This window comes from Luteibacter sp. UNCMF331Sha3.1 (assembly GCF_900109915.1).
In the GTDB taxonomy this organism is placed as follows: Bacteria; Pseudomonadota; Gammaproteobacteria; order Xanthomonadales; family Rhodanobacteraceae; genus Luteibacter.
The window spans coordinates 1-115,343 of the sequence record NZ_FOBU01000001.1; the positions used below are offsets into that span (position 1 = coordinate 1).

A 115,343-nucleotide genomic window follows, 5' to 3' on the forward strand; every position below is an offset into this window, starting at 1 on the left:
CCGACTGAAACCGCGCCACCGCCGAACGTGTCGCCATGTCGTAGGCGCCATGCGTCGCCAGCGGACGGCCATCGGCGTCCCCGATGCCGAGCGTGTTCAGACGCTCCTGGAGCAGACGGGTCGCGTCGGCCGTTGGCGCCTCGCTGCCGGGCGGGACGGCCACGGGCTCGCGGGCCACCGGCGCCTCGGCCGGCGCGAGTAGCGGCGCGGCCGATCGCGTGACCGGCTCCAGGCTCTCGTAGGCGGCGATGGTCTCGGGCGGCGTGCGCGCGTCCATGCGGGCCTCGACGGGCGGCGACCGGCCGACCGTCGCCGGCTCGATGACGCGGTAGGCCGCCAACACCTCATCGTGCGGCCGGTGCGCCGAGGCGACCAGCGCGTCCCGACCGTCGGCCGCCTGCCGCACGCTCGCCAGCGTCTGTCGTCCACTGAGTCCGTCCGCCACGAGATCGTGATCGCGCTGGAACGCGCGTACCGCGGCCTGCGTGCCCGGGCCGTACTCGCCATCCGCATGCAACGGCCGCCCTTGGGCATCGGTGTAACCCAGGCGCATGAGCTGCTCCTGCAACTGGCGCACATCCTCGCCCTGCGCGCCCGGACGCAAGGCGCGACCGACCGCTTCGCTCGCGACGCGTACCGCCGGCTCGACGTGCAGCAGTAGCCGACCCTCACCCTCGATCACCCTCGCCAGATCGACCGACCCGTCCCGCGCACGCGTCAGGCCGAGCTCATCGCGGGAGATCGTCGCCCATTGCCCATCGACGAAGGTCACGCCCTTGCCGTCGGCGTTCCACTGCACCACCTGCGTGCCGTCGGTGTAGAAGCCCGTGCCGTTGATCCTGCCCTCGCTGTGTGCACGACCCTGTTCCAGCGCGTCGATGAACGCCATCGCCTTGCGCGGCTCGAGGAACAGGTTCTTGACCAGCGTGTAATGCACCGTCAGGTCGGGGCGCTCCGGGTCCTTACCGATAAGTGACGGGGCGATCAATGGATCACGAAGCACCTCCTGCCATGCCGTGTGTAGTGGACTTCCTTCCGGCGTGTTGTGCAGGCGGGTGAAGAGTTTTGCGGCGGTGCGGGCATGAGTCTGGCCGGCTTCCAGGGCGCCCTCGAACGTTCTATCCAGGTACGCGATAACGTCATCGTGCGAGGCAATGGCGTCAGGCGATTCGATTGGACGCTTCATCGCCTTCAGCAACCTGTTCGCAGCACTTGGGTTTTGATTGAGTGCCTTTGCTATAGCCGTAACCATCGAAACTTGCTCGCCTATTGACGCGGATCGATAGGCCGACGTCGCAACGAGCCTCCTCAGACCCTGTTTATTCAGATCGCCGACCTGAACCACGTCGCGGTGATGAACGAAATCGTGCCCCGCTTCCGACGCGAGAAACCGGTTGATCTGGGCGCGTTTCGTCGGGTCGATCGCGCGATAACCTTCCTTCGTGATCGCTTTTCCGTCTCGCGAGAAATCGCGAATAAGCTGAGCGTACTCGGTTTCATCGAAAACAACGCGGTCGCGGCCTTCCTCGGCCCAATGCCGATACGCTTCCATCATTGCTGTCGCCGTAACTCCCTGGTCCTGCCCAAGGTCTTTTTGCAGAGTACCGATCGATTCGCCGCTTCTTTCGATGGGCTTCATCCGCCCGTCGGGAAGCCACGTTCCCGCGAATGACAGACGATTGGACACGTCTTTTCCGTTGAGGCTGCCTTCAGTGCTCACGCCCACGGCAAAGTATGCAATTGCCTCGATGTCTCTTGCGCTGAGCGATACACGTTCCGTCATGATGATTCTCCATAGGGCGTCATACCCATCCGTCGATTACTTAAGCTTCAACTTGTCGGTCAACCAGGCATCGCCATCTTCGATCGCCTGTCCCTTGGCCTCATCCAGCGCACGAAGGAGTTCTGATTCATCCACGATGTGGAGCGCGGGCGCGCTGCCCACTGGGGTGAAATCATCCTGATGAAGTCGAAAGATGTACTTGCCCGCCGACACGAGCATGGTTCCATCATTTAGATCGAGCGCGGTACCAAAGAGCGTGTCCCATCCTTTGCGACCAAAATTGTTGGACTCGTATAACGGAACCTTGCTCCAAATGACGCTTGCATCGTCATCCGACATACGTTGATAGGTGTCGAACCAGATCGGCCCGAAACTCATATTTTCAGGGCGGTCCACACTCCGGTGAGCGAAGCGAATATTTCCGAGTATTCCGCCGGGGCGCGGATCCTTGTAATGGAATCCGGAATGCAGGGTCTCTTCGTGCTTGACGCCGTTCGCATCGATAAAGGATCCGGTATAGGTCAATTGCATCTTGACCGTTACGTCGATGACTTCCCCTGTGAAGAAGTTGATCGCCTTAGCCTGCGCATGCGGCGGCACCATGATGGCCCACGCAATCCATTTGCCGTCGACGTGTTCGACGAAAAGGCTCTCCAACCAACCATCATCCCCCAACTCACGCTGCGCTATGCCGTTGTCTGGCCACACAGGATTCGGCTCATCGTCGACCTTCGCAGGTGAGACGACTGTAGCCGCCGACACCGGCGCACGTGGCTCAACGACGTCTACCGCCCACGCCGACGATACGGAAACCGCCATCGCCGCGGCCATGCCTGCCTCCCTTAACTTCATGTCCTCATCCTCCGGTGTCGCATTACGTGATCGATGCAGTTCCGTGGCGCAGGTGGCGCGCGGGTGACATTCCGGCTCGACGAGATAGCCTCCCGGCGGTGCGTTTCGTTCGTCCTCCCGTCGCGCCTTGGTCGCCAGTTCCAGTGCGTGCCGCAGATACGCTTCGTAGCCACGATCGTTCTCCACATAGGGACACGAGTGGACGCGACGCAGTTGCGACGGTCGGCAACCCTCTTCCGGATCGAAGTCGTCGTTCTCCGGATGACAGACGAAGCAGCGAACGTGGGGCACAGGCACCCTGTCCCAATAGGAGACGTTCGCGAACGAGACTCGCTGCATGCCCTCTGCACCCGCTGCCGCCGGATCGCAGCAGGGCCCCTTACAGGGAAAACGATCGCCCCACTTGGGACAGATGGCAGGTCGCGCCGCGACCGCTTGCGCCGGACGTGTAAACAAGGCACGCCACATCAAGCCGCCTCCTTTCCGAGCGCGGGCCTGTCGCCCAGGGCCGACACCGACGTTACGATTCTTCGTTGATCAACCGCCTCGTCTCGCGCACGCGTTAGGCCGACCTCATCGCGGGAGACCGTCGCCCATTGACCGTCGATCAAGCTCGCCTCGATCGCGACGATGTCCGACCGATCATACGCACCGCCCAACGGTTCCGGCGTTGCGAGAAGCCCGGTCGATGCCAACCTCGTCTTGCTGTCCATGCCTCTGCGCTCCGTTGCAGAAAAGGCCCGGAGTGTCGTCGCGGAGAAATGAACGCGCGTTGTATACACCCCGTCATATCGACACGCGCGCGAGGCTACGGCGCGACGTACCGACGTGGACGATCAGCCGCGTCGACATCCGCCTGAGAAATGTCGCAACGAGCAATCATCGGTCCTGCGGCGGAGCCGCCGGGGCGGGATAGCATGGCAAACACGCGACGGTCTCAACGTCGGACATGTCCGCGTTGCCCCGACGCAGCAAGCACGAGGTAAAGTGGCGGCATGTCGTCGCCCCATTTCACCGATGCGTTCGTGCTTCCGGATCTGCTGGAACCGGGGCTTCGCCTCGTGTTCTGCGGCACCGCCGCCGGCACGCGGTCCGCGCGGGACGGGGCGTATTACGCCCATCCGGGGAACATGTTCTGGCGCACGCTGTTCGCCACCGGACTGACGATGCGGCTTCTCGCGCCTGCCGAGTATCCGCTGCTGCCGTCGTTCGGTATCGGGCTGACGGACCTGTCGAAATTCCACTACGGCAACGATGCCGATCTTCCCGTCGACGCCTTCGACGTGGACGCGCTGGCAGCGAAGATCCTGCAGCACGCGCCGCGTGTGATCGCCTTCACCAGCAAACACGGCGGCATCGCCGCGCTAGGCAAGGGAATCGGTTACGGCCTTCAGCCCGTCCCGTTCGCCGGTGCGCAGGCGTTCGTGCTTCCGTCGCCGTCGGGTCAGGCGCGCCGGTCGTGGGACCTCCGCGTATGGCAGTCGCTGGCCGACGCCGTGCGCGCTCAGGTACCGGGCGTCGACCGATAGGCGCGCACGTCGCCCGGCGAGACCGACGCCGCCTTGTTGGACCACGCCTGTCGGATGTACGTGACCACGGCAGCCGCGTCGTCGTCGTCGAGCGTCTGCGAGAACGGCGGCATCGAATAAGGCCGCGGATTGCCCGGCGTGGCCGGCGCGAAGCCGCCGGAGAGCACCATGCGGATGGCGTTGATGCCGGTGGGATCGGTGACGGAACCGTTGCCGTCGAGCGGCGGATACGCGTCGCCCTTGCCGCGCCCGTCGTCGGCATGGCACGTGGCGCATCGGGCCGCATACACCTTCGCGCCGCGCTGCGCGAGCTCGCGCGCGTCGACTGCCGATTCGCGCGGCTTCGGCGGTGCGCGCTCGGGAAGCGAGGCGAGATAGGTCGCCATCGCCGCGAGATCGGCGTCCGTCATGTGCTGCGTGCTGCGCAGGACGACGTCGGCCATCGGCCCGAACGCGGTGCCCTTTTGCGAACGTCCCGTCTTCAGCAGCGCGACCACGTCGGCTTCCGTCCAGCCCTCGAGGCCACCGTGCCGTGCCATCGACAGGTCCGGCGCGTACCAGTTCTGCACGGGCACGATGCCGCCGGTCACCAGCGGATCGGTCACCGGCGCGCCGAAGCTGTCGCGTCGCGTATGGCACTCGTTGCAGTGCCCGAGACCTTCGACGAGATACGCGCCGCGATTCCACGCGGCCGATCGCTTCGGGTCGGGCCGGAACTCCCCCTCGTCGAAGAAGAGCACGCGCCACGCGGCCATCATCGAACGCATGCGATAAGGCCAGCGCAGCGTGTTGTCGATGGCGGGCGCTTTCACCGCCGGTAGGCTCCGCAGGTAAGCGAAGATCGCGTCCGTATCGGCGCGCGTGACCTTCGTATAGGACGTGAACGGAAAGACGGGATACAGCGAGGTGCCGTCATGCCCCACGCCCGAGTGCATCGCGCGGTAGAAATCGTCGGCATGCCATGCACCGATGCCGGTGGCATGATCGGGCGTGAGGTTCGGCGCGGGAATCGCACCGAAGGGCGTCCCCAGCACGCGACCGCCCGCATAGGGCGCGCCATTGCGCGACGTGTGGCAGGCGGCGCAGTCGCCGGCGGTGGCGAGGTAGCGCCCCCGCTCGACCGCATCGTCGGCGAGCGCGAGGGACACCGAGAAGAACAGGGACAAGGCGGCGATGGCGCGCAGCAACGTCTTCATCGGGATGCTCCGAGCACGCCACAGCGAAGCGGTGGGGTCACGCTGCCCGCCGGTGCCGCGTGCACGTCCGCCGGGACCGGGCGTTGTGCGAGCCACGCCGATACCGCGCTGATGTCGGCATCGGTCAGGCGACCGACGACGGTGGCCATGCAGTCGGGTTCGACGGTGCTGCGCGTGTTGGTACGCCACGACCCGAGCTGCGCGCTGACGTAGTCGTACGGCAGTCCGACGAGCCCCGGGATATCGGGCTCGACACCGGTCAGCGCCGTGCCGTGGCAGGCCATGCAGGCGGGCACGCCACGTGCCGGATCGCCACGGGTGGCCAGCTGTTCGCCGCGCGCCATGGCCGCGGGCGTCGTCGACGGGACGGGATGGGTCGCATAGGGCACGTCCTGCGCGGCGAAGTACGCGGCGATCTCGTGCATGTACTCGTCGGTCAGCGGCGCGACCATGTATTCCATCACGTCGTAATGGCGCAGGCCGCGACGGAAATCCTGCATCTGCCGCACGAGGTACCCGGCCGGCTTGCCGGCGAGGCGGGGATTGAATCCGTTGTCGCCGCCCTCGCCGTGCTCGCCATGGCATGCGGTGCAGGCAGCGATCCGCTGCGCGAGGGTATCGGGAACGGCGGAGGCATCGCTCGCCGCCGCGCTGGCGGTACAAAGCACGGCGGCGACGACGACCAGCCGGCGAAGCAGACGGCGCATACGGCACTCCCCTGGCGAAACGTTGGCGAGCCACGGCGATCGATGCCGGGGCATGGCATGCAGCGAGTATATGCCCGGGCGGCCGTTGGTTAAGATGGGTGCGACGCTTCGTTCCGTCCCCGGGGGAAACACCATGCACCGTCGCTGGACTCGCTCGCTCGCGCTCGCCGTGGGCATCGCATCGTCGTTCCACGCCTTCGGCGCCGCCGCGCGTCAGCCCGGGGAGGATGACGCCTTCGCCGGCATCGCGACACTGCGCGCAGCCTATGCCGCAGGCGAGCTGACGCCGGAGGGGATGACCCGCCTCTTCCTCCAGCGCATCGTCGCGATCGACCAGGCAGGGCCGACCGTCAACGCGGTGCTGGAGACCAACCCCGATGCGCTGTCCATCGCACGCAAGGCGAACGGACCCGGTTCGCTCTCGGGCATTCCGATCCTGCTGAAGGACAACATCGATACGGGGGACCGAATGATGACCAGCGCGGGATCGCTGGCCCTCGTCGCCAGACCCGCGCCGCGGGACTCGGCGGTGGCCGCGCGCCTGCGCAAGGCCGGCGCCGTGATCCTCGGCAAGACCAACCTGAGCGAATGGGCCAACATGCGGTCGAACCATGCCACCAGTGGCTGGACGGGACGGGGTGGCCTCACCGTCAATCCGTACGTGCTCGACCGCAACGCATGCGGTTCGAGCGCCGGATCGGGTGCGGCGGTCGCCGCCGGACTGGCCACCGTGGCGATCGGCAGCGAAACCGATGGGTCGATCATCTGCCCCGCGTCGATGAACGGCCTTGTCGGCATCAAGCCGACGGTGGGCCTCGTCAGCCGCGCGGGCATCGTGCCCATCTCGCATACGCAGGACACCGCGGGCCCGATGGCACGCAGCGTCGCCGACGCGGCGATCGTGCTCGGCGCCATCGCGGGCAGCGATCCGCGCGACCCGGCCACGGCCGAGGCGGATCGCCATGCCACGGATTACACGAAGTACCTCGTCGCGGACGCGCTGCGCGGCAAACGCATCGGCGTGGTGCGACAGCTCGCCGGTATCGAACCGAACGCCGACCACGCGCTCGAGACGACGATCGCCTTGCTGAAGGCGCAGGGTGCGATCGTGGTCGACAACGTCGAGATTCCGCACCTGAAGGAACTCAGCGAACACGAGCTCGACGTACTGCTCTACGAGTTCAGGCACGACATCGCGGCGTACCTCGCGACGCGACCCGATCAGCCGATGAAGACGCTGGCCGACCTCATCGCGTTCAACGAGCGCGAGGCGGCGAAGGAAATGCCATGGTTCGGGCAGGAGCTGTTCCTGCAGGCGCAGGCCAAGGGCGGCCTCGACGATCCGGCGTACATCGCGATGCGCGATCGCAACAAGCGTCTGGCGGGTCCGGAAGGCATCGACGCGGCGTTGGCCAAGGACCGGCTCGACGCCCTGCTCGCCCCGAGCTGGGGGCCGGCATTCGTCAACGATCTGGTGCTGGGCGACCACGTGGTGAGCGGCGACCCGACGGTGGGCGGCGTGTCCGCGCCTGCCGCGATTTCGGGCTACCCGTCCATCACGCTGCCGGTCGAGTTCGCGCACGAACTGCCCGTGGGCGTGGTGTTCTTCGGAGCGAAGTGGAGCGAGCCGACGCTGATCGGCATCGCCTATGGCGTGGAGCAGAAGGCGAAGGCGTTCCGGCGGCCGACGTACCTGCCGACCCTACCGGTGCGCTAGTACCCGGGTGGGAGCCAGCCTGCTGGCTCCCACCCGGGATGCGAATCACGCCTTGTTCGCGAACTCGCGCACGATGGGTGCGAGCTTCGGATCTTCCAGTGCCATCGCCATCGTGGCGCGGACCAGACCGGCCTTGTTGCCGCAGTCGAAGCGCGTGCCTTCGAAGCGGTAGGCAAGCACCTTGCCCTGGTCCTTGAGCAGGTTTTCGATCGCGTCGGTGAGCTGGATCTCACCACCGGCACCCGGGGTCGTCTTATGCAGATACCCGAAGATGCTACCCGGCAGGACGTAACGGCCCACGACGGCGAGGTTGGACGGCGCGTCGGCCGGCTTCGGCTTCTCGACCATGTGACGGATCACCGTGGCACGGTCGCTGAGGGCTTCCGTGGCATCGACGATGCCGTACTTGTCGGTGTCCTTTTCAGGCACCTCTTCCACGGCGATCACGCCGGCGTCATTCGCGAACGCGACGTCGGCCATCTGCCGCAGCGCACCCTTGCCCTTCGTCCAGATCAGGTCGTCCGGGAGCATGATGCCGAAAGGCTCGTCGCCCACAACGGCTTCCGCACGGAGCACGGCGTCGCCGAGGCCGAGGGCTTCGGGCTGAGTGACGAACACGCAGCGCACGTGGCGGGGAAGGATGCCGCGCAGGATCGCCAGCAGTTCATCCTTGTTCTTCTCCGCCAGCTTTTCTTCGAGCTCGTAGGCCTTGTCGAAGTAATCGGCGATCGCATGCTTGTAACGGTTGGTGACGAACACCAGCGTATCGGCGCCCGCATCGACGGCTTCGTCCACCGCGTACTGGATCAGCGGACGGTCGAGCACGGGCAGCATTTCCTTGGCCACCACCTTGGTCGCGGGAAGGAATCGCGTACCGAGGCCGGCTACCGGAAATACGACCTTGCGCAGGGGTTGGGTCATGCAATGTCTCCACTTTCGTTTCGGCGTAGCGGCAGGACGTTGTCGCTCTGCGGTTCGCTCCAACGGAAGGAAGGCAGCAGCTGCGACACGCACCGACGCAGGGTTTCTTCATCGAACGCGGTCACGGCCTCTTCGGCACGTGCCAGCTGGGTCTGCAACAGTTCCCACGACACCTGACGGTGCTGGGCCTGGAAGATCTTCGCGTGGGTCGTGCTCGTGTAGTTCTCCAGCGGATGGAACAGTTCCTCGAACAACTTCTCGCCCGAACGGAGGCCCGTGTAGACGATCTGGATGTCCGAGCCCGGCCGCTTCCCCGCCAGGCGGATCATCTGCTCGGCGAGGTCGCGGATCTTCACCGGATCGCCCATGTCGAGCGCGAAGATCTCGCCACCCTTGCCGAGACTGGCCGCCTGGAGGATCAGCTGGCAGGCCTCGGGAATGGTCATGAAGTAACGCGAGATCTCCGGATGGGTAATGGTCACCGGACCGCCCTGCCGGATCTGCCGGCGGAACAGCGGGACCACCGAACCGGCGGAGTCCAGTACGTTACCGAACCGAACCGTAATGAAACGTGTCGAGGTATGCGCTGCGAGATTCTGGCACCAGATTTCCGCCATGCGTTTGCACGCACCCATCACCGACGTCGGATTCACGGCCTTGTCGGTGGAGATGAGCACGAACGACTCGGCGCCGCAGCGCACGGCCGCGTCGGCCACGATGCGCGTGCCGAGCACGTTGTTGCGGAACGCCTCGCGCAGCTGGCCCTGGAGCATGGGCACGTGCTTGTACGCCGACGCGTGGAAGACGATCTGGGGCTGGGTCTCCTCGAACAGGCGATTGATCGCGGTCGCGTCGCGCGCGTCGGCCAGCACGCCGTTGAAGATCATCTCGGGATAGGCCGACGTCAGTTCCTGACCGATGCGGTACAGGTTGTACTCGGACATCTCGACGACCGTCAGCGAGCTCGCCCCGAGGCGGGCGACCTGACGGCACAGCTCCGAACCGATGGATCCGCCGCCACCGGTCACCAGTACCCGACGTCCGCTGATGTTCTCGCGGATGGCGGTCCAGTCGAGCTCCACGGCGTCGCGGCCGAGGAGGTCCTCGATCGCGACTTCCTTGATCTCGTTGAACTGCGCCCTGCCCGCCACGACGTCCTCGAGGCGCGGCACCGTACGGAACGGCAGCCCCGTGGTTTCGCAGAACGCCACGATGCGGCGCATTTGCGCGGTGGTCGCGCCGGGCACCGCGATCAGCAGCATCTGCACGGCCACGGCCTTCGACAGCTCGGCCAGCTGGTCCACCGTGCCGAGCACAGGGATGCCGCCGATCTGCGCGCCGCGGAGCGCCATGTTGTCGTCGACGAAACCGATCACGCTGTAGCGGCTGTCGCGACGCAGGTCGCGCGACAAGGCCTCGCCCGCTCGGTCGGCGCCGACGATCAGTACGCGCTTGGTGGGCGCGGACTGGAAAAGGTCGATGCGGCTGTCCTTCCAGAAGCGGTAGCTCAGGCGTGGCACGCCGAGCAACACCACCAGCACCACCGGATAGACGAGCAGCACCGAGCGCGGCACGCCATCGAGCCGCGCGTACATGACCATGGCGAGCCCGATGATCAGGGCGCCGATCACGGTCGCGCGGATGATGTTCCACAAATCGGGCAGACTGGCGAATCGCCAGACACCCTTGTACAGGCCCGTCCAGTTGAACACCGCGCCCTGCACCAGCAGCACGATGGGAAACTCCATCGGCAGGTAGGTGACCGGCGCGAGATCCGGCATCAGGGCGTAACGCAACGACTTGGCGATCCACCATGCGAACGCCGCCATGGCCAGGTCGTGTGCGACGACCGCCGTGCGGGGGTGGATGATGCCTATGAACCTACGCAGAAACATGTCGCTCCCTTCGACGCAAGCAACGCCGCTTGCCAGTACGCCAGACCGCTGCTCCAAACAGATACACGACCCCGAAGCACACGGGCGCCGCCGCCGGCTGGCGGTACGCGATCCATGCGACGGGAACGCAGACGAGGACGTTCCATGCGAAGTAACCCGCGGCGACCTTCCGGTGCGCGGCGCCTCGTCTCACGAGCCATTGGTACAGGTGCTCGCGGTGCGGAGTGTACCAGCGTGCACCGCGCAGCATTCGCACGAGCAACGTCAAAGTGGCGTCGATGACGAAGGCGGACGAGAAGATCAGGGCCGGCCACAGCAGGTTCGTGCGAAACGCCCAGAACATCGCGGAGAGGCCGAAGACCATCAGCCCGAGCGTGCCGCTGCCCACGTCGCCCATGAAGATGCGAGCCGGCGACCGGTTGAACCACCAGAAACCCAGCGCGGCGGCGGCCATGGCGAGGGCCGCACCGGCCAGCGCCGGGCTGCCCGCCGACCACGCAAGGGCGGCGGAGGCCGCGCCGAAGAACATGGCCTGCTGGGCCGCCAGCCCGTCGATGCCGTCCATGAAGTTGTGCAGGTTGATGCACCACACGCCGGCGAGGAGCAGCGGAACGGCCCACCAGAGGCTGGTGGTGAGCGACGCGATCGCCACGCAGAGCAGCAGGGTCGCGGCGAGCTGGATGAGAAGACGCGGGCGGATGGGCAACGATCCATGGTCGTCGAGCCACCCGATCGCGGCCACGGCGACGACCGCGACCGTGAACGCCGCCACGGTCGCGGCGCCCGGTGAGACGGGCAGCAGGAGCAGCGCCGCGGGCATGCCGACGAGCGCTCCGAGCACGATGCCGATGCCCCCGCCGCGTGGCGTCGGCATCGTATGCGAACGACGCCGGCCGGGCGCGTCGAGCATGCCCCGACGATGCGCATAGGCGATGGCCGCCCGCACGGAGGCGAACGACACGACGAAGGCAAGCAATGCACATCCGGCGAGGAGGCTCCCGGGGCTCGAAACGGCGGACGTCATTCGTTGGCGACACCATGGATGGGACGCACCGTGCCCCAGCTCTTGCAGCTCGGGCATTGCCAGTGGTGGGCCTTGGCGCCGAAACCGCAACGGCTGCAGCGATACATGGCCTGCCCTTCGAGCAGCTTGCGTGTAAGGTCGCGCAGGATGAGGTAATTCTCGCGTGCCTCGCCGGAGACCTTGTCCATCGTAGCGTCGATGAGCGCCATCAGGCCGCGCACCGAGGGCCGCTTGCGCAGCTGGCCGGTGAGAAAGTCGATGGCGGTACGCTCGCCGTCCCTGCCCTCGTAAAGTCGCGTCAGGGCGAGGACCGGCGAAATGCCGTGGTAGCGCTCCATGATCTCGCGCAGGAACGATTCGGCACGGTCCATCTGCTGCGAACGCGCGTAACAATGCAGCAACGGCGGCAGTATCTCCGGAACGAACGCGATGTCCGCGGCGATGGCGGCCTCGTAGGACGCGATGGCGGATTCGAGCTCGCCGTCTTCCGACGAGAGTCGCCCCGAGATCATGTGCGCGCGCACGCAGTCGCGCTGGCAGACGAATGCTTCGCGGACGTACTCGCGGGCCTCGGTGCGTGCGCCGTGCTGGCGCGATTGCTCGGCGAGCTCGCAGTAGAACTGCGCGATCATCGCCGACTCGTCTTCGCCCGTCATGGTTTCCAGGCGACGCGCGTGCTCGATGGCCTTGTGCCATTCGCGCTCGTGCTGGTAGATCGCGATCAGGTGGCGCAGAGCGGACGGCGCCAGCGCATCCATCGCCACCAGATCGGAAAACAGTGTCTCCGCGCGATCGAGCAGGCCGGCGCGCATGTAGTCTTCGCCGAGCTCCAGCAACGCGACGGTCTTCATTTCGTCGGACAGGCCCTGTCGCGAGACGAGATGCTGATGCAGGCGGATGGCGCGATCCACTTCGCCGCGTTTGCGGAACAGATTGCCGAGCGCGAGATGGGTTTCGACCGTGTCGCGGTTGTACTCCGCGAGGCGCAGGAACACCTCGAGCGCCTTGTCCTGCTCTTCGTTGAGCAGGTAGTTGAGGCCACGGAAATAATCGGAAGACAGCTCGTTGACCCGGTCGCCCGAACGGCGCGCCTGACTCCGTCGGGCCAGCCACCAGCCACACGCGAAGGCCAGCGGAGGAACGAGCGCCAGCAGCCAGATCGGGTTCATGCCGTGGTCGCGTTCGCTACCTTGCCTGCCCCACGCTCACGACGGCGCCGGCGCCGCTGGCCTATCGACGTTCCGAGCCAGGCGGTTATCCCGCCCAGTATCCAGCCGACCAGCACGGCAGCGAGCATCGCCCCGCCCTTGGGCAGGGAGAGCCTCGCGAAGCCGAGGTCGAAGGGGACCAGATCGGCGTTCAACGCCCCGAACACGATGCCCGCGGCGACGAAGAACAAGAGGAAAAGGATGGCAATGAGGCGCATCCGGCGACTGTACCCGAAAGCTGAACACGGCGGTGCCCACCGGTTCGCTTTTCGTACAGGTTTCGGGGGGTTGGAAGGGTTTCTTCTGGGGCGCGTTGCGACGGCTCGGCCGATCGGCGAGGCAAGCTGCCTGTGCAGGAGCCGCTAAAGCGGCGAGCTCTTGGCTCGGTGTGGGAGCGGCCTTGGCCGCGATGGGTGCTCGCGACAAGCACCCATCGCGGCCGGGGCCGCTCCCACAGAAGACCGGTGGCGAGCACCCATCGCCAGCAGGCTGGCTCCCACCCGGCGGTAGCCGTCTTGTTGCCACCCGGCGCCTCGGCGGTTGGCGACAAGCTACACATGTAAGAACCGCTAAAGCGGCGAGCTCTTGGCTCGGTGTGGGAGCGGCCTTGGCCGCGATGGGTACTCGCGACAAGCACCCATCGCGGCCGAGGCCGCTCCCACAGAAGACCGGTGGCGAGCACCCATCGCCAGCAGGCTGGCTCCCACCCGACGGTAGCCATCTTGTTGCCACCCGGCGCCTCGGCGGTTGGAGGCAAGCTGCCCATGTAAGAACCGCTACAGCGGCGAGCTCTTGGCTTGATGTGGGAGCGGCCTTGGCCGCGATGGGTGCTCGCGGCAAGCACCCATCGCGGCCAAGGCCGCTCCCACAGAAGTGCGGTGGCGAGCACCCATCGCCAGCAGGCTGGCTCCCACATGGCGGTAGCCTTTGCTTTTCCCACCCGGCGCCTCAACGGTCGGCAGAGCCGTCGGCCCTCACCCTCGGCGCGACTTGTGGAGGCGAGGGATTCGCGCGGAAAAGGCCCGAAGGGGGCCGGCCTGGACGGCCGGCCGTTTTCGTTGAGGCACGGAGGCCGAATCGAAAACCCCCGCGCGAAGCCCGTGCGCGCCGGGGCGCAGCCATCAGACAAGGCCGCGCAGCGGCAGCCTTACCCAAGCGACGCCGGAGCTCGGAGCGGCGAGGGTGAGGGCCGACGGCTCTTCGCGACCACGCGAAACCCAACGCGACGGCGCAAGCCGAGCCGCCACCAAAGCCCAAAAAAAACGCCGCGTCAAAGCGCGGCGTTGGTCTCCTCGACGAGGTTTACGCGTTCGCGTAATTCCTTGCCGGGTTTGAAATGTGGGACGTGCTTGCCCGGCAGGGCCACGGCCTCACCGGTCTTGGGGTTGCGCCCCATGCGCGGCGGGCGGAAGTGGAGCGCGAAGCTGCCGAAGCCGCGAATCTCGATGCGCTCGCCCGTGGAGAGGGCGTGGCTCATCTGCTCGAGCACGCTCTTGACGGCTAGTTCCACGTCGCTGAACGCAAGGTGGGTCTGGCGCCGCGCCAGCGCCTCGATCAGTTCCGACTTTGTCATGGGTCCCCTGGTGGTTCTCGAACTGACGCTGATAACGGTGGAACAAACAGCGAGGGGCGGCGTTGACCGCCCCTCGCCCGACGGTTAGTCGGCCTTGTTCATCTGCTCCTTGAGGAGCGCGCCGAGCTTGGTCGTGCCACCAGCGGCGGACTGGTAGTCGGCCATCGTATCGGCCAGATCTTCCTCGTCCTTCGCGCGGATCGACAGCTGGAGCTGACGGCCCTTGCGATCCATACCGGTGAACTTCGCCTCGACGGCATCGCCGACCTTCAGGTACGTCGTGGCATCTTCCACGCGTTCCTTGGCGATGTCGTTGGCGCGGATGTAGCCTTCGACGCCTTCGCCCAGGTCGATGATCGCACCCTTGGCGTCGACTTCGCGGACCGTGCCAGTCAGGACCGTGCCGCGCGGATTCGTGGCCATGAACTGACCGAACGGATCCTGCTCCATCTGCTTGATGCCGAGGGAGATGCGCTCACGTTCCGGATCGACCGCGAGAACCACGGCTTCGACTTCGTCGCCCTTCTTGAAGTTGCGGACGAGGTCTTCACCCGAGGCCTGCCACGAGATGTCGGACAGGTGCACGAGGCCATCGATGCCGCCGTCCAGACCGATGAAGATACCGAAATCGGTGATCGACTTGATCTGACCGGAAACCTTGTCGCCCTTCTTGTGCATCGCTGCGAAGGCTTCCCACGGGTTCGAGCGGGTCTGCTTGATACCGAGGGAGATACGACGACGCTCTTCATCCACGTCGAGGACCATGACTTCCGTCTCGTCACCGACCTGCACGACCTTGGCCGGGTTGACGTTCTTGTTGGTCCAATCCATCTCGGAGACGTGCACGAGGCCTTCGACGCCCGGCTCGATCTCGACGAAGCAGCCGTAATCGGTGACGTTGGAGACCTTGCCGAACAGGCGGCTGCCGACCGGGTAGCGACGCGCGATGGCGACCCACGGGTCGTCGCCGAGCTGCTTGAGGCCGAGCGAAACGCGGTTGCGCTCGCGGTCGTACTTGAGCACGCGGACGTCCAGCTCGTCGCCGACGTTGACGACTTCGGACGGGTGACGCACGCGCTTCCACGCCATGTCGGTGATGTGCAGCAGGCCGTCGATGCCGCCGAGGTCGACGAATGCGCCGTAATCGGTGAGGTTCTTGACCACACCCTTCACGACCGCGCCTTCCGTCAGGCGCTCGAGCAGCTTCTCGCGCTCTTCCGAGAACTCCGTCTCGACGACAGCGCGACGGCTGACGACGACGTTGTTGCGCTTGCGATCGAGCTTGATGATCTTGAACTCGAGGTCCTTGCCCTCGAGGTAGACCGGGTCACGGACCGGACGCACGTCGACCAGCGAGCCCGGCAGGAATGCGCGGACGTCCTTGATGTCGACGGTGAAGCCGCCCTTGACCTTGCCGGAGATCTTGCCGGTGATGGTCTCTTCCTTGTCGAACGCCTGCTCGAGGTCGTCCCACACCATCGAACGCTTGGCCTTCTCACGGGAGAGCTTGGTCTCGCCGAAGCCGTCTTCGAGCGCGTCGAGCGCGACCTTGACCTCGTCGCCCACTTCCACTTCCAGCGCGCCGGACTCGTCCTTGAACTGCTCGATGGGGACGATGCCTTCGCTCTTCAGGCCGGCGTTGATCACCACCACGTCGTTGCGGATTTCCACAACGATACCGGTGACGATAGAGCCGGGCTTCAGCTTGGAAATAGCCTGCTGGCTCTGTTCAAACAGTTCGGCAAAACTTTCAGTCATGTTGATTCCAGGGTTATGAAAGGCCGTACCCGGCGTTCGCGTACCTACGTGTCGCAAACGGACGGGGGACCCACCGGTTGTGGGTGCGGGATTGCCTCGGAAGACGTGCCCTGCACCGTTGCCAAGAGTCCGCGCGCACTGCGCGGACGCCAATGCCGGATACGCCTTACGGACGCACCACGGCGAATACTTTCGCCACCACCACCTCGATCGGCATGCCGGTGGTGTCGATCACCACGGCGCCTTCGGCGGGCTTCAACGGGGCGACCGGCCGCGACGCATCTCGCTCGTCGCGTGCCTCGATCTCTCGCTGGAGGACGGCAAGTGTAACGCTCAGTCCCTTATCCTTCAACTGCTTATAGCGCCTTTTCGCGCGTTCCGCCGCGCTGGCCGTCAGGAAGAACTTATGGGCGGCGTCCGGGAAAATCACCGTGCCCATGTCGCGACCGTCCGCCACGAGGCCAGGGGCCTTGCGGAAGCCGTGTTGCAGGTCCACCAGGGCCTGGCGGACCGACGGGATCACGGCGATGGCCGAGGCAGCGGCCCCGGCGGTCTCGGTCCGCAGCTCGTCGGTGGCGTCGTGGCCGTTGACCAGCACGCGGGTCTCGCCCCCGTCCGCGCTGGCCCGGAAGCGGATCTTCACCGTCTCCGCGCACCGGGTGACCGCCTCGGCGTCGGAGAGGTCGATACCCTCCTCGCCCGCCGCGTAGCCGACGGCCCGGTACAGGGCTCCGGAATCCAGCAGGTGCCAGCCGAGCTGTTCGGCCACCAGGCGGCTGATGGTGCCCTTGCCCGAACCCGAGGGGCCGTCGATGGTCAGGACGGGGGCGACAGCCGGATGGGCCATGGGAACAACCTCACTCGCGAAACCGTCATGATATCGCGTCGCGCGGCGGATTCCGGCCGTGGACACACTCTGGGGCGCATGCTACAAGCCCACCCATCTTCCGATCCCTGTAGCGAACCGCGATGTCCGACGACCTCCGGCGACAGTTCGAGGCGGCCTCCCACGCGGTCTCCGGGCTCGACGACCGCCCCGACAACGACACACTCCTGCGGCTCTACGCCCTTTACAAGCAGGGCTCCGAAGGCGACGTCCGCGGCGAGAAGCCCGGCTTCTTCGATTTCGTGGGGACGGCGAAGTACGAGGCCTGGGCGAAGCTGAAAGGCATGCCGGACGAGACGGCGATGCGCGATTACATCGAACTGGTGCGGTCGCTGCGCGGCTGAGCCTCGGGCGTCCCGGCGGTTGCTCGTGTGGGAGCGGCCTTCGCCGCAGTGGGCGCTTGCCGCGAACTCCGATCGCGGCCCGGGTCGCTCCCACACCAGGCCGCCATGGCGGCGCCTACGCCGGGCGGCCGATGTGCCAGACGGCTACCGGCAGATCGCCGAGGATGTCCTCGACCGACACGTCGCCCCCCTCGTTCGTGCCGGTGACGAGCACGGCGGCCCAGCGCCCGGCGGGAACCGGAAGCGCCGTGCCACGCCAGCGCGACGATGGGACGACGGGAATCTCCGCACCGCCCAGCCACGCCGCGACGTGCCGCGCCACCACCACCAGGAGGCGCTCACCCCTGTACTCGCGGACGAAGGCGAGCACGTGCCCGGCCGCGGGACCGGTCGCTTCGAGCGGTCGGTAGTCGCCCTTGGCGAACAACGCGGGCGACGATGCGCGGAGCCGCAGCAACCGCGCGATCACCGCCTGTTTCACCTCGCCGTTCCGCCAGGTCGGCAGCAGGTCCGCCGGGCCGACGTCGCGATCCAGCGACGCGGCGCGGGCGTCGAAATCCACCGGTCGGCGATTGTCCGGATCGACCAGGCTGAAATCCCAGTAATCCGTGCCTTGGTACAGGTCGGGCACGCCGGGGGTCGTCAGGCGCAACACCGTCTGCGCGAGGCCGTTCACCGCGCCGGGCAAGGCGAGATGATTCGCGAAGGCCGCGAGTTCGGCCGCGGTGTCGCCGGACAGCAGCGCGCGCAGGAAATCCTCGCAGGCGTCCTCGTACGGCTCGTTGGGCGAGGTCCAGCGCGTCCACCGCTTGGCTTCGCGCAGTGCCTTGCGCTGCCACGCCGCGATGCGCGACGCGAAGCGCTCGACGCCTTCCTCGTCGTCCGGCGCGAGATCCAGAGGCCACGCACCCACCAGCATCTGGTAGAGCATCAGCTCGTCGCCGGCGGACGGAGCCATGCGCCCTTCGGCGCGCTGGCGAAGATCCGCATGGCGCGAGCGCCAGCGCTCCACGGTGACGACCCAGCGGGCCGCCTCTTCCGACAGCACGGCGAGGCGCGCGCGGAGGTCCTCGCCGCGTTTGTGATCATGCGTGGCGGTGGCGAGAAGGTTGTTGGGCAGCGTCGCGGCACGCTCGGCACAACGGGCATGGAATTCGTCCACCGACATCGCGAGACGGGCGGCGTCGACGCCAACCTCGTTACGTGACAGCAGCCGTCCGTAGCGATAGCCGGCCGTATCCTCCACCGCCTTGGCCGCGACGGGCGACGTCGCCTGCTGGAAGATCGCCATCGCGCGTTCGCGGGCGCGACGCACGGGTCCGGGCGGAAGCGATCGCGGCGCCTCGCCGCCGAGCCAGCGCGCGACGAGCTGAAGAAGATCGGCATCTTCCAGCCGCGTCGTGCGCCGGGCGCCTTCCACCGCGCGCGCGAAGACGGCTTCGTCCTGCGCGTCGCGCCCGACGCCGCCGGCGTAGGTACGGTACACCGGGAAGTGCACCAGCAATTCGACCAGCACGCGGCGGATGGCCGCGAGCGATACGTCGCGTGTCGCCACGTCCGCACGCGCCGCGGCGAACAGCGCGCGTGCCGTGCGGTCGAGCTCCGATTCGAAACTGTCGACGAGGATCTGCCGTCTCGCCTGCACGGCTTGCGACCCGAAGTCGGCGGATTCGCCGGTCAACCCGCGCCACAGTCCGGTCAGTGGCGCCTCGCCGGCCTCGTCGTGCAGCACGGCCGACACGTGGTCCATGAACTCGTAACCGGTCGTGCCGTCGGTGCGCCAGTCGAGGCGCAGCGCTTCGTCGTGGGCCAGGATCTTCTCGACCACGAGGTACGCCGCGTCGCGCGGCGCGCCGGCTGGCCGCTGCGCGCGCAGCCGCTCGAGGCGATGACGCAGCTGCCGGCAGTAGCGGCGCGGATCGGCGAGTCCATCGACATGGTCGCAGCGCACGCCATCGATCAGGCCCTCGGCATAGAGCCGGAAGATCGTCTTGTGCGTGTCCTCGAAGACGGCCGTCCGCTCGATGCGCAGGCCCGCGAGTTCGTTGATGTCGAAGAAGCGGCGATAGTTGACCATGTCGCTCGCGAGCTTCCAGAACGCGAGGCGGTAATGCTGCTTTTCGATCAGCGCGTGCAGCCGCGCCCTGCCCTCGTCCGTCGACGGGTCGTGTGCCGTCGTCGCGTCGTCGCCGAGCGCGGCCACCGTCGCCGGCGACAGCGGCAGGCGATCGTCGTAGACGCGCAGCACCCATTCGCCGCGCCGGTGCTCGAGGCGCAGGTGCCCCTCGCGCAGCGTCTCGTCGTAACCCGCACCAAGGACAGGCAGCAACAGGCGGCCGCGCAGCAGGGGGTCGGCGGGTGTCCAGTCGATGTCGAAATAACCGGCGTAACGGCTTTCGCGACCGTGCCGGAGCACGTCCATCCACCATACGTTCTCGACGCCCACGCCCATATGGTTGGGCACGATGTCGAGCACGAGGCCCATGCCGTGTTCGCGCAGGCGCGCCACGAGCCGACGCAGGGCATCTTCGCCGCCGATCTCCGGATTGATCTCGTGGCAGTCGACCACGTCGTAGCCATGGGTGGATCCGGCCCGCGCACGGAGGATCGGCGAGGCATACAGGTGGCTGATGCCCAGGCTCGCGTAATACGGCACCACGCGCACGGCGTCGTCCAGCGTGAAGCCGGCATGGAACTGCAGCCGGGCGAGCGCGCGAGGCGGACTCACGAGCGGTTCCGGGTCTGGTCGATGGCGGCGCACACGGCGTGCGCGATCGGTCCGTCGAACAGGCGGGACGACGAATCCGGCATGCGCCGGCGCCAGTTCGGATGGATCGCATCCGTGGGACCGGGAAGGTTCGGCTGCTCATGCAGGCCGAGCACGTCTTCGACGGGGAAGATCGCCAGCGGCGCCGGTGCCTGCGACACGTGACGCGCCGCCGCCACCACCACGGGCGAGATGTCGTCGGGCGCGGGCGGCGCGTCCTCGTTCCACGCCGACCCGGAGGCGAACAGCGCCCGCCACAACAACGCGCGATCTTCCGCCCGCTGCGCGGGTTCGTCGACGTCGGGATTGTCGAGGCCCGTGCGCCGCCGCCATTCGACGTCGCGTCCGCTCCACCAGCCCGCGACGGTCGGCACGTCGTGCGTGCTCGTCGTCGCCATGGCCTTGTCCGACCAATCCTTCGGTGCGACGAATCCACCGTCGGCCGCACGTTCGAACCAGAGCACGCGAATGCCAAGCAGACCCTTGTCGCCGATGGTGCCGCGGAAATCCGACGGCACCGTCCCAAGATCCTCGCCAATGACGATCGCGCGATGCAGGTGCGATTCCAGTGCGATCAGCCGCAGCATGTCCTCGAGCGGATAGCGCACGTACGCGCCCTCCGTCGCCCCCGCGCCATGCGGCACCATCCAGAGTCGCTTCAGACCCAGTACGTGATCGATGCGGACGCCGCCCGCATGCGCGAGCGCCGCGCGCAGCATGCCGATGAATCCGCGAAATCCGGTGTCGCGCAGGCCGCGGGGCGAGAACGTCGTGAGACCCCAGTCCTGCCCGAGCCGATTGAGCGCGTCGGGCGGCGCGCCGACCGAAAGGCCGGTGAGCATCTCACCCTGATGCGCCCACGCATGGCTACCACCCGCGTCCGCACCGACCGCGAGGTCGGCGATCAGCCCGATCTTCATGCCGGCATCCCGCGCGGCGGCCTGCGCGCCCTCGAGGCCTTGCGACGCGAGCCACTGCAGCCACGCGTGGAACGCCACTTCGCGCGAATGCTCGCGCGCGAACGCGGCGACGGCGGAACCCGCGGGATCGTGGAACTCCTCGGGCCAGCCCTGCCAGCCGCCCGGCCGTCCGTGCGCCGTGAATTCCGCATGCAGCGCCTCGAACCGTGCGTGCCGCTCCATAGGCTCGCCCTGCTCGCGGCGGAACGCCATGAAGCGATCCGAATGCGCGAGGTCCACCGATGCCCATTCGTAGACCGAGCGCAGGATCGTCATCCGCGCACGCGCCGCACGCGGCCAGTCGATGAGGTCCAGCCATTCGAGCTCGGCAAGCTCCTGGCGCAGGTTGTGCGTATCGACGACCGCCCGCACCGTCTGCTCGCCGCTGGTCCGCACGGGGTCGATGTACAGCCCGTTGAGGAACAGGCGGCTCGACGGCGCGTAAGGGCTGAAGCGCTCCGGCGCGGCGGCGAACAGCGCATGCAGCGGACTGATGGCCAGCGCATCGGCCCCTTTTTCCGCCGCGGCGCGCGCGCAGATCTCCAGCGCGGTGAAATCGCCGATGCCACCGTCGCCAGGCCGGCGCAGTCCGGACATCTGCACGGCGATGCCCCATGGCCGGTGAGCGCCGCGCACGTCGCTCACGCCGAAGCAGCGCGACGGCGCCACCGCCAGCGCGATCTCGTCGTCGCCAAGGCTGAGCGCGTAGTAGCCAGGCTCGCCGGGCACCGCGATCTCCCGCTCGCTCGACGGAAGTTCGCCTTCGGACACCGATGTGCCGTCGTCGCGCGTGATGCGCCACGCCCGGCCTCGCGGCGACGGCGGCAACAGCAGTCGACCGCCCGCGTCGGCCGTGAGCATGCGCGGCACGTCGCGACCGCTGCGTTCGTTCTCCAGCCTCCGGAGGCTGTCCTCCACATCGTCCGCGCTGTCCGCCGCCAGCCCGAGCGCGCGCAGTACCTTGCGCAGCGTTTCGGATGGCGTCACCTGCGGCCGGTCGAGCGCGTCGCGCCAGTGCACGTCGATCCCTGCCTGTTCGGCCAGCAGTGCGAGGCGATCGTCGAGAGAGGCATTCACGGATCAGGACTCCAGGCAGGCAAGGGTGCGACGTGCGGGCAGCACGCCGCGGGAAAGGGAAGCGACGTCAGCGGCGTCGCCGTGCAGCCATGCCGCGGACGGCGACGGTGCGGTCACGGGCACGTCGGTCTCGCCGACGTTGACGAACACGGTGAGCGTCGCGTGGCCCAGCGACCACGACGCACGCAGCGACCGGTCGCCCAGGGCTTCGGCGCCCACGCTCCGGGCGCTCTCGATGTGCGGCGCGATGTGCTTCTGGCGCAAGGCGATCAACGCGCGCACGAATTCGCGGCGACGCTGGCCGGCCTCCGCGTCGCGAGCGGGGATGGACGCCGTGAAAGTATCGATCTCGTTGGGGTCCGGGATCTCTTCGCCGCCGAAGCTGGTGAACGCCTCGAACTCCTTCCGGCGCCCCTTGCGCACCGCGTCGCGGAGTTCTTCGTCAGGGAAATCGGTGAAGAACAGGAACGGGGTGCGCGACCCCCATTCCTCACCCATGAAGAGCAGCGGCACGAAGGGTGCGAGCAGCAGGAGCGCGAGCGCCGCCTCGAGCACGTCGGGCCCGATCAGCGTCGTGAGGCGATCGCCGAAGGCGCGGTTGCCCACCTGATCGTGGTTCTGGAGGAAGGTGACGAAACGGGCCGGCGCGAGCTGGGCGCTCGGCTCGCCGCGGCTCCTGCCTCCCATCGATTCGCCCTGGAAGGCGAAGCCTTCGGTCAGGGTACGCAGCAACCGGGGCATCGGCGGGTCGTAGTGCGCGTAGTAGCCTTCGGTCTCGCCGGTGAGCAGCACGTGCAGCGCGTTGTGGAAGTCGTCGTTCCACTGCGCGTCGAAGCGACCGCGTCCCAGCAGGCTGGCCTGGTTCGCTTCGTTTTCCAGCACGAGGTGCACGTGACGGCCGGGGTCGATGGCCGCCCGCACGCGCGCGGCGAGCGATGCGAGCCAGCCGGGATTGCCGATGGCGTGGACGGCGTCGAAGCGCAGGCCGTCGAAGCGGAACTCCTCGAGCCAGTAAAGCGCGTTGTGGACGAAGAAATCGCCGACCTGCGGCGTCGCCACGCCGATGGCCGCGCCCCACGGCGTATGCGTCGCGTCGTCGAAGAACGGCGACGCATAAGCCCCGAGGTAATTTCCCTCCGGACCGAAGTGGTTGTAGACCACGTCGAGAAACACCATCAGCCCGTGATCGTGCGCGGTATCGATCAGCGACTTGAGGTCTTCCGGCGAGCCATAGGCCGACGCGGGCGCGAACGGCAGCACGCCGTCGTAACCCCAGTTGCGCTCGCCCGGGAACTCGGCGATCGGCATCAGTTCGATCGCGGTGATGCCCAGCGAGGCGAGATGCGGCAGCACCATCTCGACACCATGAAACCCGCCCAGCGCGCCGACGTGCAGTTCGTAGACGACCGCCTCGTGCCACGGCCGGCCGCGCCAGCCGTCGTTTCGCCAGGTGTAGGCCAGGGGATCGGTGACGACGCTGTAACCGTGCACATCGCCGTCGCGCTGGCGCCGCGACGCCGGATCCGGCACCGCGTCGCGCCCGATCCGGAATCGATACGCGGTGCCCGCCTCGACGGGGCAAAGGCATTCGTACCAGCCATCGTCCAGCGCGCGCATCGCGACGGCGTCGGCATCCTCGAACTCGATGCTCACCGCGTCGGCATCGGGCGCCCACAGGCGAAATCGGGTACGTCCATCGTCGAGCGGCCGGAATCCGTAAGGCATCGCGTGGAACGCGCGCGCGCTCATGCGTTATCCGTCCTCACCGTCGCGGTCAGCAGCACGACGCTGCGGCCCTCGACTTCGATCGTGGGTTCGCTCCACGCCACCTCCTGCCCCGCCGGATCGGCGGTATTGCAGCGCAGCCGCCAGTTCGCGCCGGGTTGCGGCAGATGGAACACGTGCATCTCGGGCGTCGCGTTGAGCATGAGCAGCGTGACGTCCGCGCGCTTCTCGCCGTGCAGCTGCGCACGACGCAGCGCGAGCAGGCGACCCTCGGTGTAGCCCCACTGCTCCTGGCTCATCTCCGCGCCGCTCTCGTCGAACCAGGCGACCTCGCGCATGCCGGGCACGACATCGGTGTCGCCACGCAGGAAGTGCTTCGCCCGGAGGGTCGGGTGCTGCTCGCGCAGGCGCGTCAGACGACCGACGAAATCGGCCAGTTCGCTGCCCGCTTCGGAGGTAGCCACCTTCCAGTCGTACCAGGAGATTTCGTTGTCCTGGCAATAGGCGTTGTTGTTGCCCTGCTGGCTGCGGCCGAACTCGTCGCCGCCGAGCAGCATGGGCGTGCCGTGCGAGAACATCAGCGTGGCGAGCATGGCGCGCTTGACGCGGTCGCGCGCGGTACGGACCGCGGGATCGTCGGTCGGGCCTTCGACGCCGTAGTTGTAGCTCTCGTTGTCGTTGCCGCCGTCGCGATTGTCCTCGCCGTTGGCCTCGTTGTGCTTGTCGTTGTAGCTGACCAGGTCCTCGAGCGTGAAACCGTCGTGCGCCGTCAGGAAGTTCACCGATGCCCACGGCTTGCGACGCTGATGGTCGAACAGGTCGCCCGAGGCCTGCAGACGGCCGGCGATCGTGCCGCGCATGTTGGAATCGCCCTTCCAGAACTTGCGCATGTCGTCGCGGTACTTGCCGTTCCACTCGGCGAAGCCGGGTGGATGGTTGCCCAGCTGGTAGCCGCCCGGTCCGATGTCCCAGGGCTCGGAAATGAGCTTCACGTTGGCCAGGACCGGGTCCTGGCGCATGGCGTCGAACATCCCCGAACACGGATCGAAACCGTGCTCCTCACGGCCGAGGCTCACGCCGAGATCGAAACGGAAGCCGTCCACGTGGAACGTCTGGACCCAATAGCGCAGCGAATCCATCACCATCTGCAGCACGCGCGGGTGTGCCGTGTTGACCGTGTTGCCGGTGCCCGTGTCGTTGATGCAATAGCGCGGGTTGTCCGGCATCAGCCGGTAGTAGCTCTTGTTGTCGAGGCCGCGGAACGACATCGTCGTGCCCAGCTCGCTACCCTCGCATGTGTGGTTGTAGACCACGTCGAGGATCACCTCGATACCGGCCGCGTGCAGCGCCTGTACCGCGGCGCGGATCTCGTTGAGCGCCCCTTCCGCGAGGTACGCGGGCTCCGGGGCGAAGAACGCCAGGGTGTTGTAACCCCAGTAGTTCCGCAGCTTCATTTCCGTCAGTCGACGGTCCTGGAGGAAGGCGTGCACGGGCAGCAGTTCGACCGCCGTGACGCCGAGCTTCACCAGATAGTCGATCACGTACGGATCGGCGAGCGCGATGAAGGTGCCGCGCTCGTGCTGACGGATGCGCTTGAGGTTGCGCGTGAAGCCCTTCAGATGCGTTTCGTAGATGACCGTCTCGTTCCACGGCGTGTGCGGCCGGTTGCCCTGCGTCCAGTGCATCGGTTCGTCGACCACGACGGCCTTCGGCATCGCCGCCGCGCTGTCGCGGCGATCGAAGGAAAGGTCCGCGCGCGACGACGATACGCGATAGCCGTGCAGAGCGTCCGACCAGCGCACCTGGCCGTGCAGCAACCGGGCATACGGATCGAGCAGGAGCTTGTGCGGATTGAACCGGTGACCTTCCTCCGGCTTGTAGGGTCCGTGCGCGCGGAACCCGTAGAGCGTCCCGCCGCGCACGCGCGGCAGATACCCGTGCCACACCTCGTCGGTGCACTCCGGCAGGTCGTAACGTGCGATCTCGCGCTTGCCCGAGGGGTCGAAGAGGCACAGTTCGATGCGTTCCGCATGCGCGGAAAACACGGCGAAGTTGGTTCCCATGCCATCGCACGTCGCCCCCAGGGGGTGCGGCGTGCCGGACTGCATGCGTTCGGGTAGGGCGGGCATCGTATTCCTCGTCAATCGGCGACGAACATCACCGTGGATAGCGGGGGCAGGCTGAGCACCAGAGAATGATCGAAGCCATGCGAAGGAACGGTCTGCGCGTGACGCTCGCCTTCGTTCCCGACGCCGGAGCCACCGTAGTCGACGGCATCGGTGTTGACCGCCTCGCGCCAGCGCCCGGGCTCGGGCACGCCGACGCGGAATCCGTGCTTCGGCGCCGGGGTCATGTTGCTCACGACCAGCACGGGTCGACCGCCCTCGGCGCAGCGCAGCCACGCGAACACGCTCTGCGCCGCGTCGTCCCCGATCACCCAACGGAAGCCGCGTGGGTCGCAATCCCACGCATGCAGCGCCGGCAGGTCCGCGTAGGTCCGGTTCAGATCGCGCACCAGCTTCTGCACGCCGAGGTGCAGCGGATGGTCGAGGAGGTCCCAGGCGATCTGGGCGTCGTGGTTCCATTCGTGCGGCTGGGCGATCTCGCCGCCGGTGAACAGCAGCTTCTTGCCGGGGTGGCCCCACATGAAACCGTAGTAGGCGCGCAGGTTGGCGAAACGCTGCCATTCGTCGCCGGGCATGCGGCCCAGCAACGAGCGTTTGCCGTGCACCACTTCGTCGTGGGACAACGGCAGCACGAACTTCTCGGAATACGCGTAGACCATGCTGAACGTCATCTCGCCGTGGTGCCAGCGGCGATGGATGGGATCGCGCGACATGTACTCGAGCGAGTCGTGCATCCAGCCCATGTTCCACTTGAAGGTAAAGCCCAGGCCGCCCTGCTCCACCGGTTGCGTCACGCCCGGCCACGCCGTGGACTCCTCGGCGATGGTCATGCAGTCCGGGTGGCGCTGCGCCACCAGCTGGTTCACGCGACGCAGGAACGCGATGGACTCTAGATTTTCGCGCCCGCCATGGATGTTGGGCACCCACTCGCCTTGTTTGCGCGAGTAATCCCGGTAAAGCATCGACGCGACGGCGTCCACGCGCAGGCCGTCCACATGGAACCGCTCCAGCCACGCCAGCGCGCTGGCGACGAGGAACGCCGACACCTCGTTGCGTCCCAGGTTGAAGATCAGCGTGTTCCAGTCCTGATGAAAGCCCTCGCGCGGATCGGCGTGCTCGTACAGCGGCGTGCCGTCGAAATGCGCGAGCCCATGGATGTCGGTGGGAAAGTGCGCGGGCACCCAGTCGACGATCACGCCGACACCCGCCTCGTGGCATCGATCGACGAATCGCGCGAAGGCGTCCGGCGTGCCGAACCGCGACGTGGGCGCGAACTGGCCCAGCGGCTGGTAGCCCCACGAACCGCCGAAAGGATGCTCCGAGATCGGCAGCAGCTCGATGTGCGTGAAGCCCATGCCGGCCACGTAGGGAATGAGGCGCTCGCCGAGTTCGTCCCAGTGCAGCTCCTTGCCGTCCTTGCCGCGGAGCCACGATCCGGCATGCAGCTCGTAGATCGAAAGGGGCGACCCGGCGTGATGGAGCGCGCCGCGACGCTTCATCCACGCGTCGTCGGTCCAGTGGAACGCGGTCGGATCGGCCACGATGGATGCCGTGGACGGCGGCAGTTCGGCGGCGAGCGCGACGGGATCGGCGCGCTGCGTGAGCGAGCCGTCCGCGCCCCAGATCTCGTACTTGTAACGGGCACCGGCCAGCAGCCCCGGAATGAAGAGTTCCCAGACGCCTGCCGGCACGCGCTTGCGCATGGGGTGGCGGCGGCCGTCCCAGCTGTCGAAGTCGCCGACCACGCTGACGCGCTGCGCGTTCGGCGCCCAGACGGCGAAGCGCACGCCATGCACGCCGTCGACGGTCACCGGATGCGCGCCCAGGCAACGGAAGAGCTCGATGTGCGTCCCTCGGGACAGCTGGTCGAGATCGTCGTCGCCGAGCAGCGTGCCAAACGCGTACGGGTCGTGCGTATCCTGCAGCGCGGCCGGCCAGTGGATCCGGAGGCGATACGCGTCCTCGCCCTCCACCATGCCCGCGAACAGGCCATCGGCATGAACACGGTCGAGTTCCGCGATCGCCCTGCCCTGCGCGTCGATGACCTCCACGCCCGTGGCGCCCGGCTGGAGCGTGCGCACCACCCGGCGTCCGTCCACCGTGTGCGGACCGAGGATCGCGAAGGGGTCGCCGTGCCGGCCCTGGACCAGCGCGTCGAGCGCGGCCCGGTCGAGGCCATGGAGTCGTAGATCGGTCACGTTTCCTCCTTCAGTTCGTTCGCGGTATCGCCGCGCGCGACGTGCAGCAGGCCCCGCAACGGTACGTCGACCCAGCCAGGCCGGTTCGACGCTTCATAGACCACCTCGTAGGCGGCTTTCTCGATCACGAAGAGCTCGAGCGTCGGCGCGAGCGCATCGGCATCGATCCAGCGCACCGGCGACGCATCCAGCACGTCGCGATACGCGGCGAGGAACGCGCGCGAGGATCGCTCGCGGAACCGCGCAAGGTACGAGGCGAAGCCTTCGTCCTCGACCGGGGCCAGACCGTCCTCGCCGCGCCGTGCCATCGCCGCCGCGTAATCGAGCGAGCGGAGAAAGCCCGCCACGTCGCGCAACGGCGAGCTCTTCGCGCGACGCTCCGCCAGCGGCCGGGCCGGCTCGCCTTCGAAGTCGATGATGTACGCATCGTCCTGCACCACCAGGATCTGGCCGAGGTGGAAATCGCCGTGCGTCCGGGTGGTCAGCGCGCCGACGCCGGCGTTTGCCAGCGTCGCGATGCGATCGCCGAGCGTCGCCGCGAAGCCGCGAAGCGCTTCGACATCCGCGGCGAGGGATTCGGCGAGCTCGCCAGTCGAATCGACCGCGGCCAGTGCACGGTCGACCTGCGCGCGAACGCTGTCGCGCCACGCGTCGGCCGTGGCCTTGCCCGCCTTTTCGGGCGAGAACGCGGGCAGCTCGCTCGGCCGGGCGAGCAAGGCATGCAACTCGGCCAGACGGGTACCCACCGCGGCGGCGAAGGCGTCGTAACCGCCTTCGATTTCCGCCTTGCGCTCGTCGTCCGCCGAGTGGCTGTATTCGTCGTAGCTGCGACGGAGGAAGTCGAGCGTCCAGCGCCACGCGTCACCCTGGTTGCGCAGGAAGCCCTGCAGCACGGCGAGCGTGCTGCGTTCGCCGTTCTCATCGACGCGCACGACCTCACCGAGCAGCGGCGCCGTGTTGGCGTAGCCGTTCTCGGTGAGGAACCGGCCCATTTCCACTTCGGGATTCACACCCACCGACGTGCGACGGAACAGCTTCACCACGCCGGCGTCGTGCAGGATCACCGAACTGTTCGACTGCTCCGCAGCGATCCACCGGTTCTCGATCGCCGGGTCGAATTCGACGGCATCGAACGCCGCCGTCTTCTCGAAGCGCACCGCGGCGCCATGGATCGGCAACTCGGTGCCGTTGCGCAGACCGATCAGCAGGCCGCTCGCGAACGCCTCGAGCGCGAAGCCATCCGTGAGCAGGCCGATGCGGCGACCGCGACGGACGCGAGCGAGGGCCAGCTGCTGGGCGCGGGCCGTCGGGCTCTCGTCTTCCCAGACGATACCGGCCGGCAGGCTGTAGCGCTCCGTGCCGCCGTCGGACAGCGTGGCCTCGACTTCCGTCAGGATCAGGTCGTCGCCACGATCCGGCCAGGGCACCGCATAGAGAATGCGCACGCTCTCGATACCCCGATCCTTCGACGCGAACCAGCGGCGTACCGCGAGATAGTTCGGGAGTACCTGTTTCTCGATGACGCCGCGGTGGTGCGCCATCACCGGCCCTTCGACCAGCGCGCCGCGCAGCACCAGCGTCTCGTAATCCGGCATCGGCTCCGCCGCGACCTCGTGCCACGAGGGCATCTGCGCATTCGGGCAGATCTGGAACGCGTAGAAGCCATACGGCGGCACGGTCAGCAGGTAGGGCAGCTGGCCGACCGGCGGGAACGACGAACCACCCACGATGTCGATGGGCACGCTGCCGTCGAACGCGGCCATGTCCAGTTCCACCGCCTGCAGCGCGCGCGACATGTTCGCCACGCAGAGCACGTGTTCGCCCTCGAACTCGCGCAGGTACGCGAGCACCTTGCGATTGCCCGGATAGAGGAATTTCAGCGTGCCGCGACCGAACGCCTTGTAGCGCTTGCGCACGGCGAGCATGCGCCGCGTCCAGTTCAGCAGCGAGTGCGGGTCGCGCGACTGCGCCTCCACGTTGATCGCCTGGAAGCCGTAGAGCGGATCCATGATCGGCGGCAGCACGAGGCTGGCGGGATCGGCACGCGAGAACCCGCCGTTGCGGTCGACCGACCACTGCATCGGCGTGCGCACGCCATCGCGGTCGCCCAAGTGGATGTTGTCGCCCATCCCGATCTCGTCGCCGTAATAGAGGACGGGCGTACCGGGCATGGTGAGCAGCAGCGCGTTCATCAGCTCGATGCGGCGGCGGTCGCGCTCCAGCAGGGGCGCCAGGCGCCGCCGGATGCCGAGGTTGATGCGGGCACGGCGATCCGCGGCGTACGTCTGCCACAGGTAATCGCGTTCGTTGTCGGTGACCATCTCGAGCGTCAGCTCGTCGTGGTTACGCAGGAAGATCGCCCACTGGCAGTTCTCGGGGATCGCCGGCGTCTGTCGCATGATGTCGGTGATCGGAAAGCGGTCTTCGCGCGCGATCGCCATGTACATGCGCGGCATCAGCGGGAAATGGAACGCCATGTGGCATTCGTCGCCCTGCCCGAAGTAGTCCTGCGTATCTTCCGGCCACTGGTTGGCTTCCGCGAGGAGCATGCGGTCGGGGTAATGCTGGTCGATTTCGGCGCGCATCCGCTTGAGGATGTCGTGCGTCTCGGGAAGGTTCTCGTTGTTTGTGCCTTCGCGCTCGATCAGATACGGCACGGCGTCCAGACGCAGGCCGTCCACGCCCATGTCGAGCCAGAAGCGCATCACGTCGAGCACCGCCTTCAGTACCGCCGGGTTGTCGAAGTTCAGGTCGGGCTGGTGCGAGAAGAAGCGGTGCCAGAAGTACTGGCCCGCCACCGGATCCCAGGTCCAGTTCGATTTCTCGGTATCGAGGAAGATGATGCGCGTGCCGTCGTACGCCTGATCCGTATCGGACCAGACGTAGAAATTGCGGGCTGCCGAGCCCTTCTTCGCATGGCGAGCCCGCTGGAACCACGGATGCTGGTCAGAGGTGTGATTGATGACCAGCTCGGTGATCACGCGCAGGCCGCGCGCGTGCGCCTCGGTGATGAACCGCTTCGCGTCTGCGAGCTTGCCGTAATCCGGGTGCACCGCCTTGTACTCCGCGATGTCGTAGCCGTCGTCGCGGCGCGGGCTTGGGTAGAAGGGCAACAGCCACAGGGTGTTGACGCCCAGCTCGGCGATGTAGTCCAGCTTATCGATCAGGCCCTGGAAGTCGCCGACGCCATCGTCGTTGGCGTCGAAATACGATTTCAGGTGGACCTGATAGATGATCGCATCCTTGTACCAGAGCGGATCGCTCGAGAAATCGGGGCCGGCCGCCTTCTTCTTTCCTTTAACGCGGGTTGCCATGTATCAGACTCCGGGAAGCCGCACGTGCCAGACCGCGTAAGGCTGGCCGAGGCCAAGCCATACGTGTTGGGTCGAGCCGCGCCAGTTGAGGGGTTGGTCGTGAAGGAGGTCGTGGATATCGAGCGCGGCGTCCGCTGCGATGCCCCAGTCGCCGAGGGGCAGCGTGAGGTCGGCAGCCTGCGCGTTGTGCGGATCCATGCTGATCGCGACGAGGACGATGTCGTCGCCCGCGCGTTTTTCGAAGAACAGCACCTGGTCGTTGTTCGCCGGCAGGAAGCGCACGCCGAGGTGGCTCTGCAACGCGGGATGCGCGCGACGGATGCGGTTGAGCTGCGTGATCTCGGCGACGATGTTGCCGGGTGCGTCGAAGTCGCGGACGCGGATCTCGTATTTCTCCGAGTCGAGGTACTCCTCCTTGCCGGGCATCGGCGCGGATTCGCAGATCTCGAAGCCGGAATACATGCCCCAGAGACCCGAAAGCGTCGTCGCGAGGGCGGCGCGGATGAGGAACCCCGGGCGGCCCGACGTCTGCAGGAAATACGGGTTGATGTCGGGCGTGTTGACGAAGAAGTTCGGACGGAAGAAGTCCTTCGGCGGCGTGGCGGTCAGTTCCGTCAGGTAGTCGATGAACTCCTGCTTCGAATTGCGCCAGGTGAAGTACGTGTACGACTGGCTGAAACCGACCTTGGCCAGGCGGTACATCGGCTTCGGACGCGTGAACGCCTCCGAGAGGAACAGCGTGTCCGGGTACTTCGCGCGCACCCGGGCGATCATCCACTCCCAGAAGGGGAACGGTTTCGTATGCGGATTGTCGACGCGGAACGTCCGCACGCCTTCCGCCGCCCAGAAGAGCACCGCGTCGCACAGGGCCTGCCACAGGGACGGAATGGCCCCATCGGCGTAGAAATCGACGTTGACGATGTCCTGGTATTTCTTCGGCGGATTTTCGGCGTACTTGATGCTGCCGTCCGGGCGCCAGTCGAACCACTCCGGATGCTCCTTCAGCCACGGATGGTCGGGCGAGCACTGGATGGCGAAGTCGAGCGCGAGCTCGAGGCCGTGCTCGTGCGCCGCGTCGCGCAGCGCGCGGAAATCGTCGATCGTGCCCAGCTGCGCATGGACCGCGGTATGACCGCCATCCGGCGCACCGATCGCATAGGGGCTGCCCGGATCGTCGGGCCCCGGGGTCAACGTGTTGTTCGGGCCCTTGCGAAAGGCCTTGCCGATCGGATGGATCGGCGGGAAGTACAGCACGTCGAATCCCATGTCGCGAATCGCCGGCAGGCGAGCGATGGTGTTGCGGAACGTGCCGTGCTTCGCCTTGTCGTCCGTCATCGATCGCGGAAACAGCTCGTACCAGCTGGCGAACTCCGCTTCCCGACGGTCGACCTCGACGAGGAAGGTCTCCGTGACGCTGGCCCGGTCGCGAGGATCGGTCGCGGCCATCAGATCGACGGCGCTTTCCGCCATCAGGAGTGCGAGGCGTTCGTCGCCGCTCGCTTTCCCCGCCGCCGTCGCGAGCGTGCGCAGTGCCTTCGCCTTCGGACCGCTCGCCGCGTTCGCGCGCGTCTCGACGAGCAGCCTGCCCTCTTCCAGCTCCAGCGCGATGTCGACGCCGGCGGCGTGCTTGACCTCGACCTCGTGGTGCCACGTCGCGAAACGGTCGTGCCACGCCTCGATCTGGAATTCGTAGCGCCCTGTCCGCGTCGGCGTGAAGCTGGCGGTGTGGATGTCGTTGTTGACGAGGACCATGGGGGCTTCGCGCCAGCCCTTCTCGTCCTGCGCGCGATACTTCAGGCGTGCGGCGAGCACATCGTGGCCATCCATGAAGATGTCGGCGGTCACGACGACCGCCTTGCCGACGGTGCGTTTCGCAGGGAAACGCCCGCCATCGACCGTGGGCTCGATCGCTTCGATGATCACTCGTGGCGCACGCGTCGCCGCCTGCAGGAATTCCTTCTTCGCGCTGGCCCCCGTCTTCCGGGTCACAGGCGCCGACGGAGCGCCGGTCAACGTCAGTACCGCACCGGGTTCGAGCACCACTGCATCTCCCTGATCGAAGAGTTTCCGGCCGTCGGACGTGGTCCATGGCGAAAAATGACTGGCCGCGCCGGCAAGGGCTTCCGCCGCGCTCACCGTGACGTCGCGGTCGAGCGACGCGTTCACGATCGTCAGCGTCGCGCGCCGGGCCGTGCGCGGATCGGCGCCCTCCACGTCGAGGAAGGTGGCGATGCCGGCGTGCACTGTCATGACCGGCGGCGGGCCGACGCGATCGCCGACCGCGGCGTTGGCCGTCTTGACGCACGCCGTCAGGTCGACGACGCCCTGCGTCGCCAGGTCGCCAGGAGTGACGGGTGTGCCTCGCCGGGGGTCGAGCGCGTCGTGCACGGCGTACTCGAAACCCATGGGCATCATCCATCCCGCCGGCGACGTGGCGCAGAAGCCGATGGCGCGCCGATACGCGTGATCGAGCTGGTTCTCTTCGCCCAGTTCGTCGCCGAGACGCGTCGCGAACGGTTCTTCCACGCAGGCGAGCGCGGGCGCGACACGTGCGAGCCGGCTGGCCTCCTGCGCGAACCACGGCGCGCGGAAATCCCACCATGCCGCCGACGACACGACCGCGTCGAAGCCGGCATCGCGCAGGCCATCGACGTCGTCGGACGAGAGGCCCGGGGTCCAGGCGAGGAAGGCGGCACGCGGCGCGCCGTCGTTGATGGCCCCGATGATCGAGTTCCAGACCCCGGCACGCAGGCGCTGTGGATGCAGCAGACGGAAACCGGACACCCCCGCGTCGGTCCAGCGCGCCAGGCGCTCGGCCCACCAGCCGCTCGCCCCCTCCACGACGTCGGGGTCGTTGAACCGCCAGCGTGCGCTGTCGCTCTCGCTCGGCGTCCACCGCGGATCGGGCGTGCCGTGCTGCGCGGCGACGGCCCGGAACCACTCCGGATGCTCCGCGCGGACGGCCGCATCGGAGGCGATCTCGTCGAAAGGCAGGTCGAGCCAGAGTTCGAGGCCGCGGGCGCGGCAGGCCTTGGCGATCTGCGCTAGACGCTGCGTGGCGTCGCCGTCGGCGCCGATCGCGTGATGGAGGCGATCGAAATCCTTCGTGACGAAGACATCGCCACACGGCGACGTCTCGAAAGGCGGGGCGACCAGCAGCTGCCGGAATCCCAGCGCCGCGGCGTGGTCGATCCAGGCGTTCCATGCCGTCATCGGGCCCGCTAGCAGCGGGTGCAGGTAATAAATGCGAAAAGGCGCACTCGGGCTGGCCGACATCTGACTCGTGTTCCTCGGGTGTGGACACAAGCATGCCGGGCCGGATGTGTGCATCGTGCCAATGACCCGGGCACGCGAAGGCGTCCACAGTGACGCATCCGGGCGTTGCGGCTTCGTGAAACCGAGGGAGATTTATTTCGCGGAGGGGTGGGAGCCAGCCTGCTGGCTCCCACCAGAGCGTCATTGCCCGAACTTGATCTCTTCGCCCTCGTGCCCGCGGTCCCAGCCGCGCAGCTCGTCACGAATGTGGGCGATGCGCTGGCGGCCGAGGGCGTTGCGCTCCTCGTCCAGCACGAGGCCGTCGAGCAGCTCCGCGAGGCGCTGGGCGGTCGGCAGCATGGCGTCCCACGCGTCGAGCGCGGGGATCGGGCCGGGCAAGGCCATGAAGAACGACAGGCCGGGCGTTTGCAGGGTCGCGATGCGCGCCATGTCGAAGTTGCCCGGCTTCACCAGGTTGGCGACGCTGAAGATCGGGCCCTTTTCCGGGTGTCCGTCGACCAGCCGGTGGTAGATGCCCATGTCGCCGAACTCGAGACCCGCTTTTTCCGCGGCGACCACGAGATCCGAACCGTTGAACTTGCTGCCTTCGCGCGAGACGACGTAGAGGCTGACGATGCGCTCCACCGGCGCGCTCGGCGGGCGACGGCCGAGATCGGAGCGCGGCGGCGCTTTCACGACCGGAGCCGGCACCGGTGTCGGTGCGGGTGCGGGTGCGGGAACCGGAGCGGCGGCCACGGGCTCGTCGATGTCGAATGGCAGGTCGAGATCGACCCGCGGCTCCACGCGCGGTGCGCGCGGGGCCGGTTCGTCCGGCAGCACCGGCGCGGCGGAGGTCGTGCGCTCGCCCGCGAGCGACGCGCCGAGGCGCTCCAGTTCGGCGCGCAGATCGACATCGAGTTCGCCCTGCGCGGGCTTCGGCCGGAACAGCGGGTCGTTCGCATCGTCGTCGCGCGCGCTGAACGAGGCCACCGGTTCCGCGTCGTCGCCCGCCTCGTCGCCGAACACCGGCTCACGGCGCTCGCGCGCACGCTCGGGCTGCTCGACGGTCGGCTTGCGCCGGCCCTGTTCCTTGCGCGGCTGGCCGAACAGCCAGAGCAGCACGAGAACGACGATGCCGACGAAGAGCATCGGGATGCCTACTGCGGGATTCCAGGCGAGGCCGATGGCGGGAGTCATGATTGCGATCCTTGAAAGTAGTGCTTAAGCGACGCCGGCGAGCTTCGATGCTTCGGCCAGATCGACCTGGACGAGGCGCGACACGCCCGGCTCGCGCATGGTAACGCCGCAGAGCTGGTGCGCGGCCTCCATGGTGGCCTTGTTGTGGCTCACGAAGATGAACTGCACCTTCTCGCTCATCTCGCGCACCATGGCCGAGAAGCGACCGACGTTCGCCTCGTCGAGCGGTGCGTCCACCTCGTCGAGCAGGCAGAACGGGGCGGGATTGAGGCCGAAGATCGCGAACACCAGCGACACGGCGGTCAGGGCCTTTTCGCCACCGGAGAGCAGCGTGATGTTGGACACGCGCTTGCCCGGCGGCCGGGCCATGATCGCGACACCGGTGTCGAGGAGGTCTTCGCCGGTCAGTTCGAGATAGGCGTGGCCGCCACCGAACAGGCGCGGGAAGAGTTCCTGCACGCCGGCGTTGACGCGGTCGAAGGTTTCCTTGAAGCGCTGGCGCGTCTCGCGATCGATCTTCTTGATGGCGCCTTCGAGCGTTTCGAGGGCGCCAGCGAGGTCCGTCAGCTGCGAATCGAGGTATTCCTTGCGCTGCGATTGTTCGGCGTGCTCCTGAATCGCGGCGAGGTTCACGGGCTCCAGGCGCGCGATCTTCTGCGACAGGTCCACCAGCTGCTGCTGCCAGCGCGCCGGTTCGGCGTCTTCCGCGAGCTCGGCCAGCAGCGGCTCGAGCTCGAGGCCCGACGCCACGATGGCCTGCGCGAGCTGTTCGGCGCGCAACTGCAGGGCCTGCGCGGCGAGACGCTTCTCGGAGACGTCTTCGCGCACCTTGTTGAGCGCCTGCTCGATGCGGTGGCGATCCTGCTCGAGGCGGCGGAATTCGGCGTCGCAGTCCTCGAGGGCGCGGCGCGCGTCCACGAGCTGGCGATCGACCAGCAGGCGCTGGTCGAGATAGGTCTGGCGTTCGGATTCCAGTTCGGCGATCGGATCGGAACCCGCCGCGAGTTGCTGGTCGATCTCGTCGCGACGCGCCGTCACCTGGCGCAGCTGCGTGTCGAGTCGGCCGAGCGCCTGCTCCAGAGAGGTCAACGCGGCGCGCTTCGACTCCATGCCCAGCGCGAGCTGGTGGGCCTGCTCGGCGGCTTCGCGCGCGTTGATGCGTGCTTCCTCGCGGGCTTCGAGCAATTCGCGGCGCTCGTTCTCGAGGCCGCGACGCTCGTCTTCGCGATCGCCCATGTGGCCTACGGCCTCGTCGAGCCGCGCGCGCGCATCGCGCGTCTGCCCCTCGAGCTCGTCGAGCTGCTCCACGATGGCGGAGATCTCGCCGCCGACCTTCTCGGCGCGCGCTCTTGCCGTTTCCATCTTGCCGCGATGGCTCTGCAACTGGCCGGCCAGTTCGGAGAGCCGGCGGTGGGCGGCGTAGAGCTCGCGCTGCGCGTCGTCGCGAAGCCGCTCCGTTTCGAATTTCGTGGCGCGCAGCGTTTCCAGCCGTTCGGTGCGCTCGTCGATCGTGGCTTCGAGCGTTTCGATCTGGTCGGCGAGCTGACGGATCTCACGCTCGCGCGCCAGCACGCCCACCTGGTTCCCCTGCGCGCGCAGCACGCGGGCCCAGCCCGGCCCCATCCATGCGCCGTCGCGCGTGATCACCGACTGGTTCGCGGCGAGCGACCCGACGCGCGCGGCGGCGGCTTCGACGGAATCCGCGACGAACACGCTGGAAAGGAGATTCACGGCCGCGACCGGGCCGCGCACATGCGCCGCCAGGGTGCCGTCGGTACCGGGACCGCCCGTCGCGCCGGCGAACAACGCGACGTCCGCCTGGCCCAGCGCGTCGAATTCGGCGGTCAGGGCTTCGGGCGCGTCGACGAGCACGCCGTCGAGGACACCCGCGAGAACGGTTTCCACCGCGGATTCGAAGCCGGCGTCGACCTGCAACGATTCGCCGAGGCGTCGCGATTTATCGAGGCCAAGCCGCGCCAGCCACGCGCTGGCGGCGGATTCGTCCTGGCCGAGCGCGGCGGTCTGCAACGCTTCGAGCGATGCCTGACGGCCTCGCGCGGTCTGCAGTTGCTGGCGGGCGTCGTTGAGCGCGGCCGTTTCCTGGCGCTCGTCGTCGAGCACGCGCTCGTACGCGACCTTGTGCTGATCGAGCACGCCGCCGAGCTGTTCCACGCGCTCGCGCTGCGTGTCGTGTTCGGTATCGAGTTGCTCGGAGGCGGCGTCGAGCGCCGCCACGTCGGTGGCGCGCTGCTCGGCTTCCAGCGCCTCGCGACGACGGGCGAGATCGATCGACTGGCGATCGAGGTACGCCAGCTTCGTGCGTTCCACTTCGGCGGCGCGGCTGGATTCCGACGCGCCTCGGGTATGCGTGTCCCACCGCTGCTGCCAGTCCGCGAGGCGGGATTCGGTCGCGCGCTGCGCATCGCCGGTCTCGTCCTGGATCTGTTGCAGCGATTCGAGCTTCGGCTCGCCTTCCGCCAGCGCCATGCGCAGCGTTTCGATCTGCTCGCGATCGGCGCCGATGTGACCCTGGAGCTCTTCGAATTCGCGTTCGGCATCCGCGCGCGAACGCGTCAGGCGCTCGGTGAGGTCGCGATTGTGGCGTACCTGCTGCTCGACGCGAGCTATCTCGGCGCCGACCTTGTAGACCTCGGCCTGCACCTGGTTCAGGTGCTCGCTTGCGCCCTGATGGCGCTCGCGCACCGTTTCCATCTGCGCCTCGACCTGGCGCTGCCCGGCGAGCTGCTTCTCGATCTCGAGTTCGGCCTCGCGAAGGCCCGAGCCCTCACCTTCATGGCGACGGTGCAGCGTGCGGTATTCCAGCGCGCGGAGTTCCGCCTCGCGCCGCGTGTGCTCTTCCTTGAATGCTTTCCAGCGTTCGGCGGCACGCGCCTGACGGTTGAGGTGGTCGAGCTGCTTCTCCACCTCGTCGCGAACGTCGCGCACGCGGTCGAGGTTCTCGCGGGTGGACTTGATCCGGCTCTCGGTTTCCTTGCGACGTTCCTTGTACTTGGAGATGCCCGCGGCTTCCTCCAGGTGGGTGCGCAGGTCTTCGGGGGCCGCCTCGATGATCTGGCTGATCATGCCCTGCTCGATGATCGAGTAGGAACGCGGGCCGAGGCCCGTGCCGAGGAAGAGATCGGTGATGTCGCGGCGGCGACAGCGCGCGCCGTTGAGGAAATAGGCCGACTGCCCGTCGCGGCTGACCAGTCGCTTCACCGATATCTCGGCGAAGCTCGCGTACTCGCCCTGAATGGTGCCGTCCGCGTTGTCGAAGATGAGCTCGACGGCGGCCTGCCCCACCGGCTTGCGCGCGCTGGAACCCGAGAAGATGACGTCGGTGAGGGAGTCGCCGCGCAGGCGGCTGGCCGCCGACTCGCCCATGACCCAACGGATGGCGTCGATGATGTTCGACTTGCCGCACCCGTTCGGACCGACGACGCCGGTCATGTTGGTGGGCAAATGCAGCGTGGTGGGGTCGACGAACGACTTGAATCCCGCCAGCTTGATCGTGGTCAGACGCATGATGGTTTCCGTGGTGACGCGGCCGTGGGCTCCGTTCGGGAGCCTCCCCTTGGCTGATCGGTCACTTTGCCAAAGGGGTCAGCCCGGCGCAATACGCGAGGCAGCATGAAGTCTTTCCGATAACCCTATGTTTTTCCGAGGGCTCTGGTGGGGACCGCCCGCTGCCGATGGGTACTTGCCGCGCGCACCCATCGCCAGCGGACTGGCTCCCACCACGACAGGCACCTATTCCCCCGGTGCCTTCGCCTCGATCGACAGGGCGTGGATGCCGTCCGGCATCATGTCGCCCAGTGCCTCGTAGACCATCCGGTGACGCTGGATCGGGTTCTTGCCGGCGAACGCCGGGCTCACGATGCGGGCGAAGAAGTGGCCCTTGCCCTCACCCGAATGGCCCGCGTGCTTGTGGCCCTCGTCGATGACTTCGAGCACGAGCGGGTCGAGCGCCTTCGTCAGGAGTTCGCGGATGCGCTCGACCTTCTCGACGGTCACGGCAGCACGATGCGGTAGGGGCGGACCGAGACGTCCTTGTACACGCCGGCGCCGATATACGGATCGGCGTCCGCCCAGGCCTGGGCGGCTTCGAGGCTCTCGAACTCGGCCACGATCAGGCTGCCGGTGAAGCCGGCCTCGCCCGGATCTTCGGCATCGATGGCCGGGAACGGACCCGCCATCTTCAGGCGACCGGCGTCCTTCAGGGCCTTGAGACGTTCGACGTGGGCCGGGCGCACCGAGAGGCGCTTTTCCAGCGAGTTGGGATGATCGATACCGGTGATGGCGTAATACATGGGATCAGGCCTCGGGGCGCATGGTCGGAAAGAGCAGCACGTCGCGAATGGACGACGAGCCCGTGAGGAGCATCACCAGGCGATCGATGCCGACACCCAGGCCGCCGGTCGGCGGCAGGCCGACTTCCAGCGCGCGGATGTAATCGGCGTCGAAGTGCATCGCCTCGTCGTCGCCGGCGTCCTTGGCATCCACCTGCGCCTGGAAGCGCGCGGCCTGGTCTTCGGAATCGTTGAGCTCGGAGAAGCCGTTGGCGATCTCCTTGCCGTTGATGAAGAGCTCGAAGCGGTCGGTGATGCCCTTGTCGGTGTCGTTCTCGCGCGCGAGCGGCGAGACCTCGACCGGATGGTCGATGACGAAGGTGGGCTGGATCAGCGTGTGTTCCACCGTCGCCTCGAAGATCTCCAGCAGCAGCTTGCCCCACCCGTAGCCCGGCTTCACGTGGATGCCGAGGCGCTTCGCGTGGGTCGCCATGGCCTCGCGGTCGCGCAGTTCGGACGCCTTGATCTCGGGATTGAGTTCGAGCACGGCGTCTTCCATGCGCCAGCGACGGAACGCGGGGCCGAGGTCGACGGTCGCGCCGTCCCACTCGATCCGCGTGGCACCGACCACGTCGGTGGCGGCGGCGCGGATCATGCCTTCCGTGATGTCCATGATCTCGTGGTACGTGGCATAGGCCTGGTACAGCTCGAGCATCGTGAACTCGGGGTTATGTCGCGTGGACACGCCCTCGTTGCGGAAGTTGCGGTTGATCTCGTAGACGCGGTCGAAGCCGCCGACGACGAGGCGCTTGAGGTAGAGCTCCGGTGCCACGCGCAGGAACAGCGGGATGTCGAGCGCGTTGTGGTGCGTGGTGAACGGGCGCGCCGTGGCGCCGCCGGGTATCACGTGCATCATGGGCGTTTCGACTTCCATGAAGCGACGCGGCTCGGCCTCGAGCCAGCGACGCACGTGGCTGATGATCTTCGAGCGCAATGCGAACGTGCGGCGCGATTCCTCGGTGACGATGAGGTCGACGTAGCGCTGGCGATAGCGCTGCTCGACGTCGGCCAGGCCGTGGTGCTTGTCCGGCAGGCCGCGCAGCGACTTCGTCAGCAGCCGGATGCCGTCGACCTTGACGGACAGCTCGCCCGTCTTCGTGCGCATCAGCAGGCCGGTGGCGCCGACGATGTCGCCGAGGTCCCAGCGCTTGAACGCGTCGTAGGCTTCTTCGCCCAGCGTTCCCTGATGCACGAAGAGCTGGATGCGACCCGTGCCGTCCTGCATCTGCACAAAGCTGACCTTGCCCTGCCCGCGCATGAGAAGGATGCGACCAGCCACGGCGACGCGGCGCGGCGTCGCTTCGATGGCCTCGGCGGTCCAGGTGTCCTTGTCGGCGAATTCGTCCTGCAGGTCGCCCGCGAAACTGTCGACCCGGAAATCGTTCGGAAACGCGATGCCCTGCGAGCGCAGGGCCTTGAGTTTCTCGCGGCGCTCGGCGATCAGTCGGTTTTCGTCGCTGCCGGGGATGTCGTCGCGGGTATCGTCGGTCATGGCTTCGCTGGGTGTCTGGCGGAAAAAAAGGCGGGGACCGCGGGTCCCCGCCGGATCAGGCGTCGATGCGCTTGGAGCCGGCCTCGAGGCCGGCCTTCAGGCTGGCCTCGACGAATTCGTCGAGATCGCCGTCGAGCACCTTCTGCGTATCGGAACGTTCCACACCGGTGCGCAGATCCTTGATGCGCGACTGGTCGAGCACGTAGTTGCGGATCTGGCTGCCCCAGCCGATGTCGGACTTGGAGGCTTCCAGCGCGTCCTTTTCGGCGTTGCGCTTCTGCACTTCGAGCTCGTACAGCTTCGCTTTCAGCATCTTCATCGCGCGATCGCGGTTGGCGTGCTGGCTGCGTTCGGTCTGGCAGGCCACAACCGTGTTGGTCGGCACGTGCGTGATACGCACGGCGGACTCGGTCTTGTTGACGTGCTGACCGCCCGCGCCCGACGACCGGTAGACGTCGGTCTTGAGATCGGCCGGGTTGATGTCGATCTCGATGTTGTCGTCGACTTCCGGCGATACGAACACGGAGGTGAAGCTCGTGTGGCGGCGGTTGTCGGAGTCGAACGGGCTCTTGCGCACCAGGCGGTGCACGCCGATCTCCGTCTTCAGCCAGCCGTAGGCGTAATCGCCTTCCACGCGGAACGTGGCCGACTTGATGCCCGCGACGTCGCCGCCGGACACTTCCATGAGCTCGGCCTTCCAGCCGCGCGATTCGGCCCAGCGCAGGTACATGCGCAGCAGGATTTCGGCCCAGTCCTGGGCTTCGGTGCCGCCGGCGCCGGCCTGGATGTCGACGAACGCCGGCGCGGCGTCGAGCTCGCCGGAGAACATGCGCTGGAATTCGAGCTTGCCGACACGGGCGTCGACCTTCTTCAGGTCGTCGACGATCGACTGCACGGTGTCCTCGTCGCCATCGGCGGCGGCCATGTCGAGGAGCTCGCGCGCGTCGTCGAGCGACGCGGTCATCTCGTCGACGCCGGTCACCACGTTATCGAGGTGGGCGCGCTCGCGGCCCAGCTCCTGCGCGCGCTTCGGGTCGTCCCACACGGTGGGGCTCTCCAGCTCGCGGTTGACTTCCTCTAGCCGTTCTTTCTTGACGGCGTAGTCAAAGATACCCCCTAAGCGACTCGACGCGGCCCTTGAGGTCCGCGATCTGCGCAAGGATCGGATTGATCTCGATCATGACTGGCTCACCTGCTGTGCGGCGCGGGGCGCGCCGGCTAAAGCGGGAAATCTTAGCAAAGTCGCCGGTATGCCGCACTGCATGGAACCGGGTGGCGCCATGGAGAGGCGCGCACCCGGCGGCCGCCTATCGCCGCGGAAGCGTCCGTCACGCCTCGAGGGCCTCCCGATGCACGCCCCGGATCGCTCGCCCCGAGGGATCGGCAGCGGCGGCGAAGGAAGGGTCCCACGCCAGCGCGGCCGGCGACGAACACGCGATGGACTTTCCGCCCGGCACCGTCGCGGCGCAGGCCTCCCCGGGGAAATGCGTCTCGAAGATCGTCCGGTAGAGGAATGCTTCCTTGGTGGCGGGGGTATTGAACGGGAACCGGGACGCCGCGGCGGCGAATTCCCGGTCCGAGACCATCGCCTCGGCATGGGCCTTCAGCCCGTCGATCCAGCCATACCCGACGCCATCGCTGAACTGCTCTTTTTGCCGCCAGAGAATCTCGTCGGGCAGCACGCCTTCGAACGCCTCGCGAAGGATGCCCTTCTCGATACCGCGGCGGGCGACCATCTTCGCCTCGGCGTCGAAACCCATCGCGACGTCGAGGAAATCCGTGTCGAGGAACGGCACCCGCGCCTCCACGCCCCAGGCCGACATCGATTTGTTGGCGCGCAGGCAATCGTAGAAATGCAGCGCGTCGAGCTTGCGGATCGTCTCCTCGTGGAACGCCCGGGCCGACGGCGCCTTGTGAAAATAGAGGTAGCCGCCGAACACCTCGTCCGACCCCTCCCCGGAAAGCACCATCTTCACGCCCATCGCCTTGATCCGGCGGGCCAGCAGGAACATGGGCGTCGACGCCCGGATCGTGGTGACGTCGTAGGTCTCGATGTGGCGGATCACCTCCGGCAACGCGTCGAGGCCTTCGTCGAACGTGTAGCGGAAGCCGTGGTGGACGGTACCCAGCGCCTCGGCGGCGATCTCCGCGGCTTTCAGGTCCGGGGAACCCTCCAGTCCGATCGCGAACGAATGCAGGCGCGGCCACCATGCCTCGTCGCGATCGTCGTCCTCGATCCGCCGCCGCGCGAATCCGGCGGCGACGGCGGCGACGAGCGAGGAATCGAGGCCTCCCGACAGCAGCACGCCATACGGCACGTCGGTCATCATCTGCCGGTGCACGGCGGCCTCGAAGGCGGCACGCAACGCCGCCGGCTCGATCGTGCGGCCCTTCGTGGCGTCGTACTCGCGCCACGAAGGCGACCGATAACTCCGCGCCTCGCCGTGTTCGCTGTCGTAGACGTGGCCGGGCGGAAACGGGGCCACGTCCGCGCAGACCCCGACGAGCGATTTCATTTCCGACGCGACGCACAGGCGCCCTTCCCGGTCGTGCCCCCAATAGAGCGGACACACGCCCATCGCGTCGCGCGCGATCAGGACACGGCGCCGGCCCGCATCCCACAGCGCGAACGCGAAGATGCCGTTGAGGCGCGGAAGAAAATCGGCGCCGTGCGCGCGGTAGAGCGCGTTGATCACCTCGCAGTCGGAGGCCGTGGTGAACGCGTAATCGCTTGCCTCGCGCAGCTCGCGATGGTTGTAAATCTCGCCGTTCACCGCCAGCGCGAGGTCGCCCTCGGGAGAGCGCAACGGCTGTGCGCCGCTCGCGGGATCGACGATCGCCAGTCGCTCGTGCACGAGGATGGCGCCGTCGTCGACGTACACACCGCTCCAGTCGGGCCCGCGATGGCGCTGTCGCTGCGAAAGCGCCATGGCCTGCGATCGCAGGGCGACGAGGTCGTCACCCGTGGCGAGGCCGAACATTCCGAAGATCGAACACATGGTCTAGCTCCCGAGGCAATCAGTACGCGCAAAGAAAAAGGCCCGCCTGTGAGGGCGGGCCTTTCGTGTATTCGTTGGTTTCGCCTGAAACCGCCTACACGCCGACCCTCCCGAGGTTCCGGGCATTATTGGTATTGGCGTTACGGGCGGCGATGCGAATCATGCCTCGACTAAACCACGATCATGGCGATGGCGCAAGCACCCGGTGGGAGCCAGCCTGCTGCCCCCCACCGAAGACCTCGTCCCACCTGAGCGGCGTATGCTTACAGGCATGCATCCTCTGATCGCCCTCGCCCTCTTCTCCGCCGCGCCCACCGCGCCCACCGCGCCCGCCTGGCTGGCGGGTGACTGGGAGCCCTACAGCAACGCGTTCATCGGGCTGCGCATGCTCACCGTGGGCAAGGACACGCTCAGCTGGAAGGGCTGCGCGAACGCGCACTTCGACGTCGTGACGTCGACCGGGAACATCGTGGTTTTGCGGCTCGCGAAGGATGCCATGTGCACCCTGAGCGATGCGCCGCCCACGCGCATGGACACCGTGCGTCTGACGTTACGCGAGAACCGCTGCGATCTCGGCGTGGAGATCTTCGCCTCCCCCGCGGCCATGGCGAAGAACGCGCCGTCGGCGACAGGGCTCTACGGGCGGGCGAAGTGCCCGTCCGGACCGGTGGATCAGGCCGCCGCCAGTTTTTCCACGACGCCGCGGTAAGCGCTCGCCACGGATGCCTCGGCGGCATGCGCGAAATCGCGCACACGCCATTCTCCGCCCACCATCACGTCGCGGACGAGCGGCGTGTTGCCGGCGAACAGGAAGCTGTCGATCACGTCGGCCTCATCGCGTGCCGCGAGTAGCGGCGAGCGATCGTCGAGCACCAGAAGATCGGCACGCGAGCCTTCGAAAAGACTGCCCACGGCGGCGCCCGACGCACGTGCGCCGCCATCGAGCGCGCGTTGCCAGAGCGCGGTACCGACGCTTCCTTCCGGTACGCGGGCGGCGACGTTGCGATGGCGCGTCAGCAGGCGCTGGCCGTACTCGAGCCAGCGCAGTTCCTCCACCGGCGAGACCGAAATGTGCGAATCGGAACCGATGCCGAAGGTGCCGCCGGCATCGATGAATGCCGCCAGGGGGAACAGGCCGTCCCCCAGGTTGGCCTCCGTCGTCGGACAGATGCCTGCCACCGCTCCACTCTTCGCGAGACGATCGGTTTCGTGCGGTGTCATGTGCGTGGCGTGCACCAGCGTCCAGCGTGCGTCGACATCCGCGTGGTCGAGCAACCATTCGACCGGACGCGCGCCACGCGCGGCGAGGCAATCCTGTACTTCGCCGATCTGCTCGGCCACGTGGATGTGCACCGGAAGATCGCGCGCGATGCCCGTCGCGAGCAGTGCCCGCATCGCGTCTTCCGGTACGGCGCGCAACGAGTGCAGCGCGATACCGAGCGTGAACATGTCGTTCTGCAGCGGGGCCAGGCGTTCGAGCAGCCGCACGAACGCACCGACATCGTGGCGGAAGCGCTGCTGCCGCTCGGTCAGTGGCCGACCGTCGAAGCCACCGGTCATGTAGAGCACGGGCAGGAGCGTCAGGCCGATGCCGGCCTCCTTCGCCGCCTCCATCAGGGCCAGCGACATCGTCGCGGGATCGGCGTACGGAACGCCCCGCGGCCCGTGGTGCAGGTAGTGGAACTCGCAGACCTGCGTGTACCCCGCCTTCACCATCTCGACGTAGAGCTGCGTGGCGATGGCCTTGAGGTCATCGGGATCGATGGCTTCCGCGAACGCGTACATGGTCTCGCGCCACGTCCAGAAACTGTCCTCGCCCGGGCCGCGACGCTCGGCCAGCCCCGCCATCGCGCGCTGGAACGCGTGCGAGTGGAGATTCGGCATGCCCGGCAGCACGAAGCGTCCCGCACGCTCGCCATGCGCGGCGGCGGCGAAGCGCCCGGCCGACACGCCCAGCGCGCGGTCGCCCGCACGCCACGCGCCGTCCTGCCAGAAGAAGTCTGCGGTCAGGGCGACATGCGTCATGGGAGCGTTCCGGCGGTGAATTCCGCGCATGGTACCGCGCGGCGCATAATGAAGGCATGACCGAGACCAACGCCGCACATCCTCCCAAACTGCTGCTGCGCCAGGCGCGCCCCGTCGACGTTCCCGCGCTGGTCGCGCTGACCGCCAGGGTCTACACGCCGGAATGGGGCCACTCCGCCGAAATGCTGCAGGGGCAGCAGACGCACTTCCCCGAAGGCCAGTTCGTCGTGGAGTACGAAGGCCGCATCGTGGGCTTCTGTGCCACGTTCCGCATCGGCGAGTCGCTGGCGCTGGCGCCCCATACGTGGATGCAGATCACGGGCGGCGGCTTCGCGTCGCGACACGATCCCAAGGGCGACTGGCTCTATGGCATGGAAGTGGTGGTTCATCCGGACTACCGCGGCATGCGCATCGGCCAGCGCCTGTACCTGGCGCGCAAGCGCCTGTGCACCGACCTGAAACTGCGCGGCATCGTGTTCGGCGGGCGCATGCCCGGACTGGCCCGTGCGATCGGTCGCTACGGCAGCGCGGAAGCGTATGCGCGCGCGGTCGTCGACGGCAGCCGCCGGGATCCCACGCTGAGCTTCCAGCTGCGCAACGGCTTCGAAATGGTCGGTCTGCTTCGCGAATACGTGCCGTCCGATCACGAATCGCTCGGCTACGCCGCGCTCCTCGTCTGGCGCAATCCGCAGCGCCACGACCAGCCCGACATGCCGCGCGTCTCGCAGAGCCACCGCCTTCCCGACTCGGTACGGGTGGCGTCCGTCCAATACCAGCAGCGGCGCATCGCGTCGTTCGACGAGTTCGCGAAGCAGGTCGAGTACTTCGTGGACATCGCGGCGGATTACGACGCCGATTTCGTCGCGTTCCCCGAACTCATCACGCTGCAGCTGCTGTCGATCGAGAACGCCGAGCTGTCGCCGGTCGACTCGATCCGCCGCCTCTCGGAATACACCGACGAGGTCAAGGCGCTGTTCCACCGGCTCGCCGTGCACTACAACATCAATATCATCGGCGGGTCGCATCCCACGCGGCAGCCGAACGGCGACATCCACAACGTCTGCTACGTGTGCCTCCGCGACGGGTCGATCCACGAACGCGAGAAGCTCCACCCCACGCCCAGCGAGAAGAACGTCTGGAACATCACCGGCGGCGACTCCGCGGCGACGATCCAGACCGACTGCGGTCCGATCGGCGTGATGATCTGCTACGACTCCGAATTCCCCGAAGTGGCCCGCCACCTCACCGACCAGGGCGCGTTGATCCTCTTCGTGCCGTTCTGCACGGACGTGCGCGAGGGTTACCTGCGCGTGCGTTACTGCTCGCAGGCCCGCGCGATCGAGAACCAGTGCTACGTGGTGCTCTCCGGCAACGTGGGCAACCTGCCGGGCGTGAACAACTTCGACATCCAGTACGGGCAGAGCTGCATCCTCACGCCGAGCGACTTTCCCTTCGCGCGCGACGGCATCGCCGCGGACTCCACGCCCAACATCGAAACCGTGCTGTTCGCCGACCTGCGTCTGGAGAACCTGGCCCGTGCCCGCAACTCCGGCGCGGTCCAGAACCTGAAGGATCGTCGCTACGACCTCTACGAGGTGCGCTGGGCGCGCAGCGTCGGTGGCGAGGGCGCCCTGTGACGGACGACGCACGCTGGGATCACCTGCTCGTCGACGTCGGCCTCGCGACGATGCGCGACGATGGCGCCCCCTATGGCGCCATCGGGAACGCGGCGATCGGCTGGCGGGACGACCGCATCGTCTTCGCGGGCCCGATGGCCGACCTGCCGGGTGCGCCGCACGCGCTGGCGCATCATGTCGCGTCGCTGCCGGGCACCTGGGTGACGCCGGGGCTGATCGACTGCCACACGCATCTCGTGTTCGGCGGCGATCGCGCGGAAGAGTTCGAATTGCGCCTCGAAGGCGCGACCTACGAGGAGATCGCCCGCGCGGGCGGTGGCATCGTCTCCAGCGTGCGTGCCACGCGGGCCGCCGGCGAAGACGAGCTGCTGCGCCAGTCGCTGCCGAGGGCGAAAGCGCTGCTGGCCGATGGCGTCACCACGCTCGAGATCAAGTCCGGTTACGGGCTCGAGCCCGAAGCGGAACGGCGCATGCTGCGCGTGGCGCGCCGCCTTGGCGAGGTGCTCGGGGTCGACGTGCGCACGAGTTTCCTCGGCCTGCACGCGCTGCCTCCCGAGTACGCGGGACGACGCGACGACTACGTCGCGCTCGTCTGCGACATCATGCTCCCGTCGCTCGCCGACGAGGAACTCGTCGACGCGGTCGACGCGTTCTGCGAGGGCATCGGCTTCACGCACGCCGAGACACAGCGCCTGTTCGACAAGGCCACCGCGCTCGGCCTGCCCGTGAAACTCCATGCCGAACAGTTGTCCGACCTCGGCGGCGCGGCACTGGTCGCACGATACGGCGGCCTGTCCGCCGACCACCTGGAATGGACCAGCCCCGACGCCGTGCGCGCGATGGCCGCCGCCGGCACCGTCGCCGTACTGCTGCCCGGCGCGTATTACGCGTTGCGCGACACGCGGCCACCGCCGGTCGACGCGTTCCGCGAGCATGGCGTGGCCATGGCCGTGGCAACCGACCTCAATCCCGGCACATCGCCGCTGCTCTCGCTGCGCCTCGCGATGGGCATGGCGTGCACGCTGTTCCGCCTGACGCCCGAAGAAGCATTGCGCGGTGCCACCGTGAACGCCGCACGCGCACTGGGCCTGACCGATCGGGGCACGCTCGCTCCCGGCCAGCGTGCGGACCTCGCCGTGTGGAACGTGCGCCATCTGGCCGAACTCTGCTACTGGATCGGCGGCTCGTTGCTCCGCGAGAGCTGGGTCGCGGGCGAGCGGGTCGTTCTGTAAGGCAAATCCAGCCGATTTTTCCGAAAACTTCCATCGATTCCAGCGGGCTCGGCCCACTACCATCGTGCGGCTTCGCCATCAGGCGACGCCCGCATCGGGAGCGTCGTCGTGGCATGCCACTCGACGCAAGGAAGTTCGTTGAAGGTTTCATCGCCACCCCCGGAGAAGGGGCACCCGGCCTTGCTGCGCCTCGTTCTCGTCGCGGCGCTCGCGCCGACGCTCGTCGGATGCGCCGACGCGCCCGACCACGAGGCCGAGAGAACGCGTCGCGCGCGGCAGATGCGCGACGTGGCACGCATGCTCGACGCCATGGAGTCGCCCGCTCCGCCCGTCGTCGCGTCGCAGCCGGTGGCAACGAACCCACGCGTCGCCCCGTCGCCGGCAGCACGGGACGCCGCCACGCCTGAACGGCATGTCGCGTCGGCGCCTGCATGGCGATGGTCGTTCCTCGCCGGCAGCGGCGGACTGGCGACGCTTTTCGCGGTGATCGTGCGGCGGCGTCGCCGGTCGCGCGCACCCGTCGCCGAAGCACCGAGCGTCGCCCCGTTCTTCGCCGAGCCGCCGGCATCGCCGGTCGCGGTCGAGCCATCGGCCCGCCGCGCGTTGAATCCGACCTGGGTCTATCGCAAGACGTCGTACGAGACACCTGGGTTGCACATGATCCCGTCGGCCGTCGACCTGCTGGTGCCCACCTACGAGCCGGTTTCCCCGGAAAGCGACGCCGGTGGCACCTACCTGCTCGCCTTCCTCGCCGACGCCGCCGGCGACCACGGACCGTTTCTCGTCGGCGACACGCGATTCCCGAGACTCCGTCGCGCCGACGCCACGACGACGCATCTGCTGGCATGGCGCGAGATCCTCGACGCTCAACTGGACGACGACGGCGACGACGGGCGGCTCGCGCGCTGGATCCTGCCCTCCCTCGAAACCGAGCTCGCGAACGATCTCCCGCACCGCGAGGCCGCGAGTCGCCTTGCGGCCATCGAGGACGAGGCGCGCGCGCGACAGGCGCGCGCCGCGCATGCGGAACCGTCGTTCGCCGCGAGCCTCGTACCCGTGCGCCTCGCCCGCATCGCGCGGATGAGCGGTGCCACGCGCCTGTTCGCGTTGCGTGCCCTCGCCGCCGAAAGCGCCGGCGCGACCGATCCGTGCCTGCTCGATGCGCACATCGAGGTGCTGCTCGCATGGTCCTCGTGGTCGCTCGCCGCGACGGCGTCGGCGCGCCTCGACGATGCCGACGCGGCCGCATGCACGCTCGCGACGTTCGATGGCGCGTGGTCCGCGCGAGCGCGGCACCGACGCGGCGACATCCGGATACGGCGCGCGGCCCTGCGCCGCGCGACCGACGGCCTGGACGATCTCGACGAGGCGCAGCGCCTTCTCGACGAGGCGTACGAACGCATGCCCGACGCCGAAACGGCCCTGCTCGCCGCGCGCGCCGCGGAACGCCGCGCGCGTTGCCTGCCGCCGGAAGAAGCGGCGTCCATCTGCTCGGACGCCCTCGTGCATGCCTTCCTGGCGGAGCAGCACCCGGCGTGGCGACGCGACGCGCAGGCATGCCGCCGCGACGTCCAGCGCCTCTACGAAAGCCTTCCCCACGATCCCTCCCCCACGAACGACGAGATTCCATGAGCACGAAATCCCCCGCCGGCCAGGCGACACAGCCCTTCTGGTCCACGCGCTACGGCATCGCGACCACCGTCGCGCTCGACAACGCCGCGGCGAGGTCGCTCCAGGCCTATGGCGAATGGGCCGAGCAGGAAACGACCCTGCTGAGCGCCCTGCTCGACGAAGGGCAGACGGTGCTCGAGTTCGGCGGCGACTTCGCCGCGCATGCGTTGTGGATGTCGCAGGTGGTCGGGCCGCACGGTCAGGTCCACCTCGCCGAACCTCGCCGCATCCGCTTCCAGCAGGCCTGCGCGAACGTGGCGATCAACGGCCTCGATAACGTCTTCACGCATCCCGTGTGGCTGGGCCGCGGCAAGGGCCAGGCGTCCCTCGCCTCGCTCACGCCCCTGGGCCGCGCCGGAACCGACGAAAAAGTCCGCATCGCCACCGTCGACAGCCTGCGGCTCGACGCGCTGCACCTGCTGAAGATCAACCTGTCGCACGCACTCGTCGACACGCTCGCCGGCGCGGGCGAAACGATCCGTACGCACCGACCGCTGATCTACGCGCGCCTCAGCGGCCTCGACGAGGCCCAGTCGGAAGTCGAGGCGATCAAGGCGCTGGGCTACCGCGTCTGGTCGCACGTCCCCTACCTCTACAACGCCAACAACCACAGCGGCTCCGACGTCAACATCTTCCCTGGCGTGGTTCAGCAGAACGTCATCGCCGCACCGGCCGACGGGCACTTCGAGTTCGCCGAGCGTCTGGAGCTCTGACGTCTGTGGGAGGGCGAAGCCGAGCCTTCCCCCAACCCAAAGACAAAAAAAAATCCCGCCAGAAGCGGGATTTTTTTCACGCTACCGAAGGCTCAGGCCTTCTTGCGCGGCGCGGCCTTCTTGGCGGCGGGCTTGGCAGCAGCCGGCTTCGCGACGGCGGCGCCGGTGACGACGTCGACGTGCGGACGGGCCTTGCCATAGCTGGAACGGTAGATCTTGCCGCGACGGGTGCGGCGGTCGCCCTTGCCCATGGGAAACTCCTTGATTCGTAATGATGAAGAGGAACGGCCGGACATCGTATCAGCGGCCGCGTAAAGCGCAAGAGTACCTGTTCAGCGAGCGTGCGGGCCGGCCTTGCCGCAGCCCTCCAGCTCGTCGGGGCACGGGCCGGGATCGAACTGCACGGTGGCGTGCTCGACGCGCCAGCGCTCGCTCAGGAGCTGCTTGATCGCGGTCAGCACGCGGGCCTGGTCGGCCTGCTCCGCGGCCGGCGACAGCTCGGCATGCAGGGTCGCCATGCGCGAGCCGGCCGTCACCTGCCAGACGTGCACGTGATGGATGTCGACGATGACGTCGTCGATCTCGAGCAGACCGCGCTGGACGTCACCGAGGTCCACGCCCTCGGGCGTGCCTTCCAGCAGGATGTGACCCGAGCGGCGGACGAGCGACCAGGCGCTCCGCAGGATGAGCATCGAGACGAGGATCGAAAGGACCGGATCGGCCCAGTTCCACGCGAGCCAACGGACGGCGAGAGCGGCGAGCACGGCGGCGACCGAGCCCAGGAGATCGCCGAGGACGTGCAGGCTCGCGCCGGCCATGTTCATGTCGTCGGGATCGTGGCCGTGCAACGTGCGCAGCACGACCACGTTGGCGAGCAGGCCGAGGATGGCGACGACCAGCATCACGCCCGAAAGGATCGGTTCGGGATGGAAGAGGCGCTGCACGGCCTCGTAGACGATGAATGCGACGAGCGCGAACTGGGTCAGCGCGTTGACGAATCCCGCGAGCACCTCGATACGGCCATAGCCGTACGTACGGCGCGCGTCGGCCGGGCGCGAAGCGAAGCGCGCACCGAGGAACGCGAGCAACAGCGCCAGCGCATCCACCAGCATGTGGCCCGCGTCGGCGAGCAGCGCCAGCGAGCCGGACACCACGCCGCCCGCGGCCTCGGCCACCAGCATGACCAGCGTGACGACGAATGCGAACAGGAGCTTGCGCTCGCTGCCGCCTTCCAGGTGATCGTGGTCGTGGCCGTGCGCGTGCGCATGACCGTGCGAATGGGAATGATCGTGAGGCATGGCGCGAAGGCTAGGGAATCGTGGCGCGGTTACACAATCACGGGTGGGCGCACGACGGCCCGTGGATGTGCCCCGCATGGTCGCCGCGGTCGACCCGCAGGTTCACGAAATGCGCCGCGGCGACGAGGAACCCGCCGCATGTGACGAGGATGCTGTGGGCGAGCAGCGAACCGCCGTGCAGGAACGTCACGCCCAGGATCAGCAGCAGCAGGCCCGGCGCGGCCAGCATCAGCGGCAGCCGGCGGCGGTGGCGGCGGTAGCCGGAGACGACCGCGAAGCTCGCCAGCACGCAGGCGAAGCCGACGAAGCCGGCCTCGAAGCGATGATCCGCGAGGAACGACAGCCCTATCAGCGGTAGCAGGGCGATCACGAAGGGCAGCGCGGCGCAGTGGATCGCGCAGAGGAACGACGCGGTCGCGCCGAGCCGGTCGGCGGCATGCCACCAGCGGCGGGGAACGTCGGATTCGGGCAGCGATTCGGTCATGGAAGACATAGCGTGACTAGTTGCACGGGTCGAGGCAAGCAATGATACTTTATAACATTGCAAAACCCAACTGGAGCTTCACCCCGATGCGCAGAACCCTGATCGCCCTGGCCCTTGCCTCGAGTCTCGGCTCGTCCCTGCCCGTCCTGGCCGACGATGTCGCCCAGGAAGGCACGACCCCGTCGGTGGGGGCGAACGACGCCCAGGGCAAGGGTCGCAAGCATGCCGACCAGCTGGACGCCATCGTGGTGAACGCCGTCCCCGGCGGACAGAAAGCCGACCAGATCGTGGCGCCGGTCGCCGTTCTCGCCGGTTCGGCACTGGACGACGCCAGAGGCGTGTCGCTGGGCGACACCGTGTCGTCGATCCCAGGCGTGCAGAGCTCGGGCCTGGGAACGGCGGTCGGTCGCCCGGTGATCCGCGGACTGGACGGCCCGCGCGTGGCGGTGCTCGAGAACGGCCTGTCCTCGCAGGACGTGTCGAACGTGAGCCAGGACCACGCGGTCACGCTCGAGCCGTTCCTGGCCGACCAGATCGAGGTGCTCAAAGGCCCCGCCACCCTGCTCTACGGCTCCGGCGCGATCGGCGGCGTGGTGAACGTCGTGGACGGGCGCATTCCGGAGAAGGCGCCTGCCAACGGATTCGCCGGGCGCGCGGAGGTGCGCGGCGACTCCGTGTCGGACGGCAGGACCGGCCTCCTCCGCCTCGATGCCGGCAACGACACGTTCGCCATCCACGTCGACGGCATGCACCGCGACAACGAGGACTACGACATTCCCGGCGGCACGCTCGCCAACAGCGCGGTCAGGACGACGTCCGGCGCCGTGGGCGCGTCGGTGCTCGGATCGTGGGGCTTCGTCGGCCTCTCGGTCTCGCGTTTCCTCGACCTCTACGGCAGCCCCGCCGAACCGGGCGATCCGGCCGAGGGCGAGGATCCGGTGCACATCAAGATGGCGCAGACCAATTACACGCTGAAAGGCGGTCTCATCACGCCGATCGACGGGATCGCGAAGGTCGACTTCAGCCTCGGGCACGGCGCGTACCAGCACGTGGAATACGAAGGCGCCACGCCCGGTACCACGTTCACGACGAACAGCAATCAGGGCCGCCTGCTCGTCACGCACGAACCGATCGCCGGCTGGGATGGCGCGTTCGGGGTGCAGACCCAACATCGCCAGTTCGCCGCCGTGGGCGAGGAAACGTTCGTACCGGCGACCACCACGAGCGGCGTCGGCGTGTTCCTCACGGAGCAGCGCGACTTCGGTCCGGTGAAGGTGGAGCTCGGCGCGCGGCACGATCGGCAGAGCGTGGATCCGGACGACGGTCCGAAGCGGACGTTCGCGCCGAACAGCTTCTCCGCCGGCGTGGCGTGGCGCTTCGCCGAGCAGTGGCACCTGTCGCTGAACCTCGATCACGCCGAGCGCGCGCCGTCGGAAGAAGAACTGTTCGCGAACGGTCCGCACGAGGCGTCGAACACGTTCGAGATCGGCAGCGACCTGTCGAAGGAAAAATCGAACCAGGCCGAACTGGGCCTGCACTTCCATGGCGAATTCGTCGAAGGCAAGATCGCGGCGTATTACAACCGCTACAAGAACTTCATCTACCTCGCCGACACGGGCGAGATCGAAGACGACCTGCCGGTACGCGTGTGGTCGCAGAACGACGCGACGTTCCGCGGCGCGGAAGCCGAGGCGACCTTCCATCTGGCGAAGGGTCCGTCGGGCCATTGGGACTTGCGCGTCTTCGGCGACACCGTGCGCGCGACGCTGACCGACGGCGCCGGCAACGTGCCGCGCATTCCCGCCGGCCGCGTCGGCGGCACGTTGAGCTGGAACGCCGACAGTCTTCGCGCGAGCGTCGGTGCCGTGCGCTACATGAAGCAGGACAGGGTCGCGGCCTTCGAAACGGATACCGCCGGCTACACGCTCGTCAACGCTCACTTCGCATGGACCTTCGTCAACGACGAGCGCAGCCAGTGGGAAGCCTTCGTCGACGGCAACAACCTCACGAACCAGACCGCGCGACCGGCGACGTCGCTGTTCAAGGACGTCGCACCACAGCCGGGTCGTAATATTTCGGTAGGCGTTCGCGCTTACTTCTGATCGACCGACCGAAGGGTGGGAGCCGATCGTATCGGCGAACGGGTCCGCGACCCGGCCCGCTATCGCGGGATCGCCGATACGATCGGCTCCCACTCTTCGGCAGGCGACGGACGGTCAGGATTCGAGGCAGGTCTTGCAGGTGCCGTGCACTTCGAGGGTCTGCGCCTGCGGGCGGAAGCCGAACGCTTTCGCCTGGGCTTCGATCAGTTCCGCGACGCGCTCGTCGCACACTTCCTGCGCGCACTGGCACGTGTCGCAGATGAGGAACGGCACCTGATGCGCTTCGGCCGGGTGATGGCACGACACGTACGCGTTGATCGACTCCAGCTTATGGATGAAGCCGTTCTCGAGCAGGAAATCGAGCGCGCGATACACCGTGGGCGGCGCGGCGTTGCCGTGTCTCTCGCGCAGGCGGTCGAGCAGGTCGTACGCCTTCACCGGCTTGCCCGCGGTCGCCACGAGTTCGAGCACTTCGCGACGCAGCGGCGTGAGACGCAGGCCGCGCTCGTTCGACGCGATCTCTACCGCCTCGACGAAGCCGCGGGCGTCGTCGTGGTGCTGGTGATCGTGATGGTGGGCGTGGTCGGTCACAGGCATATCCTCTCGCGCAGCATCCTAACATGAGGCCAGATCAGCGATTTTTCGACCCCGGCAGAGGCGGCGGCGTGCGCCGGGGCAGGAAGGGAACGACCCATCCGAACGGGCCGACCAGGAGCGACGCGATCACCGTGGCCTTCAGCCGGCCGCGCCACCAGCCCAGCAGCGCGCCGATCACGATGAACACGATCTGCCAGACGATCAGTTGCGTCCACGGCACGAGCGCCATGAGGTTCGCAACTATCTGCGCGAACGCATCGGGGGCGCCGGGGTCGACGCCCTGCATGGCTTTGGTCAGCAGTTCTTCCATGCGCACCTACCGTCGGGTGGGAGCGGCCTTGGCCGCGATGGGTGCTTGCGGCAAGCACCCATCGCGGCCAAGGCCGCTCCCACAACGGTTCAGGCCGGTGCCGGGCAAATCAGCCCTTCGCCCGGACGAGCGCCTCGTCGATGCGCGCCACCGCGCCCTCGCGGCCGGCGAGGAAGATCGTGTACTCGATCGACGGCGATACCTGCGTGCCGGTCATCGCGACACGCAGCGGCGCGGCGACCTTGCCCATGCCGAGTTCCAGCGCGGCGGCGACGCGCTCGACCGCGCCGTGGATGGCTTCCGGGGTCCACTCGGGCAACGCGAGGAGTTCGGCGCGCGCGGCACCGAGGGCGGCGGGTGCCGTCTCGGCGCGCAGGTGTTTCTCGATCGCCTTCTCGTCCCATTCGACGATCGGGCCGTACCAGATCTTCGCGCGCTCGGCCATTTCCTTGAACGTCTGCACGCGATCGCGCAGTGCGACGACGACGTCGGCCGGGTCGGGACCCTGCGCGGGGTCGATGCCGATCTTCGCGAGGTGCCAGGCAAGCTCGCGACCGAGAGTGTCCGGCGTGTCCGTCTTCAGGTAATGCTGGTTGAGCCACGACAGCTTGGTGACGTCGAAACGCGACGCGGCCTTGTTGACGTCGGCGATGTCGAACAACTCGGTCATCTGCTCCACCGAGAAGATCTCCTGGTCGCCGTGCGACCAGCCGAGGCGAACGAGGTAGTTCAGCAGCGCATGGGGCAAGAAGCCGTCGTCGCGATACTGCATGACGCTCACCGCGCCATGGCGCTTTGACAGCTTCTGGCCGTCCGGGCCGAGGATCATCGGCAGGTGCGCGAACTCCGGCACGGGCGCGCCGAGCGCCTTGTAGATGTTGATCTGGCGCGGGGTGTTGTTGACGTGGTCGTCGCCGCGGATCACCTCGGTGATGCCCATGTCGATATCGTCGACGACCACCGCGAAGTTGTAGGTGGGGAAGCCGTCCGAACGGAAGATGACGAGATCGTCGAGTTCTTCGTTGGACCACTCGATGCGGCCCTTTACCTTGTCGTCGAACACCACGCTGCCGGACGACGGGTTCCTGAAGCGGATCACCCGGTTCGGGTCGTCGCGGTACGGCTCGTTGCGGTCGCGGTAGTAGCCGTTGTAACGCGGCTTGACGCCGGCCGCCATGGCCGCGTTGCGCATCGCTTCGATCTCTTCCTTGGTTTCGTAGGCGTAATACGCCTTGCCCTCGCGCAGGAGCCGATCCGCCACCTCGCGATAACGGTCCATGCGCTGCGTCTGGTAGTAAGGGCCCTCGTCGTGCACGAGCCCGAGCCACGACATGCCATCCAGGATCGCCTGCACGGCTTCCTGCGTCGATCGCTCGCGATCGGTGTCCTCGATGCGCAACACGAACTCGCCGCCACGACGACGGGATTCCAGCCAGCAGTACAGCGCGGTGCGTGCGCCGCCGATGTGGAGGTAGCCGGTGGGACTCGGGGCGAAACGGGTGCGAACGGTCATCGTAGGGTCATCGGTCGGACAAGCCCGCGATTTTAGCCGATGCGGCGGAGCTGCGCCGCCCGCGCCACGCAGGCGCCGAAAACGGGCAGGCATGTCATCCGGCCGTCATACGCCCATAACCGCCCGGACATTCCCGCGAGCGAGCATGCGTCAAGCCAGGCAACGAGGGTCACCGCCATGCGCATCGGCATCGTCACCGAGACCTACGCACCGGACGTCAACGGGGTCGCCCTCACCGTCCAGTCGCTCGCCCGCGGCGTCGTTCGCCGCGGCCACACCGTCGACCTCGTTCGCCCGATCCATCCCGACACGCCGCCCCTTGCCGATGCGGGCATGGACGTCCTCGCCGTCGAAGGCGGCGCGGTACCCCGTTACGCAGGCCTGCGCTTCGGCATGCCTTCGCGTTACCGACTCGAGCGCCGTTGGCGTTCCGACCGGCCGGATGCCGTCTATGTGGCCACGGAAGGCCCCCTGGGCTGGAGCGCCGTCAGCGCCGCGCGGCGCCTCGGCATTCCCGTCGCCACCGGGTTCCACACCCGTTTCGATTTCTACGTGGGCCACTACGGCTTCGGCGCGCTCACGCCGCTCGTGCGCCATTACCTCGCCCGCTTCCATCGTCGTGCGCAGACGACGCTGGTGCCCACCGGCCAGCTCGCCGGCGAGCTCAACGACCTCGGCGTGCATGACGTGCGCGTGCTTCGTCGTGCCGTCGACACCCTGCGCTTCCACCCGGACCGCCGTGACGACGCGCTGCGCGCCGCCTGGGGCGCGACGCCGGAGGCCCCGGTCGTTCTCAGCGTCGGCCGCGTGGCGCCGGAAAAGAACCTGCACGTGGTGATCGACGCCTATCGCGCCCTCGCCCGACGTTGCCCGGGGGCGCGCTGCGTCATCGTCGGCGACGGCCCCGGCCGCGCCGCGCTCGAAGCCGCGAACCCGGACGTGATCTTCGCTGGCACCCGCGGCGGCGACGAGCTGGCGGCCTACTACGCGAGCGCGGATCTCTTCGTCTTTCCGAGCCTCACCGAAACGTTCGGCAACGTCGTGCTCGAAGCGATGGCGTCGGGCATCCCGGTGGTGGCGTACGCCGAAGCGGCCGCGCGCGAATTCATTCGCAACGGCCAGAACGGCATACGCGTCGCCCCCGGCAACGAAGGCGGCCTCATCGAGCGCGCCGCCGCGCTCGGCGCCGACGCCCACGTACGCGCGGCGATGGGACACGCCGCGCGTGCCACCGTCGCGGGACTGTCGCCCGAGTCGGTCGTGGCGGCCTTCGAATCGATCATGCAGTCCCTGGCCAAGGAGCACGTCCATGAACGCAGCACCGCCGTCGCCGCGTAGGGCGAACCTGGACCGGCGCATGTGCGTCGCCGCCAACCGGTGGGGCGCGCGTCGCGCCATCGGCCTGTTCTTCGGCGCCATCAGCCGCCTCGGCGACGGGGTCTTCTGGTATGCGCTGATGAGCGTGATCGCGCTCGCCGGAGGCTGGCACGGCGTCGCCGTCGCCGTGCAGATGGCGATCACCGGCCTGACCGCATTGATGCTCTACCGCGTGCTGAAGCGCTGGACGCGCCGCCCTCGCCCCTTCCGCACCTGCCCCGGCGTGATCGCCCATGTGCCGCCGCTGGACGAGTTCAGTTTCCCGTCGGGCCACACCCTGCAGGCCGTGGCCTTTACCGTGGTCGCAGTGGCCCACTATCCGGTGCTGGGCCCGTTCCTGATCGGGTTCGCCGCACTGATCGGCGCCTCGCGCGTGGTGCTCGGCCTGCATTATCCGAGCGACGTGATCGCGGCCACCGCGATCGGCGGCGGCCTCGGCACGTTATCGCTCTGGGCGGAGCGGGTCCTGGTCTGAACCCGACCGGGCTCAGGCCGCCGCGCGCGGGGCCTTCTGCAGGATGCCGAGCACGGCGCCGAGCTTGTCGCGCATCTCGCGACGGTCGACGATGACGTCCACCGCGCCGTGGTCCACGAGGAATTCCGAGCGCTGGAAACCTTCCGGCAGGGTCTCGCGAACGGTTTGCTCGATGACGCGGGGGCCCGCGAAACCGATCAGCGCCTTCGGCTCGGCCACGTTGAGGTCGCCCAGCATGCCCAGGCTCGCCGACACGCCGCCCGTGGTGGGATGCGTGAGCACGGAAATGTAGGGGACGCCGGCGTCGCGCATGCGCGCCAGCGCGGCCGACGTCTTCGCCATCTGCATCAGCGAGAAGAGGCCTTCCTGCATGCGGGCTCCGCCGGTGGCGGAGAAGCACACGAGTGCGCTCTTCTCGGCCAGCGCCTTCTCGGCCGCGCGGGCGAACTTCTCGCCCACCACCGAACCCATCGAGCCGCCCATGAAGGCGAACTCGAAGGCGACCGCCACCACCGGGCGCTCGAGCAGCCGGCCGGACATCGCGATCAGCGCGTCCTTTTCGCCGGTGTTCTTCTGCGCCGCGGCGACGCGGTCCTTGTATTTCTTCTGGTCCTTGAACTTCAGCGCGTCGACGGCTTCCATCTTCGGCCACAGCTCGGTGGTGCTGCCTTCGTCGAAGAAGGCGGCGAGACGGGCGCGCGCCGAGATCGCGTGGTGGTGGCCGCACTTCGGGCAGACCATCAGCGATTTTTCGAGCTCGGGCTTGTACAGCACGGTACCGCAGCCCGCGCACTTCTCCCAGACGCCTTCCGGCACCTTGCCCTTGCCGCCGGCCGCGCTGGGGGCGCGGGTCTTCGGCGTCATGATTTTCTGCAGCCAGTTCATCGTGTGTCTCCGCTACCTGTACGTCCGCTCGCCCGGTCAGCGCGCGTCGAGCGCGGCGCGGATCGGTGCGAGAAAATCCCTTGCCCTGCCCACGGCATCGTCGGCCGAGGTCGCGCCGGCGATGCGGTCGACCAGGGCGCTGCCGATGACCACGGCGTCGGCGAACTCGCCAATCGCCTTCGCCCCGGCCGCGTCGCGGACACCGAAGCCCACGGCGACCGGCGCCTTCGACCGGGCGCGGATGCCGGCGACGCGCGCGGCGATGTCGCCGGTGCTCAGCTGGGCCGCGCCGGTGATGCCGGCGAACGATACATAGTACAGGAAGCCCGCCGCGGCCTCGCAAAGGGCGCCCACGCGCGCCTCGGTCGTCGTCGGCGAGGCCAGCAGGATCTGCTGCAGCCCGGCCTGGCGCAACGGTTCGAGCACGTGCGATTCCTCGAGCGGACAATCCACCATCAGGACGCCATCCACGCCCGCATCCACGGCATCTTCAGCGAACGCCGCGTATCCGTACATTTCCAACGGATTGAGGTAGCCCATCAGCACGATGGGTGTCTCGGTGTCGTTCTCGCGGAACGCGGCCACCCAGGCAAGCACGTTGGCAAGGCCCACGCCCTTCGCGATGGCACGCTCGCTGGCATGCTGGATCACCGGGCCGTCGGCCATGGGGTCGGAGAACGGCACGCCCAGTTCGATGAGGTCGGCGCCGGCGGCGACGAGGCCATGCAGCAGCGCCACCACGCCGTCAGGCGACGGATCGCCCGCGGTGACGAACGGAATCAGGCCGGTGCGGCCCGCGGCTTTGAGTGCCGCGAAGCGGCGGTCGATACGGCTCATCAGAGTTCGATTCCTTCACGCGCGGCGATCGTATGCACGTCCTTGTCGCCTCGTCCCGACAGGTTGGCGAGCACGAGGCCATCGGGCGGCAGTTCGCGGGCCAGCTTGATCGCCTGCGCGATCGCATGACTGGACTCCAGCGCCGCCAGGATGCCCTCGGTGCGGGCGAGCAGGTGGAACGCTTCGAGCGCTTCGTCGTCGGTGACGCCGACGTACTCGGCACGGCCGGCGTCCTTCAGGAAGGCATGTTCGGGGCCGACGCCCGGGTAGTCGAGGCCGGCCGACACCGAATGCGTCTCCACGATCTGCCCGTTCGCATCCGAGAGCACGTAGGTGCGGTTTCCGTGCAGCACGCCCGGCTTGCCCGCCGCGAGCGATGCCGCGTGCCGACCCGTTTCGATGCCGTCGCCCGCCGCTTCCGCGCCCACGATGCGCACGTCGCGATCGTTGAGGAACGCATGGAAGATGCCGATCGCGTTGGAGCCGCCGCCGACGCATGCCGTCACGACATCCGGCAGGCGGCCGAACTGCTCGATCGTCTGCGCACGCGCTTCGCGCCCGACGATGGCGTTGAAGTCCCGCACCATCTGCGGGTACGGGTGCGGACCCGCGACGGTGCCGATGATGTAGAACGTGTCCGCGACGTTGGTGACCCAGTCGCGCATGGCCTCGTTGAGGGCGTCCTTCAGCGTCTTCGAACCCGATGTGACCGGCACGACCTCGGCGCCCAGCAGGCGCATGCGGTAGACGTTGATCTTCTGCCGCTCGATGTCCACGGCGCCCATGTAGACGATGCACTTGAGGCCCATGCGCGCCGCGACGGTGGCGCTGGCCACGCCGTGCTGACCCGCGCCCGTCTCGGCGATGATCCGCGACTTGCCCATGTAGCGGGCGACGAGCGCCTGTCCCACGGTGTTGTTGATCTTGTGCGCACCGGTATGGTTGAGGTCTTCGCGCTTGAGCACGATGCGCGCGCCGCCGACGTGCTTCGACAGCCGCTCGGCGTGGTACACGGGGCTCGGGCGGCCCACGTAGTACTTGAGGTCGCGATCGAGTTCCGCGATGAAGTCGGGATCGGTACGCAGCTTCTCGTACGCGGCGGTGAGCTCGGCGAGCGGCTCCATCAGGGTCTCGGCGACGTAGATGCCGCCGAAGTCGCCGAACCGCCCATGGGCGTCGGGCCAGGCGTGGAAATCCGTGATCTCGGTCATTGCCTTCTCGGTATCTGCTTGAAGCCGTTCACGCGCTGGGGGCGGCGCGCACGGCGGAAATGAAGCGTTCCATCTTAGCCCGATCCTTGATGCCGGGCGACGCCTCGATGCCGCTGGAAACGTCCACCGCCCACGGCCGCGCGATGCGAATCGCGTCGGCGACGTTGTCGGCGGTGAGGCCGCCGGCGAGCACGAGCGGCTGCGCAAGATCCCGCGGCATCAGCGACCAGTCGAAACGCTGCCCGCTACCGCCCTGCTCTCCCAGGCCATGGCCATCGAGGAGCAGCCCGGCGGCGCCGGGATAATCGTGCAGACGCGCCAGCGCCGGCGCCCCCTCGCCCATCGCGATGGCCTTCAGCCAGCGCACGCCGAACGAAGCGCACTCGGCGGCGGTTTCCATGCCGTGGAACTGCAGCATGTCGGGACGCATCACGCGCACGATCTCGGCGACGTACGCCGGATCGTCGTCCATCACCAGCGCCACGGTGGTGACGAACGGCGGGACGACGTCGCGAAGACGCGCCGCCGCGGCGGGATCCACGAAACGCTTGCTCTTGCGCGTCATGACGAAGCCGACCGCGTCGGCACCGAGTGTCGCCGCCAGCTGCACGTCGTCGATGCGTGTGAGTCCGCAGCACTTGATCCGCGTCACAGGTTCACCTCCGGCGGCAGGCCCCAATGCGCCTCGTACAGTGGCCCGAGGAACGTCAGGCCTTCCGCGGGCGCGGTGACGCCGGCGAGTTCGCGGTCGCGGCCGGCCAGCAGTTCGGCCATCCATTCGACAGACTGCTCGCCGCGGCCGATCGGCAGCAGCGAGCCCACGATGTTGCGCACCATGTGGTGCAGGAACGCGTTCGCCTCGATCTCCACCACCACGTGAATGTCCTCGCGGAAGACGCGGATCGACCGCACGTTCCGTCGCGCATGCGCGGCCTGGCAGGAAATGGCGCGGAACGCCGAAAAGTCGTGCTCGCCGACGATGGCCTGCGCCGCGGCGTGCATCGCGTCGGCATCGAGCTGCCGACGCTCCCATGCCACGAACCGCGCGTCGAGCGCGGGACGGACGAAGCGCGGCAGGATGCGATAGCGATAACGGCGCGCACGCGCCGAGAAGCGCGCATGGAAATCGTCCGCGACGGGCTGGGCCCAGGTCACGGCCACGCTGTGCGGAAGGTTCGAGCACGCGCCAAGCACCCAGCCGCGCATGTCGCGCACCACGTCGGTATCGAAGTGCACGACCTGGCAGCGTCCGTGCACGCCCGCATCGGTCCGCCCGGCGGCGGTCACTTCGATGGGCTCGTGGGCGACGTAACTGAGCGCCTCCTCCAGCGATCCCTGCACGGTCTTCGCATGACTGAGCCGCTGCCAGCCGAGGAAATCGGTGCCGTCGTATTCGACGCCAAGGGCGATGCGCATGGGGCGGTTCTGGTGGAAGGGAAGCCGGAAAGGGTACCACTGCTGGTGCGGCTCGGCTTTGCTGGTGCGGCCAGGCTTCGCGGTTGCATCTCGGCTTTGCCATCGCGTCGGGCCTCGCGCGTGACCGCGCAGAGCCGTCGGCCCTCACCCTCGCCGCTCCGAGCTCCGGCGTCGCGGCGAGGGTGAGGGCCGACGGCTCTGCCGACTTCTGAGGCACGGCGCTGTGAGAGCCGCCGTTGTGGGAAGCCCGCTGGCGGGCGAAGGGTGCTTGCGATAAGGGTTCGGCCTTGGGGTGGGAGCCAGCCTGCTGGCGAAGGGTGCTCGCGAAGAGGCAGCCTACCGTCGGCTGGGAGCCCGCTTGCGCGTGCATCGGACCTTGCCGCAAGCACCCATTCGCCCGCCAGCGGGCTTCCCACGAAAGCGATTCCCGGGCGACGTGTTCTGTGGGAGCGGCCTTGGCCGCGATGGGTGCTCGCGGCAAGCACCCATCGCGGCCAAGGCCGCTCCCACACGAGCAAGAGCTCGCCGCTGCAGCGACTCCCGCACGTCTTGCCTTACCGGTCGGCCGACGGCTCTTCGCGGCAACGCGAAACAAAACGCGATGGCGCAAGCCGAGCCGTCCCACCGCGCACAAAAAAAGCCCCGGCGGGGCCGGGGCTTCGGGTCGGAACGGGTGGATCGGTCAGACGATGTCGGAGAGGATCCGGCGGGCCGTGTCCTTCTGCATCTGCGAGCCTTCCGCGATGACTTCGTCGAGCATCAGGCGGGCGCCTTCGCTGTCGCCCATGTCGAGGTAGGCGCGGGCCAGATCGAGCTTGGTGTCGACCGGATCGTCGCTGAAGCTCTCGGGGCCGTGGTCCTCGATCGGCTCCTCGTCCGGGAACACCGGCTCGTCGAAGCGCGGCGCCTCGGCGACGTGCGTCACGGGTTCCTTGTCCTCTTCGAACGCCCAGGTCGAAAGCGGCTCGTCGGGCTTCGCGGAGTCGCTGCCGGCCACGTCGTCGAACGCGTGAAGCGGTGCCTCGTGCGCTTCGGTGTATGGCGACTCCGGCGCATCGACGTCGAACACCTCGGGGGCGTGCGGGCGATGCTCGGCTTCGGCGCGCTGTACCGGCGTAAGGTCGAAATTGAAATGGTATTCGCTGTGTTTCTGCGGCGTCGGCGATGCCGGGCGGGTCTCCTCGTCCGGACTCGTCGCATACGTGCCGAGGTCGAATGCCTCGAGCGCGACGGTGTGGTCGCCGTGGTGCGGCGTGCCGGCCGCATAGGTGTCCGTCTCGTACTCGTCGTCGATGTCGTCGATCGGCTCGCCGCCGAACAGCGGGTGCGACGGGACGAGGTCCTCGCCCATCATCACCACTTCGCGCCATTCGGGCTGATCGGGATCGGACACGTGCGCGAACATGGCTTCGGCGGCGGCTTCGAAGTGATCGACGTCGCGACGGCCGTAGTACAGGCTCACCAGTTCGAGGTGCAGCCCGATGTCGTCCGGATGCTCGGCGAGCGCGTCGAGGATCTCGCGCTGGTCCTGGTCCATGGTCTCGGTGTGACCGAATTCGCCGAAGGTCGGCTCCTGGCCGAAGCGGTCGGCAAGCGAGGCCGTGGCGACCGTCGACGTCGCCGGCTTCGGCTTCTTGCGGCCGAACACGGCGGCCACGAGGCCGAGCAGGATGACGACGGCACCACCGCCCCAAGCCCAGGGCTGCATGAACCAGGGATCGTCTTCGACGACCGGCGCCGGTGCCGGCGTCGGCGTCGGTCGCCGGGCCACCGGCGGAACCGCGGCGGGTGCCACGGGCGCGGCGGCGTCCTTCAGCGGCGTCGTCGCAACGGTGGCGGCCGCGGCCGGTGCCGGGGTGGCGCTTGCCGTGCTCGTGCCTGCGGCTGGCGCGGCCGTCGCCACGGCGGGCGCGCTCGCGGCGGGCGCCGGCGCCTCGGCCTTCGCGGTGTCGGGTGCCGGTGCCGGCGCCGGGGTCGCCGCCTTCGCCGGGCCGGCCTTTTGCGCCTCGGCCAGCTTGCGCTGGAGCTCGGCGATTTCCGAATCCTTGAGGCTCAGCAGACGCTGGTTCTTGCTGTCGATGGCTTCGAGCTCACCGATGCGCGACTTCAGCTCGGCGCCCTGCTGCTTCAGCGAGGCGACGCTCTCCTGCGAGCTGGCGAGCTCCTGGCGCAGACCGGCGACCTGGGCATCGCCCGTGCCGCCCTTGGTGCCCGCGCGCGTGGATGCCGCGTCACCGCCATCCTTCGACGGCACGATCGCAAGGCGATCGTCGGCGGTCGGCGCGGCCTTCGCCTTCGGCTGGCTGGCGCCCGTCGTCGCGGCATCGGCCACCGAGGACGGCGCACGGGCGGCGCCGGCACGCCAGGTTTCGTTCTGGCGGCGCACTTCGGCCAGCGCGTTGCCGGCCGTCTGCGCCTGCACTTCGTCGGACGACGGGATGCGCAGCACGGCACCCGTCTTCAGGGCGTTCATGTTGTCGCGATAGAAGGCATCCGGATTCGCCTTCTGCAGCGCCAACAGCATCTGGTTCATGTCGGCGCCGCCGGCGTGCTCGCGCGCGATCGTCGAGAGCGTCTGGCCGCGGCGCACCGGTCCATAGGTGCCCGCGGCGGATTTCGTCGCGGTCGGTGCCGGTGCCGGTGCCGGCGCCGGGGCCGGCGCGGCGGCCGGGCGCGGAGCGGGTTCCGCGCGCGTCGGACGCGATTCGGCGGCGACCGGAACGCGCGGCGGCACGTCGGACGTGCGCGACGGCGCAGCCGGTGCGGGGGCCGGCGACGCGGCCGTGGTTATCGGCGTGCCCGGCGGATCCAGCAACATCGTGACTTCGCGGACGACCTTGTTGCCGCCACCCGACGAGACTTCGACGAGGAAATCGAGATACGTGTCGCGAACCGGCTCGGCGCTGGTGACGCGGACGACCGGCTGGCCGGACGCACCCTTCGCCACCGCGAAATTCAGGGCGACGGGAAGACCGCCGCGATTGAGCCCGGCACGCTTGAACGCGTCTTCCGACGCGAGCGCGACATGGACGTTATCGAGATTGCCCGACACGCCATTGAGGGGAATTTCCGCCACCAGCGGCTGGTCCATGGTGGACCGTACCTGGACGGAACCAAGACTCTGGGCCAGCGCATGGCCGCCCCAGCCGGCCAGCGCCAGCATGATCGAAAGCTTCAACGTGCGGTTCATCTGTTACGTCCCCCGAACTGAATCCATGCCGGCGGCGCGCCTCTGTCGGGCGGTCGGCCGCGAAGGCGCCACTGTAGTGCACCCCGACAACAACTAACAATAGCGGCTACGGATAGTTACGCGACAACGTTGAGTCGTTCGCGAGGCCCGTACACGCCCCCCTTACATGTACTTCGGTCACTCGCCCTGCATGGCTGCCAGCTGCCGCTGGAGCTCGGCGATACGGCGATCGCGCTCCTCCAGCGCCTGCCCGGCGTCCTTCGACCGCGATTCGAGCGAATCGACCCGCGTCTTCAGCTGCTGGACCTCGGCCGTCTGGTGCTGCTCCTGCCCGCGAAGGGCGTCGAGCTGCGCACGGGTGGCGGCCGGATGTGCCGGCGCCGCCGCCGCGCGCGGTCGTTCGCCCGCCGTCGCGCCGGCGGCGATCAGGGCGGAAACGAGGACGCAGGCGATGGCGGCGCGGCGATTCATTAGAGGTAATCCTCGATAAGGATTTCCGCGATCTGCACCGCGTTCAGCGCGGCGCCCTTGCGGATGTTGTCGGCGACCACCCAGAGGTCGAGGCCTCGCTCGTGCGAGATGTCCTCGCGGATGCGACCCACGAAGACGGGATCCTTGCCCGCCGCGTCGCCGACCGGGGTCGGATAGCCGCCGGCCCTGCGTTCGTCCTGTACCACAACGCCCGGCGCCTGCTCCAGCAATTCGCGTGCGCGGTCGGCGGTGATCTTGTCGCGCGTCTCGATGTGCACGGCTTCGGCATGGCCATAGAAGACGGGCACGCGGACGGCGGTCGGATTCACCTGGATCGAAGGATCCTCGAGGATCTTCCGGGTCTCCCAGACCATCTTCATTTCTTCCTTGGTGTAGCCGTTGGGCTGGAAGTCGTCGATGTGCGGGATCACGTTGAACGCGATCTGCTTCGGGAATTTTTCGGTCTCGACGTCCTGGAAGTTGAGCATCTGGGCCGTCTGCTTGCCCAGTTCTTCCATGCCGCTGCGACCCGCGCCCGACACGGACTGGTACGTCGCGACGTTGATGCGCTCGATGCCCGCCTCGCGATGGATCGGCGCCAGCGCCACCAGCATCTGCATGGTGGAGCAGTTCGGGTTCGCGATGATGCCGCGCACGGTGTAATCGGCGATGGCGTGCGGATTCACCTCGGATACCACCAGCGGAATGTCGTCCTGATAGCGGAACTCGGAGGTGTTGTCGATCACGACCGCGCCCGCCGCCGCCGCACGAGGCGCGTGCTCGCGGCTCACCGAGCCGCCGGCCGAGAAGAAGGCGATGTCGACGCCGTCGAAGTCGTACGTCGCAAGATCCTGGACGGTATACGGTTTTCCGGCGAAATCGACGGTACCGCCCGCCGAGCGCTCGCTCGCCAGGGGAACCAGTTCGCTCACGGGAAAGTCCCGCTCGGCGAGGATCGACAGGAGGGTTTCGCCGACCGCGCCGGTCGCACCCACCATGGCCACCTTGTAACTCGTCTTCTTGCTCATGCTTCGCTTTAGTCAGGCGTGGAATGAAGGTCAGCTGGCGTCGGCCAGCACACCCGGATTGAGGATCGTGGGTGGCTGACCGGCGTGTGGACCATGTCCGAACGCCGCCAGCACATTGTCCACAGCCAGCGTCGCCATATCGCGACGTGTGTCGCGACTTGCGCTCGCGATGTGCGGACTGAGAACGATATTCTGCCGTTCGAGCAGCCCGGGGTGCACGGCCGGCTCACCCTCGAACACGTCGATACCCGCCGCCCCGATGGTGCCGTCGGCGAGCGCCCGGGCGAGGGCCGCGTCGTCGACGATCCCGCCACGGGCGATGTTCACCAGCGTGGCCGTCGGTTTCATGGCCGCGAGTTCCGCGGCGCCGATCGCGTGGTGGTTCTCCGGGGTATAGGGCAGCACCAGGATGAGGTGGTCCGACGAGGCCAGCAATGTCGCCTTGTCGACATAGGTCGCGGCGCATTCGCGCTCGATGGCCGACGCCAGCCGCGACCGGTTGTGGTACAGCACCCGCGCCCGGAAACCCACCGCGCGCCGGGCGATCGCCTGGCCGATGCGACCCATGCCAAGGATGCCGATCGTCCTGCCATGCACGTCCGCACCCAGCCAGCCCTCGAAACGCGACCCGTGCCACTGGCCGTCGCGCAGCCAGCGCTCGGCCTCGCCCACGCGTCGCGCGGCGGCGAGCATCAGGGCCCAGGCGTAGTCGGCCACGGTCTCGTTGAGCACGTCCGGCGTGTTGGAGGCGCCGATGCCGGCGCCGGTCAGCGCGGCGATATCGAGGTTGTTGTAGCCCACGCCGAGGTTGGCGACGAAACGCAGGCGCGGCGCGGCGGCGATCGCCGTGGCGTCGATGCGCTCGGCCAGGCCGACGATGGCGGCGTCCGCCACGGCCAGCCTTGCGGCGAGTTCGGCGGCGGCGAACTTCCGTTCCTCGGTTTCGGCGCGCACGTCGAAGTGCGGACGCAGACGGTCGACGATGTCGGGAAAGAACGGGCGGGAAATCCAGACGGTCGGCTTGGTCACGGGTTCAATCCCGAACCGCGCCGGGAATGCGCGGCGGCACCTCGCCGACGTCGCCGCATTGTGCGCGGTGGCGCAGCGCCTGATCCATCAGCACGAGGGCCAGCATGGCCTCGGCGATCGGCACGGCACGGATGCCGACGCAGGGATCGTGACGCCCCTTGGTGACCACGTCGGTGGGCTGGCCGGCGCGATCGACGCTGCGGCCGGGGATCAGCACGCTCGACGTCGGCTTGAACGCCATCGACACGACCACCGGCTGGCCCGACGCGATACCGCCCAGGATGCCGCCCGCATGATTGGAGAGAAACCCGTCGGCGGTCATCTCGTCGCGATGCTGCGTGCCGCGCTGCGCGACCGCGGCGAAACCATCGCCGATCTCCACACCTTTCACGGCGTTGATCGACATCATCGCCGCCGCGATCTCGCCATCCAGCTTTCCGTAGATGGGCTCGCCCCACCCCGCCGGCACCCCGTCGGCCACGACGGTGACCTTCGCGCCGACCGAGTCGCCCGACTTGCGCAGGGCATCCATGTACGCCTCGAGTTCGGGCACCTGGTCGGCGTCGGGCCAGAAGAACGGACTTCCTTCGATGGCCTCGACATCGAACCCACGCGGCACGATCTCGCCGATCTGGGCAACATGACCGCGCACCGTCACGCCGTAGCGCTGGGCCAGCCACTTCTTGGCGATGACGCCGGCGGCCACGCGCATCGTGGTCTCGCGGGCCGACGAACGGCCGCCGCCACGCGGATCCCGCACCCCGTATTTCTGCCAGTACGTGTAATCCGCATGGCCGGGGCGGAACGTATCGAGGATGTTGCCGTAATCCTTCGAGCGCGCATCCGTGTTGCGGATGAGCAGCGCGATGGGCGTACCGGTCGTGACGCCCTCGTAGACCCCCGAGAGGATCTCGATGTCGTCGGCCTCGCGGCGCTGCGACGTATGCCGCGAGCGCCCCGTCGCGCGGCGCTCCAGATCGGCGCGGAATTCACCGGCGTCCAGCGGCAGCCCCGGAGGGCAGCCGTCGACGACGCATCCGATCGCCGGGCCATGGCTTTCGCCGAACGTGGTGACGGAGAGGAGCTTGCCGAACGTATTGGAGGACACGGTACTTCCGATGAGGTCAGTTTCTTGCGGCGCGCACGGCGGCGATGTCGGCGGCGTGCTCGACGAGGTCGCGCCGCTCGAGCGCGAAGATCCCCATCTGGCCCACCTTGAACTCCAGCCACACGAACGGCACGCGCGGCAGCAGGTTCACCAGCGCATGCTCGCTATCGCCCACTTCGACGATCAGCAGGCCGTCTTCGCTAAGATGATCGGCGGCCTCGTCGAGCATGCGCAGCGTGATATCCAGTCCATCGTCGCCCGATGTCAGGCCGAGGACCGGTTCATGACCGTATTCGGCCGGCATGGCGGCGTATTCGTCGTTGGTGACGTACGGCGGGTTGGACACGATGAGGTCGTAGACCTCGCCCTTCACGCCATCGAAAAGATCCGACTTGATCGCCCGCACGCGGTCTTCGACATGCTGGAACACGATGTTCTCGTTGGCGAGCGACAACGCGTCGTCGCTCACGTCGATGAGGTCGACGCGCCAGTCCGGGTTGTATTCGGCCATGGCGATACCGATGCAGCCCGAACCGGTGCACAGGTCGAGCGCGCGCTCGACGTGGCGATCGTCCAGCCACGGCGTGAAGCGGCTTTCGATCAGCTCGGCGATGGGCGAACGCGGCACCAGCGCGCGGCGGTCGCTCTTGAACTTCATGCCCGCGAACCAGGTCTCGCCCACGAGATACGCCACCGGCACGCGCTCGACGACGCGGCGCTCGATCAGCGCCAGCACGGTCTCGCGCTCGGAGGCCACCAGCGCTCCCGCGCCGTAGGCCGGCGGAATGTCCGGCGGCAGGTGCAGCGCGGCCAGCACCAGATGGGTGGCCTCGTCGATCGGATTGTCGTGGCTGTGCCCGAACGTCAGGCCGGCCGCCGAAAAACGGCTGGCGCCGTAACGGATGAAGTCGATGATGGAAGACAGTTCGCTGGTCACGGTCGGGCTATGTCGGTGGGGCTGGTCCGTGAGTATAGCCGTCCGGGGGTCTTCCGGCCCCGGGCGGTGTCGGGGCTGCGGTTGTTCTGGTTCGGTGCAGAGGAGACGGCTCGGCTTCGCCGTCGCGTTTGGCTTGCGCGTGCCGCGAAGAGCCGTCGGCCCTCACCCTCGCCGCTCCGAGCTCCGGCGTCGCTTGGGTAAGGAGGCCGCTGCGCGGCGATGTCTGATGGCTGCGCCCCTTCGCGCCCGGGCTTCGCGCGGGGGTTTTCGATTCGGCCTCCGTGCCTCAACGAAAACGGCCGGCCATCCAGGCCGGCCCCCTTCGGGCCTTATCCGCGCGAATCCCTCGCCTCCACAAGTCGCGGCGAGGGTGAGGGCCGACGGCTCTGCCGACCGTTGAGGCGCCGGGGGGGGAAGCAAAGGCTACCGCCAGGTGGGAGCCAGCGTGCTGGCGATGGGTGCACGCCACCGCACTTCTGTGGGAGCGGCCTTGGCCGCGATGGGTGCTTGCCGCAAGCACCCATCGCGGCCAAGGCCGCTCCCACACGAGCTCGCCGCTATAGCGGCTCCTACACAGGCAGTTTGCCTCGCGGATTGGCAGAGCCGTCGGCCGCCGCCCTCGGCGCGACTTGCGGAACCGAGCGCGGCGAGCGGATCAGGCCCGCAGGGGGCCGGCCCGGACGGCCGGCCGTTTTCGTCGAGGCAGGAGCCGAGTCGAAAACCCCCGCTCGCCGCGCGGGCGCGCAGGGGCGTCAGCCATAGGACACGGCCGCGCAGCGGCATCCTTTCCCAAGCGACGGTGAAGCCCGGAGCGCCGAGGGCGGTGGCCGACGGCTCTTCGCGACAGCGCAAGCCGAACGCGATGGCGAAGCCGAGCCGTCAGCCCCTCAAACCCCGGCCAACCCCGGATCGCTAGTCGCAGGCAGCCCGTCCTCGTGGTGGCCGGCGTAGCGACGAAGATAGCGGGGAGCCTCGGGGATACGGATCGCGATGTCGAACCAGCCCGCGCTGGCGACGAGGTCCAGCGTGAGCGCGTGTTTTCCGCCCGCGGCGATCGACAGTTCGATGGGCGCCGTCGACGCATAGGCGTTCGCGACGCGGCAAGCGACCGGCTGGCTCCCGCCGTTGACCAGCGTCACGGTCACGCTCCGCGCGCCCGGCACGCCTTCCACCCAGGCTTCCAGCGTGTCGTCGGCGAAACCGCGGAACGCGGCGACGTACCCGTTCGGCCCGTGGACACGGCGATCGTAGCCGTCGCCCGTCATCGCCAGCGGCCACCGGTCATCGATACGGTCGCGCGCGGCGACGGCGTAGCGCCGCGGCGGGGCGTCGCGATGCAGCCCGTCGTAGACCATGAACGCCGCGCCGGCCTCACCGCTGTTGTCGAAGGCGAGATGGCTCGCGTCGCGCTCGATTCCATGCCGCACCGTCCACGCATAACCGAGCGCGCGGGCCGGACGGGTGCCGGGTTCCTGCCCGGGCATCGTCTGCGTGCCGGGCACCGCGATGGGCGCCTTTCCCGACGAGCCGCGCGGCACGCCGATCCGCGGCACCGCCACGTCCGTCTTGCCGGCGAAGTCGAACGCGCTCGTCAGGTCGCCACAGATCGCACGACGCCATGCGCTGATGTTCGGCTCCTCGACACCGAAACGTTTCTCCAGAAAACGCAGCACCGAGGTGTGGTCGAACGTCTCCGAGCAGACCCATCCGCCACGCGTCCACGGCGATACCACGATCATCGGCACGCGATTGCCGAGCCCCACGGGCTGCATGCCGAGCGGATCGCTGCCGGCCACGAGCGGCGAAGCGATGCGTGCGTGCCTGTCGAGATCCATGATCTCATCGCGCAGGCCATGCACGAGCGAGTCCGACACGACGCCCTCGCCGTCCGTTCCGCTGCGCAGCGGCGGTGCCGGCGGTACGACGTGGTCGAAAAAGCCGTCGTTCTCGTCGTAGTTGAGGAACAGTACGGTGCGACTCCACACCTTCGCGTTCGCCGTGAGCGCATCCAGCACCTGGCGAATATAGAAGGCGCCGTCGGCAGGCGACGAAGTGGGATGCTCGCTGTACGCATACGGCGCGACGATCCACGTCACCTGCGGAAGGCGATCGTGCAGCACGTCCTGCCGCAGGTCGCGCAACGTGTGGTTCGACACACCATTGCGCACCAGCGCGCTCGTCGGGTCCGCACCTTCGCGCACCTGGTACGCCGCGAAGAACTCGAGCGAATTGTCCGTGTAGTTGTCGGTCGGCGAACCGGGTTCGCCAGTGCCTCCTTGATACACGCGCCACGTAATGCCGGCCTCTTCGAGCCGCTCGGGATACGTCGTCCATGTATAGCCGTTCGTCTGGGCGCGCTCTTCCGTGCCGGGCCCATTGTCCTTGCGTCCGAGGCGTCCCGAGGGATCGGACGTGCCACTCCACAGATAGATACGGTTGATCGCGGTGTCGGCGAGCGCGGACGCGTGGTATGCGTCGCAGATGGTGAAGGCGTCCGCGAGCGCGTAATGGAACGCCGCGTCCTCGCGTCGCAGGTAGGCCATCGTCAGGACGTCCTGCTTCTGTTCGATCCAGCGATCGTTGCGGCCGAGGTTCCAGGCGCCATGGCCGGAGCTCCAGCCATGATCGGTACCCTCGTGATGGTCGCCGGAACGCGCGGTATCCAGATGGAACGGATAGACCCAGCCCACGTCGGGCCCGATCCCGCGGCCCTTCCAGTATTTCGTACGCGCCGCCGTCACCGGTTGACGCCACACGGGGTCGCCGTTGCCCAGTTCGAGCACGCGAGGATCCGCGAAGCCGCGCACGCCGCGCAGGCTGCCGAAATAGTGGTCGAACGACCGGTTCTCCTGCATCAGCACCACCACGTGACCGACATCGGCGATGGTACCCGTGCGCCGGTCGGGTGCCGTCGCCAGGGCACGTGCGATGGACGCGGGAAAACCCTGCGCGACGAGCGACGCGGCGGCGGTGGCTACCGCGCCCTGCAGGAAACGACGGCGTTCGTGGGAAACCATGGGCGACTCAGTCCCGGGATAGCGAATCGATGAGCGCGGCATGCAGCGCCGGTGTGGCGGCGGCCACGACGCGGCCGCCGCTGTCGAGCCCGAGCGCGCGCCCTTCCCAGTCGGTGATCACGCCGCCGGCAGCCTGCACCACCGGCGCGATCGCAAGATAGTCGTACGGCATCAGATTGGCCTCGATCACCGCATCGATGTGTCCCGACGCGAGCATGCCGTAACCATAGCAGTCGCCACCGAAGCGGCGCGTGTACGCGGCGCGGCTCGTGCGATCGAAGCGCACCCATTCGTCGGGCGTGAACATGTCCGGTGTGGTCGTGTAGAGCGTGGCGGCATCGAGGCGTTCGCATCCGCTGGCGAGGCATCGCGCGCCGTTCATCGTGGTGCCGACCCCCACGTGGCCGATCCAGCGTTCGTCGAGCGCCGGCATGTCGAGAAGGCCGAGCACGGGCTGGCCGTTGCGAAGCAACGCGAGCAGTGTTCCCCAGAGCGGCCATCCGGAAATGAAACTGCGCGTGCCGTCGATGGGGTCGATCGACCACACGAACTCGGCGTCGGTGCGCGTCGCGCCGTACTCCTCGCCGAGGAGTCCATGGGCCGGCCATGCCAGTTCGATACGTTCGCGCAGCATCGACTCGACGCCACGATCCACGGCGGTCACCGGACTCATGTCGCCCTTGAGCGTGACGTCGACCGGGTGGCGAAAACGCGGCAGCGAAAGCGCGCGCGCGTTGTCGGCGATACCCACGGCGAACGCCTCGAACTCCTTCCGCTCCACGGCGGACAACGATTCCATCTCTCGACACTCCCGACGGCAGGAAACGTGTGCGCCGTAGCGTTCGCACGTTTCGGATTGATGACAAAAACGCAAATTCTCTGGTGGACGTCGAAGCCACAGGTTTGCAAATATACCCAAATCGCCACACGGCGGGGTGATTCATCCGCCCACGTCGGCGAGTGCCGACACGCCAGGTCATCATGACGAGCCGCCCATGCGTCCATACCGCCAAATCGGAAGCGTCACCCTGCTTCTCGCCGCATGCGGTGTGGCGCAGGCGGGGACCGTGACGGTCTATTCGGCGCTCGAGAGCGACGAGATCGCCGTCTACGTCGACGCGGCGAAGAAAGCCCTCCCGGATATCGATCTCCGCGTGCTCCGTCTGTCCAGCGGCGATCTCGCCGCGCGCCTGCTCGCCGAGTCGGCGCAGCCGCGGAACGACGCGATCTGGGGCATGGCCGCCACCGACATGCTCGACCCGCGCATCGCCGCGCTGCTGGCACCCATCCGCGGCACGAACATCGATCGTATGCCGCCAACGTTTCGCGACGGCGACGGCCGGTGGTTCGCACCGACCGGCTTTCTCGCCGCGCTCTGCGTCAACCGCGAAGCGCTCGCCGAGCGCGGGCTGCCGATGCCGCGCAGCTGGCATGACCTCGCCTCGCCGCGCTATCGGGGACAGGTCGCCATGCCGGACCCGGCGTCCTCGGGCACGGGGTACATGCTGGTGTCGTCGCTCTCGGACGCCGGCCGCGACGCGGCCGGCATGGGGCTCGTGCTCGACATCGCGCGCAACGTGGGCCAGGTGACGCTTTCCGGATCCGCGCCGTGCAAGCTCGCGCGCATCGGCGAGTTCCCCATCGGCATCTCGTTCGCGTTCTCGGCGATGCAGTCGATACGCCAGGGCTACCCGGTGACGATGGTGATCCCGGAGGGCGTGAGAGGCTACGAACTGGAGGCTTCCGCACTGATGAAAGGCTCCCGCCACGAACAGGACGCGCGGCGATTCCTCGACTGGACCGCCTCGCCCGAAGCCGCCTCGCTCTATCGCGGTTACAAGGAAATCGTCGCCGCGCCGGGCAGCGCGCCCAGCGACGAACAGCAACGGCAGGGCTTGCCCGCCGATCTCGTCGCGACGCTTCCCGCGCGCGACTTCGCCACGGCGGCGCGCGAACGCGCGGCGCTCATCGCCAGGTACAAACGGCTGACGCGCTGACGCGGCGGCCAGGGGAAATGGTTTCGATGCACCTGCGGATCGACGACATCGCGAAGTCATGGGGTGGGCACACCGTGCTGGACCACGTGTCCTTCAACGCCGGCGAGAACGAATTCGTCTGCCTGCTCGGCCCGAGCGGCTGCGGCAAGACCACCCTGCTCCGGCTCGTCGCGGGCCTGACGGCACCGGACGCCGGCCGCATCGTGCTGGGCGGCCGCGACATCACGGAGGTACCGGCGCGCGAACGGCGGATGGGGCTCGTGTTCCAGGCGTATTCGCTGTTTCCGGACATGACCGCCGCCGCTAACGTCGGCTACCCGATGCGGTTGCGCCGCGACCCGCCGGCGAAGATCGCGGCGCGCAGCAGCGAACTGCTGGAACGCGTCGGTCTCGGTGGCCTGGGCGCCCGTTTCCCCGACGAGCTTTCCGGCGGGCAGCAGCAACGCGTGGCCCTCGCGCGCGCGCTGGCGACGGAGCCCGCGATGCTGCTGCTCGACGAGCCGCTGTCGGCGCTGGATCCCGCCATCCGCGGCCAGCTCCGTACCGAGATCCGCAGCCTGCAGCGTGCGCTCGGCATTCCGACGATCATGGTCACGCACGATCAGGAGGAAGCGCTCGCGATGGCCGACACCATCGTGTGCATGAACCACGGACGCATCGAGCAGACGGGCTCGCCGCGCGATCTCTACGAACGGCCGCGCACGCGTTTCGTCGCCGAATTCATTGGGCGCGCGAACCTGTTCCCGACGTCCTTCGTACGCGACGCCCTGCCCGGATTCCTCGAACGCCGGCCGCCGGGCACGGATGCCACCTACGAACTGTGCCTGCGGCCCGAAGACGTCGCCATCGCGGCGGACGCCCGCGGCGATGGCGTCGTCGAAGACACGACCTTCCTCGGCAACCTGGCCCGCGTGACGCTCGCATGGCGCGGCCGCCGCGTGGTGGTGGAGGTATCGGGCCGCGACGCGCTGACGCGTGGGCAGACCGTGTCCGTCGACGCATTGCGCGGCGCCTGGGTGTGCGCATGACCGCGTCGGCGCGCTCGCGACCGCGGTTCGCCGGCGCCCTGCTGCTCGGCGTGCCCGCGCTCGCGCTGCTGCTGTTCTTCGTGCACCCGCTGGCGACCGTGCTCTGGCGCAGCGTCACCGACGCCGACGGCGCGCTCACGCTCGCCAACTTCATGCGGTTGTCCGACGACCCGGGCCTGCCACGCGCCGCGTGGCACAGTGTGGCGATCGGCCTCGCGACCACGGCATGTACCGTACCGATCGGTCTCGTCGTCGCCATGGCCCTGCATCGTTCCCGGCTGCGCGGCAAGCGGTTGATCCGGGGCGTACTGGTTCTGCCGATGCTCGCGCCCTCGCTCGTGCTGGGCCTGGGACTCGTCTGCCTGCTCGGCCACAACGGCCTCGTCCACCGGCTCACGGGCCTGCCCACCGACATCTACGGATTCTGGGGACTCCTGCTCGCCAACACGATGTACGGCCTGCCGCAGGCGACGATCATCGTCTCGGCGGCATTGGCGCGCACACCGGCCCGACACTACGACGCCGCGACCTCGATGGGCGCGACGGACTGGCGACAGTTCGTCGACGTCACCCTGCCCCGCCTGCGATTCGCCCTTCTCGCCGCCGCATTTCTCGTCTTCACCGAAACCCTTACCGACTTCGGCAGCGCGGTTGTCGTGGGCGGCGGATATCGCGTGCTCGCGATGGAAATCTACAGCGAGGTCGTCGGCCAGCTCGACTTCGCGATGGGCGCGACGCTCGGCGTGCTGCTGCTCGCGCCGGCCCTGCTGTCGGTGTGGCTCGGACGCATGGCGAAGCGGCGACAGGACAGTGGTGACGCCAGCCCGGGACGTCCGCTGGTTCCCGCGCACGACCTCCGGCGGGATACCCTGCTCGGCGCGGTGACCTGGATCGCGCTGCTCCCGGTTATCGCGGTCGTCGCCACGGTGGCGTACGTCAGCCTGGTGAAACTCTGGCCGTACGACCGCGCGCTCACGCTCGCCAACTACATGGCCGGCATGCCGGATGGGTACGGTCCGGTCGCCACGTCGCTCGGCGTCTCGCTGCTCGCCGCGTGCGTGGGCACGCCGATGGTGTTCGCGCTGGCCGCGGGTCTGCGCCGCGCGCCCGTCGCCGTGGCGCGGCCCGTCCAGTTCCTCGCGTCGTTGCCCGCGGCCGTTCCGGGCATGGTGCTCGGTCTCGGCTACGTGCTGACCTTCAACCACGGACCGCTCTCGCCCTGGCTGTATGGCAGCGCGCTGCTCGTCGCGGCATGCAGTCTCTACCATTACCACGCGCAATCCTTCCTCACGATGCAGACGGGCATGCGGCAGGCGCCCGAGGCGCTGGAAGATGCGGTACTCGTCTTCGGCGGCGAGACCCGGCACGTACTGCGCGACGCGATCCTCCCGTTCGCGGCGCCCGCGGCGGTGTCGACGTTCTTCTATCTCTTCATGCGCTCGCTGGTGACGCTGTCGGGCGTGATCTTCCTGGTCACGCCCGAACTCGGCCTCGCCTCCGTCACCGTGATGCGCCTCGACGAAAACGGCTTCCTGGCCCAGGCCGCGGCATACGCCATGTGCGTCGTGCTCGCCGGCGGTCTGGCACTCGGCGCCATGCGCCTGCTTCTCCATCTGATCAAGGACCGACGCCATGTGGCATGAAGAACGGCACACCCGCATCCGCGACCTGCTCCGCACCAGCGGGCAGGTTTCCGTCGAACGCATCGTGACGGAGCTCGGCGTGTCGCGCGAAACCATTCGCCGCGACCTCGTCGAACTTGCCGAACGAGGCGAGATCCGCCGCGTGCATGGCGGCGCGGTACTCTCGGGCGACGAGCCGCCGATCGACGTACGCCATGCCACGCGCGTGCGCGAGAAGCGTGCCATCGCGAAGAAGGTCGCCAGTCTGGTCGAGAGCGGCCAGACGATCTTCATGGATGCCGGCAGCACCATGAACCTCGTCGCGGAGGCGCTCGCCGCGCGTACGGGCCTGACCATCGTCACCAACGCCATCGACGTCGCGAGCCGGTTCGCCGGTCGCGGTGGCAACGAAGTCCACCTGCTCGGCGGCCGCTTCAACGCGCAGATCGGCTGCACGCAGGGCTCGGCGACCGTGGCCGAGATCGCGCGCTACCAGCCGCACGTGGCGATCGTCTCGCCCGTGGGCATCGACGCGAAGGCCGGTGCGAGCAGCTTCGAGATGGAAGAGGCCGAGATCGCCCGCGCCATGTGCGCCAACGCGCGCCGGATCGTCATCGCGGCGGACCACTCCAAGATCGGCGTGCGCAGCCGCGTCGCCTGGTGCCCGGCCGACCGTATCGACGTGCTGGTCACCGACCGTCGCAGCGAGAAGTCTCGCGCCATCACCGCCATTCGTAAGGCCGTAGGCGACATCGCCTACGCCTGAAACAAGACGCGCCAGGAAGGCCGCCCTGCATCACCTATTTCAATCGATAAAAACCCCACCAAGCGTCTTCCCGGAGCCCTCCTCATGAGTCCCCGCCCCACTCTCCGTCATACCCTGCTCTGCGCCGCCGTCGTGGCCGGTCTGTCCGGTACCGCGTTCGGCCAGGCCACCACGGGCCGCATCGCGGGCCAGGCCCCCGCCGCCGCCGGCGAAACCGTGCTCATCGAAGGCAGCAACGGCATCGTCCGCGAGGTACAGGTCGATCCGCGCGGCCGTTACAGCGCGGACGCGCTGCCGCTTGCGACCTACAAGGTCTCGCTGAAGTCGAACGGCAACGTCGTCGATTCGCGCGAAAACGTGACGCTGCGCGTCGGTGCCGCCACCGATGTCTCGTTCGGCGCCCCGGCCACGTCCCAGGACGCCCAGAACCTCGAGCAGGTCACGGTGTCGGCCACGCAGGTGCCGAAGATCGACGTCGCCACGGTCGCATCCAGCACCGTGATCACGGCGGCCGACCTCGCGCGCCTGCCGCTGCAGCGCTCTGCCGAAGGCATTGCCCTGCTCGCTCCGGGTGCCTCGCCCGGCGCCTCCGGCTTCAAGGGCGCGATGGGCAACTCCCTCGTCAGCTTCTCCGGTTCCTCGGTCACGGAGAACGCTTACTACATCAACGGCATGAACACGACGGATCCGCTCAGCGGCTTCGGCGGCATCACCCTGCCCTACGGCGCCATCGACCAGCAGGAGGTGCTTAGCGGCGGGTACTCCGCGATGTACGGCCGCTCCGACGGCGGCGTCATCAGCCAGGTCGGCAAGCGCGGCACGAACGAATGGCACTTCGGCGCCCAGCTCCTGTGGGAACCCGATTTCGCCCGCGCGCGCGCACGCAACATCCACTATGGACAGGACAACCCGAATCCCCCGGGCACGATCCTGCAGCGCAACGACGATAACCACGAATGGACGACCACCGCCAGCGCGTACGCGGGCGGCCCGCTCATCAAGGACAAGCTGTACGCGTTCGCCGCCGTGGAGATGGAACGCAGCAAGGGCAACGCGATCGGCGACGTGAACCACCCGTACGACACGAAGTACACATACAAGAACCCGAAGTGGTACGGCAAGCTCGACTGGAACATCAACGACAGCAACATCCTCGAGCTCACCGGCGTCAACCAGACCCACCGCTCGAACGGCAACAAGTACGCCTACGATTACGATGAGAACGCGGTGGGCGATTTCGCCAGCACCGATTCGACGTACAAGACCCGGGCGATGGTCTATGTGGCCAAGTTCACCAGCTACCTCACCGACGACCTGACGCTGACCGCGCTGTACGGCAAGTCGAAACTCACCTATTACAACGAGCCGCCGGCCACCGGCGTGACGGGCCCCTTCATCGGCGGTCTCAACCAGCAGAACCCCGCGCTCAACGGCGGCACGCCCAGGGGCAACGGCCAGACGCTCGATACGATCGACAATCCGGACCACGAATCGACCAACCGTAACCTGCGCGTCGACCTCAACTACCGCATCGGCGATCACTCGATCACGGCCGGTATCGACAACCAGGATTCGCGCGACATCGACGACGGCACCACGATCGGCGGCGACGGTTACGAGCTGTGGTACGGCCACCAGGATCCGAACCTCAACATCAGCGACAGCCCGTTCGTGGACAAGCCCGCCAACTACCCCGGCGGCGGTACCGGCTACTTCGCGTTCTACCGGCACTACAACACGCTCGCCTCGGTGCGCGTGAAGCAGCGCGCGCAGTACGTGATGGACGATTGGCAGGTCACGGACCGCATGCTGCTCTCGCTTGGCCTGCGCAACGACCAGTTCACCAATTACAACCCGTCCGGCCAGCCTTATCTTCGTCTCACCAAGCCCCAGTGGGCGCCGCGTCTCGGATTCAGCTGGGACGTGAACGGCGATTCCACGATGAAGATCTACGGCAACGCGGGCCGCTATTTCCTGGCGATGCCCGCGTCGGTCGCGCTGCGCACGTCGGCCGGTTCGCTGGCGATCAACCAGTACTTCACGTACACCGGCATCGACGGCAACGGTCTGCCCACCGGCATTACGTACGTCGCCTCGTCGACCGGCGGCGCCGTCTCTCCGAACGGCGAATACGGCCAGCCGCCCGACCCGAAGACCGTCAGCGCCAAGAACATCAAGTCCGAGTACCAGGACGAGTTCATCCTCGGCATCGACAAGCAGGTCGACGCCGACTGGATCGCCGGTGCCAAGGCCACGGTACGCAAGCTGCGCAACGTGCTGGACGACGTCTGCGACAACGGCGCCATCACCCGCGCCGCCGTCGCCCAGGGGGCGGACATCGACGTGGTGACCGTGGGCAGCTGCTACCTGTCGAATCCGGGTCGCGCGAACACCTACCAGCTGGCGAAGGACGGGGGCGGCTACTACGACGTCAACGTCACCAACGCGGACTTCGGCTTCAGCCACCTGAAGCGCAACTACTACGGTCTCGACCTCTACCTGCAGCACCCGTTCGACGGCAAGTGGGCGGCCAAGGTGGATTACCTGTACTCGCGCAGTTACGGCAACACCGAGGGCCAGGTGCGTTCGGACGTGAACCAGGGCTCGGTCTCCGCGACGCGCGACTGGGATTACGCCACACTGATGGATTACGCCAACGGCAACCTGCCGAACGACCGCAAGCACCAGCTGAAGCTCTACGGTTCGTACCAGCTCACGCAGGAATGGCTGTTCTCGGCCAACCTGACCGTGCAGTCGGGCACGCCGAAGAGCTGCCTCGGCCGTTACGGCGCGAATGAAGGCGACCCGTCGGGTTACGGCAGCTATTACCACTTCTGCTTCGGCCAGCCTTCGGCCTACGGTGCGAAGGGTCGCGAACCGTGGCAGGAACTGGTCGACGTGAATGTCGAGTACCGTCCGATGTGGGCGGACCGCAAGCTGGCCTTCAACGTATCGGTGTTCAACCTGGTCAACCAGCAGCGTTCCGAACGCTCGAGCCCGGTCTCGGGCAGCAGCAAGTCCGTGAACGACAGCTACAAGCAGGTGCTGAGCTACACGCAGCCGCGTTACGCCCGCTTCGGCGTCACCTACGACTTCTGACGGAGAGGTCATGCAAGCACTATGGCGACTCGGTATCGTCGCGCTCGCCACCGGGGTCCTCGCGACCCCGGCGGCCGGTGACGAACGGACCTACAAGAACCTGCCCAGCGAGATTCCGGCGCATTTCGCGCCGACCAACGCGGGCTTCGACTTCGAACGGCGCACGCTCGACATCCCCATGCGTGACGGCGTGAAGCTGCATACCGTGATCCTCGTGCCCAAGGGCGCGAAGCATGCAGGCATGCTGCTGACGCGCACACCCTATGGCGCAGACGGCATGGGCCATCGCGGCGACAGCCCGCACCTCGGTCCGACGCTGCGCGGCTACGACAACCCGGCCGACATCGTCGTGCAGGACGGATACATCCGCGTCATCCAGGACATCCGCGGCAAGCACGGCTCCGAGGGCGACTTCGTGATGAATCGTCCGCCGGTGGGTCACGGCAACCCGACACCGATCGACGAGTCGTCGGACATCTACGACACGATCGACTGGCTCGTGAAGCACGTGCCGGAATCGAACGGCAAGGTCGGCATCATCGGCATCTCGTACGACGGCTTCGAGGCGATGATCGCCACGATCCGCCCGCATCCGGCGCTGAAGGTCGCCGTGCCGATCAACCCGATGATCGATGGCTGGATGGGCGACGACTGGTTCCATCGCGGCGCCTTCCGCCAGCAGATGATTCCGTACATCTACGGCATGGTGAACTCGCGCGGCAGCGACATCGGCTGGACCAGCGGCTACCGCGACGATTACGACCTCTACCTGCGGGGCGGGTCGGCGGGCGACATCGGCCGGGCCTACGGCATGGAGGCGCTCGGCTTCTGGCGGAAGATCCTGCAGCATCCCGCCTACGACACCTTCTGGTCCGAACAGGCGCTCGATCGCATCGCGGCGAAGGAGCCGATGATCGTACCGACGATGCTCGTGCACAGCCTATGGGACCAGGAGGACAACTACGGCGACATGGCCGTGTACCGCGCTCTCGCCCCGCGCGACCCGGCGCACGAAAAGCTCTGGCTCGTGCTCGGCCCCTGGCGCCACGCGAAGACGTGGGAAAAGGGCAACACGATCGGTGCGATCGACCTGGGCAGCGACACCGGCACGACGTTCCGGCAGGAGATGCTCCGCCCCTTCCTGGCCCAGTATCTGAAGGACGGTGCGCCGAAGGCGGACATCGCCCCGGTCAACGCGTTCGTCACCGGCGAGAACGTGTGGCGCAAGCTCGACACGTGGCCGTCGACATCGCGCGGCGGCGGCGCGCCGGTCATGCATCGTTGGTACGTGCAGCCGGACGGTGGTCTCGGCGAAGCCGTGCCTTCGAGCGGCGCCGACGAATACGTGTCGGACCCGGCGAAGCCCGTGCCCTATCGCGTTCGTCCGATCCAGCCGTGGTCGCACGGCGTACCCGACCAGACGGACAGCTGGCCCGAATGGCTCGTCGACGACCAGCGGCAGTTCGCCACGCGCACCGACGTGCTGACGTACGTGTCGCCGGTGCTCGATGCGCCGATGGGCGTGTCCGGCGAGCCGCTCGTCCACCTGCTGGCGTCCACCAGCGGCACCGACAGCGACTGGGTGGTCAAGCTGATCGACGTCTACCCCGACGACGTCGAAGAAAAGCCGTCGATGGGCGGTTACCAGCTGCCGGTGGCGATGGAGATCTTCCGCGGTCGCTATCGCGAAGGCTACGACAAGCCCATGGCACTCACGCCGGACAAGCCGCTGGACTTCCGCTTCCCGCTACCGACGGTGAACCACGTGTTCCAGCCCGGCCACCGCGTGATGGTGCAGATCCAGTCGAGCTGGTTCCCGCTCTACGACCGCAACCCGCAGACGTTCGTCCCGAACATCTTCAACGCGAAACCGGCCGATTACCGGAAGGCGACGCAACGGATCGTTCGCGACGGTGCAGGCGGCACGTACCTGGAGTTGCCGGTGACGCCGTGATGTAGGAAGCCCGCTGACGCGCGAGGGGTGCTTGCCACAAGCACCCCTCGCTCTCGAGCGGGGTTCCCGCACGCTCGCGATTCCGGCGAAGCGCGATCAGCCAAGCGCGCGAATCGCTGTGGCCACACCGCTGCCATATTCGGGATGGCAGGCCGTGCAGTTGGCGATGTGTCGATCGACCACCTGCTGCGACGCACCCTTGATCGCCCGCGCGGTGTTTTCGAACAGCGCCTTGCGCTGGTCCGCCGACATCATTTCGAACAGCTTGCGCGGCTGCGAGAAATAGTCGGTGTCCTCGCGATGGTTCCAGCGCTTCGCCACCGTTTCGCCGAGATCCAGCGGCGGCTCCGAGAAATCGGGCTGCGCCTGCAGCGCGCCGTAACTGTTCGGTTCGTAATGGGTCGAGCCGCCGCCATTGCCGTCGACGCGCATCGCGCCATCGCGGTGGTAGCTGTGCACCGGGCAGCGCGGTGCGTTGACCGGGATCTGCGCGTAGTTGACGCCAAGACGGTAGCGCTGCGTATCGCCATACGAGAACAGGCGACCCTGCAGCATCTTGTCCGGCGAGAAGCCGATGCCGGGCACGATCACGGCCGGCGAGAACGCCGCCTGCTCGATATCCTGGAAGAAATTCTCGGGATTGCGGTTCAGCTCGACGACGCCGACCTCGATCAGCGGATAGTCGCCGTGCGGCCACACCTTGGTGAGGTCGAACGGGTTGTACGGCGTCTTCGCGGCCTCGGCCTCGGGCATCACCTGCACGTAAAGCGTCCACTTCGGGAACTCGCCGCGCTCCACCGCTTCGTAGAGATCGCGCTGGTGCGTCTCGCGGTCGCCCGCGATGGCGGCACTCGCCTCCGCATCCGTGTAGTTCTGGATGCCCTGCTGGGTGCGGAACGTGAACTTCACCCAGAAGCGCTCGTTGTTCGCGTTGATGAAGCTGTAGGTGTGGCTGCCGAACCCGTGCATGTGGCGGAACGACTTCGGGATGCCGCGTTCGCTCATCACGATCGTGACCTGGTGCAGCGCCTCCGGCAGCAGCGTCCAGTAGTCCCAGTTGTTGTTCGCGCTGCGCAGGCCCGTGCGCGGATCGCGCTTGATGGCGTGGTTGAGGTCGGGGAACTTCAGCGGATCGCGGATGAAGAAGACCGGCGTGTTGTTGCCGACCATGTCCCAGTTGCCTTCTTCCGTGTAGAACTTCATCGCGAAGCCACGGATGTCGCGTTCCGCGTCGGCCGCGCCGCGCTCGCCGGCGACAGTGGAGAAGCGGGCCATCATCTCCGTCTTCTTGCCGACTTCGGAGAAGATCTTCGCGCGGGTGTACTTCGTGATGTCGTTGGTAACGGTGAACGTACCGAACGCACCGGCGCCCTTGGCATGCATGCGCCGCTCGGGGATCACCTCGCGGTCGAAATGTGCCAGCTTCTCCAGGAACCATACGTCCTGCAACAGGGCGGGACCGCGGGGCCCTGCCGTCATCGTGTTGTTGTCGTCGACGACGGGGGCGCCGAAGGCGGTGGTCAACTTGCTCATGTAGGTCTCACCCTTGCTGGACGGAAGAAGCCACGAATGCATCGCGACGTGGCCGTAACGTTAGATACAGCCGATCCGCAGGGGAAATTCATTCTCCTTACCGACGCGATAGGGACCGGCTATCGGACGGCGCGTGGCCGCCATGACGCGCGCGACGCGCGGTCATGGCGACGAGCATGGACGCAAGCGGGCAACGCCGGCTTGCAGATCCCTGCTCCGTGAGGGAGCACACGCGGTCAGGCCGCCTTCTTCGCCGCGGCCGTGAGGAGCAGCACGTAACCGTCGACGTCCTGCGAACCGGCGAAGAGCATGCGACCGTCCACCAGGTAGCTCGGTACCGCCGTGATGCCGGCATCGCGCACCATCGCTTCCAGCGTCGTGACCTCGGCCTTGTACGGCAGCGCCCGTTCCACCGCACCCGGCGACATGCCGGCGTCGACGGCGATCCGCTCGAGCACGGCGTGGTCGCCGATGTCCTCGCCCTTTGCGAAGTAGCCGACGAACAGCGCTTCGACGACGTCGTGCTGGAGCGTCGAGCCGCCTTCGGCGTATGCGAGGCGCGACAGGCTGTGCGCGGCGAGCGTGCTCGGCGTGCGCGACTGTGCGTCGTAGTCGAATACCGCGCCGACGGCGCGCCCGGCGGCGACCGCACGGGAATCCATGGCCTGGGCATTGGCCCAGCTACCGAAGCGCACGCTGCGGAACGCCCTGCGATCCATGCCTTCGGCCGGCATCGTCGGGTTGAGCTGGTAAGGCACCCATTCCACATCGATCCCGATACCCTGCGCGGCAAGCCGTTCCAGCGCCTTGTCGAGGCTGCGCTTGCCGATGTAGCACCAGGGGCAGATCACGTCGGAGGCGATCTGCAGTTTAAAAGCGCTCGTTTTCGCGTTCATCGTCTTTCCCGATAAGTGATGACGACGGCCCGGATCGGGCCGCCGCACCCATGTGGCTCAGCGACCGGCGTTCTGGCCGCCGTCGACGTAGAGGACTTCGCCCGTGGCGAAACCGGCCGACTCGAGGTAAAGCACGGCGTCGACGATGTCGCTGACTTCGCCGATCTGCTTCATCGGATTGAACGCCTTGAGGTACTCGAGCGCTTCGGCCGAATGCAGCGGCGTGCGGACGAAGCCGGGAGCCACGGCGTTCACGCGGATGTTCTTCTCGGCGTATTCCACGGCCAGTTCCTTCACGACCGACGTGAGGCCACCCTTCGTGATGTTGGCCAGCGCGGCCGGAATGCCGGCGATCGCCTGGTTCACGAACGGCGTGGTGATGTTGACCACGTGGCCCTTGCCCTGCTTCAGCATCTGGGCGATGGCGAGCTGCGTGATGTGGAAGAACCCGGTGAGGTTCGTGCCGATCATCCCGGCGTAATCTTCCGCCGTGTAGTCGGTGAACGGCTTGGCGATGAAAATGCCCGCGTTGTTGACCAGGGTGTCGACGCGACCGAAGCGCGAGACGGCTTCATCGATGACGCGCTGCGCCGTGCCGCGGTCGGCGATATCGCCGGCGATGGCGACGACGTCGGCGTCGGCGCCCTGCTTGATCGAGCGCGAGGTGGCGACCACGCGGTAACCGCGCTGGCGATAGCCTTCGACGAGGCCGGCGCCGATACCCTGGGAACCGCCGGTGATGACTGCGACTTTCTGTTCGTTGCTCATGATGTTCTCTTGGTGGGGGTGGAAAAAAGGCAAAAAAAACCCGGATCGCGAGATCCGGGTCGGGGATGTCGCTGTGACGTTTCGTTATTTCGCGGGTGCGTCGCCGCCGAGTTGTCCGGTGTAGACCGGCAACCGCCGCTCGACGTCGGGGTTCTTCTGCAACCCCTCTTTCATCAGTTGCGTGATGCGTGTCTGCGCCGCGGGTCGCTGGACCGATCGGATGAAGCTGTCCCAGCCTTCGGCGATGCGTTCGTTCGCCGGGAGGCTCACCGCATCGACCTGCGCCTTGATGTCGGCGAGGGTCTGCTTGTCGAATGTCGCGATGCGGCGTGCCATCGTGTCGACGAACGCGTCGAGCTGTGCGTCGGGCAGCGATCGGTTCACGTAGCCATAGCGCTCGGCGAGGTCACCGTCGAAATCGTTACCGGTGAGCACCACCTCCAGCGTTCGGCCGCGGCCCATCAACTCGGGTAAGCGCGCCATCGGACCGCCGCCGGGCACGAAGCCTGCGCCGACTTCGAACTGCGATAGCAACGCCTTCTCGCGGCTGGCGAAGCGCAGATCGCTTGCCAGGGCGAGTTCGCTACCGACGCCCGAGGCGCGGCCACGGATCTTCGCGATCGATACCACCGGCGCCTTGCTCAGGCGAATCAGCATGTCCGGAAGCTGCGGCATGCCCAGCGGGCCGTTCGGCATGCTGGTGGTATCGGTAAGCGGCGGAATGAAGTTGTAGTGCGTGAGGAAGAACCCGGGCACGTCACTCTCGAAGACCACGACGCGCAGATCCGGATCCTTCTCGATCGACGTGATCGCCTCGTTCAGCTGCGGAATCGTTTCGGGCCCGAAGATGTTGAACGGCGGGTTGTGCATCACGACGCGCCAGTAGGCCGGGCTGACCTTCTCGACACGGATCTGTTTCGCCGCGGGCGCGGTGCTCGCCGTTCTGCTTCCCGCCTGCGGGGAGGGAGCCGAGTCGCCGGCGAACGCCGTGGCGGCGACGATCGAACCGGCCGCCAGCACGGCGGCGAGGAAATGCATTCTCATGACGGTACCTCTGCGGGTGGGAGATTGCCCGGGAAATGGTCCTGCAACCGGAGGGGGGCGGATTGCAGGGAACGTCCTGTTCCGCCCCCTTGCTTACTTCGCTTTCGGTCCGGGATCGGGACCCCGAAGTGTCGAGGTCGGCACCCCGCGGTAACCCCAGTCCTCCATCGCCACCTCTTCGATGACGATGTGGGTGACCTCGGGCGGCTTGCCGAGCACGCGTTCCATGGTGTCCGTGATCTCGCGGATGACCTGGGCCTTCTGTTCCGGCGTGTTGCCTTCTTTCGTGATGCGTACGCTGATGAAAGGCATGGCGGCGTTACCAGCGACCGGTCGTCGCGCCGCCATCGACCGGCAGCACCACACCGTTGATGAACGAGCTGTTGGCGAGGTAGACCACCGCGTCGGCGATGTCCTCCGGACGGCCGAGGCGGCCCGCCGGATTCAGTCCGCTCAGGAACCCATGCGTCTCCGGCGCGTGCATCGGGGTCTCGATGATGCCCGGGGCGACCGCGGTCACCTTGACGTTGTACGGCGAGAGTTCGAGGGCGAGCGCACGGGTCGCGTCGTTCAGGCCACCCTTGATCAGGACGGCGATCGTCGCCGGGACGTTACGGTCCGGATGCAGCGCGACGCTCGCGGTGATGTTGATGATGTGACCTTCCTTGCGGGCGGACATGTGGCGGGCGGCCACCTGCGAGGGATAGACGAAACCGCGCAGGTTCGTATCGATCAGCGCGTCGATCTCCTCCACCGTGAAGTCGGCGAACGGCTTCGCGTTGAAGATGCCGGCGTTGTTCACCAGCACGTCCACCTTGCCGAAACGGGCGATGGCGCGTTCGAAGAGCGCCTCGGCCGTGGTGGGCAGCGAGATGTCGCCGGCGACGCCCAGGAAACGCTCCGGGTTGCCGAGGGCGGCGGCGGCCTCGTCGAGCCGGGCCTGGCTGCGGCCGTTACCGACCACGTTGTAGCCCAGGTCGAGGAACGCCCTGGCGATGGAGAGACCGAGCCCGCTGGAGGCACCGGTGACGACGACGGTCTGCTTGGTACTCATGACATTGACTCCGGATGGTTGATGGGCGTCCCGGATGCCCCGGGGCTGGAACACACTCTATTGATGCGCAGCCCGTAGATAAATAAGATCGGAAGCAATTGAATCGTTACATGGTGTAATCCATGCACAGACAGTTCGACGACCTCATGCTCGGCAGCGTCGAGCTGTTCTGCCTCGCGGGCGAGCTCGGCGGCTTCACCGCCGCCGCCACCGCGGCGGGCGTGACGCCCGCCGCGGTGAGCCGCGCGGTGGCTCGACTGGAAGCGCGACTGGGCATTCGCCTCTTCGTGCGCAGCACGCGGCAGATCCGCCTCACCGATGCCGGACGCGTGTACATGGAGCAGTGCCGCCAGGCGCTGTCGCAGTTCGCCGACGCGGAGCGCATGGCCACCGGCGAAGACACGCAGCTATCCGGCCGCTTGCGCATCAGCGTGCCGACGACGTACGGACATCACCGCCTGCTTCCCTTGCTACCCGCGTTCCATCGCGAGCATCCGAACGTGCGCCTCGACCTGCACATCAGCAATCGCAACGTCGGCTTCGCGGACGAAGCCTTCGACCTGGCGATACGCGTGCGTCCGCAGGCGGACTCCACGATGATCGTCCGCCATCTCGAAGACGCGCCCCTGGTGGTGATCGCATCGCCGGCGTACCTGAAGGAACACCGCGCACCGAAGACGCTGAAGGATCTCGACGACCACGAATGCATCCAGTTCGACCTGCCGAGCAGCGGACGGCGCATTCCCTGGCTGTTCCGCAACGGCAAGGAAGACATCGAGTACGAGACCGAGAGTTGCTTCGCGGTATCGGAAGACGTGCTTGGCGGCGTCACGCTCGCGCGTGCGGGGGCCGGCCTCTTCCAGACATATCGCTTCGTCGTGGAGCGCGAACTTGCCGAAGGTACGCTGGTGGAAGTGCTTCCCGCCTTCGGCGGTCGCTCGCGGCCTTACAACCTGCTCTATCCGCACAGCCGCTTCGTGCCGCCGCGCGTACGGGCGTTCATCGATTTCCTGACGTCGCATGTAGCGATCAACGGATGACTAAGCGCTCTGGTGGGAGCCAGCCTGCTGGCGAAGGGTGCTCGCGGCAAGCTCCCCACCGCCAGCAGGCTGGCTCCCGCCCGAAGCGATAACACGTCAGAAAGTCCATCGTGCGCCCAGCGTTGCCGACCAGCCTCGCGCACCGGCATCGCCGAGCTTCCGCTGCCAGTCGGCTTCGCCGTAGAGCGAGATGCCGCGCCTCCACGTGAACGTTCCACCCAGCCCCACTTCGAGCATTCGCCCGAAGCGACCGCCGGCGAACGTCTGCGACACGTCGTACCCCTCCGCGCCCACCGCCACGGCGGAGCGGCCACCCCAGCCGCGCACGACGTTCAGCCGCGCATACGGTGTCGCACGACTGCCCGCATCCGTGCTCCACGTGCGATCGAGACGCACGCCGGCACGTCCGATGGTCTGCTCGAACGCGTCGTAACGCGTCGTCGTTCCATCGCGATCCGTCTGGTTTCGCAGGCCGATGTGCTGTCTCGAGAGCTGCAGCTGCGGCTCGAGGTTCCAGCCATTGTCAAACCACCACGGATACCCGGTTTCGATCGAGCCGGTCCAGCCAGACCCGCGCACGCGTGCGACGTCCCTCGCGCGCGCCGTGTCGATGTCGCCGCGGTGACGGTCTCCGGATGCCACGATGTCGATGTAGTACCCGTCGTGCATCTGCCAGGTCACGAACATCGCGACGGCATGGGTGGTGAACTTCGCATGGCTGTAGCCATCGCGGGCTTTCGGATCGATGCGTGTCGTGCCGTGCGTGTACGCGACGCCAGCCCGCAGCACCGACGCGTCGCCGTCGATCGCGAGGATGTTTGCGCCTGCCTGCACTGCGCGCGTGTCGACGTCGTAGCCGAAGCCGAAGTCGCGGAACGAGCGGTCGGTAGCATAGCGGTAGTCTCCACCGAGGACGCGCACGAACGTCTCGCCACCGAGGCCCTCGCCACGCTCGTCCATGTCGCGGATCTCGCCGAGCCGACGATGCAGGTTGTCGACCGCGCGATACCCGAAGATCGCCAGCGCCGACGGCGAGACGATATACGCGGGCACCTGCGGCGCCACCGCCGCGCGCGCTTCGGCGACGATCGGCCCGCCGGGTGGCGGGGCCGGCGGCTCGACATACGCCGTGCCCGTCGGCGGTGTGGGAGCCGGCGACGCGGCGGTCGGCGCGGGGCATGGTCCGTCGCAGACGATCACGTTCGCGAGGCGGTAGTCCCAGAACGCATTGCCGCTGGTCGCCCCGCTCACGACACGCTGCGCCGCGTCGCTCGCGCCCGGCCCGAACGCGTACAGACCGTATTGCCACGGGCCGAACGCAAGATACCCGCCGGCCAGGCGGAACGCGCCGCCCGTCGACGCGCCAGCCACCTGCACGATCGAGATGCCCTCGTTCGCGCCTACGTAGCCGCTGGCGTCGGTGTCCGTGTAGGCACCGGTGCTCGCCGCTGCGGCGATCGCATCGATGGTGGTTTCGCCCGACGCATCGCCCTGTACCAGCAGCCGATCGGTCGCCTGCGCGGCGAGCGAACCACCGGCGTCGAGCCGACTGACCAGACGCAGCCGCCCCGGTCCGCCGCTGTAGTTGCCGTCGACGGCGAGGCTGTTTCCCGGGGAGCCACTGCCGTTGGTCAGATCGATCAGGCCGGCATTCGCGACAGTCGCCGAGCCGGCGCTGCCACCCGCGATCACGGGATGCACGCCGTTCCCCGCGAACAGCGTCGATGAGGGATCGACGATCACTTCGCTGTTGGCGAGGCGCAGGTTGTCGGTCAGCGTGAACCGCGCGCCACCGTTGAATGCAATGGTGTTCCAGCCCACGCCGAGGTTGATGCCCTTGTCGAGCGTATCCGTCGCGAACGATCCGCCCCGCGCTTCCGTGCCACCGAAGGTCAGCGTATTGCCGCCGCCGGTACCCGCGACGAGGTGGTATGTGGTCGATGTGTCGACCGCGCCCACGTTCGCCGCATTGCCCGTGCCATCGCCCATGGTCAGGCCGCCATCGAGCGTGCCGCCCGTCCAGGCGAACGCATCGGTGCCCGCGCCCGTCGCGACATCGCCGCGCACGGCACCGCCGGTGAGCGTCACGGTGTCGTTGCCCGCGCTGCCGCGCACCGCCACCGCGGCCGGGCTGGCGGAGGCGATCGTGCCCGTGTTGGCGAAGCGCGTGCCGCCGCCATTGGCGAGATCGACGACCGGCGCGGTCACGCTCGCCGACGAGAGCGAACCGCTGTTGGCCGCGGACGACGCGGTGCCCGCGATCAGCGCCGACCCACCCGCCGCGCTGCGGATCTCGACGGTACCGCCGGTGATCACCGCGCCCGTGGTCAGCGCCTGGATACCTGTCGCGCCCCCGCCGTTGCCGCGGATCAGGAAACCGGGCCCGACCGCGACGTCGCCGGTCGTCGCGGTACCGCTCGCCGTGCGGAACGCGTAGCCCACACCGCCGCCGTCGACCTCGATCGTCGCCGTGGATGCGGGATCGATGCTCGTCGCCGTGCGCAGCCCGGCCCCGTCGCCGACGCGAAGCGTGGCGCCGGACAGCGTGATGGCCGATATCTCGGCTGCGTTCTCGATCGCGTTGGCGCTGCCGAGCGTCGCGATCGTCGTTCCGGTGGCGAGCAGCGATGTCGCGCGCGCGTCGAGCAGCACGCCATGCGCGCTGCCGCGCGTGACGATGGCCGAGTCCCCGGCGCCCAGCACGAGCCCCGCGCCCGCGACGAGCTGCACGCCGGCGATGCCGTCGTCGACGACGATGGAACCGGCGGGGGCCAGTCGCTGGGCACCGTCGCCCTCGACGCGCACGCCGGTTCCGCTGCCGACGTGGATCGTGCCGTTGTTCGCGAACGTGCCACCGGAGCGCAGCAGTGCCCCGGTCGCGTTCGGGCCGGAAAGCGTGACGGCCGCACGATTCGCACCTCGCGCATTCGTTTCCACGATGAAACCCGTCGCGCCGGCGCCCGTGAACGTCATCGCCCCTTCGTTGGACAACGTCGCACCGTTGCGCGCGATGTAGCCTGTCACGCCGGCCTGCGACGCGTTCAGCGCCGCGAGGCTCGTCAGCGATGTCGTGCCGACGAGCCCCCCGGTCGTCGCGCCGGTCAACGCGTGTTTCTGGCCATCGGCGATGCCTGCGATCGCGCCCGTTCCCGTGAGCGACATCGTCGTCGCGGCGTCGATGGTGCCCGTGGAACCGCCTTCCGCCACGACACCGGTCGCGCCGGCGCCGGACACGCCGATCACGGCGTTGCGTGTGTTGAGTACCGAACCGCTACCGCTTCCGAGGATGCCGGTGGACTGCGTGCCCGACGCGCTCATCGTCAGTCCGGTGCCGTCGAAATCCGCTCCCGTGTCGAGCCGGAACAGTGTCGACTGCGGCGTCGAGACATCCAGCGTGGAGCCGCCGTTGACGTTGATGTGCGCCTCGTTGCCGAAGGCGAAGAAACCGATCTGCTTCGTGCCGCTCGCGAACGCGGGGGCCGCGCCGGCCGCCACGTCCACGGTCGCCCGGCCCCGGGCGTGGATGCCGATGGCGCCGTCGCCGAGCAGGTTCACCGCGCCTTGAACGTTCGCCCGCGCGCTGGCCGCGCCCTGCCCCTCCGCCCACACGCCGATGTTGCGCGTCCCGCTCGACGGATCCGCCCCGCCGGCGACGTTGATCGTGCCCGTCGAGGTGACGAGCGATGCGACGGTGGCCGTGGAAAGGGCCTTGATGCCGGTGCCATTGACGCCGGCGAGGTTGATCGTTCCGCTGTTCGACACGCCGCCCGCCGCACCCGCGTTCTGCGCGAGGATGCCGACGTTCTCCCGCGGTACCGCCGCGGCGCGGCCGTTGACGGCGATGGTGCCGGCGTTGTCGACCCGCGCGCCCGGCGACGTCACGAGGATGCCGGCGGCGTTCTGCGTGAGCGTGCCGATCGTGATGTTGCCGAGATTGGAGACCGTTCCCGCCGTCGGCACGTTGATGCCCGTCGTGATCGTTCCCTGATTGACCGCCACGTCGAACGACGGTGCGCCGGCCACGGTCTGCGGCCCGCGACCGATGTAGATCGTTCCCGTGGCGGTATTGGTGAAGCTCGCGGTCGGGTCGTTGACGGCGACGCCGTCCATCGACCCGTTCGAGCGCGAACCCGTCACGCCCACGTTGACGATGCCCGCGTTCGTCGCGGTGCTGCCCGCACCCACGCGGATACCCGTCGATTTACCGGCACCGTTCGTCGCGCCGGTCGCGAGGTTGAGGATGCCCGGATTGTCGAACGTGCTGCCGTCGACCACGTCGACCACGTTGGCGCCGAACGACCCGTTGATGAGCAGGCCAGCGGCGTTGCGGAAGAAGTTGCCGTTGATCGTGCCGTTGTTCGTGCCGGCGCTGTTGCCGGTAAGCATCAGCGCCGTGCCGTCTCCCGTGGAACGCAGGGTGGCGAGGGTGCCGTCGATGACCGCCGTCGCGCCGCTTTCCGCGCGCACCGCGCCGTTGTTCGCGTTCTGCACTTCCAGCACGGCGCCGGTCGCCACATGCCCGTGCGCGTCCGGTCCCACCAGATGCATGGCGATGCGGTTGCCGATCGGCTGGGCCACTTCGTCGGGCGGACTGTCGGCGGTGATGCCGTAGACGATCTGCTCGCTGGTGGACGTATAACCCTGCGCGAACAGGCTCGCGTACCGCGCGGGATCGAGGTTGCCCGCCTGCATCTGCGCGATGAGGAAGTCGTTGTAGGCGCGCAGTCCGGCGTCGTCGTTGACGGTGTGCGTGGTCGTGACCCCGTCGGTCGTGGTCACGCCGAACGTGCCGCCATAGTGCGCGACGAACGTCACGCCGAACGTCTGCGGCACGCTGGGATCGGCCACCTGCCCGATGAAGATGATGCGGTTGGCCGACGTCCAGTCGACGTTGCTCGCGACCCCGCCGGTGCCGTCCGCGTAGAAGAGCGAGCTCTGCTTCGCCGCCATGGTCCAGGCGTTCGTCGCCGCGCCGCTTTCGGCACCGGGCTGCCCGATCGCCACGGTCAGCGTGCCCCCGCCCGACGTGACCGTGCCGACGCGCGCGTCGAGGTACTGCTGGTCGTTGACGTTGACGACATCGGGCACGCGGCTGTCGTACGTGTAAGGGTCGAGCGGCACCAGGTTGGCCGTGTTGTACGCCGACACGACCCGCCGCCCGCCGGTGATCGGATCGGGCACGCTGACGCCGAAGTTCTGCGTGCCGGGGTTGAGCCGGCCGACACCGATCCATTCCCTGCCCGACACGATGCGACCCAGACCATCGAGCTCGCGCAGCGTCGTGTCCTGCGACCCCCCGATGCCCGACTGGAATTGCGGCGGTCCCGACATCGTCACCGTCGCGCCGGGGGCGACCACGGTCTGGCCGACCTTTCCATCGTTGTCGATGGGGTTGTAAGGCGGAAGCGTCACGGTCTGGGACCGTGCCGCGTGGTGTTGACCGGCGAGCGCCAGTGCGACGGCGACGAAGAGCGCGCGACGCGCCCGCGAACCGTTCCGGTGGGAACGGACATCCGAATGCCACGGTTCCATGTTGTCTACCCCGTGACCACCACCCTGTATGGCGGTGTGGAGCGCAAGCATCGTCCGTGGCGCCGGCGTCGGCCCGGGGTCCCCACCCCACGCAGTTCGCCTCCGCCCTGCATGGCGGTCGCGCGGCACCGGTCCGCTCGAGCTTCCGTCGCGAACCGACCTTCGCCGCTTATCGGCCGACCTCGATGAAGGAAACGTGTAGAGAGCCCCCCGGACGTGGATCATCGGGCGTGGTCCCCTATACTCCCGCGCATGAAGCCCAACGTCCTGCTGCAGTACATCCTCCCGCACCGGTTCCTTTCCCGCATCGTCTACCAGGCGACCCGCTGGCCGTGGACCCCATGGAAGAACTTCCTCATCGGGGAGATCGTCAAGCGCTACGACGTCGACATGAGCCAGGCGGCGCAGCCCGATCCGTTCGCCTACCCGCATTTCAATGCGTTCTTCACGCGCAAGCTGAAGCCCGATGCCCGGCACGCGGATCCGGATCCGCAGGCCGTCGTGTCGCCGGCCGATGGCCGGATCAGCCAGTCGGGCCGCATCCGCGATGGCCGCATCTTCCAGGCGAAGGGCCAGGAGTACACAGCCGCGGAACTGCTCGGCGACGAGGCCGCGGCCGCGCCGTTCCGCAACGGCAGCTTCGTCACGATCTACCTCTCGCCCCGCGACTATCACCGCGTGCACATGCCGCTCGAAGGCGACCTCACCGGCACCACGCACGTGCCGGGACGCATCTTCAGCGTGGCCCCCTTCGCCGTGGAGGCGATCCCGCGCCTGTTCGCCCGCAACGAGCGGCTGGTCTGCCACTTCGACGGCGCGCACGGCCCCTTCGTGTCGGTGATGGTGGGTGCGATCCTCGTCTCCAGCGTCGCGACCGTCTGGGACGGCCTGACCATCCCGCCGTACGCCCATGCGATCCGTCGCAGCGACTGCCGCGAGCGGAAGGTGCACCTCGACCGCTTCGCCGAAATGGCCCGCTTCAACATGGGGTCGACGGTCATCCTGCTGCTGCCGGAAGGCTACGCACTGGACGAACTTCAACCGCAACAACAGGTTGTCGTTGGCCAGCGCCTGGGCCGGTGGTCGGGCCAGGCCTGAGCGCGTGACGGCGCGCGTCACAATGTGACGAAAACGTCTTACATTTGACTCATGGCCGGCGTATCCTGCGTCGACCGTCGTTCGCTGGGGAAGCTCGACGGGACCGTAAGAAGCATCCGTACTAGGGGAAGTAGTCCATGCGTCTGGTCACCCATCTCATTGCCGTCAATCGCGAAATCCGGCTTCGTCGCCAGCTCGCGGACATCGAACGCGTCGTGCTCGCCCTTCCGGTGCGGGCGCATGCGGACCTGCAGCAGCTGGTTCGCCGCGAGATGGAGCAGGCCGCCGCCTGCGACTTTCCCCACCTCTACGGCACCCCGCCCGAAGAGCGCTACAGCACCTATGGCCACGGCCCCGATATCGGGCTGGGCAAGGCGCGCTCCGAGAATCCGCTGATCGCCACCCGCGGCGTGGCGTTGTGGATCGCCGCCGTTTACCACGAGACCCTCGATTCGCGACGCCCCGGCATGGAGGACCTGCATCGGCAGATCCTGCGCCTCATGCGTCAGATCAAGGAGCTCTCCGCCTCGGAACGACGTGACGCCACCGCTGCGTGGATGAACGAACCGCAGGCGGTGGCGTAACAGCCCCCAGCCGGTTCAACGGCACACGGGCACGCGCAGCGCCTGCCCTACCCTGAGCTGGTGACCCTTCAGCCCGTTCATGCGGGCGATGTCTTCGACGTCGGCGCAGTTGCTCTTGCGCGCGATGCTCACGAGCGTGTCGCCGCGGCGCACCGTGTAGCTCCTGGATCCGCCCGATGCCGGCTTCGACGCCGGCGACGGGCCGTTGGCCAGTGCCGACGACGTGGCGGCCGGGGGTGGCGGCGCGACGATCTTCACGGCGTTGTGCAGGTCGCTGGCGAGGATCGGCCACGGGCCGTCCGTGCAACTCGTGGCGTAGGCCTTCTCCAGCTGCCTGGGCACTTCGAGTCGCGCGCCCATCGGCTGCGTCTGCTGCGGATCGAGCCGCGGATTGAGGTTGCGCAACGTGCGGAACCAGCCGTTCGTCATGCCCTGCGCCGAGCCGAGGCACACGGTGAGTTCCGTGAGCGAGGCCGGGCGCTTGAGCACGATCTGACCGCCCTCGCCGTCGATCTTCGGCCAGGTGAGGTGGTAGCTGTCCGGATGCAGGAACAGCCACGCGGCGGCCAGCACCATGGGCACGTAATCGCGCGTTTCGGCCGACATCTGGCCGTAGATCTGCGGATCGTAGAAGCTCGCGCCCGGGCTCGTCGCGGCGATGCGGCGCATGCGCCCTTCACCACCGTTGTAGGCCGCCAGCGTCAGTTCGAGGTTGTTGTTGAATGCGCCGAGTTGCTCGTCGATGTATTCCGCGTTGGCCTGCGCGGCCAGCGTGGGGTCGAAGCGCTGGTCGAAACCGTCCTCGTTCGACAGACCGAAACGCAGGCCCGTCGCGTACATGAACTGCAGGGGCCCCGACGCGCCGGAACGCGACACCGCGTGCACCTTGCCGCCGGATTCCTTGGCCATGATGCCGAACAGCAGCGCCTCGGGAAGATCGGCCTTCTTGTACGCGGGCCACATCTTGTAACGCATCATCTGGTAATTGACGTACGCATCCATCAGGTTCGGACGCAACTGCGTCAGCCACATCTCCAGCGCGGCCTTCACCGGGCCGTTCATCACCATCAGGTCGGAGAACTGCTGGCCCTTCAGCATCGTGACGCTGCGCTGCGCCTGCGGCAGCGAACCGAGGGCGACCGACGATCCGGCGTCGCCCGGCTGCGCGCCCACCTCGGCGCCCTGCACGGTGTCGTCGGCGTCTTCGCCTTCGATGAAGCTGCCGTCCTTCAATCGCAGCAGCCGGTCGAACACGGCGGCGAAACGTTGCGGATCGCAGCCCGGCGTCAGCCCACAGCGCGCGGACGCGTCCTTCAGCTGATCGAGGGCCTGCTTGCGCGTGCGGTCCGCCGTGGGAGTGTCGCCACGGCGTGCCTGGTCGATCGACGCCTCGTACCCCTTGCTCGCCTGGTTCATCCGGTCGTACAACGCATTGACCTCCGGCGTCGCCTTCGTCGGGCGGGGCGCCCCGCCGGACGCGCAACCAGCGAGAATGGCCAGGGGAAGGAGCAGGAGGTTACGCGGTACGCGGACAGGCATGCACGGGCTCGGACGGGTCGGACAATGCGGGCCACGTTACCCCCCGGGGCCTGCGGACTCAAGCGGCACGACGGCAAATTCCCCGTAACGGCGAGCCGTTGCGTAGACTTGTTCAGCATCTTGTTAAGGACGAAAAGCATGGCCAGCATCTTCGTAGGACGCAACGACGACACGGCCGTCGACCTCGACGCCCGCTACGGCAACCGGCACGGCATGATCGCCGGCGCCACCGGTACCGGAAAATCCGTCAGCCTGATGCTGCTTGCCGAGGGTTTTTCCCGCCTCGGCGTGCCCTGCTTCCTCGCGGACGCCAAGGGCGATCTGGCCGGCCTGTCGCAGGCGGCCGGCGCCCCGTCGGAGAAACTCGCCGCGCGCCTCGCCCGGCTCGGCCTCGCCGACTGGAAGCCGCAGGCCAATCCCGTGGTCTTCTGGGACATCTACGGCAAATCGGGGCATCCGGTGCGCGCCACCGTGTCCGAAATGGGCCCCACCCTGCTCTCGCGCATCATGGAACTCAACGACACGCAGGAAGGCGTGATGGAAGTGATCTTCCGCGTGGCCGACGACGAGGGGCTGCTCCTGCTCGACCTCGGCGACCTCCGCGCGATGCTGGGCTTCGCGGCCGAACACGCGAAGGACATCTCCGCGCGCTATGGCCTCATCAGCACACAGAGCGTCGCGGCGATACAGCGCGCGCTGCTGAAGCTCGAGCAGGACGGTGCCGACGCGTTCTTCGGCGAGCCGGCGCTCGAACTCGCCGACCTGATGCGCCAGGACATGAGCGGGCGCGGCGTCATCAGCGTGCTCGCCGCCGACGCGCTGATCATGAAGCCGCGCCTGTATTCCACATTCCTGCTGTGGCTGCTCTCGGAACTGTTCGAGCAGTTGCCCGAGGTGGGCGACCTCGACGTGCCGAAGATGGTGTTCTTCTTCGACGAGGCGCACCTGCTGTTCGACGACGCGCCCCCGGCGTTGCGCCAGCGTGTCGAACAGGTCGTGCGCCTGATCCGCTCCAAGGGCGTGGGCGTGTATTTCTGCTCGCAGAATCCCGACGACGTGCCCGGCGAGATCCTCGGCCAGCTCGGCAATCGCGTGCAGCATGCGCTGCGCGCGTTCACGCCGCGCGACCAGAAGGCCGTGAAGGCGGCCGCCGAAACCTTCGCGCGCAATCCGAAGCTCGACGTGACGGAAGCCATCGGCACGCTGGGCACCGGCGAAGCGCTGGCGTCCACCCTCGGCGACGGCGGCGTGCCGTCGCCCGTGCAGAAAGTGCTCGTTTCCACGCCCACGTGCCGCATCGGCGCGATCACCGACGACGAACGCCGCACGATCCGCTCGCGCTCGCCGGTGGGTGGCAAGTACGACACCGCGATCGACCGCGAATCCGCGGAAGAACGGCTCGCGGCGCGCGCGGCGGAAAAGAGCGCGACGGACACCCCGCCTGCGAAGGCTGGCCGCAAGGACGACGGCGCAGGCGATACCGGAGGCTGGGGCGGCGTCGTGCGCGACGCCGTCTTCGGCACGGGACGTCGCCAGGGCATGATCGAGACCATGGCGAAATCCATGGTGCGCACCGCGGGCTCGCAGGCCGGGCAGCGGATCGTGCGCGGCATCCTGGGCAGCATCTTCGGCGGAAAGCGCTGACGATGCCGCGGCATGCACTCGCGGATCCGACGACCCCGTTCGCCGAACGCATCCGCCTCGGCTGGCGCTACCCGCTCGGCGGCGCGGCGATCTGGACCATCGGCGCGATCACGCTGTTCGAATCCATCGCGTTCCTGCCGATCACGGGCCTGAAACTGCTGGTTCTCGCGCTCGGCTGGGTCGCGCTGTACACCTATTCTTTCGAATGCCTCCGGCATACGGCCGACGGTTACGCCGATCCGCCCGAAGCGGCGGTCAATGGCGGCGACGGCACGAGTGTCGCGCTGATCCTCATCCAGCTGACGGGCAACGCGGTGGCGGTGCTCGCCCCCATCCTGTTCGGCTTCCCGGGCCTCGCGGTCTCGTTGCTGTTCGCGCTGGTGCTGCCGGTGATCACGATGTCGCTCGCCTTCGACGGCGTGGGCGCGGCGCTCAATCCGCTCACGTGGTTCGAGGCGATCCGCCGGCTCGGCGGCAGCTACGCGATGCTGTTCGCGATGGTGCTCGCCAGCAGCCTGCTCCAGGCCGCCGCGCAGTACGCATTGAAGGACCACGGGCCGACGTTCTTCGGTACGCTGGGCTATTACCTCGTCGCGAACTACCTCACCGTGTACAACTTCCACCTGATGGGCGCGCTGATCCATCACAAGCACGAGGCGCTCGGCTACCAGCCCGCGGCGATCGACATCGCCGCGGCGGCCGAGCCCGACGACGATCAGGCCCTGCTCGCGCACGTCGACCTGATCGCTCGCGACGACGTGCCGGGCGCGACGGACATCCTCACCGAACGACTGCGCGAAGGCCTTGCGCCGGCGTCCATGCACACCCGTTATCGCGAACTGTTGCGCGCGCAGGGTCGTCTGCCCGAACTGCTGGTGCACGGCCAGATCTGGATCGCGGCGCTGGTGACCGCCGGCGAAACGCGCCGGGCACTCGGCGTGGTGCAGGACTGCATCGGCGTCGACGCCACGTTCCTGCCCGACGACACCCTCACCTGCGGCCCGCTCGCCGACACCGCCGCGCATGGCGGCATGACACGGCTCGCGCTGCACCTCGCGGAAGGCTACGCACGCACGTGGCCGCGCGACATGGGCGCGCCGCATTACGGCCTGCTGGCCGCGCGCATGCACGAGCGCCTCGGGCAGCACGACGACGCCGCGGCGCTCGCGCGGCAGCTCCTTGCCGGGCATCCCGATCACCCGCTCCGCATCGACGTCGAGGCGTTCCTGACCTCCGTCGATGCCGCCCGCCCGGTGTCCCGATGAGCCGCTGGCGTCCACCGGCGCCGTCCTCCACGGCGATCATCACGCGCGAAGGCTTCGAGCGCCTGAAGGCCGAGCTCGACCACCTCTGGCATACGGTGCGGCCGGAAGTCGTGAAGGCGCTCGCGGCGGCGGCCGCCGAGGGCGATCGCTCCGAGAACGCGGAGTACACGTACCGCAAGAAGCAGCTCGGCGAGATCGACCGTCGCGCGCGCTACCTGAGCAAGCGCATTCCGGTGCTGAAGGTGGTCGAGGCCGCGCCGTCGCAACGCGACGCCGTGTTCTTCGGCGCCACCATGGAACTGGAAAACGTCGCATCCGGCGAGACGGTGCGCTACCGCATCGTCGGCCCCGACGAGACCGACGCGCGCAAAGGCTGGATCAGCATCGACTCGCCGATGGCGCGCGCGGTGCTGAAGAAGCGCGTGGACGACGAATTCGACGCGGAGCTACCCGGGGGGCGCACGCGCTTCGCCATCGTGGCCGTGGCGTACGAATAGCCAGCGACGTTCGGTGGGAGCCAGCCTGCTGGCGATGGGTGCTCACGGCAAGCGCCCATCGCCAGCAGGCTGGCTCCCACCCGGAGATAGATCACGTGTCACGAAGCGATCGCCAGGCGATCGGCCAGCCGTTCCAGTCCGTCGTTGAACGCGGCCACCTCCCTGCCGAAGGCGTCCACCGCGCCGATGTCCAACGCGCCGCCGTCGCGTAGCGCGCGCTCGATGCGCTCACCGCGCTCGCCGACGTCCGAGTGCCCGAACACGTTCACGCCGCCGAGGACGTGATGGATCCAGCCGGCGATCTCGCTGGCCTCGCCGCGGTCGAGCACGGCCGGCAGGCGCGTCAGCGCGTCGCGTGTGGCGTCGACGCCGGCCCGGATCACGCTGGCGATGTTGCCGTCGTGCCCGAACGCACGGCGCAGGCGGTCCATGTCCACGACGGGCACGTCGTCGTCGTCCGGCAACAGCCAGCGATCGAGCGCCTCATGGAAAGCCTCCAGGCGAATGGGCTTGCGCAGCAGGTCGTCCATCCCCGCGGCGAGACAGATATCCCGCTGGTCGGCGCGCGCGTCGGCGGTCATCGCGACGATGGGCATGCGCCGTCCGGTGCCGGCCTCGCGCCGACGTACCTCGCGCGCCACCTCGTAACCGTCCATGCGTGGCATGTGGCAATCGACGAGCAACAGGTCGTAGCGGGCGGCGTCAATCGCCTCCAGCGCGGCGACGCCGTCGTCGACGACGTCGCAGACGTAGCCGCGCATGCCCAGCTGCACGCGGACCAGCTCCTGGTTGACGGGGTGGTCCTCGGCCAGCAGGATCCGCGCGTCGCGGCGCACCGCACGTCCCAAGGAAAAACCCTCGGGCTCCGCTAGGCGCGGCACGGTCGCCGGATCGGCCACCGCGAGCTCCAGCGTCAGGGTGACGACGGTGCCCTGCCCCGGCTCGCTGTCGATCGCGATATGTCCACCCATGCGTTCGATCAGGCGTCGGGCGATGCTCAGCCCGAGCCCCGTGCCGCCGAAGCGTCGCGTCGTGGACGACTCCGCCTGGCTGAAGGGCGCGAACACGTGCCGCAGTTTCGCCGCGTGAATGCCGATGCCCGTGTCCGCCACGGCGATGCGAAGCCGCTGGCGATTGCCGTGTTCTTCGTCGACGCGGACCTCGACACGGACCTCGCCGCTGGCGGTGAACTTGATCGCATTGCCGAGCAGGTTGAGCAGCACCTGGCGCAGGCGCCCGTCGTCGACGACCACGGCGGACGCCAGCGCGGTGTCGACGTGCGAACGCAGCACCAGGCCCTTGGCCTCGGCCTGCGCCTCCATGATCGCCACGGCGCCTTCGACGATCGCGCGCGGATCGGCGGGCTGCGGGTCGAGCTCGAGGTGTCCTGCTTCGATCTTCGAGAAGTCGAGCACGTCGTCGAGGATGTGCAGCAGCGCTTCGGCGGAGTGTTCGATGGTCGACACCATCTTGCGCTGCCGCGGGTCGAGCGGCGTGCGTTCGAGCACGTCGAGCAGGCCGATCACGCCGTTCATGGGCGTGCGGATCTCGTGACTGATGGTGGCGAGGAAGTCGCTCTTCGCGCGGGTGGCCGCCTCGGCCTCGTCACGCGCGTGCGCGACGCCGCGCGCCGCGAGTTCCTGCGCCGTCACATCCACCCAGTAACCGTTCCAGCGCACGCTACCGTCGGCCGCGGCGAGCGGCACGGCGTCGGAGCTGATGTAGCGGACGCGTTCGCCGACCTGCGCGCGCACGGTCACGTGCAGTGGCGTGAGTTCGCGCGCGGACCGCTCGAACGCGTCGCGCAGTCGCTCGCGATCTTCGATCGGCACCGGCGCCAGCATCGTGGCGTCGCCCGCGAGCAATGTCCCCGGTTCGATGCCGAGGATGCTCAGCGGGTCGCCACCGACGTAGGTCATCGCATACGCGCCATCGGTGCCGCGGACGGCCTCGTAGACGACCGCCGGCACGTGCGCGGTGACTTCCGCGAGGCGTCGTTCGGTGCGCTCGCGGCGCCGCGTCTCGCGACGCAGGTTGAGGTAGGCGTAGCTGATCGCGATCAGCGAGACGAGCAGCACGAGCACGAACGGCAGGACCCGCCCCGCGATCTCGCGCCACGTCGGGCCGACGACGTAGTGCGCCGCGAACCAGGTGTTGCGGATTTCCTGCTGGCGATGCGTCGACAGGTTCACGAGCACGCGATTGATCAGTGGCACCAGGGGCGCGAGCTCGCTGCGCACGCCGATGGCGATCGCCTCGGTGTCGCCGGTCGGCGCGGCGACCTTGAGCTGACCGAGGAAGGCTTCGCGGATGTGGTAGTCGACGGAGGCGAGGTTGCCCACGAACGCGTCGCCCTCGCCCGCCGCCAATCGGCGCATGCCGTCGAATTCCGTGTCGACGGGGATGACCGTCGCGCCCGGAATGCGTGCGAGCAGCCGCCGGATGGGCTCGCGGGTGACGTTGCCGAACACGCGCTTGCCGGCGAGGTCGTCGCGCCCCGCGACGGTCGGCGCGCCCTCGCGCGTGACGATCATGATCGGGAAATCGAGGTACGGCACGCTGGGTTCCAGGAACGGGAACGTCGCGCTCTGCGGATTGTTGATCGCGGCGACGAGATCGACGTCGCCATGGCGCACGCGCGCCACGGTGCCGGCCCAGTTCTCGCTGGTGACCTGCGTGAGTCGCAGGCCGAGTTCGGCGGCGATCTCGCGCACGTAGTCGAGTGCCAGTCCCTCGGCTTCGCCCTGCCCCGACAGCAGGCTGAAGGGCGCGTAGCTCGGGTCGACGCCGAGGCGCAACGTCGGCAACGCCTTCAGGTAGGCCTTTTCCTTCTCGCTGAGCGGAATGTCGGTGCCCCGCGGCCGGGGCGCGATCTCGCGACCGACCCAGCGCGCGCGCAGCCTGCCGTGATCGGCCGCCGTCAGTTCGCCGAGGGCATGGTCGATCGCATGCCCCAGCGGCGCGCGATCGGCCGGCACGGCGAACGCCAGTGCGCTGATGGGAAGCGCCAGCGGCGCCCCGACCCGCAGTGCGTGCTCCAGCCCGAGGCGCGACACGAACTCGCGCGCCGAGAACGGGTTGTCGAGGTACGCGGTGACGTCGCCGGAGCGGACTTTCTCGAGCGCGTCGGCCGTGGACGACGTCTCGACGAGGGTGGTTTCCGGCAGTTCCCGCCGCAGGGCGGTCATGTCGAAGTAGCCGGCGTGCACGGCGAGCCGCTTGCCGCGCAGGTCTCCGGGCCGGTGGATCACCGGCGCGTCGTTCCGTTCCACGAGGGCCGGCAGGGATTCGAAATAGGTCGCGCCGACGCGGATACCCGGCATCCCGGCTTCGAGTGGCGTGACCGACGTGGCCACATCGATCTCGCCACGCGCGAGCGCCGCCAGCAGTTCGGGCCACGACGCGTAGACGCGGGTCTGCAGGGTCACCCCGAGGTCCGTCGCGATCTGGCGCAGGTAATCCGGGCCCAGCCCCTCCAGCTCGCCGTCGCGCATTTCCTCGAACGGCGGGTATCCCTCCCGGTAGGCGCCGACGGTCAGCACCGGGTGGCGCCGTAGCCACTCGGCGTCCTGGCGGGACAGCGGCGTCTCAGGCGCGGCAGCGACGGGGAGCGCCAGCAGGACCAGGATTAACAACAGCAGGCGTCGGATCACGTCGTGGACTTCGTCAGGGAAGGCTTGGTGGGCATAATCGGGGCCTGTACGCTCGACCGCAACGAAAGCAGGAGAACACGACGCATGCCATCCAAGGCACTCAGGGTCATTCTGGCCGACGACCATCCCCTGGTCCTCGTTGGCGGCGCGCTGGCGCTGGAGAACGCCAACATCGAGGTCGTGGGCAAAGCCCGGGCCACGGACGAACTGATGGCCCTCCTCGCGGAACGCGGATGCGACGTCGTCATTACGGATTTTCTCATGCCGAGTGATCGGCAGGATGACGGATTCGCCCTCCTCGACACCATCGTGAAGCAGTATCCGGACATGGCGGTGGTGGTGCTGACGATGATCAACCGGCCTGCCGCGCTGCAGTCCATGCTCAACCGCGGCGTGCTGGGCATCGTCGACAAGCGCGCCCCGATGGACGAACTCGCCACCGCCGCTCGCGCGGTCGCCGCGGGCGAGACCTATCTCAGCGAAACGCTGCTCGACATCCTCAACGAGGCCGACGAGGTGTCCGAGGCCATGCCCGGCGCCGCCCTGTCGCCGCGCGAAACCGAGGTGATCCGCCAGTTCGTGGCTGGACGCTCGCTGCAGCAGATCGCCGAGAGCGAAGGCAAGTCCGTGAAGACCATCAGCCGCCAGAAGCGCGACGCCATGCGCAAGCTCGGCGTGGATCACGACAGCCTGCTCGGCGACTACGTGCGGGATCACGGGTTGAGGTAACCCAGAGCCGAAGCGAAGGTCCACGGGTGGGAGCCAGCCTGCTGGCGACGGGTGCTCGCGACAAGCGCCATTCGCCAGCAGGCTGGCCCCCACCCGTCAGCTATGCATCCGGACCGCGCAGTGGTGACGGGTACGTCCGCCCCGCCCTCAAGGGCTGGAAACACGGTGCCGTCGTGTAGAACGCTTCGTCACCCGTTTCCGGGTGCCAGCCCGGCACGCCCGATACCGGCAACGGCCGCAGCTCCAGCGGATCGTTCAACACCTGGCCCGAGGCGATCGCTTCGGCGCAACGTGCCAGGGGATCGCCCTCGCCGAGCACCACCAGCGCCTTCCCCACGAGCAATTTGCGGGGCGTGAGCGCGTGTTCGAGCAACGCGTGCCCGAACACCTCGACGTGCGCGTCCCCGGACAGCCACGCGCCGCGATGCGTCCAGAACAGCGCATGCCAGTCGTGCGCGTCCCATGCTGCCAGCATCGCGGGATCGCGCAGGCGGACGATCATGCCCGCCTCGTCGAAATGCGTGAGAGCGCACTGGGGGCGCGATCGTTCGCGTGGTCCCATCACGGCGATCTCCGCGACCTGCCGCGCGTTCAGCGCCCGCTTGATCGCGCCATGGCGAAGCCACACGAACGCGTTGAAGAGGTCGTGCCAGTTTTCGGCACGCGTCGCCACGGCCCCGTGGCGCGCGATGCGCTCTTCGTAATGCAGGCCGTCGGCGAGGAGCCCCTTGTCCTGCGTGACGAATCGCCGGTCCGATCCCGTGGCCCATAGCGCATTGAGCGCCTCGACGTCCGGCCAGCGCTCGCCCTCGACGAAGGCGGCGTAGGCGGACCAGTGCGACAGGGGCGGCGACGCGAGCACACGTCGATCCAGCGCCTCGCGCGTCGGCGCCACATAGCGCATGGGATCAGGCCAGACGGCCGTAGAGATCGTGCGCGTCGGCTTCCTCGACCAGCACGTCGACGAACTGGCCGGGCTTCAGCAGCTGGCCGTCGTCGATGCGGACGGCACCGTCGATTTCCGGCGCGTCGGCACTCGACCGGCCCCATGCACCGTCGGCGTCGATCTCGTCGACCAGCACCTTGATCGTGCGACCGACCTTGCGCTGCAGCTTCGCCGCGGAGATTTCCGCCTGCACCGCCATGAACTGTTCGAGGCGATCCTCTTTCAGTTCCTCGTCGATCTGCCCCGGAAGGTCGTTGGCCTTCGCACCATCCACCGGCGAGTAGGCGAACGCGCCGACGCGGTCGAGCTCGGCTTCGCGAAGGAAGTCGAGCAGTTCCTGGAATTCGTCGTGCGTCTCGCCCGGGAAACCGACGATGAAGGTGCTGCGGATCGTGAGGTCCGGCACCTGGCGGCGCCAGTTCTGCACGCGCTCCAGAGTCTTCTCCACGTTGCCCGGACGCTTCATCAGCTTGAGGATGCGCGGGCTCGCGTGCTGGAACGGGATGTCGAGGTACGGAAGGATCTTGCCGTCGGCCATCAGCGGCATGATCTCGTCCACGTGCGGGTACGGATAGACGTAATGCAGGCGCGTCCACGCGCCGAGCTCCGACAGGCCTTCGCAGAGTTCGGTCATCCGCGTACGGTAAGCCTTGCCCCGCCATGCGTGTTCCGCATAACGCACGTCGACGCCGTAGGCGCTGGTGTCCTGCGAGATGACGAGCAGCTCTTTCACGCCGCCCTTCACCAGGCGCTCGGCTTCCATCAGCACCTGATCGACGGGCCGGCTGACAAGATCGCCACGCATCGACGGGATGATGCAGAAGCTGCAACGGTGATTGCAGCCTTCGGAAATCTTCAGGTACGCGTAGTGCTTCGGCGTGAGCTTCACGCCCGTGTCGGGCACGAGGTCGAGAAACTTGTTGCGCGTCGGCGGAATCGCCGCGTGGACCGCGCTCATCACGCTCGCGTAATCCTGCGGACCGCTGATCGCGAGCACGTCGGGATAGCTGTCGCGGATCAGTTCCTGCCGCTTGCCGAGGCAACCGGTGACGATCACCTTGCCGTTCTCGTGCAGGGCCTCGCCGATGGCGTCGAGCGACTCCTGCACCGCTGAATCGATGAAGCCGCAGGTGTTCACCACCACGGCATCGGCCTCGCCGTAGCTCGGCACGATCTCGTAGCCCTCGACCTTGAGCTGGGTGAGGATGCGTTCGGAGTCGACGAGCGCCTTCGGACAGCCGAGGCTGACGAAACCGACTTTGGGAGCGGCCTGGGACATTGCCGTGGGTACCGGGGAGGGGAAACCGCGCATTATAGCCTGTCGCGCCGGCGCGGGCCGGGCTGGTGGGAGCCAGCCCGCTGGCGAGGTGCTTGCCGCCATACCGAATCGCCAGCAGGCTGGCCCCCGCCGTGCTCCTTGCGCCGTCGGGCAGTTAATCTTGTCGGACTTTCCCACCCACCCGGAGCTTCCCATGGGCCGCACCCTCATCCTCGACACCTCCCGACCGCACGAAAGCATGGACGCGTACCTCGCCGAGCCGTCGGGCACGCCGAAAGGCGGCGTGGTGGTGATTCAGGAAATCTTCGGCGTGAACGCGCACATCCGCAGTGTCGCCGACCGGTTCGCCGCCGAAGGCTACGTGGCCATCGCGCCGGCGCTGTTCGATCCCGTCGAGAAAGGCGTGGAGCTCGGCTACGACCAGGAAGGCATGCAGAAGGGCGTGAAGCTCATCGCCGAGCTGGGCCTGCTGCGTCCCACGGAGGACACCGTGAAGGCCGCCGCTTACCTCGCCGACACGTACAAGGTGAAGGTGGGCACGGTGGGTTACTGCTGGGGCGGCACCGTCGCGCTGCTGGCCGCACTGCGTCACGGGCGGCCCTCGGCCAGCTATTACGGTGCGCGCAACGTGCCGTTCCTGACCGAACCCGCGAAGGCCAACGTGATCTTCCATTTCGGCGAGCGCGATCACTCGATCCCGCCGGACATGGTGGAGAAGCATCGCGAACTGAAGCCGGAGATGGATACCTGGGTGTATCCGGCCGACCACGGCTTCAATTGCGACGCGCGCGCCAGCTACGACGAGCCGAGCGCGAAGCTCGCCTGGGAGCGCACGCTGGCCTTCTTCACCCGCGAACTGGCGTGAGCGGCGCCTTCGACCTCGATCCGCGGCTCGCCGGCGACACCTTCGTCGTCGGCGACCTGCCCCTGTGTCGCGTGCTGCTGATGCGCGATGCGCGTTATGCGTGGCTGGTCTTGGTTCCTCGGCGCGCGGGTCTGACCGAAGTCGCCGACCTGCCGGCGGAGGATCGTGCCACGCTCTGGCGCGAGGTGGATCGAGCTGCCGAGGCACTGCGTGCGGTCGCCCCCTGCGACAAGATCAATATCGGTGCGCTCGGCAACGTCGTGCGGCAATTGCACGTGCACGTGGTGGCACGCGTGGAGGGCGATGCGGCGTGGCCCGGGCCGGTGTGGGGGTTTGGGGTGGCGGAACCGTATGGCGACGGGGCGGCGGAGAACCGAATCGTGGCCATAGGCCAGTGGCTGACACGATTCGGTGGGAGCCAGCCTGCTGGCGATGGGAGCTTGCCGCCACCCTGAATCGCCAGCAGGCTGGCTCCCACCAAAAAAAAGGGCGCCGGAGCGCCCTTCTTTTACTGCTGCGTCTGCGGGTCGTAAGCGCCGCTGGACGCTTCCTTGCCCTGCATGCGATCCGGCAGGGCCGCCTTGTGCGGGGTGTCTTCCAGCTGGCGCGCGTTCTCTTCGACGGCGTTCAGGCGGACGAGCTCGCCCTTCTTGTCGTAGTAGACGGTGAAGCCGTAGTCGAGCTGCATGCGCGCCATGAAACCGAGATGGTTGTCGCGGATCTTGGAGTCGTCGCTGGGCAGCACGAGAACCGTCTTCGGCAGCTTGCCCTGATCCTTCAGATAGGCGAAGTGGCTGCCCGTGTCGGCGGCGGAAAGCACCGCGCCGTCGACGAGGAACTGGCCGCTCTTGTAGGCCTTGATCGTGTAGTCGAACTGGCCCTGCGTCGACGCGGCGGCATCGGTCTTCGACGCGCCGCGGTGGCAACCGGCAAGGACCAGCATGCTGGCGAGGAGGATCGCCGCGGCGGCGCGGGCCATCAGGGTGGGGATGCGGATCATGCGGTGTCTCCGTGAATCGGGTGGGGACTGGAAAAGGGCGAGTCTACCGCGCGCAGGTGTCTGGCGCGGCTGCGACGCGAAGGCCGTTCAGGTGCTCGGCAGCGTGACGCCGCGCTGGCCCTGGTACTTGCCGCCGCGGTCGGCGTACGACACTTCGCATTCTTCGTCGGATTCGAGGAAGAGCATCTGCGCCACGCCTTCGTTCGCGTAGATCTTCGCGGGCAGCGGCGTCGTGTTGGAAAACTCGAGCGTCACGTGGCCTTCCCACTCGGGCTCGAGCGGCGTCACGTTCACGATGATGCCGCAGCGCGCGTAGGTGCTCTTGCCGAGGCAGATGGTCAGCACCTTGCGGGGAATGCGGAAGTATTCGACGGTGCGCGCCAGCGCGAACGAATTCGGCGGGATGATGCAGACGTCGGACTTGATGTCGACGAAGCTGCGTTCGTCGAACGCCTTCGGATCGACGATCGTCGAATTGATGTTCGTGAACACCTTGAATTCGTCGGCGCAGCGGACGTCGTAGCCGTAGCTCGACGTGCCGTACGACACCAGCCGGTGGCCGTCGCGCTCCTTGACCTGGCCAGGCGCGAACGGCTCGATCATGCCGTGCTCCGCGGCCATGCGGCGGATCCACTTGTCGGACTTGATGCTCACTTACTGTCTCCCTCGCTGGAGCCGGAAAGGTATAGGAACGTCGGCGAACGTGCCACCCGGCACGCGCTTACGTGTTCTGGATGACGATCTTGGGGAACGTGATGGCCTTGTTGCGCGCCTGCAGCGACAACTTCGCCGCCGTGTGGCGGGCGATGGCGCGGTAACGGGCCGTCAGGTCGGAATCCGGCATCGCGGCCACCGTGGGGTTGCCCTGGTCGGCCTGCTCGCGGATGCGGATGTCCAGCGGCAGGTCGCCGAGGTACGGGATGCCGGCATCGCTCGCCATGCGCGCACCGCCGCCCTGTCCGAAGATGTGTTCTTCGTGGCCGCAGTTCGTGCAGATGTGCGTCGCCATGTTCTCGACCACGCCCAGCACCGGCACTTCCACCTTGCGGAACATGCCCAGCGCCTTGCGGGCGTCCAGCAGCGCGATGTCCTGCGGCGTGGTGACGATCACGGCGCCGGACACCGGCACCTTCTGCGACAGGGTCAGCTGGATGTCGCCGGTGCCCGGCGGCAGGTCGATCACGAGGTAGTCGAGGTCTTCCCAGCGCGTGTCGTTGAGCAGCTGCATCAGCGCCTGGGTGACCATCGGGCCACGCCAGATCATGGGCGTGTCTTCCTCGATCAGGACGCCGATGGACATCGCCTGCAGGCCGTGGGCCCGCATGGGCTCGATGCTCTTGCCGTCCGGCGAGACCGGCTTGCCGCTGAGGCCGAGCATGCGCTGCTGGCTGGGACCGTAGATGTCGGCGTCGAGGATGCCCACTTTCGCGCCTTCGGCGGCGAGCGCCAGCGCCAGGTTCACGGAGAGGGTGGATTTGCCCACGCCGCCCTTGCCCGACGCGACCGCCACGATGTTCTTCACGCCCGGCAGCGGCGACAGCTGGCCCTGTACCTTGTGTGCATGGACGCGGCAGCTCATGGAGACGGCGGCTGACGAGATGGCCGGGTCGGCTTCCAGTGCCTTCCGGACCTCGAGGGCGGCCTGCTCGACGTAGCCCGCGGCGGGATAGCCGAGCTGGACGTCGACGGATACGCGGTCGCCATCGACGCCGACGGCGCGCACGGCGGCGCTCAGCGGCTGGCCGGAATGGGGATCGATGACGCGGTCGAGGATGCCGCGGACGAGGGTTTCGCTGGCCTGGGTCATGGGGGGCGCGTGAGGAAAATCGAAGATCGACCATTATGCCAGCAAGCCGCGGCAGGCCGCGCCCTGCATGCGGGAGCCGCCTCGGCGGCCCCGTCTGGCGCAATGCAGCTTGACGGGCGCCCCGCCCGTCGTCAGGCTCCGGCCGTACCTGACCGTATGGGGAGTCCGCAGCCTATGAAGCACCCGATCCGCACCGTCCTCGCCCTCGCGCTCGTCGCGACCGCGTTCCCCGCCCTGGCCGACAACGCGTCCCCCGTCGGCAAGTGGAAGACCATCGACGACAAGACCAACGAGACGAAGTCGATCGTCGAGATCACCGAGAACAACGGGCTGCTGGAGGGCAAGGTGCTCCAGGTGCTGAAGTCCGACCACGGCCCGCACCCGGTCTGCTCGGAATGCTCGGGCGAGCGCAAGAACAAGCCCATCGAAGGCATGACCATCATGTGGGGCCTGAAGAAGGACGGCGACGAGTGGTCGGGCGGCCAGATCCTCGATCCCGCCAAGGGCAAGATCTACAAGGTGAACCTCAAGCTCGTCGACGGTGGCAGGAAGCTCGACGTGCACGGCTACATCGGCTTCTCGCTGATGGGTCGCAGCCAGGAATGGGTGCGGACCGAGTAATCGCATCGGGTGGGAGCCAGCAGGCTGGCTCCCACCGATCCCATGCCATAATCCCCGGTCCATAAGCCG

88 protein-coding genes are annotated in these 115,343 nt (G+C 67.8%); 27 read left to right on the plus strand and 61 right to left on the minus strand.

Translation table 11 applies throughout. The features are described from left to right. The 3 genes from BMX32_RS00005 to BMX32_RS00015 all read right to left on the minus strand — a co-directional run. A partial coding sequence (locus tag BMX32_RS00005) for a peptidoglycan-binding domain-containing protein (RefSeq protein WP_139206637.1) occupies positions 1–1,783 on the minus strand: 1,783 nt, incomplete at its 3' end. 36 nt (positions 1,784–1,819) lie between these two features. After that, entirely contained in the window at positions 1,820–2,974 is a 1,155-nt protein-coding gene (locus BMX32_RS00010; protein ID WP_139206638.1) for a hypothetical protein, read from the minus strand. A 128-nt stretch (positions 2,975–3,102) separates the two neighbouring features. Continuing rightward, positions 3,103–3,348, minus strand: coding sequence for a hypothetical protein (locus BMX32_RS00015; protein ID WP_089973803.1), 246 nt, complete (start codon positions 3,346–3,348; stop codon positions 3,103–3,105). Positions 3,349–3,630: 282 nt separating this feature from the next. On the opposite strand from BMX32_RS00015, the gene BMX32_RS00020 reads away from it, so the two are divergent. Beyond that, complete coding sequence (locus tag BMX32_RS00020; protein ID WP_089973804.1) at positions 3,631–4,164, plus strand: mismatch-specific DNA-glycosylase; 534 nt, start codon at positions 3,631–3,633, stop codon at positions 4,162–4,164. Here BMX32_RS00020 and BMX32_RS00025 read toward each other — a convergent pair. After that, complete coding sequence (locus tag BMX32_RS00025) at positions 4,140–5,360, minus strand: cytochrome c (RefSeq protein ID WP_089973805.1); 1,221 nt, start codon at positions 5,358–5,360, stop codon at positions 4,140–4,142. The two genes, BMX32_RS00020 and BMX32_RS00025, sit on opposite strands and share 25 nt — an antisense overlap. Then, positions 5,357–6,067 carry a c-type cytochrome gene (locus BMX32_RS00030; protein ID WP_089973806.1) on the minus strand — a complete coding sequence of 237 codons (711 nt, stop codon included), beginning with the start codon at positions 6,065–6,067 and terminating at the stop codon, positions 5,357–5,359. Before BMX32_RS00030 ends, BMX32_RS00025 begins: the two co-directional genes overlap by 4 nt. Positions 6,068–6,200: 133 nt before the next feature. Here BMX32_RS00030 and BMX32_RS00035 point away from each other — a divergent pair, with 133 nt between their 5' ends. Next, a complete protein-coding gene (locus BMX32_RS00035; protein WP_089973807.1) occupies positions 6,201–7,784 on the plus strand; it encodes an amidase in 1,584 nt (527 codons plus the stop codon). Positions 7,785–7,829: 45 nt separating this feature from the next. On the opposite strand, the gene galU is transcribed toward BMX32_RS00035, so the two are convergent. From galU to cmk, 8 genes are all read right to left on the minus strand, one after another. After that, on the minus strand, positions 7,830–8,705 hold the full coding sequence (gene galU, locus BMX32_RS00040; RefSeq protein WP_089973808.1) for a UTP--glucose-1-phosphate uridylyltransferase GalU: 876 nt from the start codon (positions 8,703–8,705) through the stop codon (positions 7,830–7,832). Beyond that, positions 8,702–10,600 (minus strand): polysaccharide biosynthesis protein, encoded by a 1,899-nt coding sequence (locus BMX32_RS00045; protein WP_089973809.1) that lies wholly within the window; start codon positions 10,598–10,600, stop codon positions 8,702–8,704. The genes galU and BMX32_RS00045 overlap by 4 nt, the downstream gene beginning before the upstream one ends. Then, positions 10,587–11,576 (minus strand): MraY family glycosyltransferase, encoded by a 990-nt coding sequence (locus tag BMX32_RS00050; protein ID WP_244511353.1) that lies wholly within the window; start codon positions 11,574–11,576, stop codon positions 10,587–10,589. The genes BMX32_RS00045 and BMX32_RS00050 overlap by 14 nt, the downstream gene beginning before the upstream one ends. 44 nt (positions 11,577–11,620) lie before the next feature. Continuing rightward, a complete protein-coding gene (lapB, locus tag BMX32_RS00055) occupies positions 11,621–12,793 on the minus strand; it encodes a lipopolysaccharide assembly protein LapB (RefSeq protein WP_089973811.1) in 1,173 nt (390 codons plus the stop codon). Next, complete coding sequence (locus tag BMX32_RS00060) at positions 12,790–13,050, minus strand: lipopolysaccharide assembly protein LapA domain-containing protein (RefSeq protein WP_089973812.1); 261 nt, start codon at positions 13,048–13,050, stop codon at positions 12,790–12,792. Before BMX32_RS00060 ends, lapB begins: the two co-directional genes overlap by 4 nt. A 1,052-nt stretch (positions 13,051–14,102) precedes the next feature. Continuing rightward, on the minus strand, positions 14,103–14,405 hold the full coding sequence (locus BMX32_RS00065) for an integration host factor subunit beta (protein WP_036113981.1): 303 nt from the start codon (positions 14,403–14,405) through the stop codon (positions 14,103–14,105). Between the two features lie 84 nt (positions 14,406–14,489). Next, entirely contained in the window at positions 14,490–16,163 is a 1,674-nt protein-coding gene (rpsA, locus tag BMX32_RS00070) for a 30S ribosomal protein S1 (protein WP_089973813.1), read from the minus strand. 166 nt (positions 16,164–16,329) lie between these two features. Further along, positions 16,330–17,010, minus strand: a complete 681-nt coding sequence (gene cmk / locus BMX32_RS00075) for a (d)CMP kinase (RefSeq protein ID WP_089973814.1) — start codon at positions 17,008–17,010, stop codon at positions 16,330–16,332. Positions 17,011–17,132: 122 nt separating this feature from the next. Here cmk and BMX32_RS00080 point away from each other — a divergent pair, with 122 nt between their 5' ends. Beyond that, entirely contained in the window at positions 17,133–17,393 is a 261-nt protein-coding gene (locus tag BMX32_RS00080; protein WP_089973815.1) for an acyl-CoA-binding protein, read from the plus strand. Positions 17,394–17,508: 115 nt separating this feature from the next. Here BMX32_RS00080 and treY read toward each other — a convergent pair whose 3' ends face one another. From treY to asnB, 14 genes are all read right to left on the minus strand, one after another. After that, positions 17,509–20,121 (minus strand): malto-oligosyltrehalose synthase, encoded by a 2,613-nt coding sequence (treY, locus tag BMX32_RS00085; protein WP_211664155.1) that lies wholly within the window; start codon positions 20,119–20,121, stop codon positions 17,509–17,511. After that, positions 20,118–22,196, minus strand: coding sequence for a 4-alpha-glucanotransferase (gene malQ, locus BMX32_RS00090; RefSeq protein ID WP_211664156.1), 2,079 nt, complete (start codon positions 22,194–22,196; stop codon positions 20,118–20,120). The genes treY and malQ overlap by 4 nt, the downstream gene beginning before the upstream one ends. Positions 22,197–22,199: 3 nt before the next feature. Next, entirely contained in the window at positions 22,200–23,945 is a 1,746-nt protein-coding gene (gene treZ / locus BMX32_RS00095) for a malto-oligosyltrehalose trehalohydrolase (RefSeq protein ID WP_089973817.1), read from the minus strand. Then, positions 23,942–26,050: a glycogen debranching protein GlgX gene (gene glgX / locus BMX32_RS00100; RefSeq protein WP_089973818.1), complete on the minus strand. Its 2,109-nt coding sequence runs from the start codon at positions 26,048–26,050 to the stop codon at positions 23,942–23,944. The genes treZ and glgX overlap by 4 nt, the downstream gene beginning before the upstream one ends. 11 nt (positions 26,051–26,061) lie before the next feature. Further along, positions 26,062–28,245 carry a 1,4-alpha-glucan branching protein GlgB gene (gene glgB / locus BMX32_RS00105; protein ID WP_089973819.1) on the minus strand — a complete coding sequence of 728 codons (2,184 nt, stop codon included), beginning with the start codon at positions 28,243–28,245 and terminating at the stop codon, positions 26,062–26,064. Further along, positions 28,242–31,559: a maltose alpha-D-glucosyltransferase gene (gene treS, locus BMX32_RS00110; protein ID WP_089973820.1), complete on the minus strand. Its 3,318-nt coding sequence runs from the start codon at positions 31,557–31,559 to the stop codon at positions 28,242–28,244. The genes glgB and treS overlap by 4 nt, the downstream gene beginning before the upstream one ends. A gap of 3 nt (positions 31,560–31,562) precedes the next feature. Continuing rightward, a complete protein-coding gene (locus BMX32_RS00115; RefSeq protein WP_089973821.1) occupies positions 31,563–34,835 on the minus strand; it encodes a maltotransferase domain-containing protein in 3,273 nt (1,090 codons plus the stop codon). 180 nt (positions 34,836–35,015) lie between these two features. Further along, positions 35,016–36,011 (minus strand): cell division protein ZipA, encoded by a 996-nt coding sequence (gene zipA, locus BMX32_RS00120; RefSeq protein ID WP_089973822.1) that lies wholly within the window; start codon positions 36,009–36,011, stop codon positions 35,016–35,018. Positions 36,012–36,035: 24 nt separating this feature from the next. Next, a complete protein-coding gene (smc, locus tag BMX32_RS00125; protein ID WP_089973823.1) occupies positions 36,036–39,536 on the minus strand; it encodes a chromosome segregation protein SMC in 3,501 nt (1,166 codons plus the stop codon). 225 nt (positions 39,537–39,761) lie between these two features. Next, on the minus strand, positions 39,762–40,025 hold the full coding sequence (locus BMX32_RS00130) for a BolA family protein (protein WP_089973824.1): 264 nt from the start codon (positions 40,023–40,025) through the stop codon (positions 39,762–39,764). Continuing rightward, the gene (locus BMX32_RS00135) at positions 40,022–40,321 is read right to left on the minus strand and encodes a YciI family protein (RefSeq protein WP_089973825.1); all 300 of its coding nucleotides are present in this window, start codon (positions 40,319–40,321) and stop codon (positions 40,022–40,024) included. Before BMX32_RS00135 ends, BMX32_RS00130 begins: the two co-directional genes overlap by 4 nt. A gap of 4 nt (positions 40,322–40,325) precedes the next feature. Then, complete coding sequence (lysS, locus tag BMX32_RS00140) at positions 40,326–41,852, minus strand: lysine--tRNA ligase (RefSeq protein WP_089973826.1); 1,527 nt, start codon at positions 41,850–41,852, stop codon at positions 40,326–40,328. A 55-nt stretch (positions 41,853–41,907) separates the two neighbouring features. Next, a protein-coding gene (gene prfB, locus BMX32_RS00145; RefSeq protein WP_139206639.1) for a peptide chain release factor 2 occupies positions 41,908–43,033 on the minus strand; the annotation gives its coding sequence in 2 pieces (ribosomal slippage) (positions 41,908–42,957 and positions 42,959–43,033; 1,125 coding nt in all). 147 nt (positions 43,034–43,180) lie between these two features. Continuing rightward, the gene (asnB, locus tag BMX32_RS00150; RefSeq protein ID WP_089973827.1) at positions 43,181–44,851 is read right to left on the minus strand and encodes an asparagine synthase B; all 1,671 of its coding nucleotides are present in this window, start codon (positions 44,849–44,851) and stop codon (positions 43,181–43,183) included. A gap of 271 nt (positions 44,852–45,122) precedes the next feature. On the opposite strand from asnB, the gene BMX32_RS00155 reads away from it, so the two are divergent. Next, complete coding sequence (locus BMX32_RS00155) at positions 45,123–45,560, plus strand: hypothetical protein (protein WP_139206640.1); 438 nt, start codon at positions 45,123–45,125, stop codon at positions 45,558–45,560. On the opposite strand, the gene BMX32_RS00160 is transcribed toward BMX32_RS00155, so the two are convergent. Continuing rightward, positions 45,524–46,876, minus strand: a complete 1,353-nt coding sequence (locus BMX32_RS00160; RefSeq protein WP_089973829.1) for a formimidoylglutamate deiminase — start codon at positions 46,874–46,876, stop codon at positions 45,524–45,526. The genes BMX32_RS00155 and BMX32_RS00160 overlap by 37 nt on opposite strands. A 56-nt stretch (positions 46,877–46,932) precedes the next feature. On the opposite strand from BMX32_RS00160, the gene BMX32_RS00165 reads away from it, so the two are divergent. The 4 genes from BMX32_RS00165 (at position 46,933) to BMX32_RS00180 (ending at position 52,129) form a co-directional block, all read left to right on the plus strand. Continuing rightward, positions 46,933–48,513 (plus strand): bifunctional GNAT family N-acetyltransferase/carbon-nitrogen hydrolase family protein, encoded by a 1,581-nt coding sequence (locus BMX32_RS00165; RefSeq protein ID WP_089973830.1) that lies wholly within the window; start codon positions 46,933–46,935, stop codon positions 48,511–48,513. A gap of 50 nt (positions 48,514–48,563) precedes the next feature. Continuing rightward, positions 48,564–49,745 carry an imidazolonepropionase gene (gene hutI, locus BMX32_RS00170; RefSeq protein WP_211664190.1) on the plus strand — a complete coding sequence of 394 codons (1,182 nt, stop codon included), beginning with the start codon at positions 48,564–48,566 and terminating at the stop codon, positions 49,743–49,745. A gap of 138 nt (positions 49,746–49,883) precedes the next feature. Then, positions 49,884–51,377 (plus strand): hypothetical protein, encoded by a 1,494-nt coding sequence (locus tag BMX32_RS00175; protein ID WP_139206641.1) that lies wholly within the window; start codon positions 49,884–49,886, stop codon positions 51,375–51,377. After that, the gene (locus tag BMX32_RS00180; protein ID WP_089973833.1) at positions 51,374–52,129 is read left to right on the plus strand and encodes a class I SAM-dependent methyltransferase; all 756 of its coding nucleotides are present in this window, start codon (positions 51,374–51,376) and stop codon (positions 52,127–52,129) included. The genes BMX32_RS00175 and BMX32_RS00180 overlap by 4 nt, the downstream gene beginning before the upstream one ends. Positions 52,130–52,221: 92 nt before the next feature. On the opposite strand, the gene BMX32_RS19045 is transcribed toward BMX32_RS00180, so the two are convergent. From BMX32_RS19045 to BMX32_RS00195, 3 genes are all read right to left on the minus strand, one after another. Further along, positions 52,222–52,380 carry a 30S ribosomal protein THX gene (locus BMX32_RS19045; RefSeq protein WP_089973834.1) on the minus strand — a complete coding sequence of 53 codons (159 nt, stop codon included), beginning with the start codon at positions 52,378–52,380 and terminating at the stop codon, positions 52,222–52,224. An 81-nt stretch (positions 52,381–52,461) separates the two neighbouring features. Further along, positions 52,462–53,427, minus strand: coding sequence for a cation diffusion facilitator family transporter (locus BMX32_RS00190; RefSeq protein WP_089973835.1), 966 nt, complete (start codon positions 53,425–53,427; stop codon positions 52,462–52,464). A 37-nt stretch (positions 53,428–53,464) separates the two neighbouring features. Beyond that, positions 53,465–53,911, minus strand: coding sequence for a MerC domain-containing protein (locus BMX32_RS00195; protein WP_089973836.1), 447 nt, complete (start codon positions 53,909–53,911; stop codon positions 53,465–53,467). Positions 53,912–53,997: 86 nt separating this feature from the next. On the opposite strand from BMX32_RS00195, the gene BMX32_RS00200 reads away from it, so the two are divergent. Beyond that, complete coding sequence (locus BMX32_RS00200) at positions 53,998–56,013, plus strand: TonB-dependent receptor (protein WP_089973837.1); 2,016 nt, start codon at positions 53,998–54,000, stop codon at positions 56,011–56,013. Between the two features lie 114 nt (positions 56,014–56,127). Here the strand turns inward: BMX32_RS00200 and BMX32_RS00205 are convergent, their stop codons facing one another. The 3 genes from BMX32_RS00205 to gltX all read right to left on the minus strand — a co-directional run bounded on the left by BMX32_RS00205 (position 56,128) and on the right by gltX (position 58,433). After that, the gene (locus BMX32_RS00205) at positions 56,128–56,610 is read right to left on the minus strand and encodes a transcriptional repressor (RefSeq protein ID WP_089973838.1); all 483 of its coding nucleotides are present in this window, start codon (positions 56,608–56,610) and stop codon (positions 56,128–56,130) included. Positions 56,611–56,644: 34 nt separating this feature from the next. Next, positions 56,645–56,920, minus strand: a complete 276-nt coding sequence (locus BMX32_RS00210) for a hypothetical protein (RefSeq protein ID WP_089973839.1) — start codon at positions 56,918–56,920, stop codon at positions 56,645–56,647. 109 nt (positions 56,921–57,029) lie between these two features. After that, positions 57,030–58,433: a glutamate--tRNA ligase gene (gltX, locus tag BMX32_RS00215; protein WP_089973840.1), complete on the minus strand. Its 1,404-nt coding sequence runs from the start codon at positions 58,431–58,433 to the stop codon at positions 57,030–57,032. A 177-nt stretch (positions 58,434–58,610) separates the two neighbouring features. Here gltX and BMX32_RS00220 point away from each other — a divergent pair, with 177 nt between their 5' ends. After that, a complete protein-coding gene (locus BMX32_RS00220; RefSeq protein WP_089973841.1) occupies positions 58,611–59,771 on the plus strand; it encodes a glycosyltransferase family 4 protein in 1,161 nt (386 codons plus the stop codon). Next, complete coding sequence (locus BMX32_RS00225; protein ID WP_089973842.1) at positions 59,743–60,285, plus strand: phosphatase PAP2 family protein; 543 nt, start codon at positions 59,743–59,745, stop codon at positions 60,283–60,285. The genes BMX32_RS00220 and BMX32_RS00225 overlap by 29 nt, the downstream gene beginning before the upstream one ends. Positions 60,286–60,297: 12 nt before the next feature. Here BMX32_RS00225 and accD read toward each other — a convergent pair whose 3' ends face one another. From accD to BMX32_RS00290, 13 genes are all read right to left on the minus strand, one after another. Then, positions 60,298–61,170, minus strand: coding sequence for an acetyl-CoA carboxylase, carboxyltransferase subunit beta (gene accD / locus BMX32_RS00230; RefSeq protein ID WP_089973843.1), 873 nt, complete (start codon positions 61,168–61,170; stop codon positions 60,298–60,300). A gap of 36 nt (positions 61,171–61,206) precedes the next feature. Then, positions 61,207–62,007, minus strand: a complete 801-nt coding sequence (gene trpA, locus BMX32_RS00235) for a tryptophan synthase subunit alpha (RefSeq protein ID WP_089973844.1) — start codon at positions 62,005–62,007, stop codon at positions 61,207–61,209. Beyond that, positions 62,007–63,218 carry a tryptophan synthase subunit beta gene (trpB, locus tag BMX32_RS00240; protein ID WP_089973845.1) on the minus strand — a complete coding sequence of 404 codons (1,212 nt, stop codon included), beginning with the start codon at positions 63,216–63,218 and terminating at the stop codon, positions 62,007–62,009. The genes trpA and trpB overlap by 1 nt, the downstream gene beginning before the upstream one ends. 28 nt (positions 63,219–63,246) lie before the next feature. Then, positions 63,247–63,870: a phosphoribosylanthranilate isomerase gene (locus BMX32_RS00245; RefSeq protein ID WP_089973846.1), complete on the minus strand. Its 624-nt coding sequence runs from the start codon at positions 63,868–63,870 to the stop codon at positions 63,247–63,249. Next, complete coding sequence (gene truA / locus BMX32_RS00250) at positions 63,867–64,634, minus strand: tRNA pseudouridine(38-40) synthase TruA (protein ID WP_089973847.1); 768 nt, start codon at positions 64,632–64,634, stop codon at positions 63,867–63,869. The genes BMX32_RS00245 and truA overlap by 4 nt, the downstream gene beginning before the upstream one ends. A 682-nt stretch (positions 64,635–65,316) precedes the next feature. Beyond that, a complete protein-coding gene (locus tag BMX32_RS00255) occupies positions 65,317–67,824 on the minus strand; it encodes a motility hub landmark protein FimV (protein WP_089973848.1) in 2,508 nt (835 codons plus the stop codon). A gap of 177 nt (positions 67,825–68,001) precedes the next feature. Next, positions 68,002–68,295 carry a hypothetical protein gene (locus BMX32_RS00260; RefSeq protein WP_049808618.1) on the minus strand — a complete coding sequence of 98 codons (294 nt, stop codon included), beginning with the start codon at positions 68,293–68,295 and terminating at the stop codon, positions 68,002–68,004. Next, positions 68,295–69,323, minus strand: a complete 1,029-nt coding sequence (locus BMX32_RS00265; protein WP_089973849.1) for an aspartate-semialdehyde dehydrogenase — start codon at positions 69,321–69,323, stop codon at positions 68,295–68,297. The genes BMX32_RS00260 and BMX32_RS00265 overlap by 1 nt, the downstream gene beginning before the upstream one ends. 30 nt (positions 69,324–69,353) lie before the next feature. After that, a complete protein-coding gene (locus BMX32_RS00270) occupies positions 69,354–70,352 on the minus strand; it encodes a 2-hydroxyacid dehydrogenase (protein ID WP_089973850.1) in 999 nt (332 codons plus the stop codon). Between the two features lie 4 nt (positions 70,353–70,356). Beyond that, positions 70,357–71,460 (minus strand): chorismate synthase, encoded by a 1,104-nt coding sequence (gene aroC / locus BMX32_RS00275; RefSeq protein WP_089973851.1) that lies wholly within the window; start codon positions 71,458–71,460, stop codon positions 70,357–70,359. A gap of 16 nt (positions 71,461–71,476) precedes the next feature. Then, positions 71,477–72,397, minus strand: a complete 921-nt coding sequence (gene prmB / locus BMX32_RS00280; RefSeq protein ID WP_089973852.1) for a 50S ribosomal protein L3 N(5)-glutamine methyltransferase — start codon at positions 72,395–72,397, stop codon at positions 71,477–71,479. An 887-nt stretch (positions 72,398–73,284) separates the two neighbouring features. Further along, positions 73,285–75,414 (minus strand): phosphocholine-specific phospholipase C, encoded by a 2,130-nt coding sequence (locus BMX32_RS00285; protein ID WP_089973853.1) that lies wholly within the window; start codon positions 75,412–75,414, stop codon positions 73,285–73,287. A gap of 7 nt (positions 75,415–75,421) precedes the next feature. Further along, the gene (locus tag BMX32_RS00290; protein WP_029214107.1) at positions 75,422–76,213 is read right to left on the minus strand and encodes an inositol monophosphatase family protein; all 792 of its coding nucleotides are present in this window, start codon (positions 76,211–76,213) and stop codon (positions 75,422–75,424) included. A gap of 196 nt (positions 76,214–76,409) precedes the next feature. Between BMX32_RS00290 and BMX32_RS00295 the strand changes: the two genes are divergently transcribed. The 6 genes from BMX32_RS00295 (at position 76,410) to BMX32_RS00320 (ending at position 85,880) form a co-directional block, all read left to right on the plus strand. After that, positions 76,410–77,411 (plus strand): ABC transporter substrate-binding protein, encoded by a 1,002-nt coding sequence (locus BMX32_RS00295; RefSeq protein ID WP_089973854.1) that lies wholly within the window; start codon positions 76,410–76,412, stop codon positions 77,409–77,411. A gap of 26 nt (positions 77,412–77,437) precedes the next feature. Next, positions 77,438–78,439, plus strand: a complete 1,002-nt coding sequence (locus BMX32_RS00300) for an ABC transporter ATP-binding protein (RefSeq protein WP_089976750.1) — start codon at positions 77,438–77,440, stop codon at positions 78,437–78,439. Then, positions 78,436–80,082: an ABC transporter permease subunit gene (locus tag BMX32_RS00305; protein ID WP_170843524.1), complete on the plus strand. Its 1,647-nt coding sequence runs from the start codon at positions 78,436–78,438 to the stop codon at positions 80,080–80,082. The genes BMX32_RS00300 and BMX32_RS00305 overlap by 4 nt, the downstream gene beginning before the upstream one ends. After that, the gene (locus BMX32_RS00310) at positions 80,072–80,827 is read left to right on the plus strand and encodes a DeoR/GlpR family DNA-binding transcription regulator (RefSeq protein ID WP_089973856.1); all 756 of its coding nucleotides are present in this window, start codon (positions 80,072–80,074) and stop codon (positions 80,825–80,827) included. Before BMX32_RS00305 ends, BMX32_RS00310 begins: the two co-directional genes overlap by 11 nt. An 84-nt stretch (positions 80,828–80,911) precedes the next feature. Continuing rightward, on the plus strand, positions 80,912–83,926 hold the full coding sequence (locus tag BMX32_RS00315) for a TonB-dependent receptor (RefSeq protein WP_089973857.1): 3,015 nt from the start codon (positions 80,912–80,914) through the stop codon (positions 83,924–83,926). Positions 83,927–83,936: 10 nt separating this feature from the next. Further along, positions 83,937–85,880, plus strand: coding sequence for a CocE/NonD family hydrolase (locus BMX32_RS00320; protein ID WP_089973858.1), 1,944 nt, complete (start codon positions 83,937–83,939; stop codon positions 85,878–85,880). Between the two features lie 96 nt (positions 85,881–85,976). Here BMX32_RS00320 and BMX32_RS00325 read toward each other — a convergent pair whose 3' ends face one another. The 6 genes from BMX32_RS00325 to BMX32_RS00350 form a co-directional block, all read right to left on the minus strand. Further along, positions 85,977–87,413, minus strand: coding sequence for a catalase (locus tag BMX32_RS00325; protein WP_089976755.1), 1,437 nt, complete (start codon positions 87,411–87,413; stop codon positions 85,977–85,979). Positions 87,414–87,649: 236 nt separating this feature from the next. Beyond that, complete coding sequence (locus BMX32_RS00330) at positions 87,650–88,309, minus strand: DsbA family oxidoreductase (RefSeq protein ID WP_089973859.1); 660 nt, start codon at positions 88,307–88,309, stop codon at positions 87,650–87,652. 57 nt (positions 88,310–88,366) lie between these two features. Continuing rightward, entirely contained in the window at positions 88,367–89,077 is a 711-nt protein-coding gene (locus tag BMX32_RS00335) for an SDR family NAD(P)-dependent oxidoreductase (RefSeq protein WP_089973860.1), read from the minus strand. An 84-nt stretch (positions 89,078–89,161) separates the two neighbouring features. Further along, on the minus strand, positions 89,162–90,121 hold the full coding sequence (locus BMX32_RS00340; RefSeq protein WP_089973861.1) for an enoyl-CoA hydratase/isomerase family protein: 960 nt from the start codon (positions 90,119–90,121) through the stop codon (positions 89,162–89,164). Between the two features lie 93 nt (positions 90,122–90,214). Next, positions 90,215–90,433 carry a tautomerase family protein gene (locus BMX32_RS00345; protein ID WP_089973862.1) on the minus strand — a complete coding sequence of 73 codons (219 nt, stop codon included), beginning with the start codon at positions 90,431–90,433 and terminating at the stop codon, positions 90,215–90,217. Positions 90,434–90,440: 7 nt separating this feature from the next. Next, on the minus strand, positions 90,441–91,175 hold the full coding sequence (locus BMX32_RS00350) for an SDR family NAD(P)-dependent oxidoreductase (protein WP_089973863.1): 735 nt from the start codon (positions 91,173–91,175) through the stop codon (positions 90,441–90,443). 122 nt (positions 91,176–91,297) lie between these two features. Here BMX32_RS00350 and BMX32_RS00355 point away from each other — a divergent pair, with 122 nt between their 5' ends. Beyond that, positions 91,298–92,215, plus strand: a complete 918-nt coding sequence (locus BMX32_RS00355; protein ID WP_089973864.1) for a LysR substrate-binding domain-containing protein — start codon at positions 91,298–91,300, stop codon at positions 92,213–92,215. Positions 92,216–92,311: 96 nt separating this feature from the next. Here BMX32_RS00355 and BMX32_RS00360 read toward each other — a convergent pair whose 3' ends face one another. Then, a complete protein-coding gene (locus tag BMX32_RS00360; protein WP_089973865.1) occupies positions 92,312–97,747 on the minus strand; it encodes an autotransporter outer membrane beta-barrel domain-containing protein in 5,436 nt (1,811 codons plus the stop codon). 252 nt (positions 97,748–97,999) lie between these two features. Here BMX32_RS00360 and asd point away from each other — a divergent pair, with 252 nt between their 5' ends. After that, on the plus strand, positions 98,000–98,845 hold the full coding sequence (asd, locus tag BMX32_RS00365) for an archaetidylserine decarboxylase (protein ID WP_089973866.1): 846 nt from the start codon (positions 98,000–98,002) through the stop codon (positions 98,843–98,845). A 137-nt stretch (positions 98,846–98,982) separates the two neighbouring features. Continuing rightward, a complete protein-coding gene (locus tag BMX32_RS00370; RefSeq protein ID WP_211664157.1) occupies positions 98,983–99,429 on the plus strand; it encodes a hypothetical protein in 447 nt (148 codons plus the stop codon). Positions 99,430–99,444: 15 nt separating this feature from the next. On the opposite strand, the gene BMX32_RS00375 is transcribed toward BMX32_RS00370, so the two are convergent. After that, on the minus strand, positions 99,445–100,968 hold the full coding sequence (locus tag BMX32_RS00375; RefSeq protein ID WP_089973867.1) for a transglycosylase SLT domain-containing protein: 1,524 nt from the start codon (positions 100,966–100,968) through the stop codon (positions 99,445–99,447). Between the two features lie 138 nt (positions 100,969–101,106). Between BMX32_RS00375 and BMX32_RS00380 the strand changes: the two genes are divergently transcribed. The 3 genes from BMX32_RS00380 to greB are packed head-to-tail and all read left to right on the plus strand — an operon-like array spanning position 101,107 to position 104,374. Then, positions 101,107–102,612, plus strand: a complete 1,506-nt coding sequence (locus tag BMX32_RS00380) for a helicase HerA-like domain-containing protein (RefSeq protein WP_089973868.1) — start codon at positions 101,107–101,109, stop codon at positions 102,610–102,612. 2 nt (positions 102,613–102,614) lie between these two features. Further along, a complete protein-coding gene (locus BMX32_RS00385; protein WP_089973869.1) occupies positions 102,615–103,877 on the plus strand; it encodes a DUF4013 domain-containing protein in 1,263 nt (420 codons plus the stop codon). Then, positions 103,874–104,374: a transcription elongation factor GreB gene (gene greB, locus BMX32_RS00390; RefSeq protein ID WP_089973870.1), complete on the plus strand. Its 501-nt coding sequence runs from the start codon at positions 103,874–103,876 to the stop codon at positions 104,372–104,374. Before BMX32_RS00385 ends, greB begins: the two co-directional genes overlap by 4 nt. 98 nt (positions 104,375–104,472) lie before the next feature. Here the strand turns inward: greB and BMX32_RS00395 are convergent, their stop codons facing one another. After that, positions 104,473–108,027 (minus strand): ATP-binding protein, encoded by a 3,555-nt coding sequence (locus BMX32_RS00395; protein ID WP_170843525.1) that lies wholly within the window; start codon positions 108,025–108,027, stop codon positions 104,473–104,475. An 84-nt stretch (positions 108,028–108,111) separates the two neighbouring features. On the opposite strand from BMX32_RS00395, the gene BMX32_RS18360 reads away from it, so the two are divergent. Next, on the plus strand, positions 108,112–108,756 hold the full coding sequence (locus BMX32_RS18360; RefSeq protein WP_139206643.1) for a response regulator: 645 nt from the start codon (positions 108,112–108,114) through the stop codon (positions 108,754–108,756). 100 nt (positions 108,757–108,856) lie between these two features. On the opposite strand, the gene BMX32_RS00400 is transcribed toward BMX32_RS18360, so the two are convergent. Beyond that, positions 108,857–109,660 carry a DUF3025 domain-containing protein gene (locus BMX32_RS00400; protein ID WP_089973872.1) on the minus strand — a complete coding sequence of 268 codons (804 nt, stop codon included), beginning with the start codon at positions 109,658–109,660 and terminating at the stop codon, positions 108,857–108,859. 4 nt (positions 109,661–109,664) lie between these two features. After that, complete coding sequence (gene rimO, locus BMX32_RS00405; RefSeq protein WP_089973873.1) at positions 109,665–110,981, minus strand: 30S ribosomal protein S12 methylthiotransferase RimO; 1,317 nt, start codon at positions 110,979–110,981, stop codon at positions 109,665–109,667. Between the two features lie 193 nt (positions 110,982–111,174). On the opposite strand from rimO, the gene BMX32_RS00410 reads away from it, so the two are divergent. Beyond that, a complete protein-coding gene (locus tag BMX32_RS00410) occupies positions 111,175–111,846 on the plus strand; it encodes a dienelactone hydrolase family protein (RefSeq protein WP_089973874.1) in 672 nt (223 codons plus the stop codon). Next, on the plus strand, positions 111,843–112,301 hold the full coding sequence (locus BMX32_RS00415; RefSeq protein WP_089973875.1) for an HIT domain-containing protein: 459 nt from the start codon (positions 111,843–111,845) through the stop codon (positions 112,299–112,301). The genes BMX32_RS00410 and BMX32_RS00415 overlap by 4 nt, the downstream gene beginning before the upstream one ends. Before the next feature lie 53 nt (positions 112,302–112,354). Here BMX32_RS00415 and BMX32_RS00420 read toward each other — a convergent pair whose 3' ends face one another. From BMX32_RS00420 to apbC, 3 genes are all read right to left on the minus strand, one after another. Further along, the gene (locus BMX32_RS00420) at positions 112,355–112,846 is read right to left on the minus strand and encodes a hypothetical protein (RefSeq protein WP_089973876.1); all 492 of its coding nucleotides are present in this window, start codon (positions 112,844–112,846) and stop codon (positions 112,355–112,357) included. Positions 112,847–112,933: 87 nt separating this feature from the next. Next, complete coding sequence (gene dcd / locus BMX32_RS00425) at positions 112,934–113,500, minus strand: dCTP deaminase (RefSeq protein WP_089973877.1); 567 nt, start codon at positions 113,498–113,500, stop codon at positions 112,934–112,936. A gap of 67 nt (positions 113,501–113,567) precedes the next feature. After that, the gene (gene apbC / locus BMX32_RS00430) at positions 113,568–114,653 is read right to left on the minus strand and encodes an iron-sulfur cluster carrier protein ApbC (RefSeq protein WP_089973878.1); all 1,086 of its coding nucleotides are present in this window, start codon (positions 114,651–114,653) and stop codon (positions 113,568–113,570) included. 174 nt (positions 114,654–114,827) lie between these two features. Here apbC and BMX32_RS00435 point away from each other — a divergent pair, with 174 nt between their 5' ends. Continuing rightward, on the plus strand, positions 114,828–115,274 hold the full coding sequence (locus tag BMX32_RS00435; protein WP_089973879.1) for a DUF2147 domain-containing protein: 447 nt from the start codon (positions 114,828–114,830) through the stop codon (positions 115,272–115,274). The last annotated feature ends 69 nt before the right edge of the window (positions 115,275–115,343 follow it).

Coding starts and splice junctions, on each gene's coding strand:
- BMX32_RS00010 (WP_139206638.1), bottom strand. CDS start 2,974: ATGCAGCGAGTCTCGTTCGCGAACGTCTCCTATTGGGACAGGGTGCCT.
- BMX32_RS00015 (WP_089973803.1), bottom strand. CDS start 3,348: ATGGACAGCAAGACGAGGTTGGCATCGACCGGGCTTCTCGCAACGCCG.
- BMX32_RS00020 (WP_089973804.1), top strand. CDS start 3,631: ATGTCGTCGCCCCATTTCACCGATGCGTTCGTGCTTCCGGATCTGCTG.
- BMX32_RS00025 (WP_089973805.1), bottom strand. CDS start 5,360: ATGAAGACGTTGCTGCGCGCCATCGCCGCCTTGTCCCTGTTCTTCTCG.
- BMX32_RS00030 (WP_089973806.1), bottom strand. CDS start 6,067: ATGCGCCGTCTGCTTCGCCGGCTGGTCGTCGTCGCCGCCGTGCTTTGT.
- BMX32_RS00035 (WP_089973807.1), top strand. CDS start 6,201: ATGCACCGTCGCTGGACTCGCTCGCTCGCGCTCGCCGTGGGCATCGCA.
- galU (WP_089973808.1), bottom strand. CDS start 8,705: ATGACCCAACCCCTGCGCAAGGTCGTATTTCCGGTAGCCGGCCTCGGT.
- BMX32_RS00045 (WP_089973809.1), bottom strand. CDS start 10,600: ATGTTTCTGCGTAGGTTCATAGGCATCATCCACCCCCGCACGGCGGTC.
- lapB (WP_089973811.1), bottom strand. CDS start 12,793: ATGAACCCGATCTGGCTGCTGGCGCTCGTTCCTCCGCTGGCCTTCGCG.
- BMX32_RS00060 (WP_089973812.1), bottom strand. CDS start 13,050: ATGCGCCTCATTGCCATCCTTTTCCTCTTGTTCTTCGTCGCCGCGGGC.
- BMX32_RS00065 (WP_036113981.1), bottom strand. CDS start 14,405: ATGACAAAGTCGGAACTGATCGAGGCGCTGGCGCGGCGCCAGACCCAC.
- rpsA (WP_089973813.1), bottom strand. CDS start 16,163: ATGACTGAAAGTTTTGCCGAACTGTTTGAACAGAGCCAGCAGGCTATT.
- cmk (WP_089973814.1), bottom strand. CDS start 17,010: ATGGCCCATCCGGCTGTCGCCCCCGTCCTGACCATCGACGGCCCCTCG.
- BMX32_RS00080 (WP_089973815.1), top strand. CDS start 17,133: ATGTCCGACGACCTCCGGCGACAGTTCGAGGCGGCCTCCCACGCGGTC.
- treZ (WP_089973817.1), bottom strand. CDS start 23,945: ATGAGCGCGCGCGCGTTCCACGCGATGCCTTACGGATTCCGGCCGCTC.
- glgX (WP_089973818.1), bottom strand. CDS start 26,050: ATGCCCGCCCTACCCGAACGCATGCAGTCCGGCACGCCGCACCCCCTG.
- treS (WP_089973820.1), bottom strand. CDS start 31,559: ATGGCAACCCGCGTTAAAGGAAAGAAGAAGGCGGCCGGCCCCGATTTC.
- BMX32_RS00115 (WP_089973821.1), bottom strand. CDS start 34,835: ATGTCGGCCAGCCCGAGTGCGCCTTTTCGCATTTATTACCTGCACCCG.
- zipA (WP_089973822.1), bottom strand. CDS start 36,011: ATGACTCCCGCCATCGGCCTCGCCTGGAATCCCGCAGTAGGCATCCCG.
- smc (WP_089973823.1), bottom strand. CDS start 39,536: ATGCGTCTGACCACGATCAAGCTGGCGGGATTCAAGTCGTTCGTCGAC.
- BMX32_RS00135 (WP_089973825.1), bottom strand. CDS start 40,321: ATGTATTACGCCATCACCGGTATCGATCATCCCAACTCGCTGGAAAAG.
- lysS (WP_089973826.1), bottom strand. CDS start 41,852: ATGACCGACGATACCCGCGACGACATCCCCGGCAGCGACGAAAACCGA.
- asnB (WP_089973827.1), bottom strand. CDS start 44,851: ATGTGTTCGATCTTCGGAATGTTCGGCCTCGCCACGGGTGACGACCTC.
- BMX32_RS00155 (WP_139206640.1), top strand. CDS start 45,123: ATGCATCCTCTGATCGCCCTCGCCCTCTTCTCCGCCGCGCCCACCGCG.
- BMX32_RS00160 (WP_089973829.1), bottom strand. CDS start 46,876: ATGACGCATGTCGCCCTGACCGCAGACTTCTTCTGGCAGGACGGCGCG.
- BMX32_RS00165 (WP_089973830.1), top strand. CDS start 46,933: ATGACCGAGACCAACGCCGCACATCCTCCCAAACTGCTGCTGCGCCAG.
- hutI (WP_211664190.1), top strand. CDS start 48,564: ATGCGCGACGATGGCGCCCCCTATGGCGCCATCGGGAACGCGGCGATC.
- BMX32_RS00180 (WP_089973833.1), top strand. CDS start 51,374: ATGAGCACGAAATCCCCCGCCGGCCAGGCGACACAGCCCTTCTGGTCC.
- BMX32_RS19045 (WP_089973834.1), bottom strand. CDS start 52,380: ATGGGCAAGGGCGACCGCCGCACCCGTCGCGGCAAGATCTACCGTTCC.
- BMX32_RS00190 (WP_089973835.1), bottom strand. CDS start 53,427: ATGCCTCACGATCATTCCCATTCGCACGGTCATGCGCACGCGCACGGC.
- BMX32_RS00195 (WP_089973836.1), bottom strand. CDS start 53,911: ATGACCGAATCGCTGCCCGAATCCGACGTTCCCCGCCGCTGGTGGCAT.
- BMX32_RS00200 (WP_089973837.1), top strand. CDS start 53,998: ATGCGCAGAACCCTGATCGCCCTGGCCCTTGCCTCGAGTCTCGGCTCG.
- BMX32_RS00205 (WP_089973838.1), bottom strand. CDS start 56,610: ATGCCTGTGACCGACCACGCCCACCATCACGATCACCAGCACCACGAC.
- BMX32_RS00210 (WP_089973839.1), bottom strand. CDS start 56,920: ATGGAAGAACTGCTGACCAAAGCCATGCAGGGCGTCGACCCCGGCGCC.
- gltX (WP_089973840.1), bottom strand. CDS start 58,433: ATGACCGTTCGCACCCGTTTCGCCCCGAGTCCCACCGGCTACCTCCAC.
- BMX32_RS00220 (WP_089973841.1), top strand. CDS start 58,611: ATGCGCATCGGCATCGTCACCGAGACCTACGCACCGGACGTCAACGGG.
- BMX32_RS00225 (WP_089973842.1), top strand. CDS start 59,743: ATGAACGCAGCACCGCCGTCGCCGCGTAGGGCGAACCTGGACCGGCGC.
- accD (WP_089973843.1), bottom strand. CDS start 61,170: ATGAACTGGCTGCAGAAAATCATGACGCCGAAGACCCGCGCCCCCAGC.
- trpA (WP_089973844.1), bottom strand. CDS start 62,007: ATGAGCCGTATCGACCGCCGCTTCGCGGCACTCAAAGCCGCGGGCCGC.
- trpB (WP_089973845.1), bottom strand. CDS start 63,218: ATGACCGAGATCACGGATTTCCACGCCTGGCCCGACGCCCATGGGCGG.
- truA (WP_089973847.1), bottom strand. CDS start 64,634: ATGCGCATCGCCCTTGGCGTCGAATACGACGGCACCGATTTCCTCGGC.
- BMX32_RS00255 (WP_089973848.1), bottom strand. CDS start 67,824: ATGAACCGCACGTTGAAGCTTTCGATCATGCTGGCGCTGGCCGGCTGG.
- BMX32_RS00260 (WP_049808618.1), bottom strand. CDS start 68,295: ATGAATCGCCGCGCCGCCATCGCCTGCGTCCTCGTTTCCGCCCTGATC.
- BMX32_RS00265 (WP_089973849.1), bottom strand. CDS start 69,323: ATGAGCAAGAAGACGAGTTACAAGGTGGCCATGGTGGGTGCGACCGGC.
- BMX32_RS00285 (WP_089973853.1), bottom strand. CDS start 75,414: ATGGTTTCCCACGAACGCCGTCGTTTCCTGCAGGGCGCGGTAGCCACC.
- BMX32_RS00290 (WP_029214107.1), bottom strand. CDS start 76,213: ATGGAATCGTTGTCCGCCGTGGAGCGGAAGGAGTTCGAGGCGTTCGCC.
- BMX32_RS00295 (WP_089973854.1), top strand. CDS start 76,410: ATGCGTCCATACCGCCAAATCGGAAGCGTCACCCTGCTTCTCGCCGCA.
- BMX32_RS00300 (WP_089976750.1), top strand. CDS start 77,438: ATGCACCTGCGGATCGACGACATCGCGAAGTCATGGGGTGGGCACACC.
- BMX32_RS00305 (WP_170843524.1), top strand. CDS start 78,436: ATGACCGCGTCGGCGCGCTCGCGACCGCGGTTCGCCGGCGCCCTGCTG.
- BMX32_RS00310 (WP_089973856.1), top strand. CDS start 80,072: ATGTGGCATGAAGAACGGCACACCCGCATCCGCGACCTGCTCCGCACC.
- BMX32_RS00315 (WP_089973857.1), top strand. CDS start 80,912: ATGAGTCCCCGCCCCACTCTCCGTCATACCCTGCTCTGCGCCGCCGTC.
- BMX32_RS00320 (WP_089973858.1), top strand. CDS start 83,937: ATGCAAGCACTATGGCGACTCGGTATCGTCGCGCTCGCCACCGGGGTC.
- BMX32_RS00325 (WP_089976755.1), bottom strand. CDS start 87,413: ATGAGCAAGTTGACCACCGCCTTCGGCGCCCCCGTCGTCGACGACAAC.
- BMX32_RS00330 (WP_089973859.1), bottom strand. CDS start 88,309: ATGAACGCGAAAACGAGCGCTTTTAAACTGCAGATCGCCTCCGACGTG.
- BMX32_RS00335 (WP_089973860.1), bottom strand. CDS start 89,077: ATGAGCAACGAACAGAAAGTCGCAGTCATCACCGGCGGTTCCCAGGGT.
- BMX32_RS00340 (WP_089973861.1), bottom strand. CDS start 90,121: ATGAGAATGCATTTCCTCGCCGCCGTGCTGGCGGCCGGTTCGATCGTC.
- BMX32_RS00345 (WP_089973862.1), bottom strand. CDS start 90,433: ATGCCTTTCATCAGCGTACGCATCACGAAAGAAGGCAACACGCCGGAA.
- BMX32_RS00350 (WP_089973863.1), bottom strand. CDS start 91,175: ATGAGTACCAAGCAGACCGTCGTCGTCACCGGTGCCTCCAGCGGGCTC.
- BMX32_RS00355 (WP_089973864.1), top strand. CDS start 91,298: ATGCACAGACAGTTCGACGACCTCATGCTCGGCAGCGTCGAGCTGTTC.
- BMX32_RS00360 (WP_089973865.1), bottom strand. CDS start 97,747: ATGGAACCGTGGCATTCGGATGTCCGTTCCCACCGGAACGGTTCGCGG.
- asd (WP_089973866.1), top strand. CDS start 98,000: ATGAAGCCCAACGTCCTGCTGCAGTACATCCTCCCGCACCGGTTCCTT.
- BMX32_RS00370 (WP_211664157.1), top strand. CDS start 98,983: ATGCGTCTGGTCACCCATCTCATTGCCGTCAATCGCGAAATCCGGCTT.
- BMX32_RS00375 (WP_089973867.1), bottom strand. CDS start 100,968: ATGCCTGTCCGCGTACCGCGTAACCTCCTGCTCCTTCCCCTGGCCATT.
- BMX32_RS00380 (WP_089973868.1), top strand. CDS start 101,107: ATGGCCAGCATCTTCGTAGGACGCAACGACGACACGGCCGTCGACCTC.
- BMX32_RS00385 (WP_089973869.1), top strand. CDS start 102,615: ATGCCGCGGCATGCACTCGCGGATCCGACGACCCCGTTCGCCGAACGC.
- greB (WP_089973870.1), top strand. CDS start 103,874: ATGAGCCGCTGGCGTCCACCGGCGCCGTCCTCCACGGCGATCATCACG.
- BMX32_RS18360 (WP_139206643.1), top strand. CDS start 108,112: ATGCCATCCAAGGCACTCAGGGTCATTCTGGCCGACGACCATCCCCTG.
- BMX32_RS00400 (WP_089973872.1), bottom strand. CDS start 109,660: ATGCGCTATGTGGCGCCGACGCGCGAGGCGCTGGATCGACGTGTGCTC.
- rimO (WP_089973873.1), bottom strand. CDS start 110,981: ATGTCCCAGGCCGCTCCCAAAGTCGGTTTCGTCAGCCTCGGCTGTCCG.
- BMX32_RS00410 (WP_089973874.1), top strand. CDS start 111,175: ATGGGCCGCACCCTCATCCTCGACACCTCCCGACCGCACGAAAGCATG.
- BMX32_RS00420 (WP_089973876.1), bottom strand. CDS start 112,846: ATGATCCGCATCCCCACCCTGATGGCCCGCGCCGCCGCGGCGATCCTC.
- apbC (WP_089973878.1), bottom strand. CDS start 114,653: ATGACCCAGGCCAGCGAAACCCTCGTCCGCGGCATCCTCGACCGCGTC.
- BMX32_RS00435 (WP_089973879.1), top strand. CDS start 114,828: ATGAAGCACCCGATCCGCACCGTCCTCGCCCTCGCGCTCGTCGCGACC.